The following is a 115343-nucleotide window of genomic DNA, read 5'->3' on the forward strand; positions in this document are numbered from 1 at the left end:
GGGCGGGGACGAAGCGGACGCGGATGCCGGGGGCGAGCAGCGCCGGGGAGGCGGCGGCGGGGTCGAACAGCACGGCGTCGGTGTGGCCGATGAGCCGCCAGCCGCCGGGCGTGGCTCGCGGGTAGGCCCCGGTGAACCCGGCCGCCAGCCCGACGCTCCCGGCGGGCACCCTGGTGCGCGGGGCGGCCAGCCGCGGCACGTCGTACGGCCAGTCGTCGCTGACGAGGTACCCGAACCCGGGCGCGAAGCCGGTGAACGCGACCGTCCACACCGCGTCGCGGTGGCGTCGCACCAACTCCTCGGCCGTGATGCCGAGCAGCTCCGCCGTCTCGGCGAGGTCCGGGCCGTCGTAGGAGATCGGGATCACGACCTCGCCGGCGTCCGCCCGCGCGGGAGGGGCATCCGGCGCGTGGGCGATCCAGGTGCGCGCGGCCGCGACCGACAGCACGGCGGGGTCCAGGCGTACGAGCACCGTGCGCGCCGCCGGCACGAGGTCGACCACGCCCGCCGGGCGCGACGCCTGCAGCCGGGCATGCAGGTCCCGCGCGGCGGCGAGCGTTGCCACTTCGGCCAGCACCGCGCCCGCGCCGAACGGCAGGAGCCGCGGGCCGGGCTCGGTCACCACGGCGCCCGCACCGTGACCCCCGCCGCCACCAGCGCCGCCCGCACCGCGCGGGCCATGGCCACCGCTCCCGGCGAGTCGCCGTGGACGCACAACGACGCGGCATCCGTCTGCACCAGCGCACCGTCCACCGCCACCACGACCCCGTCGACGGCGAGGCGCACCGCCCGGTCGGCGACCTCGCCGGCGTCGTGCAGGACCGCACCCGGCACGCCGCGCGCCACGAGGGTGCCGTCGGGGAGGTAGGCGCGGTCGAGGAACGCCTCGCGCACGAATCCCAGCCCCGCCGCAGCGACGGCCGCGACGATCTCGCCGTCGAGCCCGAGCACCGGGACTGCGCGTCCGAGCCGAGCGGACAGGTCGGCGACGGATGCCGCAACCGCCGCGGCCGCCGCGGCGTCGGCGGACACCGCGTGGTACAGGGCTCCGTGCGGCTTGACGTACCGGATGTCGGCGCCCGCCGCCGCCAGGGCGTCCAGCTGCCCGGTGACCTGCGCCCGCAGCAGCGCCGGATCGACGCTCAGGTGCACGCGGCCGAAGTTCGCGGGGTCGGGGAAGGACGGGTGGGCGCCCACGGCGACGGCACCGGCCGCGGCGGCGGCGACGGCGGCGCGCATCGAGGCGGCATCGCCGGCGTGACCGCCGCACGCGACGCTGGCGCTGGTGATCACGGCGAACAGGGCCGCATCGTCGGAGGTGGGCACGCCGTCGACCGTCTCGCCGAGGTCGGCGTTGAGGTCGATCGCGCGCATGCGACCACGGTAGCCCGCCGTCGCGGCCGATGAGCCGTCGGAATTCAGGCTGAGCGGCGGAATCCGGCTCCCACGGGCGGTTCGGCGCTCCTCAGCCTGAATTCCGACGGGCGGCGGCGCGTTACGACTGCGTAAAGGCTGCCGCCGCATCCGTGCACCCGCTGCTGTGGCAGGGCAGGATGGACCGCATGCTTCAGGATGCCGCGCCGCTGCTGCAGGTCCGCGATCTCGCCGTCGAGTTCGGCACGATGGACGGCCCCGTGCGCGCCGTCGAGAACATCAGCTTCGACCTGGCCGCCGGGGACACCCTCGCGATCGTCGGCGAATCGGGTTCGGGAAAGTCGACGACGGCGATGGCCGTGATCGGGCTGCTCGCCGGCAACGGCCGCATCGCCGAGGGCAGCATCAGCCTTGCCGGCCAGGAACTGGTCGGCGCCTCGGAGTCGGTGATGCGCAAGATCCGCGGCAAGTCCATCGGCCTGGTGCCGCAGGATCCGATGTCCAACCTCAACCCGGTGTCGAAGATCGGCACGCAGATCGCCGAGACCCTGCTCGCCCACGGCATGGCCAACCGCGCCAACGTGGACAAGAAGGTCGTCGAGACCCTCGCCGCGGCGGGCCTGCCCGACGCCGCCCGGCGCGCCAAGCAGTACCCGCACGAGTTCTCCGGCGGCATGCGCCAGCGCGCCCTGATCGCGATCGGGCTGGCCTGCAACCCCCGGCTGCTGATCGCCGACGAACCCACCAGCGCCCTGGACGTCACCGTCCAGAAGACGATCCTCGACCAGCTCGGCCGCATGACCGCGGAGCTGGGCACCGCCCTCATGCTCATCACCCACGACCTGGGCCTGGCCGCCGAGCGCGCCTCGCACGTGATCGTCATGCACCGCGGCCGCGTCGTCGAGCACGGCACCGCCCGGCAGATCCTCGAGGACCCGCAGGCCGACTACACCAAGGCGCTCATCGCCGCGGCTCCCTCGGTGTCGGCCGTGCGGTTGCGCCCCGAGGTCTTCCGGCACGCGGATGCCGCAGGCCCGGCGCCCGCATCGGGTCCGACGCCGCTGACCCCCGCGACGGCGACCGCGACCCCCGCAGCCGACGCCCCCGCGACCACGACGCCGCGCACCCCGGCCCCGGCGGCGACGCCGGCCGCGGCATCCGTCGACAACATCCTCGAGGTGGAGGGGCTGACCAAGCTCTACAAGGTGCGGGGCACGAAGGACGACTTCGCGGCCGTCGACGATGTGTCCTTCGCGATCCCGCGCGGCGAGACGGTGGCGATCGTGGGCGAGTCGGGGTCGGGCAAGACCACGACGGCGCGCATGATCCTGAAGGTCGTCGAGCCGACGAAGGGGTCCATCCGCTTCGACGGGCAGGACGTCGCCTCGCTGAAGGGGCGGGAGCTGCGCAGCTTCCGGCAGAAGGTGCAGCCGATCTTCCAGGACCCCTACTCGTCGCTGAACCCGATGTTCACGATCGAGCGGATCATCGAAGAGCCGCTGACGTTCTACAAACGGGGCTCCGGCAAAGAGCGCGCCGCGCGCGTGCGCCAGCTGATGGACGATGTCGCCCTGCCGCAGTCGATGCTGCGCCGCTATCCGTCGGAGCTGTCGGGCGGTCAGCGGCAGCGCGTCGCCATCGCGCGGGCACTGGCACTGTCGCCGGACCTCATCGTCTGCGACGAGCCGGTCTCGGCGCTGGACGTGCTGGTACAGGCGCAGATCCTGACCCTGCTGGGCGATCTGCAGCGCGAGTACGGCCAGAGCTACCTGTTCATCTCGCACGACCTCGCCGTCGTGCGGCTGATCAGCGACTACGTCTGCGTCATGCGGGCCGGTGAACTTGTGGAGGCGGCCAGCTCCGAGGAGATCTTCACCAACGCCCGCCACCCGTACACCCGCAAACTGCTGGCATCCATCCCGGGCAACGAGCTCGACATCGCGGTCTAGACCCCCGCGAGCGGATGCCGCGGGTCAGCGGCTTCGGGTGCGCGGGTCCATCGCCTCGCGCAGCGACTCCCCCAGCAGGGTGAAGCCCAGTGCCGTGATGGCGATGCAGATGCCGGGGAGGAACGCCAGCCACGGCGCGATCGCCAGCTCCGACTGCGCGTAGGTGAGCATGCGGCCCCACTCCGCCGTCTCGGGGCGTCCACCACCGAGGCCCAGGAACGACAGCGCCGCGGCATCGATGACGGCCGTGGCCAGCGTCAGCGTGCCCTGCACGATGACCGGCCCGACGCTGTTGGGCAGGACGTGGCTCATCGTGATGCGGCCGCGGCCCAGGCCCAGGGTCTGCGCCGACAGCACGTAGTCGCTCGATCTCTGCTGCAGCATCGATGCGCGCAGCAGGCGCGCGAAGATCGGCACCTGTGACGCGCCGACGGCGATCATCACCGCCATCTGCGATTGCCCGAGCACCGCGGCGATCGACACCGCCAGCAGCAGGCTCGGCACCGACAGCAGGATGTCGACGAATCGCATCACGAGGTTGTCGACCCAGCCGCCGAACGTGCCGGCCAGCAGTCCCAGCACGGCGCCACCTGCCAGGCCGAACACCGTGGAGACGATGCCGATCATGAGCGACGCCTGCGCGCCCCAGATGAGCTTGGACAGCACGTCCCCGCCGAAGCGGTCCAGTCCCAGCGGGAACTGCGGCAGCTCCCCGGGCCCGGGGATGTACGTGGGTGTGATGTACCTCGCGCCCGGCAGCGCCGTCTCCGGGTAGGGAGCCAGCCACGGGGCGAAGACGGCGACCATGACGAACGCGAAGATGATCGCCGCACCCACCCATGCCGTGGGGTTGTGGCGCAGCCGGCGGAACACGTCACGCCAGAAGCCGCCGCCCTGGGTCTGGGCGGCGAGCAGCCCCCGGTCGACCACGGCGGTGTCGTCGACGGGGCCGCCGCTGGGGGCGGGAGGGAGGATGCTGGAGCTCATGAGACCCTCACTCTCGGGTCGATGACGCTGTAGGAGACGTCGACGAACAGGTTGATCAGGGCGTAGACGATCGCGATGAAGATGATGAAGCCCTGCAGCACCGGGTAGTCCTTGCTGAAGATGGCACCGGCGAGGAAAGAGCCGATGCCGGGGAAGGCGAACACCGTCTCGGTGAGGATCGCCCCCGACAGCAGCAGACCCGCCTGCAGGCCGACCGTCGTGATCACCGGCAGCATCGCGTTGCGCAGGATGAACCGGTCGCGCAGGGTGCTCCGGGAGATGCCCTTGGCGGCGCCGGTGCGCACGTAGTCGGCGTTCTGCACCTCCAGCACCGAGGCCCGGGTGATGCGCACGATGATGGCCAGCGGAATCGTCGCCAGTGCCAGCGCGGGCAGCAGCAGGTGCAGGAAGGCGTCCCACGCGGCATCCCACTCTCCGGTGAGTATGCCGTCGAGGACATAGAAGCCGGTGTAGTGCGTCGCGTCGATGCGGGGGTTCTGTCGGCCGTCGCTGGGGAGCCACCCCAGCTGCACCGCGAAGATGTATTTGAGGATGAACGCCAGGAAGAACACCGGGATCGTGATGCCGACGAGGCTGAACACGACCGCGGCGTGGTCGGTGAGCTTGCCGTGGCGGCGGGCCGCCCAGTAGCCCAGCGGAATGCCGACTCCCACCGCGATGATCAGCGCCAGCAGCGACAGCTCGATCGTCGCAGGGAAGCGGCGCAGGAACTCCTCGGTGACGGGGCGCGACGTCTGCAGTGAGACGCCGAAGTCACCGGAGAGCAGCCGCCCCATCCAGGTGACGTACTGCACCACGATGGGCTCGTTGAAGCCGTAGAGCTCGTTGATGCGGGCGACCGCCTCGGGGGTGGCCCGCTCACCGAGGAGGGCGACGGCCGGCCCACCCGGGAGCGCTCGCACCCAGAAGAACAACAGCAGGCTCAACCCGAACAGGGTGGGGATAAGAAGCAGCAGCCTCTTGCCGATAGTGCGCAGCAATGCGGGAGTCTCTCGTCGTCGGGTGTGCGGTGCGGGCCGAGGAGTCACCTCGTCCCGCACCGCACCTTACGGCAGGGGCAGCGCTTACTCGGTCAGCACGATGTCGGTGAAGACCTCATCGTTGACCGGGCTGGCCGGGTAGCTCTCCACGCGCGGGTCGAACGCGAGGGTCGGCGCCGGGTGGGCCAGCGGGACGCCCGGGATGAACGTCGCGACCATCTCATTGATGTCCTGGTACAGCTCCGACTGCTCCTCGAGATCGGCGATGCCGCGAGCTTCGGTGAGGGCCGTGAACAGCTCCGGGTTGTCGAAGCCCCATTCCATGGACGGTCCGCCGAAGAAGACACCGAGGAAGTTGTCGGTGTCGTTGTAGTCACCGGTCCAGCCGAGCAGGTGGATGCCGTGGTCAGGGGTGCCGCTGGTGAGGTCGAGATAGTCGACCCACTCGTTGGACACCGGGTTGGTCACGACCCCGACCTCACCGAGCTGCGTGGACAGCACCGTGAAGATCTGCTCCGGGTCCGGCATGTAGGGGCGCGACACGTTGACGGGGTAGTTGAACGTCAGCGTCAGCGGGTTGGCCTCGGTGTAGCCGGCCTCCGCGAGCAGTTCCTCGGCCTTGGCCGGGTCGTACTCGTACGTGGTGACGTCGGGGTTCCAGCCGTTGACGGTCTCGGGCATGAACTGCGTCGCCTTCTCGGTGCCCTCCGGCAGCACCTGCGAGATGAGAGCATCCTTGTCGATCGCGTACGACAGCGCTTCGCGCACGAGCGGGTCCTGCAGCTCGGGAACGGCCTGGTTGAACGCGAGGTACAGGATCGTGAACGGCGGACGCGACACCATCGTGAAGCCGTCCTCCTCGAGGGCGGCGGTGTCGGCGGGACCGACGAGGTCGTAGCCGTCGATCGAGCCCGATTCCAGCGCCTGGCGGCGTGCGGTCGGGTCGTCGATCACGCGGAAGATGATCTCGTCGATCTGGCCCGCCTCGCCCCAGTAGTCGGGGTTGGCCGTCAGGGTGATCTGCTCGCCCGGCGCCCACTCCTCGAAGACGTAGGGACCGGTGCCGGCGGGGTTCCCCGTCGCGTACTCCGACAGCGTCGGGGCTTCGGCCGTGCCGCCCACGTTATCGGCCTCGAACTCGGCCATCGCGGTCGGGCTCTGCATCGCGAACGACGGCAGCGAGAGGGCGGGGATGAACCCGGCGAACGGCTGGTTCAGCTCGACCGTCACGGTCGTCTCGCCGTCGGGGGTGCAGGACTTGTAGACCGCTTCGTCGGGATTCGAGGCGTAGCCGCGGAACAGCTTGTAGTAGTAGTAGCCGAGCGCCTCGCTGGCGGCCAGGCCCTCCCAGTTGTACCAGCGGTCGAAGTTGGCGCAGACGGCCTCGGCGTTGAAGTCGGTGCCGTCGTGGAAGGTGACACCCTCCTTCAGCGTGAAGGTGTGGCTCAGGCCGTCCTCGGCCGACTCCCACGACTCCGCCAGGAGCGGGGCCGGGTCGGCGGTGCCGGGCTCGGTGCCCACGAGGCCCTCGAAGATCTGACGTGAGACGCGGAAGCTCTCGCCGTCCTGCGCGAAGGCGGGGTCGAGGCTGCCGGGGTCCGAGGAGGCTGCGAAGACGAACGTGCCGTCGACATCGGCGTCGCCGGTCGCGTCGTCGGTGCCACCGCGCTGGCTGGAGCAGCCCGACAGCACGAGCGCGGCCAAGGCCACACCCGCGGCTGCCGTGAAGGCCCCCCGCCGGATACGTGAATGGAGCATGGGTCGTGCACCTTCCAATGAGAGGAACGCTGTCGGGCCGCTCAGCGACTTCACAGCGAGTGATTTCCTCGACGCTACCGTTGCGGGGCAGACCGGTTGATTACGCCTTTATCTCGATCCTGTTTCGACTGCGCAGGTAGCGTGGATGCCATGGCGCGCGCACATATCGAAGAACCGGCACCGCAGGCGCGCCTGTCCGACGGCACGATCGCGCGCATCGTGCCGTCGCGCTTCGTCTCGGGGTTCGAACTCGACGTCGACGGCACACCGCAGTCGCACGTGGACCTGGACGACCCCACGCACCTGCATTTCGAATACGTCGCCCGGATGGGCGCGGTGATCGACCGACTGCGGATGCCGGGGCAGCCCCTGTCGGCCGTGCACCTCGGCGCCGGGGCGCTGACCCTCCCCCGCTACATCGAGGCGACCCGGCCCGGTTCGCGTCAGCAGGTCATCGAGCTCGAGCAGGCCCTGGTGGACCTGGTGCGCGAGAACCTGCCGCTGCCGCGCGGCGCGCAGGTGCGGATGCGCATCGGCGACGCCCGTGCCGGGCTCGACCGGCTCCCCCCGGCACTCATCGGCAACGCGGACCTGCTGGTGTCCGACGTGTTCGCGGGCTCGCAGACGCCCGCCCACCTCACGACGGTCGAGTTCTACCGGGCGGCGGCCCGTGTGCTCGCGCCCGACGGCGTGCTGCTGGTCAACGTCGCCGACGGATCCGGTCTGGCGTTCGCCCGGCGCCAGGTGGCGACGGTGCGCGAGGTGTTCGGGCACGTCATCGTGCTCGCCGAGGTGCAGCTGTTCAAGGGCCGCCGGTTCGGCAACCTCGTCATCGCGGCATCCTCGTCGCCCCTTCCGACCGAGTGGCTGCCGAGACTCATGGCATCCGGCCCCCACCCCGCCAAGGTCGCGCAGGGTGCGGAGCTGGACGAGTTCGTCCGGGGCGCCCGGGTGGCCACCGATGCCGATTCGACGCCGTCGCCCAAGCCCGCGGCATCCGTGTTCGAGCGCTGAGGCGGGCGGCCCGCCACGATTTCGGAGAAATCCGGTTCTTCGGAGGGTTTCGGTCGATCGGGTCCGAAGAACTGCAGAACCCCGAAGAAGTGGTGCGCGGTGTGCGAATGCAGCGCGGATGCCGGCCCGAACTGCGCGGCATCCACTCTCGGCCCGCCACGATTTCGGAGAAATCCGGTTCTTCGGAGGGTTTCGGTCGATCGGGTCCGAAGAACTGCACAACCCCGAAGAACCGGTGCGCGGGGCACGGACTTGGACGTCGGATGCCGGGGTCCCGGCGTGCCCTCGGACCACTCGCGCTTCGCCGGGTGACACTGGACAAGCGAGCCGCGCATGGAGGGAGTCGATCGTGAGCTACATCCTCGGGTATGACCCGGATACCCTGCGCGAGCAGGTGGATCTGGAGCGCTGCCAGGAGCGTCTCGACGAGATCGGCGAGCAGCGGAGCCTGGCGGCTCTGCTGGAGCGCGTGTGGCTGCTGAAGGTACTCGGCCGGCTGGATGACGCCCTGATGATCTCGGAGCAGTCGGTGCGCCTCGCGCGCATGGCCGGCACCCGCAAGGACCTGCTGCGCGCCCGCGTGCTGCACGCCACGATCATGCAGTTCCGCGGCGCCTACGCCGCCGCCGAGCAGGAACTGACGACCTGCGCGGAAGAGGCCGACGGCCAGGGCTGGGCGGGGGTAGGAGCGTTCGCCTACCAGCACCGCGGCAAGGTGCACTACGACACGGGCGACTTCGTCTCGGCGCGCGCGGACTTCAAGAGGTCGCTGTTCCTGCGCCAGGAGGCCGGGGCGCCGGACGACCAGCTGGAATCGGCGCTGCTGGCGATCGATGCCGCAGAGCGTCGCCGCGGTCGCACATCCGTCGCAGTCTGAGTGTCGTAGGTTTGTTCTAGTCTCCGGTCATGTCCGAACCGCAAGACGTGCGCCGGATGGCGCAGGAACTCATCGCCGCCCACCTCGATGACTCGTGGTCGTTCGCCTTCGACCACGCCAAGCGACGAGCGGGGCTGTGCAATTACCGCGATAAACGCATCAGCGTCTCGCGCTACCTCTCCGCCCGCGACGACGACGAGGCCAATCGGCAGACGCTGCTGCACGAAGTGGCGCACGCACTGGCCGGCGCGCGGGCGGGCCACGGCCCGACGTGGCGTCGCACCGCGCAGGGGATCGGCTACACCGGCGGGGTGACCCACCACGGCGAGCCGGCGAACGAGCTGGCGCCGTGGGTCGGCCGCTGCCCTGCGGGGCACGTGGCCTACCGGCATCGACGCGTCACACGCGCCGTGTCGTGTGCCCGGTGCGCGCCGACGTTCGACACCAGGTTCCTGTTCCAGTGGCAGCGCCGCGAGATCACCCCGGCGACCCGGCTGGCCGCGCAGCTGCCGCGCTGACCCGGCCGCGCTGACGCACCGGGGGGCGGAGCAGACGCCCGGGCTCAGTACCGCTCGAAGACCCCATCGCGTAGCACCGGCACAGCGTCGGTGGCGTCGATCTCGGCGGCCGCGCGCACTTCCTCGGCCAGGCCCCGCTCCAGCAGCTCCTGCCCCGACCCGGCGGCGGTGAGCAGGTGCCGCACCGCGGGACGGAGCCCCCGCAGCGCCTCGCACACCGCGGCGGCTTCGGGAGACGTGTGGTCGATGCCGCGGTCGGCCAGCGCGTCGATGACCGCGCCGGCTCCCAGGTCGTCCTCCACAGCCACCCGAAGTCCGGCGCCGTCCCCACGCGAGTCCAGCTCCCCCGCCGAGATGACGGCGATGCTCGTGCGCGCGGCGCGACGGTGCTGCTCGGCGAGGATCGCGTCGGCCACGGCCGCCGCGTTGCGCAGGCACCCGAGCAGCACGACCGCCCCGGATGCCGCCGCGTGCGCTGCCACCGCGGCGCCGTTGATCGACACCGCGTGCGCCGCGTCGTCGAGTGCGAACGAGGCCCCGGATGCGGTGGCATCCGTCACCGTCGTGGAGAACCGCAGCACATCGACCACCACGACGACGTCGGCCGGCGCGAGGCGATCGAGCCCTTCCGCGCCGCGCTCGAAGCGCACCTGGTACCGGGACTGGTCGAACGGGTGGGGCATCTTTCCAGGCTACGCGTCGGTGCGGCGGGCCAGCACGGGCGCGAGGGCCAGCGCCAGGCCGAGGACGTTGCGCGCGCCGCGCTGCAGCTCGGCGATCGTGATCCCGTCGGGACGGGCCAGCGACTGCAGGATCGTCTCGTCGGCGTAGGCCTGCGGGCCCTGGGAGGTCTTGACCCCGCCGGGCATGAGCACGTCGACCTGGGCGCGCACGCGGTAGGCGTTGTCGGTGAGATCGGGGAAATCGGGGTCGGCGGCATCCTCCATCCACCAGTCGGTGATGACGCAACCGGTGTAGCCCCACTCCTCGCGGAGGATCGCCGTCACGAGGTCGTAGTGGTAATGCGCCCACACGCCGTTGATCTGGTTGTAGGAGGTCATGATCGTGCGCGGCTGCGCCTCGGCGACGCACAGCTCGAAGCCGCGCAGGTAGATCTCCCGCAGCGCCCGCTCCGAGACGCGGGAGTCATTGCGGGTGCGGTTGGTCTCCTGGTTGTTCGCGGCGAAGTGCTTGGGACACGCCGACACCCCCGCCGACTGCACGCCCTGCACGATCGCGGCGCCGAAGCGCCCGGTGACGAGCGGGTCCTCCGAGAAGTATTCGAAGTTGCGGCCGCAGAGCGGATCGCGGTGGATGTTCATGCCGGGGCTGAGCAGCACGTCCGACCCCTTGCGCAGCATCTCCTGGCCGTGCAGGGCCGCCAGTTCCCGCACGAGGGCGGGGTTCCACGTCGACGCGAGGGCCGTGCCCGAGGGCAGCAGCGAGGCGTATGCCGACAGTCGCAGGCCGCTGGGGCCGTCGGTCGTGGTGATCGGCGGGACGCCCTTGGCGCGGAGTGACTCCGAGACGCCACCGAGCACCCCGGCGTTGCCCGGTGCGCCCAGCGGGCTGTGCATCGTGACGTCGCCGCGGGCCAGCAGTGACAGCTCCTCCGCCGACAGCTGCGCGATGAAGCCGTCCAGCGTCGCGCGGCCGGCAGCGACGGCATCCAGGGTGATCCCCCGGTCGCCGGTCGCCGGGATCTCGGCCGGCAGCGCCGACAGGATGCGTTCGCGGCGGTCGACGGTGGCCAGCGGCACGTCCTCCCACGCCACGACGGCGGCGCCGGAGTCGTCCCGGGCCAGCGTCATCCGCTGGAACGGCGTGCGGGCGGCGGCGGCCTCGGCGACCTGGCGGACGACCTGCAACTCGGCGACGGGCACGGTCAGCGCGACGGATGCCGAGCGCACGTCGGTGCCCACCAGGACGGCGTAGTCCCCGGGCTCGAGCACGAAGGCGCTGCGGTGCCCGGTGACTCCGGAATCGTCGTAGGACGCGAGGTCGGCGAGGCGGAACTCCAGGGTCAGCCGCTCGGATTCACCCGGTGCGAGCAGGCCCGTCTTCGCGAACGCGGCGAGAGCGCGAGCGGGCTTGCCGAGGCGGCCGTCGGGCGCGGCGAGGTACGCCTGCACCGTCTCCTTGCCGCTGTGCACCGCGTCGGTGTTGCGCACCTCGACGGTGACGCGCACGAGCCCGGCATCCGTCGTCGCATCCGCCGTCGCTTCGATCACCGTCAACGCGAAGGCGGCGTACCCGAGGCCGAAGCCGAAGGGGAATTGCACCCGGTCGGGCGCGAAGGTCTCGAAGTAGCGGTAGCCGACGAAGACGTCCTCGGCGTAGACGTTGAAATCGGAGTGGCCGAAGTTGGCGGCGCTCGGGTAATCGGAATAGGTGTGCGCGATCGTGTCGGTGAGCTTGCCGCTGGGGGCGATCTCGCCGGCGAGCACCGCAGCCACAGCGCGGGCGCCCTCCATGCCGCCCTGCCAGGCGTAGAGCACGGCGCCGATGCGGTCGCCGTAGTCGCCCAGCCACGACAGGTCCATGACGTTGCCGGCGTCAAGCACCACGACGGTGCGCGCGAAGGCGGTGGTGACGTGGTCGAGCAGCATCCGCTCGTCGTCGGTGAGGTAGAAGCTGCCCGGCTCCAGCACGCTCTCGCGCGCTTCGCCGGCGGCGCGGCCGATGACCACGACGGCGGTCTCGGCGTGGGTGGCGGCGTCCGTGACGAGGGCCGGGTCGATCGGCATCTCCGGGAAGTGGTGCGGCCACTGCCCCCACGTGCCCTCGTACGACGGGCGGTTCTCGGCCGTCCACGTCGTGTACACCTGGGCGAGTTCCTCGTCGACCTGCACGCCCGCGTCGCGGAGACCCGCCAGCAGGTTCCAGACGTAGGGGACCTTCACGTCGCCGCCGGAGCCGTAGCCGACGGCGAACCAGTCGATCTGCACGCGCCCGAACACCGCGACGCCGGCGTCGGTGCCCAGCGGCAGGGTGCCGTCGTTGCGCAGCAGCACCGCACCCTCGGCCGCGGCCTGCCGCGCCGTGCGGGCCAGTGCCGGGTCGAGCGTCGGGTCGGTGTCCAGCAGCAGCGCGGAGATCTGCGCGACGGACTCGACGGGTGGGCGCACGTGCGAGCGGTCCCCGGTCTCGGTGGCGGGGTTCGTGGTCATCAGTGTCCTCGGGGGTGAGCGCGACGTGGGAGCGCTCCCAAGCTACCGGATGCGAGACTGCTCGCATGCGGATTCTGCTGAAGTTGGTTCTGGATTGCGACGCGGATGCCGCGTGGCGCGCCCTGCACTCCCCCCGTGCCGTCGCCGAGCTGTACGGCCCGCTGGTGGAGATGGCCCCGATGGATGCCGCCGGGCTGCCGACCCGGCTGGAGTCCGGAGCCGACATCCCGGTGCGGCTGCGCACCGCCGGTGTGCAGCTGGGGCAGCAGCTCATCCATGTGAGCGACCGCCGCGTGGAGTCGTCCGAGGGCGAGGTACGGGTGATGCGCGACAGCGGCATCCCGCTGACCGGGCCGCTGGCGGCCCTGGACGTGTGGGATCACCAGATGGCGGTCTCGCCCGCGCCCGGCGACCCCGGCCGTACGCTGTGGCGAGAGCGGCTCGTGATCGGCGGCGCCGCGGCCCCGGCGCTGTGGCCGGTGCTGTGGGGCGTGTGGCAGTGGCGGGCCGCACGGCTGCGCACCCTCGCCCGCACGTGGGCGTTCGACCCCGAGCCCCCCGCCGCGCCCGTGCCCTGACCCGGGGCCTACTCGGCGAGGGCGGCGACGGGCGCGACGCGGGTCGCGAGACGGGTGGGGACCACCGCCGCCACGAGCGTGAGCACGGTCGTCGCGGCGACCACCACGACCACCGCGAGCCACGGCACCGCTGGGGCGACGAAGGTCGGCGAGATCCAGTCGGGCGGGGTCTGCACCGAACCCAGCTGCGACTGCGCCGCCGCCCAGCCGTACAGCACCCCGAGCACGAGCCCGAACGCGAGCGCCGTCACCGTCACGTGCACCGCTTCCAGCAGCACCATGAGCCGCACCTGCCCGCCGGTGAATCCCAGCGCGCGCAGCAGCCCGAGTTCGCGGCGCCGTTGCACCACCCCGATCGTCAGCAGGTTGACCAGCCCCACCGCGGCGATCACGGCGCTCACGCCGACGAGCACCATCATCACCGCGGCGAACGAGTCAAGCGTCTGCGAGATGCTCGCATGCACCTCCCCGCCGGAGGACCGCGCCAGCAGCGCCTTCACCGACTCCGTCGCAACGGCGAACATCGTCACCAGCGCGACTCCCATGACGACCCCCATCGCCATGCGGCTGGAGCGCTCCGGGTAGCGCAGCGCATTCTCGGCGGCCAGCCGCGCCGGGGCTGATCCGCCGAACGCGCGTCCGGTCAGCCGTAGCAGCGGCGGCATGACCACGGGCGCGGCGAGGGTCAGTCCGGTGAACGAGAACAGTCCGCCGAAGAACGCGACCACGACACCCAGCGGGGTGATGAGCCCCACCAGGATCCCCCCGGCCAGCAGCAGCACCCCGAGCCCGAGCAGCGCCAGCGCCCAGCGGTTGCGCTGCGGTCGGTGGGCGAGTTGCTCGCGCGTGGCCTCCACCGACCCTCCCAGCGCCTGCAGCGGCGTCACCGCCAGCACCCGCCGGGACCCGGCCCACGCCGCCGCCCACGTCGTCAGCGCGACGGCGATCGCCGGGACGAGCAGCGGGGGGCCCGCCGCGACGTACCCGGCGTCGACACCGCTGAGACGATCGAGCGCGGGCATCGCGACGACGCACGCGCCGGTGCCGCCCACCAGGCCCAGGAACGCCCCGATCGCGCCGACGGCGAGGCCCTGCCCCGCCACCTGCGCGCGCTGCGACGACGCCGATGCCCCGATCAGCCGCAGCAGGGCGATCTGCCGGGTGCGCCCCGCGACGATCGTGGCGAACGTGTTGGCGGTGACCAGCGCGCCGACGTACACGGACACGGCCACCAGCACGATGCTGAGGATCCCCACGACCAGCGTGAGGGTCTCGCTGTCGCCGTAGAACGGATCCGCGTGCAGCACCGCCGCGAGGTACCCGGTCGCCGTCAGCAGCACCACCCCGAACGCGGCGGAGATCGCCGACACCAGCACGGTCGCCCCCATCCCCCGTTCGCGCAGCCACGCCAGACGAGTGGATGCCGCGCCCCGCGGCCCTGCGCCGCCGGCGACCGCGGTACCGGCGACGACGGCGGTCATGCCCGCACCCCGTCGCTGCCCAGCGCCGTACCGCCCAGCGCGGCGGCGATCTCGGTGTCCAGCATGAATGCCGAGATCTCCTCGGCGCTCTGCCGCGGCTTGTCGGCGACGATGCGGCCGTCGGCGAGGAAGATCACCCGGTCGGCGTGGGCGGCGGCCCCGGGATCGTGCGTGACCATCGCGATCGACTGCCCGCGGTCGCGGGATGCCGACGCCAGCAGGCTCAGCACCTCCCGGCCGCTGCGGGAGTCGAGGTTGCCGGTGGGCTCGTCGGCGAACACCAGGTCGGGGCCGGTGGCCAGCGCCCGGGCGATCGCGACGCGCTGCTGCTGTCCGCCGGAGAGTTCGTGCGGGCGGTGCCCGAGCCGGGCGCCGAGCCCGAGCGTCTCGATGAGCCCGTCGACGCGGGCGCGCTCGACCGCGCTGGGACGACGGCCGTCCAGATCGAACGGCAGCAGGATGTTGCCGATCGCGTCCAGCGTCGGCACGAGGTTGAACCCCTGGAAGACGAACCCGACGCGGCGGCGACGCAAGAGCGTCAGCTCGAGGTCGGACAGCCCGGTGATCTCGGTGTCGCCGATCCAGGTGCGGCCGCTCGTGGCGGCATCCAGTCCCGCCATGACGTGCATCAGGGTGGACTTGCCCGATCCGGAGGGCCCCATGATCGCGGTGAACTCGCCGCGGCGGATGCCGACGGTCACGTCGTCGAGGGCGCGCACGGCGCTGTCGCCGAGGCCGAAGGTCTTGGTGAGGTGCTGCACGCGGGCGGCGAGCCCCAGCTCGGTGGTCGTGATCTCCATGCCACCGAAGCTACGGATCGCTCCCCTCCGGCCGCGTCGGCCCGCAGTGGCATCCCCCTACATCGCAAGGATGATCCCGCGCTCAGCGCCCGCCCAGTCAGCGGAAGCGACGCCCCTCGTCGCGACGGAACATCACGAGCGCCAGCGACAGCAGTGCCGCCGTCCAGCCGATCACGCCGACCCACGCCCACCACTGCAGGTCGCCGCCCTGCACCGCCCACACCACGACCTCCCGCGCGTGGCGTGACGGGAACCACATCGACAGGGTGTTCAGCCAGTCCGCGAACAGCGCCGGCGGCAGGAACAGCCCGCCGCCGAACGCGAACCCGAACATGACGATCTGCACCACGGCGATCGCCGCCTTCATGGGCATCGTGTAACCGATGACGGTGCCGATGAGCATGAACGGCAGCGCCGTGATCGCCAGCGCGACGAACCCGGCCAGCAGCCGCGCCGGCGACGCGGTCGCCGCGGTCGTGAGCGCCCCCACGATGATGACCGGGAGGATCGCGACGAGTCCGAGGGCGCCGGTGGAGAAGATCTGGGCGAGCACTCGCGCCAGCCCGCCGGCGGGAAGGGTGCGCAGATACGGGTCCCATGGCTTCTCGCGGTTCTCGGCGATGGTCAGCCCGAAGCTGAACAGCCCGTTGGTCATCACGGCGAACACCGACAACGAGATCACGGCCTGCGTGGCCATCACGGGGTCCTCCGCGACCGACCGGCTGGGGACGACGAAGAACAGCAGGGCCAGGGCGGGGAAGACGAGCGACCCGATCAGGGCGATCGGGATGCGCATCGTCTCGACCAGCGAGTACTTCGCGTGCAGAGCGGTCATGCGCACCAGCCCCGGGGCGCGCAGTGCGGTGTCGGTCATGATCGGCTCGCTTCCGATGCGGTCAGCGACAGGAACGCCTCTTCGAGGGTCGCGCCGCGGACGGTCAGGTCTTCGAAGGGGATGCCGCTGCGCACGAGCGCGCGGACGAAGCCATCGGCGTCGCCGGTGGTGAACACGTCGGCGTCGTCGTCGCGGTCGTGGTGGGCGGCGGGATCGAGGGCGGCGACGCCGCCGGCATCCGTCGTCCGCAGTCGCACGCGACTGCGCCCCACCCGCCGCAGCACCGACGCCAGGACGTCGTCGGCGAGGATGCGGCCGCCGCCGACGACCACGACCCGTTCGGCGAGGGCCTCGATCTCCTCGAGGTAGTGGCTCGTGACCACGACCGTCACGCCGGCGGCGTGCTGGGCGCGGATCGCGTCCCACAGCGCCCGGCGGCCGTCGACGTCCAGCCCCGTGGTGGGTTCGTCCAGCAGCACGAGGTCGGGGGCGCCGACGAACGCGAGCGCGACGCTGACGCGCCGCTTCTGGCCGCCGGAGAGCGACCCGGTCTGCCGGCGCAGCAGGTCTTCGAGCCCGAACTGTTCGGCCAGCTGCGCGGTGGCCACCCGACGTGCGAAGTGTCCGCCGACGAAGTCGATGACCTCCCCCACCCGCAGCGACTCGGGCAGTGCCGTCTCCTGCGGGGTGGAGCCCAACCGCTGCCGGTTGCGCTGGTCGCGGGGGTCGCCGCCGCGCAGCCGCACGGTCCCCGAGGTGGGGCGTCGCAGCCCCTGCAGGAGGGCCAGCAGCGTGGACTTACCGGCGCCGTTGGGTCCGAGCAGCCCCACGATCTGGCCGGGATGGATCTCGAGGGTGACATCGTCGACGGCGATCAGATCGCCGTAGCGTCGGGTCACGCGGTCGAACGAGGCGAGTGCGGTGGTCATGACGGTGCTCCCAGAACGGTGCGGAGGGCGTCGGTGTAATCCTCGAAGGCACGGCGCCCGCGGCGCGACAGCGCCAGATAGGTGATCGGAGTGCGACCCTTGTGCGTCTTCTCCATCACGACGTAGTCGGCCTCTTCGAGCTTGCGCAGGTGAGTGGAGAGGTTGCCTGCGGTCATCTCCAGCAGCTCCTGCAGCCGGGGGAAGGAGATCTGGTCGTCGGGGGCGAGGGTGGCCAGCGCCGCCATGATCCGCAGCCGCGCCTGGGCGTGGATGACGGGATCGAGCTCATCCATGGCGCACCGCCCGGACGACCCGGCGACGCAGCCGCACCAGATGGACGAAGGATGCCGCGGCGAGGATCAGCAGGCCGCCCCCGCCGGCGAGGGCGAGCACGAGGTAGTGGGTGGGTGCGCCGAAGAAGGGTGCCGCGACGCCGATGACCAGCATCCATACGCCCAGCACCAACATCGGCACGGCCCGCCAGATCACGGCCGAGAGCATGTACATGATGCCGCTGAAGATCACGAAGGCGGCCGGGTAGTACAGCCCCGCCAGTTCCGCGCTCATGCCGTTGGCGATGAGCCCCTGCCCGAGTCCCCCGATGGCGAGGCTGCCGACCATCCAGGTGGCGCCGTAGGTGGCGCCGGTGAACGCCTCCGCACTGGAGCCGCGCACACCGCGACCGGAGCGGATGCCGAGCACGGTCGACAGCGCGATGGCGCCGACCAGCAGCACGGTGAAGACCGTCACGCCCACCGGCACCGGCAGCGAGAACGCCGGGGCGAGCCCGTCGATGAGCCACAGGGCGCCGAACCCGACGAGCCAGGCGATGCCCCACACCGCGACGATGACGGGCACGAAGGCGCCCATCTGCGACTCGACGCTGCGCTGCTGGTCTGCCAGTAGGGCGAGCATCTCGGGGGCGGAGAGCGGTTCGTCGTCGGACGGCGACGCGGGCAGGGGCACGGTAGGCATATGTACTTTGTACCGCAAACTACTCTGCATGCACAAGGGGTCTGTGCCACAGTCTCCCTGCGCGCCGGGTCAGACCAGGCCGTGTTGGAAGGCGAACACGACCAGTTGCACCCTGTCGCGCAGGCCCAGCTTGGCCAGGATGCGGCTGATGTGCGTCTTCACCGTCGCCTCGGAGAGGAACTCCCGCGCCGCGATCTCGGCGTTGCTGAGCCCCCGCGCGGCGAGCGCGAAGATCTCCCGCTCCCGGTCGGTGAGCGCGCCGAACTGCGGCGGCACGGGGCGGGCGGGCTCGGCGAACTGGGTGAACAGGGCGCGGGTGGCCGCCGCCGCGATGACGGCGGAGCCGGCGTGCACCGTGCGGATCGCGCCGAGCAAGAATTCCGGCTCGGCATCCTTCAGCAGGAATCCGCTGGCCCCCTGCCGAATCGCGCGGGCGGCGGCCTCGTCAAGGTCGAACGTGGTGAGCATGACGATGCGCGGGGCGGCGCCGTCAAGCACCGGGTCGGCCAGCAGCTCGGCGGTCGCGGTGAGGCCGTCCATCACCGGCATCCGGATGTCCATCAGCACGATGTCCGGCCGGGTGCTGCGGACGACAGCGAGCGCCTCCCGGCCGTCGGAGGCCTCACCCACGACCTGCAGGTCCGGCTGGGAGTCGACCAGCATGCGGATGCCGGCGCGGAACAGCGCCTGGTCGTCCACCAGGACCACGCGGATCACCCCGGCGCTCATGCTGCCGCCCCGATCGGGAGGGTCGCCCGCACGACGAAGGCGCGGCCTTCCGCCGTGGCATCCAAGTGCCCGCCGACGAGCTGCGCGCGCTCGCGCATGCCGATGAGGCCATGCCCTCGCCCGGCGCTCTCCGACGGCGAGGCGCCCTCGGGCAGCGGATTTCCGACCGACAGCGTCACCCGGCCGGGATGCCACGCCAGCCACACCTGCACGGGACCGCGGCCGCCGTGGCGCATCGCGTTGGTGAGCGCCTCCTGCAGGATGCGGTACACCGCCAGTTGCACGGCTGCCGGCGGCTCGCCCGGCGGCATCGGATGCACCGTGACCCGCAGGTCGACGCCCGCGGCGCGCACCTGCGCGTACAGCTCCTCGAGGTCGGCGATCGTGGGCTGCGGCCCCTCACCCTGGCTGTGGCGCAGCTGCGTCAGCAGCAGTCGCACGTCCGACAGCGCCGACCGCGCGGTCGTGGAGATGGTGCCCAGCGCGGTCGTCGCCGCCTGCGGGTTCGCCGCCGCGGCATACCGGGCGCCGTCGGCCTGGGCGATCACGACCGCGAGCGAATGCGCCACGACGTCGTGCATGTCGCGGGCGATGCGCACCCGCTCCTGCTCCGTGACCGTCTCCGCCTCGGCGGCCACCTGAGCCTTGCGGTTCTCGCGGGCGCGGATGGCGGTGCGCACGAGGGCACCGGTCGTCCACGACAGTCCCAGCCCGAACAGCGCGGCGATCAGCACCGCGACTCCCGTGCTGATGGCGCCGGCGAAGTCCGCCGCGGGCAGGATGAGGTACCACGCGATCACGACGGCGCCGACGATGACCGAGGCGAAGCCCGCCCAGAACACCCGCCGGGTGCCGTACGCGGCGGTGGCATACAGCACCGCGAAGATCGCGACGTCGGCGAAGCCGGGACCGCGCGTGAACGCCATCTGCACGATGGCGCCGGACCAGGCCAGGCCCAGTGCCAGCGGGGGCGAGAAGCGCCGCACCGCCAGGGCCGACGTCATCGCCAGCACCACCAGCGCCGCGGAGAGATCGTTGTACCCGAAGCTGGAATTCTGGCCGGCGACCATCTCCGCGGGCAGCGCGACCATCGCGAACAGGACCGCCACGACGACGTCGACGACGATCTGGTAGGGCTTCAACTCGCGGAACACCCCTCGACGCTACGGGACCGGTGGATGCCGCGGCATCCGCCGTGAGATGTATCCGCCCCGGGAAAATCACCTCTACCGCATTCGGGGACCAGCACTTACGCTCACGTCACAACAGCCATGGAGGCGACGATGACGACGGTACGCGCAGCGATCACGCAGACCACGTGGACGGGCGACAAGGCTTCGATGCTCGACAAGCATGAGCAGTTCGCACGGGATGCCGCGGCGCAGGGGGCGCAGGTGCTCTGCTTCCAGGAGCTGTTCTACGGTCCCTACTTCGGCATCACCCAGGACAAGAAGTACTACCGCTACGCCGAACCGGCCGACGGTCCCGTCGTGCAGCGGTTCGCCGCGCTGGCGAAAGAACTGGGGGTGGTCACGGTGCTGCCCATCTACGAGGAGCAGCAGACCGGGGTGTACTTCAACACCTCCGTTCTCGTGGATGCCGACGGCACGGTGCTCGGCAAATACCGCAAGAACCACATCCCGCACGTGGAGAAGTTCTGGGAGAAGTTCTACTTCCGCCCGGGCAACCTCGGCTATCCGGTCTTCGAGACCGCCGTCGGGCGCATCGGGATGTACATCTGCTACGACCGGCACTTCCCCGAGGGGTGGCGGGCGCTGGGCCTGAACGGCGCGCACATGGTCTTCAACCCGAACGCCACCAAACCCGGCCTGTCCAACCGGCTGTGGGAGATCGAGCAGCCGGCGGCGGCCGTCGCCAACGGCTACTTCGTGCTCGCACCCAACCGGGTGGGGCGGGAGGACAACGAGTACGGCGAGGAGGCGGTGACCTTCTACGGCACCAGCCAGGTCGTCGACCCCCGGGGCAACTACGTCGGGGCGCTCGGGTCCGCCGATCGAGAGGAGATCCTGGTGCGCGACCTCGACCTGGACCTGGTGCAGGCCATGCGCGACGACTGGCAGTTCTACCGGGACCGCCGCCCCGACACCTACGCCGACCTCACGGCGCCGTGATCATGGCCACCACCCTGATCCGCGGTGGCACCGTCGTCTCGGCCACCGGCCGGGCTTCCGCCGACGTGCTCATCGACGGCGAGACCATCGTCGCGGTGCTCGCGCCCGGTTCGGCCCTGCTCGGCACCGACATCGCGGCATCCGTCGACACCGTCATCGACGCCACCGGCAAGTACGTCATCCCCGGCGGAATCGACGCTCATACGCACATGCAGCTGCCGTTCGGCGGCACCGCCGCCAGCGACACCTTCGAGACCGGCACCCGCGCCGCAGCGTGGGGCGGGACGACGACGATCGTCGACTTCGCCGTGCAGCGCACCGGCGAGCGCGTCGAGGAGGGCCTCGCGCATTGGCATGAGCTGGCCGACGGGCAGTGCGCGATCGACTACGGCTTCCACCAGATCATCGGCGGGGTGGACGAGCAGTCCCTCATCGCCCTGCCGAAGCTCGTGGACGAAGGCATCACGAGCTTCAAGCTGTTCATGGCCTACCCGGGGGTGTTCTACTCCGACGACGGCCAGGTGCTGCAGGCCATGCAGAGCTCCGCCGCCACCGGGATGCTCACGATGATGCACGCCGAGAACGGCCCGGCGATCGATGTGCTGGCGGCGCAGCTGGCGGATGCCGGCAAGAAGGCGCCGTACTACCACGGCATCGCCCGCGCGTGGCAGCTGGAGGAGGAGGCCACACACCGCGCGATCATGCTGGCGAACGTCACCGGCGCCCCGCTGTACGTCGTGCACGTGTCGGCCAAGCAGGCCGTGCAGCAGCTCGCGTGGGCGCGCGATCAGGGCTGGAACGTCTTCGGCGAGACCTGCCCGCAGTACCTGTACCTGTCGCTGGAGGAGCAGCTGGGCGCGTTCAGCCGGGAGTGGGGCCAGTTCGAGGGCGCCAAGTGGGTGTGCTCCACGCCGCTGCGCTCGCGGGCCGAGGGACATCAGGACCACATGTGGCAGGCGCTGCGCACCAACGACCTGCAGATGGTCTCCACCGATCACTGCCCGTTCTGCATGAAGGGGCAGAAGGAGCTGGGCCGGGACGACTTCCGGGCGATCCCCAACGGCATCGGCTCCATCGAGCACCGCATGGATCTGATGTACCAGGGCGTCGTGACGGGCAAGCTCACGCTCGAGCGGTGGGTGGAGCTGACCTCCACGACGCCGGCCCGCATGTTCGGCATGTACGGCAGGAAAGGCGTCATCCAGCCCGGCGCCGACGGCGACATCGTGATCTACGACCCGAACGGGCACACCTCCATCGGGTACGGCAAGACCCACCACATGAACATGGATTACTCCGCGTGGGAGGGGTTCGAGGTCGACGGGCACGTGGACACCGTGCTGTCCCGCGGCAAGGTCATCGTCGACGACGGCCGCTACCTCGGCACCAAAGGCGACGGCCGGTTCGTGCGCCGCGGCCTGAGCCAGTACCTCAGCTAGGGAGCGCCATGGACTTCGGTGTCGTCCTGCAGACCAACCCGCCCGCCGCCCGCACGGTGCAGCTGGCCCAGCTCGCCGAAGCGCACGGCTTCAGTCACGTCTGGACGTTCGACTCGCATCTGCTGTGGGAAGAGCCGTACGTGATCCACTCCGCGATCCTCGCCGCCACCCACCGGGTGACGGTCGGCCCGTTCGTCACGAACCCCGCCACGCGCGACTGGACCGTCACGGCATCGGTGTTCGCCACCCTCAACGAGATGTACGGCAACCGCACCATCTGCGGCATCGGCCGCGGCGACTCCGCGGTGCGGGTCACGAACGGCAAACCGGTCTCGATCGCCGAGCTGCGCGAATCGATTCACGTCATCCGGGAGCTGGCCAACTCCCGGCCGGTGCAGTACCACGGCGCCACGCTGCAGTTCCCGTGGAGCCGCGGGTCGCGCCTGGACGTCTGGGTCGCCGCGTACGGTCCCCTCGCGCTCAAGCTCGCCGGCGAGGTCGGCGACGGCTTCATCCTGCAGCTGGCGGACGTGGACATCGCCGCGTGGATGATCAAGACGGTCAAGGATGCCGCCGCGGCGGCCGGCCGCGACCCCGAATCGATCGCCTTCTGCGTCGCCGCGCCCATGTACATCGGCGACGACGCCGCCCACATGCGAGACCAGTGCCGCTGGTTCGGCGGGATGGTCGGCAACCACGTCGCCGACATCGTGGCGAAGTACGGCCACCACGGCGACGTGCCCCAAGCGCTCACCGACTACGTCTCCGGCCGCGCCGGCTACGACTACAACACCCACGGCAGAGCAGGCAACGACCACGTCGACTTCGTTCCCGACGCGATCATCGACCGGTTCTGCATCCTCGGTACCGCAGGCGACCACATCGCCCGGCTCGAGCAGCTGCGCGCGATCGGGGTCACCCAGTTCGCCGGCTACCTGCAGCACGACAACAAGGAAGAGACGCTGCGGGTGTACGGCGAGACCGTCATCCCGGCCCTTTCCCCGCACATCACGGCGAAACGATGACCCAAGAAAGGGCAGAGATGACCGACCCCCGAGACGAACGCGCACTGGCACTGGACCGGGCGCACGTCTTCCACTCCTGGTCCGCCCAGGCCGCGCCGTCCCCCGTCGTCGTCGCCGGAGGGCAGGGCAGCCGTGTCTGGGACCACTCCGGCCACAGCTACCTGGACTTCTCGAGCCAGATGGTCAACGTCAACATCGGCCACCAGCATCCGGCCGTCATCGAGGCGATCCGCGGGCAGGCGAGCCGGCTGGTGACGATCGCCCCCTCCACCGCGAACCTCACTCGGGGCGAGGCCGCCGCCCGCATCGTCGCGCACGCACCGGAGGGCATGAGCAAGGTGTTCTTCACCAACGGCGGCGCCGATGCCATCGAGAACGCGATCCGCCTCGCCAGGCTCCACACCGGACGCGACAAGGTGCTCTCCCGCTACCGCTCGTACCACGGCAACACCGGGGCGGCGATCGTCGCGACCGGGGACTGGCGTCGTATCCCCAACGAGTTCGCGCGCGGCCACGTGCACTTCTTCGGGCCCTACCTGTACCGCTCCGAGTTCTGGGCGACGACGCCGGAAGAAGAGTCGGCGCGGGCCCTTCACCACCTGGAGCGGGTGGTGCAGGCCGAGGGCCCTTCGGGTATCGCGGCGATCCTGCTGGAGTCGCTGCCGGGGACCGCCGGCATCCTGGTGCAGCCGCCCGGCTACCTCGCCGGGGTGCGGGAGATCTGCGACCGGTACGGCATCCTCCTCATCCTCGATGAGGTGATGTCGGGCTTCGGCCGCACCGGCAAGTGGTTCGCGTTCGAGGGGCACGACACCCGCCCCGACCTCATCGCCTTCGCGAAGGGGGTCAATTCCGGCTACGTGCCCGTCGGCGGGGTCATCATCTCGGACGAGATCGCCGCGACGTTCGACGAGCGGGTCTTCCCCGGGGGCCTGACCTACTCCGGGCATCCGCTGGCCGCGGCATCCATCGTCGCCACGCTCGATGCGATGGCGTCCGAGGGCATCGTCGACAACGCCCGGCGGATCGGCGAGGACGTGCTGGGACCGGCGCTGGCCGGGCTCGCCGACCGGCACGAGGCTATCGGCGAAGTGCGCGGCGAAGGGGTGTTCTGGGCGCTGGAGCTCGTCGCCGACCGCACCACGCGTGAGCCGCTCCCGGCGGCGACGATCGGCGCCCTCAAACAGGGCCTGATCGCCGCGGGCCTGCTGCCGTTCACGGCGGAGAACCGCATCCACGTCGTCCCGCCGTGCGTCGTGACCGACGCCGAGGTCGCCGAGGCCATCGACATCTACGACACCGTCTTCGGCTCCCTGCTCTGACGGTTTCATGACACGGATGCCGCGACCCGCGGCATCCGGAGGGAAGGGACACAACGACGTGAACGACATCCTCGACCACTGGGTCCGCGGCACCTCGTGGGCGGGCGCATCGACGCGCACCGGCCCCGTCTACAACCCCGCGCTGGGCACGGTGCAGAAAGAAGTGCGCCTGGCCACCGCCGCCGACGTCGACGTGGCCGTCACCGTCGCCGCCGACGCGTGGCAGGACTGGCGCGACTCGTCCATAGCCAAGCGCACCGCGGTGATGTTCGCGTTCCGTGAGCTGCTGCACGCCCGCAAGGACGAGCTGGCGCACATCCTCACCGCCGAGCACGGCAAGGTGCTCTCCGACGCGCACGGCGAGATCGCCCGCGGCATGGAGGTGGTGGAGTTCGCATGCGGGCTGGGGCACCTCACCAAGGGCGCCTATTCGGAGAACGCCTCCAGCGGCGTCGACGTGTATACGCTGCGGCAGTCGCTCGGGGTCGTCGGGATCATCAGCCCGTTCAACTTCCCCGCGATGGTGCCGCTGTGGTTCTTCTCCATCGCGCTCGCCGCCGGCAACGCCGTCGTGCTCAAGCCCAGCGAGAAGGACCCGTCGGCGGCGAACTGGCTCGCCGCGCTACTGCGGGAGGCGGGGCTGCCCGACGGCGTGTTCAACGTCGTCCACGGCGACAAGGAGGCCGTCGATGCGCTGCTGGCCCACCCCCAGGTGCGGTCGATCTCGTTCGTCGGGTCGACGCCGATCGCGAAGTACGTGTACGAGACCGCGACCGGCCACGGCAAACGGGTGCAGGCGCTGGGCGGGGCGAAGAACCACATGCTCGTGCTCCCCGATGCCGACCTCGACCTCGCTGCCGACGCCGCCGTCAACGCCGGGTTCGGCTCTGCCGGCGAGCGCTGCATGGCCATCTCGGTCGTGCTGGCCGTGGACACCGTCGCCGACGAGCTCGTGGACAAGATCCGCGAGCGCATGGCGACGCTGCGCACCGGCGACGGCCTGCGCGGCAGCGACATGGGGCCGCTCATCACCGGCGCGCATCGCGACAAGGTCGCCTCGTACATCGATGCCGCCGCCGGCGACCGTGCCACCGTCGTCGTCGACGGCCGGGGCGTCGATCCCGACGGTGATGCCGCGGGCTTCTGGCTCGGCCCCACCCTGCTGGACCGGGTGCCGACATCGTCGGCGGCGTACCGCGACGAGATCTTCGGGCCGGTGCTGTCGGTCGTGCGCGTGGACGGGTACGAAGAGGGCCTGGACGTGATCAACCGCAGCCCGTACGGCAACGGCACGGCGATCTTCACCAACGACGGCGGCGCCGCCCGCCGCTTCCAGCGCGACGTGCAGGTGGGCATGATCGGCATCAACGTGCCGATCCCGGTGCCAGTGGCCTACCACTCGTTCGGCGGCTGGAAGGCGTCGCTGTTCGGCGACGCGAAGGCATACGGGCCGCACGGGTTCGACTTCTTCACCGCCGAGAAGGCAGTCACGAGCCGGTGGCTGGACCCATCGCACGGCGGCCTGAACCTGGGCTTCCCGCAGCACGACTGAGCCGCCCGCCCATCGAGGGCTCTTGCCGGGCGGAGGGGATCCGCCCGAATGCGGCGCCTGCCCGGAATCCCGCCCTCGCTTCGGCAGATCCCCTCGTTTCGGCGCAGATCGCTCGGGCGGGCGCCCCGCGGGCGCGCGGCGATCAGGGGGCGTAGATGCGCAGGCCCGCCGGGACCGCCCGCACGTCGAGGGTGAAGCCCGCCGGCGACGCCTCCTCCAGCTCGCCGTCGTGCACGTACACCGCCGGCGCGCGACCGGGCAGCACGCGCACGCGCCAGTGTTCTGCGACCTGACGCTCGAACTCCGACGCCGGCGGCAGTACCCGCAGCGCGCGTAGCACCCGCAGCGTGCGCCGTCCGAACGCCAGCGTCGTCATGGCCCGCAGCCGCGAACCGCGGGCGTGGTGCAGCCGCACGTCCAGCACCGGGTCCTCCAGCGACAGCCGCTGCATCATCGCGTGCCGCTGCGGGTCGTTGCGGCCCACCCCGACGAACACCGACCACACCGTGGCGGTGCGTCCCTCGTGACTCACCCGCACCGGCTGGGCCTCCCGGAGCGCGCTGCGGATCGCGCCCAGCCCGCCCAGCCACTTGCCGAGATTCGCCCGCTCGGTGCGCTCGGCGAGGAACTGCGGATACGTTCCCAGCGACACCGCGTTGAGCACCGTGATCGGCTCGCCGCCGTCGACGGCGACCTCGGCGACCACCACGTCGCGAAGCGTCCCCGCGGTGAAGGCCGCCAGTGCGGCATCCACGTCGTCCAGCCCGGCGGAGCGGGCGAAGTGATTGAACGTGCCTCCGGGCAACACCAGCAGCGGCACGTCGTACTGGCGTGCCAGCTGCGCCATGCGCGACACCGACCCGTCGCCGCCGAGGACGCCCAGCGCCCCCGGCCGGTCATCGCAGGCCATCGCCTGTGCCACCGCGTCGCCCAGGTCGTCGTCGGGCCCGAGCTCCCGCACCTGCGCCCGCGGCAGGCGGGTACGGATCACCGGGAGCGGATCGGCGCGCGGCACCGCCTCACCGGCACCACTGTTCGCCAGCAGCAGCAGCCCCTCGCCGTCGGGACGTGCGGGCGCTGTGTCATCGGGCATGATCGCGAGGCTACTGTCTGCAGCGGCCGGGCGAGAACGCTTGACACCACCCGGATAGGCTGGCCGCACCTGACAGCCGCCGGAGCGTGGATGCGCCGGCCAGACCTCGCAGATCGGAGGTTCCCATGTCCATCACTCATGCCCACACCGGTGCTATGAAGGCGATCGTCGGCGAACCCGAGGTCGTCGAGGACGCCGGCACTGTCGAGCACTCGTCCCATTGGCTGGCGCTGAAGGATGCCGCCACGGCGCTGCAGGGGATCCAGGCGCAGGACGGCTCGGTCCCCGACCCGGCCGATCACGGCGACGCGCGCGATCTCGTCGAGGCGATCGTGGCGGCCATCCGCGCCCTGGCGCCGCTGTTCCCGCACGACGGCGAGTACCTCGCCGCGTCCGTGCACGACTTCCAGCGGTGGGCCGACGGTGGGTTCGAGGTACCGAATTTCCTCGCCTCGCTCGTGGCGTTCCAGCCGCAGCGGCAGCGAGTGGACGGCATCCGTCACCTGGTGATCTTCCCGATGTACACGCAGAACGGCTCGCGCAGCCGTTTCGTCGAAGCGGTGCTGGTGGAGGTGATCTGGCCGGAGTTCATCGCCGAGCTGGAGACGCGGTACACCAACGGCCTGTTCGTCTCGCTGCGCCTCGTGGACTTCACCCCCGGGTACGACACCAACTCGGCGGTACTGTTCCCCGAGACGGTCGCGATGCGCGAAATCCCCTCGTTCACGTGGGGGGCGATCTTCCAGGACCGGGAAGCGGCACGCTACCGGCGGGTCGTGCGCGCGGCATCCGACATCACCAAGCTCGACCTTCCGGTCGATGCCGCCCGGCTGCTGCACGATCAGCAGCTGGCGGAGAAGACCTTCGTGATGTGGGATCTCATCCACGACCGCACCCATATGCGCGGCGACCTGCCGTTCGATCCGTTCATGATCAAGCAGCGGATGCCGTATTTCCTCTACTCGCTCGAGGAGCTGCGGTGCGACCTGACGGCGTTCCGCGAGTGCGTCACGATCCAGCGCGAGCTGCAGGCGCGGGTGGATGCCGGTGAGCACCTCTCCGCCGCCGAGGCGGAGACGCTCGATCAGGCGGGCCTCGTGCAGTACGCGGTGATCTTCGACCGGATCTTCCGGTTCGCCATCACCGGCAGCCGCGTGCGCAACTACGACGGGCTGGGCGGGCAGCTGCTGTTCGCGTGGCTGCATCAGCGCGGCGTGCTGCACTGGACCGACACCGCGCTCGCGTTCGACTGGGACGACGTGCCGGCGGCGGTCGTGACCCTGGGCACGGCGATCGACGAGCTGTACTGGCAGTCGATCGACCGGCCCAAGCTCGCGCACTGGCTCGCCGCCTACGAGCTCGTGCGGGGCGTGCTGACGCCGCACCCGGCATCGGCGTGGGCGCAGGGACTGCCGCGCGAGGTGCTCGCGGGGCCGCCGAAGGGCTACACCGACGCGGTGCTGGATGACGAGTTCCCGCTGTCGATGTTCTACGAGGCGCTCGAGAAGAAGATGCGCGACGTCATCGCCTCGACCTCCGGCATCCGCGGCGCGGACTGAACCGACGCCGACCCGCCGACGTCCCCGCTCAACGAGGGGCGTCGGCGGGGTCGGGCACGTCGGCGGCCGGCACCGACTCGGTTTCGCCGGCGTAGTACTGCGACAGTCGCCGGTACGACCGGGTGGTGAACGCCAGCAGCGCGGCGACGACCATGAGGAGCCCGGCGAACACGAACACCAGCGCGATGCCGCGCCCCTGCCCTTCGCCGAGGAGCCAGCCCCACGTGCTCGTTCCGGCATCCGATTCCATGTAGGGGATCACCCAGAACTGCGCGATCGGCGCGATCACGAACGCCGTCACGGGAGCGGCCGCCGACTCGAAGGCCATCGCGAACCCGAACACACGCCCCTGCCGCCGGAACGGCACGACCTTCTGGATGACGGTCTGCTCGGCAGCCTCGACGACGGGGATGAGTGTCATGTAGAGCAGGATGCCGAGGGCATAGAGCCACCACCAGTCGCGGATCGTGAACGCGGCGCCGAGCACGCCCATCGCGATGACCGCGAACAGAATCGTGCGCACCGGATTGCGGCCGAGCCCTCGCGCGGCGATGACGATGCCACCGAGGATGAATCCGATCGCCGTGACCCCGAGCACGATGCCCCAGATCTCGACCGGGAACAGCGTCAGGCCGTACGGGTCCATGAGCGCCATGTAGACGCCGCCGATGAGGTTGTTGAACGTCGAGAAGACGATGAGGGCGAACAGCCCCGGCACCACCGCGATCGCGGCGATGCTGCCGCGGATGTCGACCTTCGCGATGTGACCCTCTACGTGGGCGGGCTCGGTCTCGGGGATGCGCAGGAACACCAGGTGCACCAGCGCCGCCGCGGTGAACGCGATCGCGATGACGATCGTCCACCCCATCCCCAGCAGGCCGATCGCGAGCCCCGAGAAGACGCTCGTGACGACGAACGCGATCCCCTGCACGGCGCCGACCATGCCGTTCGCATTCGCGTGCCGCTCGGTGGGCACCAGCAGCGTCACCGTCGTTGACAGCGCGATGTTGCGCATGTTCTCGATCACGCCGCCGAACAGGATGATGCCGGCGAACAGCCAGAACCAGGGCTGCCCGAGATCGATGAGGTCGGACTCGGGGAACAGCAGGTACAGGATGCCGGCGACGATGAACGCCGCGAGGGACACCAGGCTCGACCCCACCATGGCGCGGTGCTTGCGGTGCCGGTCGACGAGGGTGCCGAACGGGATGGAGAACACCGCGACGAACAGCATGTACGCGCCGCCGATGATGCCGGTGGCCAGCACCGACCGGGTCTCCAGATACGCCCAGAACGTCAGCGCGAACCACAGGAAGCTCGTGGTGATGTTCGCCACGGCGGTGTTGACGAGAACCTGCAGGAACGTGCGCATGCCGCCGGGCGGCGCGAGCCGCTCGGGTCCGACCGCCTCCCCGGCGGGCGCGCCCTCGGTCATGCAGGCGAGGGTACCCAGCGGGGCGGACACTCACCAGGGGTCGCGGGCAACCTGACTAGGCTGAATCCCCGTGACCACCCTCCACGACATCGCCGTCCGCGGCTTCGCCAGCGACAACTACTCCGGCGTGCACCCCGAGGTGCTCGCCGCTATCGGGGCCGCCGGCGGCGGCCACCAGATCGCCTATGGCGAGGATGCCTACACCGCACGGCTGCACGAGGTGTTCGTGCAGCACTTCGGCGAGGGCGTCGAGGCGTTCCCGGTGTTCAACGGCACCGGCGCGAACGTCACCGGACTGCAGTCGATGCTCCCCCGCTGGGGTGCGGTGATCGCCGCCACCACCGCTCACATCAACGTCGACGAGGGCGGGGCACCCGAACGGGTCGCCGGCATCAAGATCCTCGGGGTGCCCACCGATGACGGCAAGCTGACCCCGGAGTTGGTCGACCGTGAGGCGTGGGGCTGGGGCGACGAGCACCGCGCGCAGCCGCTGGTGGTATCGATCACCCAGTCGACCGAGCTCGGCACCCTGTACACCCCCGACGAGATCCGGGCGCTGGCCGACCACGCGCACGAGCGCGGCATGGGGCTGCACCTGGACGGTGCGCGCATCGCGAATGCCGCCGCGGCGCTGGACCTGCCGCTGCGCGCCTTCACGCGCGATGTCGGCGTGGACGTGCTCAGCTTCGGCGGCACCAAGAACGGCGCGATGATCGGCGAGGCCGTCGTGGTGCTGAACCCCGCGGCATCCGAAGGGCTGAAATTCCTGCGCAAGACCAACATGCAGCTGTCATCGAAGATGCGCTTCATCTCGGCTCAGCTGATCGCGCTGCTGGAAGGCGACCTGTGGCTGCGCAACGCGCGGCACTCCAACGCGATGGCCCGGCGGCTGCGCGCGGAGGTCGAGGCGGGGATCGCCGACGGGTCCATCCGCGGCGTGGAATTCACCCAGCCCACCCAGGTCAACGGCGTCTTCGCGACGCTGCCGGCCGGCGTGGCCGATGCGCTCCGGGAGAGCTTCCGCTTCTACGACTGGGATGCCGCCCGGGCCGAGGTGCGCTGGATGTGCTCGTTCGACACCGAGCCCGCCGACGTCGATGCCTTCGTCGCGGAACTGTCGCGCCTGACGCGCGGCTGAGTCGGGGCGACTCCGGCCCGGCGCTCGCTATTGCGCTCGCTATTTCGCAGCGGCTCGCGTCATCGGGACGTGGGGAATGCCATCCTCGACGAAGATCTCTCCAGAGCGGGTGAACCCGAAGCGCTGGTACCAGCGTTCGAGTTGGAGCTGCCCATCCAGGACGATGACCTGTCCGGCGCGTCCGGCAATCGCGCGCCGCATCAGTTCTGCGGCAAGGCCGCGACCGCGGGCCGCCACGGCGGTGGCGACACGTCCGATACGCCAGCCGTCCGCATCTGCCAGAACTCGCAGCGTGGCAAGGACGCTGCCGTCCTCCTCTGCCCAGTGCAAGCGAGCGGCCGGCTCAACGTCCCTGCCATCGAGGTCGTCATATGCGGCACGCTGCTCGACGACGAACACGTCGACTCGGAGCTTCAGAACCGAATACAAGATGATGGGATCCATCTCAGCAGCGGCTGCCTCATGGAAGCTCACGGGCACGTTGAACACTCCTTCTCAGCCAGGGGGCGCTCGACGAGTATTTCAGCCTGCGAGGCAAGGACTCGCGAGTTGACCCGCCGGGCGATTCGACGAGCCCGGCTGCGCGGGCCGGCGTCCCAGTGGATGGATCGCGATGCACCCATCGCGCTCAAGTCGATACGTTGAGCGCATGATCAAGGCATACACCGCGGCCCTCGTCGTGGGTCGCCGGCGAGCGGGCTGGGCGAGAAACCACGTTTCGGATGAGAAACACCGCATCGCGTGGTTTCTGATCCGAAGAGTGGTTTCTCGGCGAGGGGCGACGGGTGCCGCGCGGTGTCAGCGCAGCGCGCCGACGGATGCCAGCGCGAGGCGCACGAGGGTGCCGCGGCCGCCCTCCATCTCGGCGGCGACGGCATCGGTGGCCGCCTCCTCCGGCGTCATCCAGGTCACTTCCAACGCGTCCTGACGCGGCTCGCAGGTGCCCGACACCGGCACCACGAACGCCAGCGACACCGCGTGCTGCCGGTCGTCGTGGAACGCCGTCAACCCCGGCATCGGGAAGTATTCCGCCACCGTGAACGGCACCGGCTGCGGCGGCAGCAGGGGGAACGCCATGGGACCGAGGTCGTTCTCGACGTGCCGGAACAGCGCATCGCGCACCGTCTCGCCGTAGCGGACGCGACCCGACACGATCGTGCGGGTCATCTCCCCCAGCGGGGTCGCCCGCAGCAGGATGCCGACCTGTGTCACCGCGCCCACGCCGTCGGTGCGCACCGGAACCGCTTCGACGTAGAGCATCGGCAGCCGGCGGCGGGCCTCGGCCAGCTCGATGTCGCTGAGCCACCCCGGGTTCTGCGACGAAGCCGGCGACGGCGAACCGAACATGCCGTCGCCCCGCGGGCGGCCGGGACGGCCGTACGGATCGCCCCCACCGAGTGGATCGCGCGGCGTGCCGTCGTCGTCGCGGTCGTCGGGGTCGGGGTCAGGGGTGCGGACGGCCATGCTCCATGTATACCAACCCCGTGTCCGCCCGTCCTGCCAGGATGGGGGCATGGTCGCCATCCCGCTCATCGATCCGGTCCCCGTGCGCTGGTCCACCCCGCCCGCCGAGCGAGGCGGCAGGCCGCTGCTGGTGCTGCTGCACGGCTACGGTTCCGACGAGAACGACCTGTTCGCCCTCACGCCGCAGCTCCCCGAGGAGTACGTCGTGGCGGCGGTGCGTGCGCCGCTGTCACCACCGTTCCCGACGCCCGGGTACTGCTGGTACCCGATCGAGGGGCTCGAGGATCGCCGCCCCGACGACGTCACCACCGCCGCCTCGCGCGTCGTGCAGTGGGTGGATGCCGCGAGCGATGCGGCATCCATCGGTCTGCTCGGCTTCTCGCAGGGCGGCGCCGTCGCGCTGCAGGCGCTGCGCCTGCGCCCCGAACTGTTCGCGTTCGCGGTGAACCTCAGCGGCTACGTGACGCCGGGCGAGCTCCCCGGCGACGAACGGCTGGCCGAGCGGCGGCCGCCGGTGTTCTGGGGGCGGGGCACGCGCGACGACGTCATCCCCACCGAGCTGGTCGACCACACCGTGCAGTGGCTGCCCGATCACGTCGACCTCAGCGGTCGCGTCTACACCGGGCTCACGCACAGCGTCTCGCAGCAGGAACTCGATGACATCGCGGTGTTCCTGCGCAAGCGCCTGGACGACCCGACGCCGGTGTGACGGCCTCGACGAGCCGACCAACAACGTCGACCTGGACACGGTCGACGAACTGGTCGACGCGCTGCTAGGGCATCAGCCGAACGGCACCGCCGCAATCACGGTGACCTCGATCGTCGCGCCGTTGGGTGCGGCATAGGTCACGGTGTCGCCCACCGAGCGACCCGTGATCGCCGCGCCCAGCGGTGACGACGGCGAGTAGACGTCGAGGTCGACCTCGCCGCCCTGCCGCACCAGCTCGCGGCTGCCCAGCAGGAACGTCTCCTCGGAGCCGTCGCGCGCGAAGCGCACGGTCACGGTCATGCCCGGTTCCACCAGACCGTCGTCGGGCTTGGTGCCGACCTCGGCCCGGCGGATCAGGCTGCGCAACGCCACCTGGCGCGCCTGGGCGGCGTCGCCCTCGGCGCGCAGGTTCAGTTCGTCGAGTTCGGCCTGCAGCGCGGCGAGCGCGGCAGCGGTCATCCACACGGTGTCTTGCTGGTTCGGCATGATGCCCTTCCCCCACTTGGCAAAGATCCTCCAGGCTAGCGGTCCGGTGGGCGAAAGGCCAGAGTCGGATGCCGCGGCATCCGCCCCCTCCCCGGCACGTGGGGAGAGCGAGGGAGGCGCGGGGGACGGATGCCCCGCGTCAAGACCCGCCCGATTGTCGGCGGCCTGGTCGAAGATGGAGGGATGAGCGACGTGCTCGAGCGATTCGGTCCTGCCACGCAGGACTGGTTTCGCGGCGCCTTCCCCGAGCCGACGAACGCCCAGATCGGCGCGTGGGAGGCCATCTCGCACGGCAAGCACGCCCTCGTGGTGGCGCCCACCGGGTCGGGCAAGACGCTGTCGGCGTTCCTGTGGGCGATCGACCGCATCTTCCACGAGAAGCGTCCGGCGGATGCCACAGCCACCAAGCCGCGTAGTAGCCGCCGCCGCGAGCCGAACCCCGGCACCAGCGTCCTGTACATCTCGCCGCTGAAGGCGCTCGGCGTCGACGTCGAGCGCAACCTCCGCTCCCCGCTGGTGGGGATCGGCCAATCCGCGCGGCGGCTGGGGATCACCGTGCCCGATGTGACCGTCGGCGTCCGCTCCGGCGACACCCCCTCCGGCGACCGCCGCAAGCTCGTGGCCGACCCACCCGACATCCTCATCACGACCCCCGAGTCGCTCTACCTCATGCTCACCAGCCAAGCCGGGCTGACCCTCCGCAACGTCCACACGGTGATCGTCGACGAGGTCCACGCCGTCGCGGCCACCAAACGCGGCGCGCACCTGGCCGTCAGCCTGGAGCGGCTCGAGGCCCTCCGCCAGGAGCACGCCGAGGATGCCGCGAGCCTCGCGCCCGCGCAGCGCATCGGCCTGTCGGCCACCGTCCGCCCGATCGACGAGGTGGCCCGCTTCCTCGGCGGCGCCGCACCCGTGGAGATCGTCGCGCCGCGAGCGACGAAGGCGTTCGACCTGTCGGTCGTGGTCCCCGTGGACGACATGCTCAACCCGCCGCCCCCGCCCGGCACTCCCGACCAGACGGACGCCGCCGGCGGCGAGGACACCGACTGGTTCGCCGGCGACAAGCGCGGCGGAACCCCGGGCGCAGGCTCGACCGAAGTGACCGGATCGGTGTGGCCGCACGTGGAGGAGGCGATCGTCGACCGCATCCTCGCGCACCGCTCCACAATCGTCTTCTCCAACTCCCGGCGCCTCGCGGAGCGGCTCACCGGCCGACTGAACGAGATCTACACCGAGCGCCTCGGGCTGGACCTGCCCAACCCCACAGTTCCCGCGGCCGTGATGGCGCAGGCGGGCGCGACAGCAGGCGCCGCGCCCGTGCTGGCCAAGGCCCACCACGGCTCGGTGTCCAAGGAGCAGCGCGCCCAGGTCGAGGACGAACTCAAATCAGGCATCCTGCGCTGCGTCGTGGCGACCAGTTCGCTCGAGCTCGGCATCGACATGGGGGCGGTGGACCTCGTCATCCAGGTGGAGGCGCCGCCGTCGGCCGCCTCCGGGCTGCAGCGCGTCGGGCGCGCCGGGCACCAGGTCGGCGAGGTCAGTCGCGCCGCCCTGTTCCCCAAGCACCGCGGCGATGTGCTCCACACCGCCGTGGTCACCGAGCGCATGCTCGCCGGCCAGATCGAGGCGATCGCGGTGCCGCAGAACCCGCTCGACATCCTCGCGCAGCAGACCGTCGCCGCCTGCGCCACCGGGGCGATCGACGTGGAGGGCTGGTTCGAGACCGTGCGCCGCAGTGCGCCGTTTCGCACGCTGCCGCGTTCGGCGTACGAGGCGACCCTCGATCTGCTCGCCGGCCGCTTTCCGTCGGACGAATTCGCGGAGCTGCGCCCCCGCATCGTGTGGGATCGCGACCAGGGCACGCTGACCGGCCGCCCCGGCGCGCAGCGCATCGCCGTCACCAGCGGCGGCACCATCCCGGACCGGGGGCTCTTCGGCGTGTTCGTCGCCGGCGAGACCCGCAACGCCCGCGTCGGCGAGCTGGACGAGGAGATGGTCTACGAGTCGCGCGTGAACGACGTGTTCACCCTCGGCACCACCAGCTGGCGCATCGTGGAGATCACCCATGACCGGGTCAACGTCGTGCCCGCGTTCGGTCAACCGGGCAAGCTGCCGTTCTGGCACGGCGATGGCCTGGGCCGACCCGCCGAACTGGGCGAAGCGCTGGGCAAGTTCTCCCGGGAGGTCTCGGCGGCGCCGCATGAGAAGGCCGTGGCGCGCCTGACGGAATCCGGCCTCGACGACAACGCGATCGCCAACCTGCTGGGCTACCTCGCCGAGCAGCGCGAGGCCACCGGAAGCCTGCCGACCGACCGCACCCTCACCGTGGAACGCAGCCGCGATGAGGTCGGCGACTGGCGGATCATCTTGCATTCCCCGTACGGCATGCATGTGCACGCACCGTGGGCGCTGGCCGTCAACGCCCGCATCCGGGAGCGCCTGGGCGTCGACGGTGCCGCTGTCGCCAGCGACGACGGCATCATCGCCCGGGTTCCGGATGCCGCGGCGGAGCCACCCGGCGCCGACCTGTTCGTCTTCGACGCCGACGAGCTGGAGCAGATCGTCACCGAAGAGGTGGGGGGCTCTGCCCTGTTCGCCTCCCGGTTCCGCGAGTGCGCTGCCCGGGCGCTGCTGCTGCCCCGGCTGAACCCCAACAAGCGCGCGCCACTGTGGCAGCAGCGACAGCGCTCGGCGCAGCTGCTGGAAGTCGCCCGCCGGCATCCGACCTTCCCGATCATCCTGGAGACCCTCCGCGAGGTGCTGCAGGACGTCTATGACCTGCCCGCACTGCTGCGCATCGCCCGCTCGATCGGTGACCGCCGCATCCGGCTGGTCGAAACCGACACCTCCCAGCCGTCCCCGTTCGCCCGGGATCTGCTGTTCGGCTACGTCGGTGCGTTCATGTACGAAGGCGACTCGCCGCTGGCGGAGCGCCGGGCCGCCGCCCTGTCGGTGGACCCGGCGCTGCTGGCGGAGCTGCTGGGCAAAGTCGAGATGCGGGAGCTCCTCGACCCCGACGTGATCGCGCAGTTCGAGCGCGAAGTGCAGCGGCTGGACCCGGAGCGGCGGGCCCGCGGCGTGGAGGGTGTCGCCGACCTGCTGCGACTGCTCGGTCCATTGGATGCCGCCGAGGTGGCCGACCGCCTCGACGCCGAGACCGACGCCCTCACCGAGGCGACGGCGCACCTGGATGCGCTCGTGCAGACCCGGCGCGCGATCCGCGTGTCGATCGCCGGCACCGAGCGCGTGGCGGCGATCGAGGACGCCGCGCGGCTGCGCGACGCCCTCGGCACCGCCCTGCCGGTGGGCCTTCCCACGGCGTTCCTGGAACCCGTCGCCGACCCACTGGCCGACCTCGTGGCCCGGCATGCGCGCACGCACGGCCCGTTCCGCGCGTCGGAGGTCGCCAGCCGGCTCGGCCTGGGCATGGCCGTCGCGCGGCAAGCGCTGCAGCGGCTGGAATCGCAGGGGCGGGTGACGAGCGGCTTCTTCCTGCCGGAGGCGCCGCGCGGCAACGGCGACGGCCACCCGGCCGACGAGGGCGACTGGTGCGACACCGAGGTGCTGCGACGCCTGCGCATGCGGTCGCTGGCCGCCATCCGCGGCAGCGTGGAGCCGGTCTCCCCCGAGGCGTACGCGCGGTTCCTGCCGGTGTGGCAGCACGTCACCCGGCCACTGGACGGCATCGACGGGGTCGTCGCGGTGGTCGAACAGCTCGCCGGTGTGCCGATCCCAGCCAGTGCTTGGGAGTCGCTGGTGCTGCCCTCCCGCGTGCGCGACTACGTACCCGGCATGCTGGACGAACTCACCGCGACCGGCGAGATCCTCTGGTCCGGCCACGGGTCGCTGCCCGGCCGGGACGGCTGGATCGCGCTGCACGTCGCCGACACCGCCCCGCTGACCCTGCTGCCGCCCGACGACGACATCGCCGAGGCCCGCGAGGGCGATCCCGATGCGGCACCCCACTCCGTCGAGGCGCGCATCGTCGCCGCGCTGACCGGCGGCGGCGCCTACTTCGCTTCGCAGCTGCGCCAGCTGACGGATGCCGAGACCGAGCAGTCCGTCATCGAGGCGCTGTGGAACCTCACCTGGCAGGGCCGGGTCACCAACGACACGTTCGCCCCGGTGCGGACGCTCCTCGCCGGCGGGTCGCAGGCCCACCGCACCGCACGGCGCACCCCGCGGGCGCGGCTGTACCGCGGCATGGCCATCCCCCGCCCCGGTGCCACACCGCCGCGTCCCCCCGCACTGGGCGGCCGGTGGTCGCTGCTGCCGGCGCCAGAGCCCGACGCCTCCTCGCGCGCGACGGCGACGGCGAGCCTGCTGCTGGACCGCTACGGCGTCGTCACGCGCGGCAGCGTGCAGGCCGAGGGCGTGCCGGGTGGCTTCGCGCAGACCTACCGCATCCTTGCCGGCTTCGAAGAAGCCGGCCACTGCCGCCGGGGCTACGTCATCGAGAAGCTCGGGGCGGCGCAGTTCGCCGCGTCGGCAACCGTCGACCGGTTGCGGGAGTTCGCCGGCCTCTCCGACCCTGCTCCCCTCACGACCGTCACCCTCGCCGCGACAGACCCCGCCAACCCCTACGGTGCGGCGCTGGCCTGGCCGGCGCTGGAGGGCGTCACCCACCGCCCCGGCCGCAAGGCCGGCGGCCTGGTCGTGCTCGTCGACGGCGCGCTGACGCTGTACCTGGAGCGCGGTGGCCGGTCGGCGCTGGCGTTCACCGACGACGAAGCGCAGCTCGCCGCCGCCGCCGCCGACCTCGCAGCCACCTCCCGCACGCGGCGGCTGGACACCCTCACGATCGAGCAGGTCAACGGCGAGTTCGTGTACGGCACGGCCGTCGGCCGGGCCCTGCGCGAAGCCGGCTTCGTCGAGGCCACCCGCGGGCTCACGCTGCGCAAGGTCACCGCAGCCGCCGGCTACCGGCAGGGAGCGGCGGCGGATGCCTGAGGGCGACACCGTGTTCCGCACCGCGCAGCGCCTGCACGAGGCGCTCGCCGGCCGCGAGATCACCCGCTTCGACATCCGCGTGCCCGGCAGCGCCACCGTGGACCTGCGCGGGGAGACGGTGAGCGAGGTCGTGCCGCGCGGCAAGCACCTGCTGCTGCGCGCGGGCGGTGCAACGCTGCATTCGCACCTGAAGATGGAAGGCGAGTGGCACGTGTACCCCGCCGGCGGCCGGTGGCAGCGCCCCGGCCACACCGCACGGGCGATCGTCGGCAACGAACGGGCGGATGCCGTCGGCTTCGACCTCGCGATGGTCGAGGTGCTGCCCACCGCCGATGAGGAGCGCATCGTGGGCCACCTCGGACCCGACCCGCTCGCCGGCGACTGGGACCCGGCCGAAGCGGCGCGGCGCGTGGCGGCCGACGACCGCCCGGCGCACGTGGCGCTGCTGGATCAGCGCAACGTCGCGGGTCTGGGCAACGTCTATGCCAACGAGGTGCTGTTCGTCCGCGGCATCCTGCCCACCACCCCCGGCACCGCCGTCGACGCGACCGGCCTCATCGACACCGCGGCACGCATGATCCGCGCAAACCGGGACCGCTCGCGCCGCGTCTTCACCGGCGACGCGCGTCCCGGGCGGGGGATGTGGGTCTACGGCCGGGAAGCCAAACCCTGCCGTCGGTGCGGCGCGCTCGTGCAGGCCGCGTCGCTCGGTGCGCGCCCCACGGCGCAGCGCAACGTCTTCTGGTGCCCGAACTGTCAGCGGTAGCGGCCGGCATCGCGGGCCGGCGCAGCCACAGTGCCCTCGGTGCCCTCGAGGCGCTCGTCTGTGGCCTTCGCCGCGGCGGACCGGAATGCCTCGACGGCCTCGAGCATGGCGCGGGCGTGCGGCAGCAGGGTGCGGCCAAGGGCGGTCAGCCGGACCTCGTGGTAGTTCCGCTCGAACAGCTCCGCGCCGAATTGCGATTCCAGCAGCTTGATCTGCCGGCTCAGCGGCGAGGGGCTGATCCGCAGGCGCTCGGCCGCGCGGGCGAAGTGCAGCTCCTCAGCGACCGCGACGAAATACCGCAGCCGAGTGAGGTCCACATCCATGCCCGCTCCGTTTCGGACGGCATCCTCACCGCAACGCCACCTTAGCGGCCGGGTCAACGCCCGATGTACCGACCAGGGCGGTGATTGAGCGCCAGCACGAGGTTCAGCAGCACGGCGCCGAGAGCGCTGAGCACGACGTTCGGCCAGGGCACCACCAGCAGCCCCGCGACCACGACCAGCAGATCGAAGATCATCAGCGTCCAGCCGGCGCGGAACCCGGTGGCATCCTGCAGGATCAGCGCGATGACGTTGAACCCGCCCAGGCTCCCGCCGTGGCGGAACACGATGAGCAGGCCGATGCCGGCCATGAGGTTCCCGGCGAGGGCGCCGTAGACGGGATCGAGGTACTCGATCGTGAACAGCCGCTCGTGGACGACCGAGAACGACGACACCAGACCGATCGCGATCACTGTGCGGGCCGTGAACGCCCAGCCCCGCTTCCACACCGCCAGCACCGCGAACGGCACGTTGATGACGGCGAACAGCAGCCAGAACGGCCAGCCGGTGGCAAAGCCCAGCAGCAGCGACAGCCCCGCCGTGCCGCCGGTGACCGCCTCCGATGCGTTCAGCAGATACAGCCCGAAAGAGGCCGCGAAGGTCCCGCTGAGCATGCCGAGTACATCCTCGGCAACGCTGTGCTCGGTGGCCTTCTTGTCGAAGACGAGCGAGGGTCCGGTCTCTGTCACTGATCCATCCTCGCAGGCGCTGAGGGGCGGGAATGAATCCCCAGAGGGCTGCGTTGTCATTGATTCGGCACCGAAAGGTGCCCAGGAGGTGACTGTGGGAAAGAACTACGTCGACATCGAGAACGACCGAGGCGAGACGCTGCGCTACCGCAAGCACGTCAACGGCCGTGGTCTGATCGCGCACGGCGCGAAGGTGCACGCCAGTGCACTCGTGGAAGCGGGCGCCTACGTCGAACCAGGCGCGGAAGTCGCCGCCGGCGTGCGCATCCGTCGCGGTGCGTGGATCGAACCGGACGCCGTCATCGGTCCCAATGTCGAGATCGCCGAGCTTGCCCACGTGGGCTCCGGAGCTGCGATCGGCGCCGGTGCGAAGATCGGCATCCGCACGTCCGTGGGCGCCCGCGCGCGCATCGAGCGGGGATCCCTCATCGGCGACGGTGAGATCGTCGCCGATGGCGAGCGAGTCGCCACCGACCGCCGCGGACTGCGCCTGGCCGCGTAGCGCCCTCACCGCAGGGTCCTGTGGCCCTTCGACCGCGTGCCGCCGATGCGGGCGGGTTACGCTCGGGGGATGGCACGCAGCGGCACTCCCCGACCCGGCCGGGACCCGCACCACCAGAGCAGGCGGCCCGCTCCGGCGAAACCGGCGCGACGACCGGCGCGTCCTGCCCCCGCGCCCGAGCCGCCGCGCGTGGCTCCGGGTCCGTTCCGCCTCGGCGTCATCCCCGGTGCAACGCCGGGCAAGTGGATCGACCTCTGGCAGCAGCGCATGCCGCACAATCCGCTGATCCTCGTACCGCTGCAGGTCGCCGAGCAGCGCGACGCGCTCATGTCGGCATCCGTCGACGCTGCACTGGTGCGTCGCCCGATCGACGCCGAAGGGCTGCACGTCATCCCGCTGTACGACGAGGTCCCCGTCGTGGTCTGCGGGGCGGAGTCGCACCTCACCGCCGCCGACGAGCTCACCCTCGACGACCTGGCGGGTGAGATCGTGATCACCCCCCGCGACGACGTCCTGCACCTGGAGGTGCCGCGCGCGGTCGCCCCGAGCTTCGCCCCACCCGAGAACACCGAGCAGGCGATCGAGACGGTCGGTGCCGGCGTGGGTGTCGTGATCGTGCCGATGTCGCTGGCCCGGCTGCATCAGCGTCGCGACGTCGCCCACCGTCCGCTGCGCGACGGCCCGCTCTCACCGGTCGCGCTGGCGTGGCCGGTGCAGGCGACCACCCCGCTCGTCGAGGCGTTCGTCGGCATCGTCCGGGGCCGCACCTCGCAGTCCTCCCGCGGCTGAACCGCCGGCTCCGGGGACCGTGTCCCCCAGACACCAGTCCCATGTGAAACGACGGGTCATCGACGATGCCGGTGCGTTCGGATGCCCCGGCCAACGCGTCCGGCGACTCCCAGCCGATCGCGCGGAGCGCGGCAATAGAATCGCGGCATGCGTCCCCTGGCCTATGTGTGTGTGCGACCGCAGGCGGGCGCCGCCGCGGGCGAGTACGAATCCTTCCGCGCAGCGATGCGACAGGGCGACCTGGCCCAGCTGAATCTGGTGCGCGAGGCGCTCCCCGACGACGTGTTCGAGCGGTACTCCGGGTTCGTCGTCGGCGGCAGCCCGTTCAACGTCACCGACCCCGAGTCCACCAAGACAGACGTGCAGCGTCGTGTCGAGGCGGAGATCGAGCGTCTCGCCGCCCGCGCCGCGGCCGGCGAGACGGCGGGGATGTTCACCTGCTACGGCGTCGGGATCGTCACCCGCATGCTCGGCGGCGAAGTGACCCGCGGCTTCCCGGAGGACACCGGCCCCACGACGGTCACCCTCACCGAGGCCGCCGCCCACGATCCGCTCTTCGGCGCACTGGCGAACCGCTTCACCGCCCTCACCGCACACAAGGAGGGTGCCGGCACGCCGCCGCCGGGGGCGACGCTGCTCGCGACGAACGACGCCTGTCCGGTGCAGGCGTACCGCGTGGGCGAGAACCTCTATGCCACGCAGTTCCACCCCGAACCCACCGGAGCGGCCTTCACCGAACGCATGGCGATCTACCGGGACGATGGCTACTTCGATGCCCGGGACTACGACCTCATCGCGCAGCGCGTGCTTGCGGCACCCCTGACCGAGCCCAGCCGGCTGCTCCACGCGTTCGCGCGCCGCTTCGGCCAGTGACTCAGCTGCGGTTGCTGGCGAAGCGCACGGCCGTGACGATGATCGGCACGATCACCACGACGCCCGCCGCGATCCACGCCGCGATCGCGATCGGCGCGCTGGCCGGCTGATCGACCCACCGACCGACCCCGATCCAGACCAGCCCCCATCCCATCGCCAACCCCGGCGCGATGCGGCCGCGTCCGGCCAGTGCGATGGCCACGCCGACGAGGGCGACCACGACGATGACGGCGATGCCGAAGGCGGTTGCCGCCTCCGCCCAGTCCGCCGGCACGATGCGGGTGAGCCAGGCCGAGCTGTTGGCGACAGTGGCCAGCGCGACCCAGCCCAGGTGCAGGCCGACGGTGAGGTCGGTCAGCAGCGCCTGGCGCACGCCGCGCGGGGGGCGCTGCACCGCCAGGTGGTAGGTCCAGCCGAGCGTGGCCAGCAGCAGCACGATGACCAGCACCGTGAGCGGAAGGGTGGTGAACTGCGCCGCGACCAGCCACAGGCCGTTGAGCACTGCCGTCGCGGCGATCCACCAGCCCAGCAGCCGCTGTCGCCCGTCGGCGCGTTGCGACGGCAGCGCCTGCCACACCGCGTAGCCGACCATCAGCACGTAGATGACGGTCCAGATCGAGAACGCCTGGCTGCCCGGGGCCAGGTAGGACCCGTCCGCGGCCAGCGCCCCGTCCTGCAGATCCTGCACGGGGGTGCCGCCGAGCACGCCGACGCCGACCACCGCGGCGATCAGCATGAAACTGATGGCGCTGATCACGCCGATCTGGCGCACGAGATCGGCGGGACGCCCCGCGGTGCTCCGGTCGGTCATCCTCCTACGGTAGGCGCACCGCCCCGCCCGGGCACGGGGTTGACAGGTTCAGGTGCGTCACGCCGGCGGCGGACCGATGATCACCGCACTGTCGGGAGCGACGGTGAGGATGCCGTCGGCCGGCGTGGCGGATGCCGCGGCATCCGTCGCCAGCAGCACCGTGTCATTCAGGCCCGCCGAGGCGTGCCAGGGCTCCTGCGACAGGTTCACCAGCACCGTGAGGGCGCCGCGACCGAGCCGGAAGCGCCGGCCGCCGGCGATCTCCACGGCATCGGCCGACAGCGCACCGAAGGCGGGATCGGTCAGTTCCGGCCGTTCCCGGCGCAGCCGCGCGAGGTCGCGGTACAACTGCAGCAGCGTGCGATGCGGGGCAGATGCCGCCTCATCCGTGGCGATCTCCGACCAGTCCAGCTTCGAGCGCTCGAACGTGGCGGGGTCGTTCGGGTCGGGCACGACCGACTCGTCCCAGCCCATCTTGGCGAACTCCTCGGTGCGCCCCTTCGCGGTGGCCTTGGCCAGCCACTCCTCCGGGTGGGAGGTGAAGAACTGCCACGGGGTGGTCGCTCCCCACTCCTCACCCATGAACAGCATGGGGGTGCCGGGGGCGGTGAGGGTGAGCACCGCGGCGATGGCGAGGCGCTCGGGCGACAGCGTCGCCGAGAGCCGGTCACCGATGGCCCGGTTGCCGATCTGGTCGTGGTCCTGCGCGAAGGTCACCAGGCGCCAGGCCGGCACCTCGGCGGGGATCGGATGCCCGTGGTCGCGTTCGCGGAACGACGAGAAGGTGCCGTCGTGGAAGAACCCGCGCGTCCACACCTTCGGCAGCGCCTCGATCGCGGCGAAGTCCTCGTAATAGCCCGTGGTCTCCCCGGTGAGGGCGACGTGCACCGCGTGGTGCCAGTCGTCGCTCCACTGCGCGCTGAGTCCGTAGCCGGCCGCTTCCCGCGGCAGGATGAGCGTCGGGTCGTTCATGTCCGACTCGGCGATGAGGGTGAGCGGACGGCCGAGGTGCGCCGACAGCGCGTCGGCGCGTTCGGCGAGTTCGCGCAGGATGTGGGTGGGGCTGTCGTCGAGCAGTGCGTGGACGGCATCCAACCGCAGCCCGTCGACGTGGTAGTCCTGCAGCCACATCATGGCGTTGCGCAGGATGTACTCGCGCACCTCTTGCTGGTCGAGGTCCAGGCTGTCGCCCCACGTGTTGCGGCTCGCGTCGCGCAGATAGGGCCCGAACTCCGGCAGGTAGTTTCCGGACGGGCCGAGGTGGTTGTACACGACGTCCTGCACCACGGCCAGGCCCGCCGCATGCGCGGCATCCACGAACCGCTGGTAGGCCACGGGCCCGCCGTACGCCTCGTGCACGGTGTACCAGAGCACGCCATCGTAGCCCCAGTTGTGCACCCCGTTGAAGCCGTTGACCGGCAGCAGCTCGACGTGGGTGACGCCGAGCTGCACCAGGTGGTCCAGCCGCCCGATGGCGGCATCCAGGGTGCCTTCGGGGGTGAAGGTGCCGATGTGCAGTTCGTAGATCAGGCCGCCGGCCAGCTGGCGGCCGGTCCATGCCGAGTCGGTCCACTCGAACGACGTGGGGTCGAAATGAGCGGATGCCGCGTGCACGCCGTCGGGCTGTCGCCGCGACCGCGGGTCGGGCCGCAGCGCCTCGCTTTCGCCCAGCACGAAGCCGTACCGCTCCCCCTCGTCGAGGTCGACGTCGACGGTCCACCAGCCGCCGTCGCGCACTGCCAGCTCGAGGTCGTCGGTCCCCGGTCGGCGAAGCCGCACTCGCTGCGCCCGCGGTGCCCACACTTCCACGCTCATCGCGCGTCCCCTTTCCCCATGGTCAAAAGCGCGACGGGGTAGGTCGCCAACAGCGAGGACAACGGGACCGTCCCGCCCGCGACGCTACGCCCGGTCAGCGCGTCACGCCAGGTGCCGGCGGGCACCATCACCGCGGTGTCGTCCCAGCCGCCGCGTCGCTGCAGCCCCACGGGCAGACGAGTGGCCACCGTGATCGCGCCGCCGCGGTCGAACGCGACGACGTGGGCGGATGCCGCACCCACCGCTTCGACCGGTCGGTACCGGTCGAACAGCTCGGGACGGTCGCGGCGCAGCCGCAGCGCGCGGGAGACCAGCAGCAGCTTGGCAGCCCCGGTGGCATCCACCGGCGCCGCCCAGCCGTCGTCGAGGCGGCCCAGCAGCTCGCGGCGCTCGGCGAAGTCGACGGCGCGGCGATTGTCGGGGTCAACCAGCGACGTCTCCCACAGCTCCGACCCCTGATAGACGTCGGGGACGCCGGGGGCGGTCAGCTGCACGAGCTTCGCCGCGAGCGAGTTGGACCAGCCGGCGGCGGAGATCTCCGCGACGAACTCCTCGACCAGCGGTCGGGCCTGGGCGAACGCGGCATCCACCACGGCGTGCATGCGCTCCTCGAATGCGGCATCCGGATCCCACCAGCCGGTGCGCTCGGCCGCCTCGCGGGCGGCCTTCTCGGCGTACGCGTGCAGGCGCTCGGGGGTCGCCGGCCATGAGCCGACGATCGCCTGCCACAGCAGCGCGTCGAAGGGACCGTGGCCGGTGGATGCCACCGCGCGAAGGCGCTCGAGCACCTCGGCCCAGCGGTCGGGGATCTCCGCGAGCACCGCGAGGCGCGCGCGCACGTCCTCGCCGCGCTTGGTGTCGTGCGTCGACAGCGAGGTCAGCTCGCGCGGCCAGTGCGCCTGCCGACGCGCGAACGCGGTGTGCAGCCCCTCGACGTCGAGCGCGAACACCGACGGGTCCCCGCCCACCTCGGTAAGGGTTCCCAGGCGAGTCATGCGGTAAAACGCGGTGTCCTCCACGCCCTTGGCCATGACCGGTCCCGTGGTCTGCATGAACCGGCGCGACAGCTCGGTGCCGGGTTCGCGCACCAGGGCGGCCAGCTCGCGCGCGAGCCGGGCCAGGTCCGGGCGGCGGCGTTCGGTCTCGGCGACGGCGTGCTCGAGATGCTCCACCCCGGCCGGCAGATACGAGCGGTACACCGGGTAGTTCGCCAGCAGTTCGGCCAGCGCGTCGGTCACGGCTGCATCGTCCGCGTCGATACCGCTGTCCAGCCCCGCCAGCACCCGCACCAGCCGGGCGATCTCAGCCTGCTGGATGGTGTCGGCGATCATCCGCTTCGTATCGTGCACGAGGTCGGCGTAGCTGGTCAGCGGCGCCACCCCGGTCTCGGCGCGCAGTGCGTGGTCGATCCGGTTCAACCCCACTTCGCCCTGGGGGTCGATCAGCACGCGGTCGACCTCGGCCATCGCGTTGTAGCCGGTCGTGCCGGCGGTCTGCCACCAGCCCGGCAGCGCCTCGGCGTGGTCGGTCGCGGCGTGCTCGAGGATCTTCTCCACCAGCACATAGACCCCGTCGGTGGCCTCTGCCAGCCGGTCGAGGTAGCCGCCGGGATCGGCAAGACCGTCCGGGTGGTCGATCCGCAGGCCGTCGACGAGGCCGTCACGCACCCAGCGGAGGATCTCGACGTGCGCCTGGTCGAACACCGCGGGCTGCTCCACCCGCACCCCGGCGAGGGTCGTGACGGCGAAGAAGCGGCGGTAGTTCAACTCTGCCGCCTCCCGGCGCCAGAACATCAGTTCCCAGTGCTGACGCGCCAGCACTGCGGCCACGTCGGCCGGGTCGATGTCGCCGAGCGACCCGGGCGCCAGCGGAAGCGCGTGATCGTGATAGCGCACGAGTCCGGCATCCGCGTCGACGACGAGCTCACCGGCGGCGAGGACCTCAGGCAGTTCGGCGCCGAGGATCGGCACCCGCACCCGGCCGCCGCCGTACTCCCAGTCGATGTCGAAGGCGTCGGCGTGCGCGCTGCCCCGGCCGTAGGTCAGCACATCCCACCACCACGGGTTCTCGGCAGGCTGCGAGATTCCCATGTGGTTGGGGACGATGTCGACGAGGATGCCGAGACCTGCTTCCCGCGCCGCGGCCGCGAACCGGTCCAGGCCCGCGGCGCCGCCGCGGGCGGGGTCCACCTGGGTCGGATCGACGACGTCGTAGCCGTGATCCGATCCGGGCGTCGCCTTCAGCAGCGGCGACAGGTACGCCCAGTCGACCCCGAGGTCGCGCAGGTAGCCGGTGAGCTCTGCTGCGGCATCCAGGTCGAACGCGGGTCGAATCTGCAGCCGGTAGGTCGAAGCGGGGTGCGCCTCGGTCACCGGCCCACCTCGCCCTTGGGCGCGGCGCTGGGGATCTCGTCGATGACGCCGGTGTTGGCCGCGAGCGACGCTGACACCGAGTGGTCGGCCTCCACCTCCGGGAGCGAGTGCTCGCGCAGTACGACCAGCGACTTCGGCTGCACGACGATGTCGTCGCCGGGGTCGACGGGGTCGCTGTCGGCCATCGTTCCCGCCGTGTCCACGAGTACGTCCCAGCGCGGGCTGAACTCGACGTCGGGGATGTGGAAGTCGACGGTCTCGTCGCCGGCGTTGAACAGCACGAAGAAGTGCCGGTCGCTGATCGGCTCACCGCGGCGGTCGCGCTCCTTGATGCCGGCGCCGTTGAGGAACATGCCGATCGCGCGGCCGAACCCGGAGTCCCAGTCCTCGGGCTGCATCGCGGTGCCGTCGGGGCGCATCCACACGATGTCGGGCACCGGCTCGCCCTCTGCGCGGCGCACCGGGCGGCCGTTGAAGAACCGGCTGCGGCGGAACGCAGGGTGCTCGCGGCGCAACCTCACCAGGGCGCTGGTGAACTCCACCAGCGGCTGATCGATGGCGTCCCAGTGCACCCAGGTCAGTTCGTTGTCCTGCGCGTAGCCGTTGTTGTTGCCCCGCTGCGTACGGCCGAGCTCGTCGCCGTGCAGCAGCATGGGCACGCCCTGGCTCAGCAGCAGCGTCGCGATGAAGTTGCGCTGCTGACGGGCGCGGAGCGTGAGGACCTCGGGGTCGTCGGTGGGGCCTTCGACGCCGAAGTTGTAGGAGCGGTTGTGCGATTCGCCGTCCCGGCCGTCTTCACCGTTGGCGTCGTTGTGCTTCTCGTTGTACGACACCAGGTCGCGGAGGGTGAAGCCGTCGTGGGCGGTGACGAAGTTGATGGATGCCACCGGGCGGCGCCCGGAGTGCTCGTACAGGTCGGCCGAACCGGTGACCCGGGACGCGAACTCACCCAGGGCCTGCGGCTCGCCGCGCCAGAAGTCGCGCACCGTGTCGCGGTACTTGCCGTTCCACTCCGTCCACTGCGGCGGGAAGTTGCCCACCTGGTAGCCGCCGGGGCCGATGTCCCACGGTTCGGCGATGAGCTTGACCTGCGAGACCACCGGATCCTGCTGGACGAGCTCGAAGAACGCCGCCAGCCGGTCGACGTCGTAGAACTCGCGGGCGAGCGTGGCCGCCAGGTCGAAGCGGAAGCCGTCGACGTGCATCTCCAGCACCCAGTACCGCAGCGAATCCATGATCAGCTGCAGCGTGTGGGGGCTGCCGACGTTGAGGCTGTTGCCGGTGCCGGTGTAGTCGGTGTAGTACCGCTTGTCGTCGTCCTCGAGCCGGTAGTACGCCTCGTTGTCGATGCCGCGCATCGAGAGGGTCGGGCCCAGGTGGTTGCCCTCGGCGGTGTGGTTGTAGACCACGTCGAGGATCACTTCGATGCCGGCGGCGTGCAGTGCCCGCACCATTCCCTTGAACTCCTGCACCTGCTGGCCATGAGCGCCGGAGGCGGAGTAGGTGTTCTGCGGCGCGAAGAACGCGATGGTGTTGTAGCCCCAGTAGTTGGACAGGCCCTTGTCCTGCAGGGTCGAGTCGTTGACGAACTGGTGCACCGGCATGAGTTCGATCGCGGTGACGCCGAGCTTCTTCAAGTGCTCGATGATCGCGGGGTGCGCGATGGCGCTGTAGCTGCCGCGGATCTCCTCCGGGATATCAGGGTGCAGCTGGGTGAGACCCTTCACATGCGCCTCGTAGATGACCGACTCGGCGTAGGGGGTCTTCGGCTGACGGTCGCCCGACCAGTCGAAGAACGGGTTGACCACCACGCCCTTCATCATCGTTGCGGCCGAGTCTTCGTCGTTGCGGCCGTCGGGGTCCCCGAACGGGTACCCGAACACCTCCTGGCCCCACGTCACCTCACCGTCGACGGCCTTGGCGTACGGGTCCAGCAGGAGCTTGTTCGGGTTGAACCGCTTTCCGGACGACGGGTCGTACTCGCCGTGCACGCGGTAGCCGTAGCGCTGACCCGGCTGCACGGTGGGCAGGTACGCGTGCCACACGAACGCATCGACGTCCACGAGTTCGACGCGCGTCTCTTTGCCGCGGTCGCCGAACAGACACAATTCGACGCGCTCGGCCCCCTCACTGAAGATGGCGAAGTTCGTTCCATTACCGTCGAAGGTCGCACCGAGGGGATAAGCGGATCCAGGCCATGTCTGCACCTCGGCAACACTAGTCGGCGCGTGTTACCGCGAAACGCCGCTTGACAAACGCGCGGACAGTCCCCGTTCCCGATCAGGACGAGCGCAGCGGTGGGCGCCGCAGCAGCTCGATGTGCTCGGCGAGATAGCCCTCGAGCGGGCGGTACCCGCCGGCTGCGCTCCAGCGCACGCTGGGCACGTCGCCCTGCAGCGCGAGCGGGCCGGATGCCTCGCCCCGTGCGACCGCGTCGAGGTCGAGCATCCGCCAGCCGATGTGCACGACCGCCCCCTCGGTGAAGCCGCCGCGGAAGGCGGCCGCCTCGAGCTCGGCGCGTTCGCGCTGCGACTGCGCGGTGTAGCCGCGTCGCACCTCCCACCGCGCCCGCACGATGTCGCCGGTGGCCAGCACCGCGTCGTCGGTCAGCAGCAGCACGCCCAGGTGCCAGGCGTCGCCGGCCGGCACGATGCGCGCAGCGCGGGAGATGCCGAACACCCGCCGCCCGGGCAGGTGCGTCCCGAGCCGATCGCGGGAGAGCCCCGCCAGGCGGGAGCGGGCGTCGGCGAACAGGGTCGAAAGCGCAACGCTCATGCGTCTTCCTCCTGCTGTTCGTCGTCTTCCCCGGACCACACCCTAGCCACGCGCGGTCACGCTCTCGACGGCCTGCTGCGCGCTGTCGGCGCCGCGGCGGGCGGCGCGGGCGGCCTCCGCGGCATCCGTTCGCTCGGCTTCCACGCTCGCCACGGCGGAGTCGGCGGCGGCGGCATCCGCCTGCACACGTTCGAGGTCTGCCTGCAACTCCTCGACGCGCTCCGCCAGGTGGTCGGCACGCTCGCGCGCCTTCGTCAGCGTCGCCTCGACGCGGGCGAGCCGGCGTTCGGCCTCGGATGCCTCCCGCTCCGCCTCCCGCAGCGCCTTCTCCGCGGCGCGGCGGGCACGGCGTTCGGCAAGGTCGTCGCGCGGCGGGGCGGGGCGCTCGGCGACGCCGGGGATCGTGCCGCCGACGGCGTCGTCGAGGTCGACCGGGTCAACGCCCGTGGCCGACAGCGGCCTGACCAGGCGCCCGGTGAGCACGGCGGCGGCGGCTGCGGCATCGCGCACCGCGGCATCGATCGTCGACTCGATCTCGAGGGCCGCCGCGGCGCTGACGGCGACGCCGCGGTCGCCCGCCAGTCCCGCGGCTCGGCGCGCGAGCGCGGCGACCAGCGCCCGCCGTTCGCGGCTGAGGCGGGTGAGCTCGGCGGCATCCAGGTCGTCCTGCGCCTCGCGCAACGCCGCGGCGAGGTCCAGCGCCTCGCCCAGCTGTCCCTCCGCCACCAGCAGGTCGACGGCGTAGGCCGACACGACCGGTTTGCGCAGTGCGCGGATAGCCTTGGCCAGCTCGCCCGACGCCGCAGCGGCGCGGGCGTTGCGGGCGGCGGTGAACTCCGCCGGCGTCAACGCGTACAGCTGCGCCGCCACTACGTCGAGATCCTCGTGCGCCACGCGCCCCATTCTGCCCGGGCGCGAGCGGGTCCGCTCAGACCGGCCGGACCACCGGCCCGCGGCCGGGGCCGTGCAGCTCGAGGTGCAGGCGCTGCATCCGCTCGTCCAGCGCGGCCGCCGAGTCGGCGGCATCCTTCAGTTCGGCCAGCAGCGAGTCGGGCACCTGCCGGTCGTACTTGTAGTAGATCTTGTGCTCGAGGCTGGCCCAGAAATCCATCGCGATGGTGCGGAACTGGATCTCCACCGGCACGTGCACCGGACCGGTGGACAGGTACACCGGCACCTGGACGATCGCGTGCAGGCTCTGGTACCCGTTGGGTTTGGGTTCGGCGATGTAGTCCTTCACGGCGATCACGGTGATGTCGGACTGCGCGGTGAGCAGGTCGAACAGACGGTAGGCGTCGGCGCGGAAGCTGCAGGTGATGCGCACCCCGGCGACGTCGGTGATGTTCGCGCGGATGGTGTCGAAGTCGGCGGCGATGCCCTTGCGCACCACCTTCTCGACGAGGCTGTCGGGCGACTTCACCCGGCTGGTGACGTGCTCGATGGGGTTGTACGCGTGCATATTCGCGAATTCGTCGCGCAGGATCGAGATCTTCGTCTCGACCTCCTGCAGCCCGAACCGGTACTCCAGCAGGAACCGCTGCAGGTCGTCGCGCAGGTCGCGCAGGTCCTGGGTCGACAGTGACAGATGCTCCTGGCCCGCGGGGTTCGCCATGACCTCGACCCTAGGGCCGTCGTGTAGGCGCGCGCTGTGAACCCGCCCGTGCCAATTCGCCCGCTAGCGGGGCGCGACGAGGGCGGCGGCCTGGCGGGCGGCGCCGAGGGCGACGTACTCCCCGGGCTCGGGGACCTCCACCGGCATCCCGAACACCAGCGGCGCGATCGCCTGCACCGCCTCGGACTGCGCGCCGCCACCGATGAGCAAGGCCCGCTCCAGCGGCACGCCCAGTCCGCGCAGCGCGTCCAGTCCCGCCGCGAGGCCGCCGAGCATCCCCTCCACGGCGGCGCGGGCGAGGTTCTCCCGCGTGGTGGATGCCAGGGTCATGCCGGTCAGCGACGCCGTGGCATCCGGGAGGTTGGGGGTGCGCTCCCCCTCGAAGTACGGCACCAGCCGCAGGCCGGCGGCGCCCGGCGGCGCGGCGAGCGCGAGCCGGGACAGCTCGGCGTGATCCACCCCGAGCAGCCGCCGGATCGCCTCGAGCACGCGGGCGGCATTGAGGGTCGCCACCAGCGGCAGGAACGCGCCGTCGGCGCTGGCGAACCCGGCCACGGTGCCGGTGGCATCCACCGTGCGCTCGGCGCTCACGGCGAAGACCGTCCCACTCGTGCCGATCGAGACGACCACGTCGCCGGTGCGCGCACCCGCGCCCAGCGCCGCCGCCGCGTTGTCGCCGGCGCCGGGGCCGACCAGCCGGCCGTCGGCGTCGCGCACGCTCTCGCCCGGCCCGAGCACCCTCGGCAGCACCGCGTCGTGCCCGAGCGCGGCGATGAGCAGGTCGCGGTCGTAGTCACCGGTGTCGGGGTTCCAGTACCCGGTGCCCGAGGCGTCTGACCGGTCGGTCACGAGCTCATCGAGCATCGGGCCACGCGGCGACCGGCCGGTGGGGCCGAAGCCCCGCAGGCGCCACGTGAGCCAGTCGTGCGGCAGGGCGACGGCCGCGACGCGCGCGGCGTTGTCGGGTTCGTGGTCGCGCAGCCAGCGGAGCTTGGTGATGGTGAAGGATGCCACCGGCACGAGCCCCGTCCGCCGGGCCAGCTGGTCCGCCCCGAACTCGGCGATGAGGTCCGCGCCGGCCTGGGCCGAGCGGTTGTCGTGCCACAGCAGGGCGTCGCGGACAACGCGTCCCTCGCTGTCGAGGGCGACCATGCCGTGCTGCTGCCCGCCGATCGCCCACGCTGCGACGCCGTCGGGGTCGCCAGGCGCACCGAGCCCGCCGGCATCCGTGATCGCTGACTGCAGCGCCTGCCACCACGCCTCCGGGTCCACGGACGTGCCGTCGGGGTGCGCGGCGCGGCCCTGGCGCACGATCGCGCCCGTGGCGGCATCCGTCAGGACGACCTTGCACGACTGCGTCGACGAATCGACGCCCATCACGAGTGCCACCAGCGGCCGCCCGCGCGCGTCAGCGTGCGCCGAGCAGGTGCTCGGTGGCCAGCTGCTGCAGCCGCACGAACCCGAAGCCCTTGCCGCCGAAGTACACCGACGGGTCGAAGTCCTCGTAGGCCGTGCGGTCGCCGAGCAGGTCGTCGTAGGACTCCCCGTCACCGAGGGTCGGAACCGACAGTTCGTCCACGCGCGAGGCGGCAAGCGCCTCCTGCACCTCGGGGTCGGCGCGGAAGGCCGCGGCGCGCTCCTTCAGCAGCAGGTAGGTGCGCATGTTGGCCGCGGCGGAGTCCCAGACCCCGGTCTCGTCCTCGGTGCGCGAGGGCTTGTAGTCGAAGTGACGAGGACCCTCGTAGGCGGGCACGCCGCCGAGGCCGCCGTTTTCCAGCAGGTCCACCAGCGCGAACGCGTTGTGCAGGTCGCCGTGGCCGAACACCAGGTCCTGGTCGTACTTGATGCCCCGCTGGCCGTTGAGATCGATGTGGAAGAGCTTGCCGTGGTACAGCGCCTGGGCGATGCCGGCGGCGAAGTTGAGCCCCGCCATCTGCTCGTGGCCGACCTCGGGGTTCAGGCCCACCAGCTCCGGGCGCTCCAGCGAATTGATGAAGGCGAGGGCGTGCCCGAGGGTGGGAAGCAGGATGTCGCCACGGGGCTCGTTGGGCTTGGGCTCGATCGCGAACCGGATGTCGTAGCCCTTGTCGACCACGTACTGGCCGAGCATGTTCACCGCTTCGCGGTAGCGCTCCAGTGCGGCGCGGATGTCCTTGGCGGAGTCGTACTCGGCACCCTCGCGGCCGCCCCACATCACGAACGTCTTCGCGCCGAGTTCGGCACCGAGGTCCAACTGGCGCAGCACCTTGCGCAGCGCAAAGCGGCGCACGTCACGGTCGTTGGAGGTGAAACCGCCGTCCTTGAACACCGGAGCGGAGAACAGGTTGGTCGTCACCATCGGGACGATCAGTCCGGTGTCGGACAGCGCGCCCTTCAGCCGGTCGATCTGCGTCTGGCGTTCGGCATCGGTGGACCCGAACGCGAACAGGTCGTCGTCGTGGAACGTCAGGCCGTAGGCGCCGAGTTCGGCGAGTTTCTCGACGGCGTGCACGACGTCGAGGGGCGGGCGCGTGGGACCGCCGAAGGGGTCGGCGCCGTTGTAGCCGATCGTCCAGAGGCCGAACGAGAACTTGTCGTCGCGGGTGGGGGTGGGCATGACGCTCCTTTGGGTCGCGCAAATTGTTGCTGACGACAACCTATAGCACAATGGATGCCGCGTCCAGAGCCCCCGCGGTGGCGCAGGTCACCCCGGGAGTGTCGCTGCAGCCATCGCAACTTTCGAAGGGACGTGCCACAATGATCGGGCGCCGTCGGCGCTGATCAGGGGGCGACATGGCGCAGACACCGCGCGTGACACTGGCCGCGATCGCCACGGAGGCCGGGGTGTCACTGGCGACGATGTCGAAGGTGCTCAACGGACGCACCGACGTCTCGCCGAGCACGCGCGCCCGCCTCGAGGAGCACCTGAAGCGTCACGGGTACACCCGCCGCGGCTCCTCCCAGCGTGCCGATGCGATCGAACTGGTCTTCCACGAACTCGAAGCCAGCTGGTCGATGGAGGTCATCGAGGGCGTGGAGGATGTCGCCCACGCCGCCGGCATCTCGGTCGTGCTCACCGTCAGCGGCGACCGCCACACGCCGTCGTCCGACTGGGTCGATGGGGTGCTGCGGCGGCGACCGGTGGGGGTCGTGCTGGTCTTCTCGGACCTGCCGCGGCCGCAGCGCGAGAAGCTGCGCTCGCGCGGCGTGCCGTTCGCGATCGTCGACCCCGCTGGCGACCCCGCCCCCGACGTGCCGTCCGTCGGCTCGGCGAACTGGTCGGGGGGCCTGGCCGCCACCCGCCACCTCATCGACCTGGGCCATCGCCGCATCGCGGCGATCACCGGCCCCGAAGACATGATGTGCTCGCTGGCGCGGCTCGACGGTTATCGCTCAGCCATGAACACTGCCGGCCTGCCGATCGATCCGGCGTGGATCCGGTTCGGCGACTTCCACCCCGGTGGCGGCGAGCGCCACGCGCGGGATCTGCTCGCCGGAGCGGATCGCCCCACCGCCGTGTTCGCCGGCAGTGACCTGCAGGCGCTCGGGGTCATCGCCGCGGCGACGGCGGCGGGACTCAGCGTGCCCGGTGACCTCTCGGTCGTCGGCTATGACGACATTGCGCTGGCGCGGTGGCTGAGCCCGCAGCTGACGACCGTGCATCAGCCGCTGCGCCGGATGGGCGAGGAGGCGGCCCGGATCGTGCTGCGCCTGGCGGCCGGCGAGAAGGTGGACGCGCTGCGCATGGACCTCGCCAGCCACCTCGTCGTGCGAGGCAGCACCGCACCACCGGCATCCTGATGCCTTCGAAACTCCCGAGCGATATTTCGTAACGCTTTCGTCACGACGTCATCAACAGCGGCTCGTCCCGTCATATGTTCGGACGGACCACAAATTGACGCGCAAAGGAGCGCTCATGTCCCGACGACCCGTTCTGGCAGGCATCGGCACAGTCGTCGCCGCCGCCCTGGCATTGACTCCCCTCCTCCCGGCGGCCACCGCCGCCACCACCGTCGTCTCCACCGTGGACTTCGAAGACGGCACCACGGGAACGTGGACCCAAAGCGGGGGCCCCACCCTGACCGTCGTCGACGACCCGACCGGCGCCGCCGGCCGCGTGCTGCTCGTGGCCGACCGCGTCAACGGCTGGGACACCCTGCAGAGCCCGACGGGGCTGTTCACCGAGGGCGAGACGTACACGCTGTCGGCCCGCGTGCTGGTGCCCGAGGCATCCGCCCAGGCGCGCTTCATCGTCAAGGAGGGCTTCCATTGGGTGGGGGCGACGTCGGTCGCCGCCGACGAGTGGACGACCGTCACCGGCACCTTCGTGGCCGATTCCGACGACACCCAGGTCTACATCGAGGTCGATCCGGCGACCACCGACTTCTACCTCGACGACATCGCCGTCACCGCCGCAGGCGGGACACCGGGCGACGGCGGGGAGGTCGCGCCCGGCGGCGCGGTGGATCCCACCGTGACCCCGGTGACCAGCGCCGCCGGCACCGGCGACGTCTCGGCGCTGACTTTCGACGACGGGCCGAATGGCGCGACCACCACCGCGCTGCTGGACTACCTGCAGGACAACCGGATCCAGGCGGTGTTCTGCATCATCGGTCAGAACATCCTCGCGCCCGGCGGTGCGGACCTGGTGCGCCGCATGGTCGCCGACGGGCACACGCTGTGCAACCACACCACCGGCTACGCGGACATGGGCGCGTGGAGCGCCGATGCCATCCGGGCCGACCTCGTCGAGAACCTGCGGATCATCCGCACCGCGCTGGGCGACCCGACCGCCGCGGTGCCGTACTTCCGGGCACCCAACGGCAGCTGGGGCGCAACCCCCGGCGTCGCGGTGGAGCTGGGGATGCAGCCCTTGGGCGTGGTCAACACGATCAACGACTGGGCCGAGACCGATCCCGCCGTCCTCACCGAGAACCTGCGCACGGCGATGAAGCCGGGCGAGGTCGTGCTCGTGCACGACGGCGGGGGCAACCGCGAGCCGTCGCTGCAGGCGGTGCGCACCGTCGTCAGCGAGCGCCTGGCCGCGGGGTGGACGTTCACCCTGCCCGCCGGAACGCCCGTGAGCCAGCCTCCGGGCAGCATCCTGCTCGAGGCGGACTTCGACGACCAGCAGCTGAGCGGCTGGTACCCGCGTCAGGGCTCCGGCACCTCCGCCCCGACGGTCGCCGTCGTGGCGGGCGGCGCCGCCGACTCCGCGTTCGCCGCCCAGGTCGCCGACCGCACGCACGAAGGCGACGGCATCCAGTTCGACGTCACCGATGTGCTGCTGCCCGGTCGCACCTACGCGTTCCAGGCCCAGCTGCGCTTCGCGCCCGGCGCCGATGTCGGCCAGGGCCTGTCGGTGTCGATGCGCACCGTCAACGGCACTTCCACGGCGTACGCGAACCTCATCCAGGCCGAGACCGTCACCGCGACGGGCTGGACCGGGGTGTCGGGAGAGTTCACCGTGCCCGCCTACGACACCGCGGCCGAGCTCTACGTCGAGGCCCGGTACAACAGCGGCAACACCTCGACGTTCCTCGTGGACCAGATCCGCGTGAGCGTTCCCGAGGCCGACGTGATCGACACGACGCTCACGCCGCTGCAGGACACCGTGGACTTCCCCGTCGGCGTCGCGATCGACTCCCGCGAGACCTCGGGACAGGCCGCGCAGCTGCTGCGGCATCACTTCTCCCAGATCACGCCCGAGAACCACATGAAGGTGGAGGCCTGGTACGACGCGGAGCAGAACTTCTCGCGCCACGCCGAGGCCACCGCCCTGCTCGACTTCGCGCGGGACAACGGCCTCGGGCTGTACGGCCACGTGCTGCTGTGGCATTCGCAGACCCCCGACTGGTTCTTCCAGGATGCCGGCCGCGAGCTCACCTCCTCCGAGGCCGACAAGCAGCTGCTGCGGGACCGGCTCGCCACCCACATCGACGCCGTCGCCGCATCGATCGCCGACGACTACGGCCTTTACGGTTCGCCGGGCAACCCGGTCGTCGCGTGGGACGTCGTCAACGAGGTCGTCGCCGACCAGCAGACCCCCGACGGGCTGCGCACGAGCCGGTGGCACGACGTGCTCGGCGAGGAGTACATCCACCTCGCGTTCGAGCTCGCCGACAAGGCGTTCAACGAGACGTACGCGGCGCCGGGCACCGACCGCCCGGTGAAGCTCTTCATCAACGACTACAACACCGAGCAGGACCGCAAGGGTGCCCAGTACGAGGCTCTCGTGCATCGGATGCTGGATGCCGGCGTGCCCTTCGACGGCGTCGGTCACCAGTTCCATGTCTCGCTCAACACGACAATCGCCTCGATGGCGGCGGCGCTGGACCGCTTCGCAGGCCTGGGGCTGATGCAGGAGGTCACCGAACTCGACGTGACCGTCAACCCGGTGACCGAGGCCAATCTCGTGCGACAGGGCCACTTCTACCGTGACGCGTTCCGGCTGTTCCGCACCTATCACGCGGCCGCGCCGGCCGCAGAGAAGCTCGCGGCCGTGACGATCTGGGGCCTCACCGACAACCGCTCGTGGCGCTCGGAGCAGGCGCCGCTGCTGTTCGACGCGCAGCTGCAGGCCAAGCACGCCTACTTCGGCGCGGTCGACGACGCCGAGCTTCCCGGTCTCATCACCGCCGCGAACGTCTTCGCCGGCGACATCGCGATCGCCGACGGATTCGAGACAGCCGCCGAGTGGCACAACCTGCCGGAGAACCCGCTCACCGGTGGCGCGGGCGGATTCCAGTCCCGCTGGAGTGACACCCACCTCACGGTGCTCGTGCGCAGCACGGTGGCCCCGGAGCGGGTGGAGTTCACCTATGCCGGCGACGAGCTCGTCTACACGCCGGGGGCGGGGTCACAGGTGCCCGGCCGCACGGTCGAGGTCGGCGGCTCCCACTACACGGTCGTACACCTGCCCCACTCCGGTGTCGCCCGGGGGGCCACGGCGACGTTCGACGTGCGGGTGGTCTCCGGCGGTGCCGTGGCGGGGGCGTGGAACTCGCCCGGCGCCACGGGGCAGCTGACCTTCCTCGAGCCGCTGTCGTTCCTGCACGTGCCGGAACTCCCCGCGCCGACCGTCGACGCGCAGGTGGACGACGTCTGGAAGCGGGCGGCCTCGGCGGTCACCGCCACCCGGGTCGAGGGCAGCGCCGATGGAGCGACCGCCGCGGTGCGCACGCTGTGGCAGGGCAACACACTGTTCGCGCTGTTCGAGGTCACCGACCCGGTGATCGACGCCAGCAACAGCGATGCCTGGAATCAGGACGGTGTCGAGCTGTTCATCGACCTCGGCAATGCCAAGAACGGCACGTACGGCCCCAACGACTCGCAGATCCGCGTCACGGCGGAGAACAAGGTGTCGTTCGGTTCCGGCGACGCGGCCGCGCAGCAGGCGCGGGTGCTCGGCACCGCCACGGCGCGCACCGACACCGGCTACGTCGTCGAGATCGCGATCAACCTCGCGGGTCAGTCCGGGGGGCAGAGCGACGTACCCCTCGGCGGTCTGGGGACCTTCCACGGTCTGGACTTCCAGGTCAACGACGGCCGCGACGGCGCCCGGTACGCCGTGCACACGTGGGCGGAACCGACCGGGACCGGCTACCAGAACACCGGACGCTGGGGCGTGATCGAACTCGTCGGAGCGCCGACGGAGCCCGGTGAGCCCGGCGAACCCGGTGAGCCCGGCGAACCCGGCGAGCCCGGGGGGCCCGGGGAGCCCGGGGAGGACACGGACTGGGCGCGGGTCGACGTCGGCAACGGCACGGTGGAGCAGGGCGGCACGCTGCCGGTGACGGTGTCCGGGCTCGAGCCCGGGCAGCGGATCTCGGCGACGCTGTTCAGCGACCCGATCGTGATCACCGGCATCCGTCCGGCTGGTGCCGACGGCCGCACATCGTTCGCCGTGGCAATCCCCGCCGACCTTCCGCTGGGCCGCCACACGCTGGTCATCGAGTCCGCCGGATTCGAACCGATCTCGGTGACGGTGCGAGTGGTTGCCCCGGGGCAGCTCGCGATCACCGGAGCGCAGCTGCCGTGGGGCATCGCGCTGGCGCTGGCGTTCGCGTTGGTCGCGGCCGGCCTGGTCGCGGTGTTCCGGCCGCGACGGGCGCCCCGCGGCGCCTGAGCGAACGACGAAGGCCCCGAGGCTGCGGCATCCTCGGGGCCTTCGTCATGCCCGCGGGCCTCAGCCCGAAACGGGAACCGCCGCGCTCACCGCCACGTCCGGGGCCAGGCGCCGACCCTGCCCGACCACGCGGGTCGCGCCGGTCACCTGCACCGGCCACGTCGACGCGAGATCGGCCGAGGACCGCCCCGCGCCGAGCACGAGCTCCCCCGCGTCGACGATCCGCCGGCCGTCGCGACCGGTGTAGGAGGCGAGGTCGGTGTGCACCGTGAAGCGCACCTCCGCCTCCTCGCCCGGCTCCAGCTGCACCCGGGCGTACCCGATCAGGCGCTGCACGGGCCGGGCGACCTGGCCGACCGGGTCGTGCAGGTACAGCTGCACCACGTCCGCGCCGGAGCGCCCGCCGGTGTTGACCACCCGCAGCGTCACCTCCAGCTCCCCGTCGGTGCCGATCTCGGCGGTCGAGCCCTGCAGCGGCGACCACTCGAACGACGTGTACGACAGGCCGTGCCCGAAGCCGAACGCCGGCGTCGGGTCGATGTTGGACACGCCGGTGCGCCGCGCCAGCGGCGGGGCGAGGTAGGTTGCCGGCTGCGTGCCGGTCCCCGCCGGGATGCTGACCGGTAGGCGCCCACTCGGGTTGACGCGACCGCTCAGCACCCCGGAGATCGCGGGGGCCCCTTCCTCACCGGTGAAGAACGCCTGCACCACACCCGCCGCCTCCGCCGCGGCGCGGCCGAGCGCATACGGGCGCCCCGCCAGCAGCACCGCGACCACCGGCGAACCGGCGTCGAGTACGGCGTCGATGAGCTCCTGCTGGGCGCCGGGCAGCGCCAGCGACTCCGCGTCGCAGCCCTCGCCGCTCGTGCCGCGGCCGAACAGTCCGGCACGGTCCCCGAGCGCGACCACGACGACGTCGGATGCCGCGGCCAGCGCGACCGCGTCGGCGATGCCGTCCCGCTCGCCGCCGTCGACGCTCGTCCCCCGCTCGTGCGTGATGCGCGCCTCGGGGAACTCGGCCCGCAGGGCCTCCAGGAGGGTGGGGATGCGGATCCCCAGCGCGACACCGGGGTGCTGCGAGACGACATGGGTCGGGAACGAATAGCACCCGAGCATGGCGTAGGGGTCGTCGGCGTTCGGGCCGATCACGGCGATGGATGCCGGTGCACCCAGCGGCAGCATGCCGTCGTTGCGCACCAGCACGATCGCCTCTTCGGCCAAGCGCGCGGCCAGGGCCCGGTTGCCGGGCGGATCGAGGTCGATCGTGCCGCGCAGCGCCTCCGCGTCGCCGAGGTCGGCACCGGCCAGCGCCGTCGGCACCGCGGACCACTCCGGCTCGAGCAGGCCCAGCTGCTCCTTCTGCCGCAGCACCCGCCGCAGCGACGTGTCGATGAGCGCGACGTCCACGACACCGGACTCGACCGCGCGGCGCAGCGGCTCGCCGAAGGTCTTCACGGTGGGAAGCTCCACGTCGATGCCGGCGTACAGCGCCTGCCCCGCGGCATCCGCCCAGGACTCCGCCACCCCGTGCAGCAGCTTCAGGAACGCCACCGCGAAGTAGTCGGCCACGACGGTGCCTTCGAATCCCCACTCCTCGCGCAGCAGCCCGGTCAGCAAGGACCGGTCCGCCGCCGACGGCACCCCGTCGAGGTCGGTGTAGGAGTTCATCACGCTGCGCACGCCACCCTCCCGCACCGCCATCTCGAACGGCGGCAGCAGCACGTCGGCCAGTTCCCGGGGTCCCACGGACACCGGCGCCAGGTTGCGGCCGGCCTTCGAGGCGGAGTAGCCCACGAAGTGCTTCAGCGTCGCGACGATGCCGGATGACTCCAGGCCCCGCACGTACGCGGTGCCGACGGTGGCGACCAGATGCGGGTCCTCGCCGATGGTCTCCTCCACGCGGCCCCAGCGGGCGTCGCGGACGACGTCGAGCACCGGGGCAAGCCCTTGGTGGATGCCGACCGAGCGCATGTCAGCGCCGATGCGGGCGGCCATCTGCTCGACCAGTGCGGGGTCGAAGCTCGCGCCCCACGACAGCGGCACCGGGTAGGCGGTCGCGCCCCACGCGGCGAACCCGGCGAGGCACTCCTCGTGCGCGACGGCGGGGATGCCGAAGCGGGACGCAGCGCGGATGCGCTCCTGCGAGCGGGCGAGCGAGACCGCGCCCACCGCCGCGTCGACCGGCCGGGTGCCGAACGGCCGGGTCAGCTGACCGAGGCCGTGCGGGAGCAGCTCGTCGAGGTCGACGGTGCCCTCCATGTCGTGCTGGTGCGGCGCGACGTCGCCGCCGGTGTCGGACGCGCCGACCCACACGCCGTACAGCTGGGCGATCTTCTCCTCGAGGGTCATTTCCGCCACAAGGCGGTCGATCCGGGTCATCCCTTCACCGCCCCGGTGAGGCCGCCGACGATGCGCTTTTCGGCGAGCAGGAAGAAGACCAGCGCGGGGATCATCGCGAGGGACGTATAGGCCAAAACGGCTCCGGTGTTCTGTGAGTACTGAGAGGAGAACTGGGTGACCCCCAGCGGCAGCGGCCACCACTCCTGCGGGAGGGATCCGGTGCTGATGACCAGCAACGGCAGCAGGTAGCCGTTCCAGCTGGCGACGAAGGCGAGGATGCCGACGGTCACGAGCCCCGGCTTGGACAGGGGCAGCAGGATGCGCCAGAAGAACCCGATGCGGGTGGCGCCGTCGATGCGCGCCGCCTCTTCGAGCTCATCCGGGATCGCCCGCAGGAACGGCACCAGGATGATGATCGTCGTCGGCAGCGCGAACGCGATGCCGGGGATGATTACGCCGAGATACGTCCCGTGCAGCCCCAGGGTGCGCAGCAGCAGCGTGAGCGGGAGCGCCGCGACCGTCAGCGGGAACATGAGGCCCGCGGTGAACAGCGTGTACAGCGCCTGCCGGCCGCGGAAGTTGTAGCGGGCGATGACGAAGGCAGCCATGAGACCTGCCACGACGACACCGACGGTGGTGGCGGTGGCGAGGATGAGGCTGGCTGCGACGTTGCCCCAGAACCGCGGGGCGGTGAGCACGGCCGCCCAGTTGTCGAACACCCACGGATCAGGCAGTCCCGCCGGATTGGCGTTGAGATCGACGGTGCTGCGGAAGCCGCCGAGGAAGACGTAGACGACAGGCCCGACGGCCACCGCGGCGACGACGAGCGCGACGAGATAGACGAAGGGCTGACCCCAGTCGAAAACGCGGGCCTGCCCCGGCGGGGCGGGCTCCGGGGGACGCTCGTCCACGATGGTGGCGGTGGCGGTGGTCGACATCTACTGGACCCCTCGGGTGATGGCGCCGGCAAGGTCGCGGCGCAGCGCGACGCGCTGGTATACCAGCGCGACGACGAGCGAAATGATGAAGAGGATGACGGCGATGGCGCTGCCGTAGCCGGGCTGACCGGCGAACTGGCCCTGCTGCACCATGTAGGTCGCCATGCTCTCGGTGGCGATGCGGCGTACCGCCGGCGCGACGGTCACCCAGATCATGTCGAACACCTGCAGCGACCCGATGATCGACAGGAACGCCCAGATGCGGATGGTGGGCGCCAGCAGCGGCAGTGTGATGTACCGCTGGGTCTGCCACCAGGAGGCGCCGTCGATCTGTGCGGCCTCGGCGAGCTCTTCCGGCACGCCCTGGAGGCCGGCGAGCATGAGCAGGATGGCGAAGCCGATGTACTTCCAGGTGAGGATGAAGAAGATCGTCCACAGGGCGATGTCGGGGTCGGCGAGCCAGTTCTGCCGCAGGAATCCCAGCCCGAGGCCCTCGAGCAGGGCGTTGACGCCGCCACCAGGCTGCAGCAGCAGCTTCCAGGCGAGGCCGGCGATGACTTCGGCCAGCACGTAGGGCACGAAGATGAGCAGCCGGAAGATGCCCCGGCCCTTCATCTTGCGGTTCAGCATGAGGGCGATCGCGATGGCAAGCGGCCCCTGCACCAGCAGCGACATCGCCAAGATGAAGAAGGTGTTGCCGATGGAGCGCTGGAACTCGGGGGTCGTCAGCGCGCGGATGTAGTTGTCGAAGCCGATGAACCGCGCAGGATCCGCCAGGTGCTCCCACCGGAACGCTGGGGGGAGGTTGTAGAAGCTGTACACCGCGGCGAGCACGACGGGCAGGATCACGAACCCGACGAACAGCACGAGCGCCGGAGTGACGAACAGCACGATCTCGAGCCGTTTGGGCCCCTGCCCCGAGCGCGTCCGCTTGTGCGGCGTGGCGCCCGGGCCCGCGGAGACCGCGGGCCCGGGCGTGGTGACGGCGGTCATTACAGGGTTGCCGCCGCGTCCTGCATACGGGTGACGATGTCCTCGGGGGTGCCGTTGCCTGCGAACAGGTTGACGATCCCCTCGTTCATCGCGTTGCCCACGGTGGTGCCGAACGCCGTGTCGAACCAGATCTGCACGAACGAGGATCCCGCCAGCTCCTCAGCGACGAGGGCGAGGTTCGGGTCGTCGACGGACGACGCCGCTGCGGCGACGGTCGGGATGCCCGAGCCGCTCTCGGCGAAGCGCGCCTGCACGTCCTCGCTCATGACGTAGGCCAGCAGATCGGCGCACTCCGGCGGAGCGGTCGCCGAGCAGCCGAAGCCGTCGCCGCCACCCAGCGTGGCCGAGGGGTCGCCTGCCGAGCCCTCGATGGTGGGGAACGGGAACCAGCCGAGGAACTCGGGGACCTCCTCGTTGGGAGCCAGTCCGCCGATCGTGCCGACGTTCCAGTGGCCCATGAGCTCCATGGCCGCCTGCCCGTTGGCGATCATGCCGGCGGAGCTGCCGGCACCTTCCTGCGGAACGGTGCCGAGGAACCCGTCCTGGAACGGCTCGATGCCGATGAACTCCGCCAGCTGGTCGCCGGCTTCCACCCAGCACGGGTCACTGAAGTCGTACTCGGCCGCGGCCGCATCGAGCGTCTCCGGCGAGCAGGACCGCAGGGCGAACTGGTACCACCAGTGCGCAGCCGGCCACCCGGCACCCGCGCCCACCGCGATCGGCGTGAACCCGGCGTCGCGGAGCGTTCCCACCGCGGTGACGAGGTCGTCGAAGGTCTCGGGGACCTCTACGCCGGCCTCTTCGAACTGGTCGGCGTTGTACCAGAAGCCTTCGACGCCGAAGGAGAACGGGATGCCGTAGGTGGCACCGTCCACCTGCCACGCCTTGACAGTGGTCCCCACGCTCTCGATGGTGTCGGGGATGAGATCGTCCAGCGGCATCAGGTAGTCGTTGGAGACCTGGTCGCTCAGCTCACCACCCGGCCACACCTGGAACAGGTCCGGCGGGTCTCCGGCGGCCAGCGCGTTGGGGATGAGCGTGCGCTGCAGCTCCTCGTTCTGGTAGCCGGTCTGCTCGACCGTGACTCCGGGGTTGGCCTCTTCGAACTCGGTGGCGACCTCTTCCCAGACGTCGGGGAGCGGGCCGTTGGTGGCGTTGTGCCACCAGGTGAGTGTGACGCCGTCGCCGGATTCCTCGGCGTTGCCTCCTCCGGTACAACCGGCCAGCGCGCCGACGGCAAGCCCCGCCGCGGCGATCGACGCGGCAATGCGCGTCCTGCTGCGTGTGTTCATCGTTGAACCTCTCGAAAGTTTCGACCTAGTTGTCGAAAATGATCTGGATACGCTCACAATAGGACCGCTCCCATTTGAGGTCAAGGGCAACAAATTCCGGATGCCACGGCCGGTGTCACTTACAGTGGTGCGGTGACCGACACCCACGCTCCGGGCGACGGGGTGCGCCAGCGCAACCTGTCCCGCCTTCTGCGACTCGTACATCGCGAGGGGCCGCTTTCGCGCGCCTCGCTGACCGAAGCGACCGGGCTCAACAGGTCCACCATCGCCGACCTCGTCGCGGAACTGGCGCGCCTGGAACTCGTGGTCGAACAGGCCCCGGCCGCCGACGGCCGGGTGGGCCGGCCGTCGCCGGTCGTCGCGGCATCCGCCGGCGTCGTGGCCATCGCCGCCAACCCCGAGGTCGATGCGCTCGAGATCGCCGCCATCGGCCTGGACGGCAGCGTGTGCGTGCGGGAGCGCAGGGAACTTGACCACCTCGCCACGCCGCAGGAGATCGCGCAGCTGATCGCCGAGCAGATCGATCTGTGGCGCACCGGCGTCCTGGCGTCCGCGCAGATCGTCGCGGTGGGCCTGGCGGTACCCGGCCTGGTGCGCGCCTCCGACGGGCTCGTCCGCACCGCCCCGCACCTGAAGTGGACCGATGTGCCGGTGCGTGATCTGGTGGCCCGGGCCACGGGTCTTGCGACCACCGTCGGCAACGATGCGTCCCTCGGCGCGATCGCCGAGCACCTGTTCGGCGCCGCCCGGGGCATCGACGACGTCATCTACCTCAACGGCGGCGCGAGCGGCATCGGCGGTGGGCTCATCGTGCACGGCGTGCCCGTCGGCGGCGCGGGCGGCTACGCCGGCGAGTTCGGGCAGAACCGGCCGGGCACGACGGTCACCGACCGCCGTGCCGGCGATGGGGTGCTCGAGGACGAGGTCAGCCGCGCCCGCCTGCTCTCGGTCGCCGGTCTCGCCTCGGCCGATGAGCCGACCCTCGCGGCCGTGCTGCGGGCGAGCACGGCACCCTCGGTGACGGAAGAGGTCGCGCGGCAGCGCCGCATCCTGTCGACCGCGCTCGCGAACGCCGTCAACGTCCTCAACCCGTCGGTGGTCGTCCTCGGCGGGTTCCTCGCGACGCTGGCAGGGCACGACATCGCCGAGCTGCTTCAGGTCGTGCGGGCACAGGCGATGCCGGCGTGCGCTGAGGACGTCGAGATCCGCCCCGCGCTCCTGGCGGAGGACCGGCTGCTGGTCGGCGCGGCGGAAGCCGCCTTCGAAGCGCTGCTGCGGGACCCGGTGCTGACCGCGGTTCCCGCGGAGTAGGGTCGGCCCCATCACCGACGAGGGGGTCGTCATGTCGTCCACGCTCAACCACAGCGCCCGCACCGAGGCCGAGCTGCAGCAGCTGGCCAAGGACCACCTGTGGCTGCACTTCGCCCGGCAGTCGGTCATGACCGAAGGTCCGGGCGTCCCCATCATCGTCCGAGGCGACGGGCACCACCTCTGGGATGCCCAGGGCAAGCGCTACCTCGACGGCCTGTCGGGACTGTTCGTCGTCAACGCCGGCCACGGGCGCACCCGGCTCGCCGAGGCGGGTGCGCGGCAGGCCGAGCAGCTGGCGTTCTTCCCGATCTGGTCGTACGCCCACCCGGCGGCGATCGAGCTGGCCGCACGCCTGGCCTCCTACGCGCCCGGCGACCTGAACCACGTGTTCTTCTCCACCGGCGGCGGTGAGGCGGTCGAAACCGCGTTCAAGCTGGCCAAGCACTACTTCAAGCTCGTCGGCAAGCCGGGCAAGCACAAGGTGATCTCCCGCGCGATCGCCTACCACGGCACCCCGCACGGCGCCCTGGCGATCACCGGGCTGCCCGGAATGAAGCAGATGTTCGAGCCGCTCACCCCCGGCGGGTTCCGCGTGCCCAACACCAACTACTACCGCTCCGCCGAGTCGGGGTTCACCGGCGCCACCCCTGAGGAGTTCGGGGTGTGGGCGGCCGACCGCATCGAGGAGATGATCCTGTTCGAAGGCGCCGACACGGTCGCGGCGGTCTTCCTCGAGCCGGTGCAGAACTCCGGCGGCTGCTTCCCGCCGCCGCCGGGGTACTTCGCCCGGGTGCGGGAGATCTGCGACCGTCACGACGTTCTGCTGGTCAGCGACGAGGTCATCTGCGCGTTCGGTCGCATCGGCGAGATGTTCGCCTGCAACGCCTACGGTTACCAGCCCGACATGATCACGTTCGCCAAGGCCGCCACGAGCGGTTACGCGCCGCTGGGCGGCACGATCGTCAGCGACCGCATCCACGAGCCGTTCGCCCACGGCGACGTGTCGTTCCCGCACGGCTACACCTTCGCTGGACACCCGGTGGCAGCGGCGGTCGCCCTGGAGAACCTGGACATCTTCGAGGAGGAGCGTCTGAACGAACGCGTCCGCGAGAACTCCCCCGCCTTCCGCGCCACCCTGAGCAAACTCCTCGACCTGCCGATCGTCGGTGACGTGCGGGGAGACGGCTACTTCTTCGGCATCGAGCTGGTCAAGGACAAAGCCACCCGGGAGACGTTCGACGCCGACGAATCAGAGCGACTGCTGCGCGGGTTCCTCTCCACCGCACTCTTCGACGCCGGGCTCTACTGCCGCGCCGACGACCGGGGCGACCCGGTCGTGCAGCTGGCGCCGCCGCTGACGACGGGCCCGGAGCAGTTCGACGAGATCGAGCAGATCCTGCGGAGCGTCCTCACCGAGGCGTGGTCGCAGCTGTGACCTGGTCCAGCGCCTCGCGCTGCCAGTGCCCGGGGCGGTCGAAGGCACCGTAGCGCACGTCGACACCGTCGTCGCCGATCGTCGCGACGCACAGCAGCAGCGACTGCGTGGGGTACCCGAACGGACGGTTGTCGCGGAAGATGGCGCGATCGTCCTGCGGCGGCAGAGCGGCGGACGCGTCGAGCACGTCGAGCCACGGCGCGAACCAGTCCGCGTCGTCGGGTGCATCCTCGGCAGCGCGGAAGCGGTCGAGCCACGTGGCGATGCGGGCGGTGGCGCGGTCATCGACGTCGTCATGCGCGATCATGTGGATGCCGGGGGTCAGCTCCTGCTCGCGGCGCGCGCGGCCATCCCACGAGACGACGCGCACGGCGCCGGGCGACGCTTGGACGACGTTGAACCCGCGCGTGGTGGGGGCAGCGTCGGGCGAGCGGCCCGCCGCGGACTCCAGCGCGATCCGGCCGCGGGTGGTCACCTCGTCGTCGCTGCGATCCGATAGGTCCTCGCGGTTGAGCACGACCGCCAGGCGACGTGCCGGAAGATCGGCGGCCAACCACGCGCCACCGGCGCGGTTGTCCCGCACGCCCACGGCGCCGGGGTACTCCTCGGGCCACCACGGTCCGAGCGCATCCCACGGCCGGGCCGGGTCCTCGTCGCGCACCGCGATCAGGCGCACCGGGCCGTCCGTCGCCGCGGGGACTGAAACGATCACGGTGCACATGCGGATCTCCTTTCGCGACCGGTCGGCCGGGTGCGTGCGAGAATCGAGCCGTGTTCGTAGTGGTCGGCGTGACCGGTGGCATTGCCGCCTACAAGACGGTGCATCTCGTGCGCCTCCTCATTCTCAACGGTCATGACGTGCAGGTGATTCCCACCGACGACGCGCTGCGGTTCGTTGGCCTGCCCACCTGGGAGGCGATCAGCCGAAATCCGGTGACCACATCGGTGCACGAAGACGTCGCACAGGTGCGTCACGTCTCGCTCGGGCAGCGCGCCGATCTGGTCATCATCGCACCGGCCACGGCCAACACGCTCGCCAAGATGGCAACCGGTCTCGCCGACGACCTGCTGGGCACCACGCTGCTGGCCACCCGGGCGCCCATCGTGGTCGCCCCGGCGATGCACACCGAGATGTGGGAGCACCCGGCGACGCAGCACAGCATCTCGGTGCTGCAGGGGCGCGGTGTGCACGTCGTCGGTCCGGCATCCGGCGCCCTCACCGGCACCGATTCGGGTCCGGGACGGATGAGCGAGCCGGAGGAGATCGTCGCCGCCGCACTGGCGGCAGCGGCACCGCGCGATGACCTCGCCGGTCTCCGGGTCGTCGTCACCGCCGGCGGCACTCGTGAGCCGCTGGACCCGGTGCGCTACCTCGGCAACCGCTCCAGCGGCCGGCAGGGCGTGCAACTGGCCGTCGCCGCCGCCGAACGAGGCGCCGACGTGGCTCTCGTGGCCGCGCACGCCGATTCCGATGCGCTGTCCGCGGCATCCGCCCACCCCCGCATCCATCTCACCAGGGTGGGCACGGCGCTCGAGCTGCAGGACGCCGCGACGTCCGCCGCCGCCGGGGCGGATGTGGTCGTGATGGCCGCCGCCGTCGCCGACTACCGGCCGGCCGAGGTCTCCCACACCAAGCTGACGAAAGAGGGCGGCGACGGCACCCTCACGCTGGAGCTGGTGGAGAATCCCGACATCGTGGCAGGACTTGCCGCCCACCGTGCCGATGGCCAGACCCTCGTCGCGTTCGCCGCCGAGACCGATCCGGACGCCGGCGAACGCCTCGAGCGGGCCAGGCGCAAACGCGCCCGCAAGGGCGTGGACCTGCTGGTGGTCAACGAGGTGGGGTGGCACAAGGGCTTCGAGTCGACGCACAACACCGTCGTCATCGTGGGATCAGGCGGCGAGGTCGTCGCCGAACTGGTCGGCACCAAACGGGAAACCGCGGATGCCGTCTGGTCCGCCGTGCTGGACCAGCGCCGGACGCTCCTAGCGTGACGCCCTGCGCGCCCGCGGCATCAGTTCGCCCTCGATGACATCGAAGGCGGGTAGCTGCGCGAAGAGGGCGTCAGCAGCGTCCCCCGCCGAGTCTGAATCGGACTCGTCTGATGGACAACGCACAGCGGCACCTCCTCGGTGATCGCTTCCACCTTGCACGCCCCGGCCGAATCCGGGGGTGGGCTTGACAAACGCAGACGGGTGCGCAGGCACGCCGCCGCCGCTATCGTGTCGTCCGTGGGCACCATCTTCTATGGCGGCGAGACCATGCCGATTCGCATCGAGGACCGAGCGCTGGCGCACTTGAAGGTCGTCATCGCGACCAAGTTGCGTCGCGGCGAGAGCTTCACCGTGTCGTGGCGGCACGGCGACGACGACCCGCCGGGGCGCAGCACCATCTGGGTGCACCCGTCGATCCCGCTGCGGTTCGTCTTCGATGACCCCGAGCCGGCCATGCTCAGCCGGGAGTGGATCGAGGAGCTGGCCAACTCGGCCAACTCATCAGGCGGCATCATGCTCGTGACCGACCACGACGATCAGACGTCGACCGATCCGCTGACCGAATCGGCGTCGTCGGCCTGAGTTCAGCCCTCTTCGGGGGCAGAGTCCTCGCGGGGCTCGGGCACCACCGTCAGCCCGTTCGGTCCGCTCGCTGCCTGCATGAGCGCTTCGACCCACACCCGGTTGATGCGCGGGGCTCGGCTGCCGTGGAAGGTGAACTGCAACGGCACGGAGGGGTGGATCCAGAAGCTGCGGCGGTCGCCGCCGGGGCCGGACTCCACGTCGAACATGAACGGCTCGCCGCGGCGCAGCTTGTTCATGAAGACGATGCGCAGATGGGCGAGGGTGCGGTCTTCGACCTCGACCGCATTGCCCAGAGTGTCATAGATGAATCGGCCCATACCGTCAGCGTAGCGGGGCGGCGGATGCCGGACGTGCGTGTCCTCAGGCGGGGCCGGAGAGCATCTCCCGCGCGCCTTCTTCGACGGCGGTGGGGATGACCAGGGGGCGCCCCGCGCAGAACGCCTCCCACTCCCGGATGAGCAGCGCCTCGATGCGAGCGGGGCTCAGCTGCGGGAAATCCGCGCACAGCCGGGACACGGCATCGGCGAAGGAGACGACCGGCACTCCGTCCACGCTCAGCGCGGTGCCGTCCAGCCCAGTGGCAGCGAAGTCCTTCACTCCCTCATGCTGTCACGCCGCGACGGGAGGGTCGAATGTCAATCAGTGGGGTAATTTAGCGGCCTAGATACTAGCGAGAACCGACCTATTCGTGCGGCTCGACCTGGTCGACCGCGTCCTGCAGCCGGGTGAGGGTGTCGATGACGACCCGGGTCTGTTCCGGCGTCATGTCGCGCACGGCATCCATCATGCGCGCGTGCATCTTGCCCAGCGTCTCGCGCACCTCGTGGTCGGACTTCTCCGTCGCGATGACGTGGATGCTGCGCCGGTCGGAGGGGTGGGGCTGGCGCACGATGTGCCCCGACTTCTCCAGGCGGTCGATGATCGCCGTCGTCGAGGCAGTCGACACCGCGAGGTAGCGGGCGAGTTCGGAGGGTGAGACCAGGCGGTTCTCGCTCTGCGCCTTCAGCAGATACCGCAGCACGAGCAGCTCGTTCTCGCCCATCGACATCAGTTCGCGGGTGCGGCGGCGCATCGCGAGCTCGGCCGCCCGGTACAGCCGGAACGCCTGCAGCAGCTCCACGGCACGGCGTTGACGCTCATCGTCACCGTCGCGATACCAGTAGTGAGCCGTTGAGGCGTTCGGGTTAGCCACGTCGGCATCCTATTGCACCGGGCCCCGATCCGGTGTAGAGGGGCGGCCGGTCAGGGGGCGGTGGGCCACGACAGCCCGGGTCCGACCAGCACACGCCACAGCCAGTAGGCGGCCATTTCCACCGGCGGCAGCGGGTCGCGCGACACCCACGCGGTGATGACGCCCAGTGCGGTGCCGGCGATGCCGGCACCGACGACGTCGATCGGCAGGTCGGCGAACACGTCCGGATGCGCCAGGCCCACGGTGTCGCGCACGGTCAGCTCGATGCGCGCGCGCAGTCTCGCGGCCACGAGGGCCGAACCGTGGTCGCCGAGCACCCGGCGGTACAGCGCGGCGTTCGCCGCGATGTGCTCGAGGTACTGCAGCAGCTCGCGCGGCATCGCCGGCAGTGCGCCGTCACGGGGTGCGGCGCGCAGCGGCTCGGCGACCTCGTCCAGCGCGCGCTCGAGCGCGTCGGCCAGCAGCGTCTCCTTGTCGGGGTAGTGCTGGTAGAAGCTGCTGCGGTTGACTCCTGCCCGCTGCACGATGTCGCCGATCGTGGTGGCATCCAGCGACCGCTCACGGGCGAGCTCCACCAGCGCGTCCTGCAGGCTCGCCCTGGTGCGCGCAACGCGAGGATCCATGGTCCGATTGTGTCAGCCGGGCGAACGCTGGGAGTTGCGACACCGAGGCGGGATCGCCGACAACTGACGGATAGATTGGATGCCGGCCCGACGCTGTGCCGCTTCCGTCTCCCGTCGAAAGGCATCCCGTGGCCAACCTTCTGTTCCGCCTGGGCACGTTCAGCGCGCGCCGCGCCTGGACGGTCATCGTCGGCTGGGTGATCGTGCTGGGTATGGCCGGCGGCGCATTCCTCGCCTTCGGCGGCTCGCTCGCCTCGAGCTTCAGCATCCCCGGCACCGAGACCGAGCGGGTCAACGAGCAGCTGTCGGACACGTTCCCCGAGTTGACCGGCGCGAGCGCCACCGCGGTGTTCGCCACCGACGACGGCTCCGCCTTCAGCGCCGAGCAGCAAGACGAGATCGCCGCACTGCTGGATGACATCGCCGGCGTCGAGGGCGTCGCCGGTGTCACCGATCCGTTCTCGGTGGAATCCGAGCGGGCACAACAGGCGCAGCAACTCGACGAGGGGCGGGCCCAGCTGGATGCCGGCATCGCCGAGCTCGACGCCGCCGAGGCGCAGCTGACGGCCGGACAGCAGCAGCTGGATGCCGCGATCGCGCAGGCCCAGGCGGCCGGCATGTATGACATGGCCGCAGCGCAGTTCGCGCAGCAGCAGGCTCAGCTGGATGCCGGCCTGGCACAGATCGAGACGGGCCGCACCGAGATCGCCGAGCAGGCAGCCCTCCTCGAGGACGGCGCCGCGCTCATGGCGCTGGCCGACGAGATCCGCGTCGTCTCGGCCGATGAGGCCACGGCGCTGGGCGTCATTCAGCTCGACGCGACCATGTTCGACCTGCCCCAGTCGGTGCGCGATGAAGTGGCCGGCCTGCTCGAGTCCGCCGACATCGCCGGCGTGAACATCGACTATTCCTCCACCCTCGCCGCAACGACGGAAGGCCTCATCGGGGTCGGCGAGATCGTCGGCGTCGTCATCGCCGGGCTGGTCCTGCTGATCATGATGCGGGCGTTCCTGCCCGCCATCACTCCGCTGCTCAGCTCGATCGTCGGGGTCGGCGTCGGTGTGGCCGGGTCGCTCGCGTTCTCCGGCGTGGTCGACATGGCATCGGTCACCCCGATCCTCGGCATCATGCTCGGCCTGGCCGTCGGCATCGACTATTCGCTCTTCATCATGAACCGGCACCGCACCCAGGTGCTGGCCGGCATGGAGATCGGCGAATCGGTCGGGCTGGCCAACGGCACCGCCGGCAACGCGGTGGTCTTCGCCGGATCAACGGTGATCGTGGCACTGGTGGCGCTGCTGGTCACCGGCATCCCGTTCCTCGGGGTCATGGGCATCGTCGGCGCCGTCTGCGTGCTCATCGCAGTGCTGGTCTCGGTGACCTTCACCCCCGCGCTGCTGGGGCTGCTCGGCACCCGGGTGCTCACCCGCAAGGCCCGCGGCACGATCGGTCACCCCGACCACGTCAACCGTGGGGTGCGCCCGATGCGCACGCCGCGGGCGATCGCGGCGGCGGCGCTGGCGATCATCGCGCTGCTGGTCATCGCGATCCCCGCCCTGTCGATGCGTCTGGGCCTGCCCGATGGGTCCAGTGAGGCCACCGACACCACGCAGTACCGCGCCTACAAGACCATCGAAGCCGAGTTCGGCGCGGGACAGAACGGGCCGCTGCTGGTCGTGGCGGAGATGCCCGAAGCCGTCGCCGAGGCCGACCAGGCCGGCACGCAGATCGTGCTCGGCACGGCGCTGTCGGAGCAGGACGGCGTCGTGGCGGTCGCCCCGGTAGCCGTCTCGGACGATGGCACCGTGTTCGCGTTCCAGGTGGTCCCCGAGGGCGGGCCCACCAGCACGACGACCGAGCAGCTGGTGCAGAACCTGCGCTCGCTGTCCCCGGTCGACGGCGAGATCACGCTGGGGGTCGCCGGACAGGCATCGGGCAACATCGACGTGTCGGAGAAGCTCGCCGACGCGCTGCCGGTGTACCTCGTCGTCGTGGTCGGCCTGTCGCTGCTGATCATGATCCTGGTGTTCCGCTCGATCCTGGTGCCGGTGATCGCCACCGCCGGGTTCGTGCTGTCGCTGTTCGCCGCGCTCGGCGCGGTGACCGCGATTTACCAGTGGGGGTGGCTGGGCGACCTGTTCGGCGTGCACGACCCCGGACCGGTGCTGAGCTTCGCGCCGATCATCATCATGGGCGTGCTGTTCGGCCTGGCGATGGACTACCAGCTGTTCCTGGTGTCGGGCATGCGCGAGGCGTACGTTCACGGCATGCCGGCGCGCGCCGCCGTGGTCGCGGGGCTGCGCAGCGGCCGGGCGGTCGTCACGGCCGCCGCGATCATCATGGCCTCGGTGTTCGGCGGCTTCGTCTTCAGCCACCTGGGCATGGTGCGCCCGCTCGGATTCGGGCTGGCGATCGGCGTACTGTTCGACGCGTTCGTGGTGCGCATGGTGCTGGTGCCGGCCGTCATGCACCTGTGCGGCAACGCCGCGTGGTGGCTGCCGAAGTGGCTGGACCGCATCATGCCCGACGTCGATGTCGAGGGCGCCGCTCTCGAGCGCGCGCACCCCGTGCACGGCGTGGCGGCGGAAGAGCCGGTACGCGCGTAGTCAGTCAGACTTGACGGATGGATTCCCTGAACGAAGCGGTGCTGACCGGCGGCGACACCCTGTGGACCTGGGTGGTGCTGCCGGTCCTCGCCGTGCTCGGCGTGTACTTCACGGTGCGCTCCGGGGTGGTGCAGTTCCGGATGATCCCGGAGATGTTCCGCACCCTCACCGACCGCACCCCGCGCGCGGAAGACGGCACGCCCCAGTCGGTATCGGCTTTCCAGGCGTTCACGCTGTCCGCGGCCTCCCGCGTGGGCGTCGGCAACATCGCCGGCGTCGGCACCGCCATCGCGATCGGCGGGCCCGGCGCGGTGTTCTGGATGTGGACCATGGCGTTCATCGGCGGAGCGTCGAGCTTCGTCGAGTCGACCCTCGGCCAGCTGTACAAGGTGCGTGACAAGGACGGCTTCCGCGGCGGTCCCGCCTATTACATGCAGCACGGACTCAAGGCGCGGTGGATGGGCATCCTCTTCGCCGTCATCCTCATCGTCTGCTTCCCGTTCGCGTTCAGCTCCCTGCAGGCCAACACGATCAGCGCGACGGTATCGGCGAGCTTCGGCGGCGAGGTGACCTGGATCCCGTGGGTCGTGGGCGCAGTGCTGGCCACCCTGACCGGGCTCATCGTCTTCGGCGGGCTGCGGCGCATCGCGCACGTCACCCAGGCGGTCGTTCCGGCGATGGCGCTGGGGTACCTGCTGCTCGGGCTCGTGGTGGTCGGGATGAACATCGAGCGCCTCCCCGAGGTGTTCCTGTCGATCTACACCGAGGCGTTCGGGTTCAACGAGGTGGTCGGCGCCACGCTGGGCGTCATCATCATGAACGGCGTCAAGCGCGGCATGTTCTCCAACGAGGCGGGGCTGGGGTCGGTCCCCAACGCCAGCGCGACGGCGGCGGTCACCCACCCGGTCAAGCAGGGGCTCGTGCAGACCCTCGGCGTCTACTTCGACACGTTCCTGGTGTGTTCGATCACGGCATTTATCATCCTGGTGGCCACGCCCGACCTCGCCGGGGCGGAGCGCGGCATCGGGCTGACGCAGGATGCCATCGTCAGCACGCTCGGATCGTGGTCGAACGTGCTCCTGAGCATCATCATCTTCCTGCTCGCGTTCAGCTCGATCCTCGGCAACTACTACTACGGGGAGTCCAACATCGAGTTCATCTCCCCGAAGCGCCGTTTCCTGCAGGTGTACCGGGTGCTCGTCGTGGCGGTGGTCTTCCTCGGGTCGATCGCGTCGGCCGACCTCATCTGGAACACCGCCGACGGCGTCATGGGCCTCATGGCGCTGGTGAACCTGGTGGCGATCGCGTTGCTGTCCGGCGTCGCGTTCAAGCTCCTGCGCGACTACACGCAACAGCGACGCGAGGGGCGCAACCCCGTCTTCACGCGTGACCGGCTTCCCGGCGTCGAGGGCATCTCGTGCTGGGAGACCGAGCTGGGCGTCACCGGCCCCCTCCCCCAGCCCGACGCGAAGTCCCCGCGGCGCTAAGGCCCGTACAGGCGCGCGATATCGGGTGAATCCAGCCACCCCGAGGACGCCGGCGCCTGCGGCCACCCCTCCGGCGAGTCCTGCCAGTCCTCCTGCCGGCCCCAGGGCAGCAGGTCGATCAGCGGAAAGATGTGGCTGAGCTGCTCGGCGCCGCGGCCGTCGGTGTGCCATCGCGGGGCTGCTCGCCGCTCCGCGGTAGCCGCACGGCGCTTACCTCACGCCAGGATGCTGGGCTCCAGATCGGCGAGGGTGCGGTAGCGGGTCTTGCGCGCGACAGCGATGCCGGTGAGCACGAGCCCCACAAGCAGCCAGCTGACGAGCACCGTGGCGTCGGTGATGGTGCGGGACAAGTCGCCGCCGTACATGAACTGCCGCATGCCGTCGACGACGTAACTCATCGGCAGCAGGTTGTGCACGAAAGCGAGCGGCCCGGGCAGCGTCTGCCAGGGGAACGTCCCGCCGGCGGTCACCAACTGAACCACCATCATCACCAGCCCCAAGAATTGGCCCACCTCTCCCCACCAGACGTTCAGCGCCAGGATGATGGCGGTGTAGGTGAGCGAGGCGAGCATCATGATGCCGAGGGTGCCCAGCGGATAGACCATCGGGAAGTCCAGCGCGAACATCAGCACCAGGAACAGCAGGCTCATCTGCACCAGGCCGAACATCCCGGGCGTCAGCCAGCCGGCGAGGGTGATGCGCACCGGCGAGTGCAGCGCCGTGACGGCGCGGCGCGAGATGGGCTTGACGATGAGGAACAGTGCGTAGATGCCGATCCAGCCGGCCAGCGCTCCGAAGAACGGAGCCAAGCCGGCACCATAGTTGGCCGCGCGGGCGACGCCGTCGGTCTCGAGCTTGATCGGGTCGGCGATCGTCTGCGCCTGCTGCTGCCGCAGGTCCGCGCTGCTGTCGGGGATCTCGGACGCGCCGCTGTCGAGCCCGTCGCGCAGTTGCACGGTGCCCGACGACAGCGTCGCCGCGCCGTCGCGCAGCGTGCCGGTGCCGTCGTAGAGGGTGCCGAGCCCGGAGCGCAGTGTCGCGAGTCCGTCGCGCAGCGTGACGGCGCCGCTGGCGAGTTCCGCGCTGCCGCTGGAGAGCTCGTCGATCTGCCCGACGACCTGATCCACCCGCTGATCCCCGGCCCGGATGCCGGCGCCGACGACATCGAGCCTGGACAGCACGGCATCGATCGTCGCCTGGTCCAGGCCCAGCGCGCCGAGGTCGGTGGCGATGTCTGACCGCGCCTGCGGCAGGTCGGCGGTGAGCTGGTCGACGACCCCCCGCACCCGGTCGGCGGCCGCGGCGATCTCGGCGTTGCCGCCGGCCACCCGGGCGGCCCCGTCGGCGAGAGTGCCGGCGCCGGCCTCCAGCTCGGCTGCACCGTTGACGGCAGTGCCTGCCCCATCGAACAGCTGCACGGCGCCGCCTGCGAGTTCGGCAGCGCCGGTTGCCAGTTCGGCGGCGCCTTGTCCTGCCTCGACGATCTTGCCGCGGATGGTGGAGATCGAATCGAGCAGGGTGGATGCCGCCTCCTGGCCCACCTCCTGCGCGACTGCCGTGCGGATCTTCTCCACCGCCTGTGAGCCGATGGTGCTCGCCAGATAGCTGTTCGCGTCGTAGGTCTCGAGGATGATCTCGGCCTGACGCGGGTCGTCTCCGGCGATCGAGGTGAGCGCCGTGGAGAAACCCGCCGGGAGCGTGATGGCGAAGTCGTACTCGTTGTTCTGCAGGCCGGACTGCGCCTGCTCACTGGAGACCCGATGCCAGTTGAAGTCGCCCCGCTTGAGCAGCTCGTCGGCCACCTCGTCGCCGACGTTGCGGGCGGGGGTGTCCCCATCGGCGGGCGCACCGCTGTCTTCGACCACGAGGGCGACCGGAATGTCGGAGAGCTTCGCGTAGGGGTCCTGATTGGCCCAGAGGTACAGCCCGCCGTAGATGATCGGCACGATGACGAGGGCGGAAAGCGCGAGCGCGGACATCTTCGTGGAGATCAGGCGCCGCACCTCTGCGGCGATCATCTGCGGCACCTTCAGATGCGGCACCGGGAACGACCGACCCCTCATGCGCGATCCTCCTCATCGTCCGCTGTCTGCGCGGCGCCGATCACGGTGGCCGAGGCGTCGCCGGCGATCATGAGCATCGCGAAGCCGCGAGCGGCCAGCGCCTGCGCCTGTTCCCACCAGACCAGGGGATGCCCGCCGTGGCGGTCTGGAGCGACGACCACGAGCCCTTCCACCCCGGCCCGCAGCAGGGCGAGTTCCGTCATCAGGTGGATCCGCTCCCGCGGGGGCACGTTGGCGATCGGCAGGCGCGCCAACTGCTCCAGGTCCTGCCCGCGCAGCCAGCGCCGCACGGCGCGGTGGCCGGCAGTGCGCCCGGCGAACATGAGCTCCTCCGCGGTGACGCCGGCGACGGTCACCCGGGGGGCGGGTTCGGAGACGTCGGGCGCGTCGACCAGGGCGACCCGGCGACGGATGTCGGCGGCATCCGCCAGCCCGTCGATCTCGATGCTGCCGGAGTCGGGACGCATGCGGCCGGCGGCGAGCAGGCCCAGCACAGTGGGCCGCTGCTCGGTCTCGGCCCGCGCGAGGGTGGCCAGCCCGGTTTCGAAGACGAGCGTCGTGGGCGGCAGCGCCTGACCGTCACGTCCCTTGCTCACCTCGTGCAGTTCGATCCTCATGGCAGGCCTCCCCCGCTGGCGACGCGTGGCTGTGGAGGCTGAGTCTCGTGTGCCGCCCCCCGCGCGTCCACCCCCTGGTGGCGCAGGCGGCGGCCGCGTAGGAGTGCCGTTAGGTTTCGCCCTGCACCCGTATGGCTTCCGTTAGGACGGGCCTCCGCGGCGGCCGCGCGGAGTTGGATCAGGAGTTGCGTCCCGTCGGACGTGCGGCATCCACCCGTGTGCCGGACCTTGCGAACTGGAGTCTTTTCGTGCTTGACCTCGTCTACGTACTCGGCGTGATCGCCCTGTTCGTGACCGTCGGCCTGCTGGGGAAGGCGGTGGAGAAGCTGTGATCGTGTTCGAGCTTCTCGCTGTCGCCCTCGGTGTGGCCGCGATCGCGTACCTTCTGTTCGCCCTCGTGAAGCCGGAGCGGTTCTGATGGGGTGGCTGTATGCGGCCCTCGGCCTGCTGACCGTCGCCGTCGTCCTCGGCGTGCTGTACCGCCCGCTGGGCGACTACATGGCGTGGGTGTACACCTCGCGCAAGGACTGGAGGCTTGAGCGCGGCATCTACACGGTGATCGGGGTGGATGCCAGGGCGCAGCAGTCCTGGCAGGCGTACCTGCGCGGGGTGCTCGCCTTCTCGGCCGTGGGCCTGCTCATCGTCTATGGGTTGCAGCGCCTTCAGCAGTGGCTGCCCTACTCGCTGGGGCTGCCCGCTGCGAGCGAGCACCTGTCGTTCAACACCGCCGCCTCGTTCGTGGGCAACACCAACTGGCAGTCCTACTCGCCGGAGCTGACCCTCGGGTACTCCGTGCAGATGGCGGGTCTGGCAGTGCAGAACTTCACTTCGGCGGCCGTGGGCATGGCCGTCGCGATCGCCGTGGTGCGCGGCCTGGCCTATCGCCGGTCCGGCACGATCGGCAACTTCTGGGTCGACCTCACTCGCGGCATCCTGCGCATCCTGCTGCCGCTGTCCGCGGCCGCGGCGATCGTGCTGATGATCGGCGGGGTGATCCAGAACTTCAACGGGTTCGGTGAAGTCACCACCCTGACCGGCGGCGTGCAGACGATCCCGGGCGGCCCCACCGCATCCCAGGAGGCCATCAAGCTGCTGGGCACCAACGGCGGCGGGTTCTTCAACGCCAACTCCGCGCACCCGTTCGAGAACCCGACCGCGTGGACGAACCTCTTCCAGGTGCTGCTGATGCTCGTCATCCCGTTCGCGCTGCCCCGCACGTTCGGGCGGATCGTCGGCGACAATCGCCAGGGCTACGCGATCCTCGCGGTGATGGCGGTGCTGTTCACGCTGTCGTTCGCGATCCTCACGGTGCTCGAATCCAACGGTCAGGGCAGCGCGCCCGGGCTCGCCGGAAGCGCGATGGAGGGCAAGGAGCAGCGCTTCGGCATCCTCGGGTCGACGCTGTTCGCCACCACCAGCACGGCCACCTCCACCGGTGCCGTCAACTCGATGCACGACTCTTTCACCGCACTGGGCGGCATGATGCCGATGCTGAACATGATGCTCGGCGAGGTCACCCCCGGTGGCGTCGGCTCCGGCCTGTACGGCCTGCTGGTGCTCGCGGTGGTCGCCGTGTTCGTCTCGGGTCTGCTGATCGGGCGCACTCCGGAGTACCTCGGAAAGAAGATCGGACCGCGCGAGATCAAGCTCGCGGCGCTCTACATCCTCGTGATGCCGACCCTGGTGCTCACCGGCACCGCGCTGAGCTTCGCCCTCCCCGGCATCCGCGAGGAGGTCGAGTCCGTCTCGATCTACAACCCCGGCGTGCACGGCATGTCCGAGGTGCTGTACGCGTTCGTGTCCGCCGCGAACAACAACGGCTCCGCCTTCGCAGGCCTCACCGCCAACACCCCCTGGCTGAACACTGCCCTGGGGGTCACGATCCTGCTCGGCCGGTTCCTGCCGATCGTGTTCGTCCTGGCCCTGGCCGGCTCCTTCGCCGCCCAGGACACCGTTCCCGCCACCGCCGGCACCCTCCCCACTCACCGACCGCAGTTCGTCGGGATGCTGGCTGTGGTGACCGTGCTGCTGACCGCACTGACCTTCTTCCCCGTTCTCACGCTGGGCCCCCTGGCCGAAGGGCTGATCTGACATGTCCACCACTCTCACCTCGCCCGCACCTCACGTGCAGCGCCCCGCCCCCACGCGCGGCGCGTTCTCCTGGGCGCAGCTGGGCGCCGCCATCCCAGGCGCGTTCCGCAAACTCGATCCGCGCCGGCAGTGGCGCAACCCGGTGATGTTCCTCGTCTGGGTCGGCGCCGCGCTGACCACGACGATCGCCGTCGCCGAACCCTTCCTGGGCGGTCCGGCCGACTCCGGCGGCACGCCGGTGCCGTGGTCGTTCACCTGGGCGATCGCCATCTGGCTGTGGCTCACGGTGCTGTTCGCGAACCTCGCCGAATCCGTGGCCGAGGGCCGCGGCAAGGCGCAGGCCGAGACGCTGCGCCAGACCCGCACCAGCACCACCGCCCACCGCGTGGCCACGTACGACGCGAGCGATGACCCGGCGGCGCTGGCCACCGGCACGACCGACGTGTCCAGTGCCGACCTCCGGCTCGGGGACACCGTGGTGGTCTCGGCAGGGGAGCACATCCCCGGCGACGGCGACATCGTGTGGGGCATCGCCTCGGTCGACGAGTCGGCCATCACCGGCGAATCCGCTCCGGTGATCCGCGAATCCGGCGGCGACCGCTCCGCCGTCACCGGCGGCACGCGGGTGCTGTCGGACCGGATCGTGGTGCGGATCACGTCGAAGCCCGGTGAGACGTTCGTGGACCGCATGATCGCGCTCGTCGAGGGCGCGGCGCGGCAGAAGACGCCGAACGAGATCGCGCTGTCGATCCTGCTGGCATCTCTGTCGATCATCTTCGTCGTGGTCGCCCTGACGCTGAACCCGATCGCGTCGTATGCCGCGGCCCCCGTCAGCATCACGGTGCTCATCGCGCTGCTGGTGTGCCTCATACCCACCACCATCGGCGCCCTGTTGTCCGCGATCGGCATCGCGGGCATGGACCGGCTGGTGCAGCGCAACGTGCTGGCGATGTCGGGCCGTGCCGTCGAGGCGGCGGGCGATGTCACGACGCTGCTGCTGGACAAGACCGGCACCATCACCTACGGCAACCGTCGCGCCGCCGAGTTCGTCGGCATGACTGGGGTCGCCGACCAGGATCTGATCCGCGCGGCGGCGCAGTCGTCGCTGGCGGATCCGACCCCCGAGGGCGTGTCGATCGTCGACCTGGCCACGCTGCAGGGTGTGAGCATCGATGGCCTGGCGACCGGCGACATCGTGCCGTTCACCGCGCAGACCCGCATGTCGGGGCTGGACCTGCCGGGCGGCACCCAGATCCGCAAGGGTGCCGGATCCGCGGTCGTGGCGTGGCTGGAATCGGAGGGCCGGCGCCTGCCATCGAGCGTGGTCGCCGAACTCGACGAGCACACCGAGCGCATCGCCCGCTCCGGCGGCACTCCGCTGGTCGTCGCCATCCGCTCCGGCAGTGGCGACGGGGAGGTGCTCGGTGTCGTCCACCTCAAGGACATCGTCAAGGAGGGACTCACCGAGCGCTTCGCCCAGCTGCGGTCGATGGGCATCCGCACCGTCATGGTCACCGGCGACAACCCGCTGACCGCCGCGGCCATCGCGAAGGAGGCCGGTGTCGACGACTTCCTCGCCGAGGCCACCCCCGAGGACAAGCTCGCCTACATCCGCGCCGAGCAGGCCGGCGGCAACCTCGTGGCGATGACCGGCGACGGCACCAACGACGCACCCGCGCTCGCGCAGGCCGACGTCGGGGTCGCGATGAACACCGGCACGTCGGCGGCGAAGGAGGCCGGCAACATGGTCGACCTCGACTCCGACCCGACCAAGCTCATCGACATCGTGCGCATCGGCAAGCAGTTGCTCATCACCCGAGGGGCGCTGACCACCTTCTCGATCGCGAACGACCTCGCGAAGTACTTCGCGATCATCCCGGCGATGTTCATGGGGGTCTTCCCCGGCCTCGCGGCACTGAACATCATGGGCCTGCACTCGCCGGCATCCGCCGTGCTGTCGGCGATCATCTTCAACGCGGTGGTCATCGTCGCTCTCGTGCCGCTGGCGCTGCGCGGTGTGACCTACCGCCCCCAGGGTGCCTCGAAGACCCTCGGCCGCAACCTGCTCATCTACGGCGTCGGCGGAGTCGTGGCGCCCTTCATCGGAATCTGGCTGATCGACCTCGTCGTCCGCCTGATCCCCGGCTTCTGAGCCCCCGAGGAGGGAGCGAACAATGAACACATCGACTCGTTCGACCGGCCGCACCGTCTGGGTCGCCGGACGCGCCATGGCGGTCTTCACCCTGATGCTCGGCATCGGCTACACGCTCGTGATCACCGGGGTGGGGCAGCTGATCCTGCCCGCTCAGGCAAACGGCTCCCTGGTGCGGGACGGTGACGGGGAACCGGTCGGCTCCGCGCTGATCGGCCAGCCCTTCACGGATGCCGACGGCGCACCGCTGCCGGAGTACTTCCAGCCCCGCCCATCGGCAGCCGGAGACGGCTACGACGGCGGTGCGTCGTCGGGGTCCAACCTCGGCCCCGAGAACGACGACCTGATCGCGTCGATCACCGAGCGCAAGGCGCAGGTGGCCGAACTCAACGGGGTCACCGAGGACGAAGTGCCCGCCGATGCGGTCACCGCGTCTGGTTCGGGCCTGGATCCCCACATCAGCCCGGAGTACGCCGCGATCCAGATCGACCGCGTGGCCGCCGAACGCGGCCTCGACGCCGAGCAGGTGCGGGAGCTGGTCGCCGACCACAGCACCGGGCGAACACTCGGGTACCTCGGGGAACCGGTTGTGAACGTGCTGGAGCTTAATCTGGCTCTGGACGAGCTGGAGGGCTGACACATGAACGGACGGGGGCGGCTGCGCGTGCTGCTGGGCGCCGCCCCCGGCGTCGGCAAGACCTACACGATGCTCGAAGAGGGCAGGCGGTTGGTCGGCGAAGGCAAAGATGTGGTCGTCGCGGTCGTGGAAACCCACGGCCGCGCGGCCACGTCCGCCATGACGCTGGGGCTGGAGATCCTCCCCCGCCGCACGGTGTCCCACCGCGGCGTGGAACTGACCGAGCTGGACATCGACGCCGTCCTCGCGCGGCGCCCGCAGGTCGCGCTCGTGGACGAGCTCGCGCACACGAACGCCCCCGGCTCCCGCAACGACAAGCGCTGGCAGGACGTCGACGAGCTGCTGGATGCCGGCATCGACGTGATCTCCACCGTCAACATCCAGCACATCGAGTCACTCAACGACGTCGTGGAGCAGATCACGGGTGCACCGCAGCGCGAGAGCATCCCGGATGCCGTGCTGCGGCGCGCCGACCAGGTGGAGGTGATCGACCTCGCGCCGCAAGCGCTGCGGGATCGCCTCGCGGGGGGACTCGTCTATCCCGCCGAACGGATCGACGCGGCCCTTTCCAACTACTTCCGGCTCGGCAACCTCACCGCGCTGCGGGAGCTCGCGCTGCTGTGGCTGGCCGACGAGGTGGACCAGGCGCTGAAGAACTACCGCGCCGAACAGGGCATCGACAGCAAATGGGAGGCCCGCGAACGCGTCGTGGTCACCCTCACCGGCGGGCCGGAGGGCGAGACGCTGCTGCGCCGCGGCGCCCGCATCGCCGCCCGCTCGGCCGGCGGCGAGCTGCTCGCCGTGCATGTGACCAGCCAGGACGGACTGCGCAGCGCGAACCCCGCGGCGCTGGCCCAGCAGCGGGCCCTCGTCGAGACGCTCGGCGGCACGTTCCATCAGGTGGTGGGAGACGACGTCCCGGCGGCGCTGGTCGACTTCGCCAAGTCGGTCAACGCCACGCAGCTGGTCATCGGCGTCAGCCGCCGCAGCAGGCTGTCGGCACTGCTGACCGGTCCGGGGATCGGCGCGACGGTCATCCGGGAAGCCGGCAACATCGACGTGCACATCGTCAACCACGATGCCGCCGGTGGCAGGTTCGCGCTGCCCCGCATGGGCGGCGCGCTGACGATGCGACGGCGCGTCGCGGGGTTCGTGCTCGCGCTGATCTGCGGTCCCCTGCTCACCTGGCTGCTGGTGGCGCTGCGCAGCGCGGAGTCGATCACCAGCGACGTGCTCGCCTACCAGCTGCTGGTCGTCGTGGTGGCCCTGGTCGGTGGCGTCTGGCCCGCCATGTTCGCCGCCGTGCTGTCCGGCCTCACCCTGGACTTCTTCTTCATCGCGCCGCAGTTCACGATCAGCGTCAGCGACCCGCTGCACCTGCTGGCGCTGGCGCTGTACCTCGTCAACGCGATCCTGGTGAGCTACGTCGTGGACCGCGCGGCCAGGCAGACCCGCGCCGCTCGTCGCTCGGCCGCCGAGTCCGAACTGCTGCAGACGATCGCCGGCAGTGTGCTGCGAGGGCAGGGCGCGGTGCAGGCGATCGTCGAGCGCACCCGCGAGGCTTTCGGGCTCGCCGGGGTGCGGCTGGTCCTCGACGGAGCCGTGCTCGCCCGCAGCGGCGAGCCACTCGCGGACGAGCACCACGTCGTCATGCCGGTGGGCGAGCGGGCCCGCCTGGAACTGCACGGCCCCGACCTGGAGGCATCCGAACAGCGTCTGCTCGCCGTCATCGTCGCCCAACTCAAAGCGGCCCTCGAACACGATGCGCTCGCATCGGCGGCGAGCGAGATCGCACCGCTGGCCGCCTCGGACCGGGTGCGCACCGCGCTGCTGTCGGCACTCAGCCACGATCTGCGTCGCCCGTTGGCCGCCGCGACTGCTTCGGTCAGCGGCCTGCGCGCCGCCCGCAACGCGCTGACGGAAGAAGATCGCGACGAGCTCGTCGCGACCGCCGACGAGAGCCTCACCACCCTCGCGGCACTGGTCACCGACCTCCTCGATGTGAGCCGGCTGCAGGCGGGGGTCCTGGCGATCTCGACCGCCCCCGTCGATCCTGCCGACACGATCCTCCCCGCCCTCGAGGAGCTCGACACCGATCCTCGCCTCGTCGAGCTCGACTTGGACGACACCGTTCCACCGGTGGATGCCGACCCGGTGCTGCTGCAGCGCGTCATGGTGAACCTGCTCGCCAATGCGCTGCGCCACGCCCCGGAGGGCACGAAGGTGCGCATCGCCACCAGCGCGTTCGCACGCACCGTGGAGATCCGGGTCGTCGATCACGGGCCGGGCATCCCCGCCGATCGGCGCGATGATGTGTTCGTGCCTTTTCAACGTCTCGGCGACACCGACAACACCGCCGGGCTCGGCCTGGGTCTGGCACTGTCGAAGGGTTTCGTGGAGGGGATGGGCGGCACCCTCACTCCGGAGGACACCCCGGGCGGCGGCCTGACCATGGTGATCTCACTGCCCGCCTTCGCGCCATCCCCAGAAGGCGCACAGTCGTGAAGATCCTGATCGCGGACGACGATCCGCAGATCCTGCGGGCGCTGCGGATCACCCTCACCGCCAAGGGTTACGAGATTTTCACCGCGACCGACGGCACCGAGGCCATCGCGGCCGCGATCGACCATCACCCCGACCTGTACCTGATCGACCTGGGCATGCCGCGGTTCGATGGCATCGCCGTCATTCAGGCCATCCGCGGCTGGTCGGAGGCGCCCATCCTCGTCGTATCGGGCCGTTCCGGGGCCGCCGACAAGGTCGAGGCGCTGGATGCCGGTGCCGACGACTACGTGACGAAGCCGTTCTCGGTGGAAGAGCTGCTGGCAAGGATCCGGGCACTCACCCGCCGCACCCCGCAGCACTCCCCCGACCCCGTCGTCTCGTTGGGGGACGTGACCGTGGATCTCGCCTCGCGCGACGTCACGCGCGCAGTCGACGGGCGCACCGATCACATCCGCCTCACCCCCACCGAGTGGCAGGTGCTCGAGCTGCTCATCCGCAACCCCGGCAAGCTCGTCACCCGTCAGACGCTGCTCACCAGCATCTGGGGGTCCACCCATGTCGCCGACACCGGCTATCTGCGGCTGTACATGTCGCAACTGCGCAAGAAGCTCGAGCCGGACCCGGGGTCGCCGCGCTACCTCATCACGGAGGCCGGCATGGGCTACCGGCTCGATCTGCACCCGGCCTGATCACGAGTGCTCCGGCTTCTTGCCACGCAGCAACGCACGCCATAGCATCCGGTATGGCATCCCGGCGTAACGCCCGACGACTGGAGCCTTCGCCGCCCAGCGGCACCGCACCGACCCGCACGGCACTCATCACCGGAGCCGCCACGGGCATCGGCCTTGCGACAGCACGAGCGCTCTCGGAAAACGGGTGGCGGGTGATCGGGACGGCGCTTCCCGGGCAGGACGTCACATCGCTGCGCGACCTCGACCGCACCACCGTGCTCGAAGTCGACCTGACCGACGACGAATCGCTCCGGGTACTGCTCGACGCCGTGGTTGCGCAACCACGCCTCGACGCGGTGGTCAGTAACGCGGGACTCGCCGTGCCCGGACCGATCGAAGGCCTCCCCGCCGACCAGCTGCGGCGGCAACTCGAGATCAACACGATCGCGCCCGCGGTGCTCGCCCGGGCGCTCCTTCCGCAGTTGCGGGCAACGGGAGGCGGGATGGTGTTCGTCGGAGCCGGGCAGGGCCGGGTGGCCCTCCCCTTCGGCGGCGCCTACGGTGCCAGCAAGGCGGCGTTGGCCGCGCTCACCGATGCACTTCGCGCGGAGGTCGCCGGCTCCGGTGTCAGCGTGAGCCTGATCGAGCCGGGGGCGGTTCGCACCGGCATCCTGACCGACAGCACCGCTCGCGGCCACGAGGTGCTCGACGGCATGCCCGCCGACGTCGCCGGCCACTATCGAGCTCCGATGCTGGCGACATTCCAGCGCGCTGAGCAGGCATTCCGCACCGCGGCGGCGCCGGAGGACATCGCCCGGCTGATCGCGACGATCCTCGACACCCGGACACCGAAACCACGCCATCTCATCGGCCGGGAGGCCCGCGCGCTCGCGCTGATCGCCCTGTTGCCCTCGAGCTGGCGCGCCCGAATCGTGCAACGTCTCGCGCGCTGAAGGCCGGGCGAATTGCCACGTCCGGCGGCATGGTCGAGAATACCCTGGGGGGTATCCAACCCCGGACTTGGAGACACACATGTGCCGACCGCTGAAGATCGTCATCGTCGGGGGCGTCGCCGCAGGCATGTCCGCCGCCACCCGGCTGCGCCGTCTGGATGAGACAGCCGAGATCGTCGTGTTCGAGCAGGGCGATCATGTGAGCTTCGCCAACTGCGGACTGCCGTACTTCGTCGGCGGCGTCATCGCCGAGCGGGACTCCCTGCTGCTGCAGACGCCGGAGTCGCTCCGGTCGCGCTTCGCGATCGACGTGCGGGTCGGTCATGCGGTCACCGCTGCCGATCGTGCGGCGCGCACGGTGACGGCGCGCGATCTGCGCACCGGAGCGACCGCCACCCACGCGTACGACTACCTGATCCTGGCGGTCGGCGCTGAGCCTCGCGAACGCGGCGGTTACGGCGACGATGGCCCCCCGGTCGTGACGTTGCGCACGATCGACGACGTCGACCGGATCACCGCCGTCCTCGCCGCGCGCGCGGCCACCCCGACCCGCGCCGTAGTCATGGGCGCGGGGTTCATCGGGGTGGAGGCGACCGAGAACCTGGTGCGGCGCGGCCTTGAGGTCACGCTCGTACAGCGCGGCCGGCACGCACTGAGCCCGCTGGATCCCGAGATGGCCGCCCCCGTCGTCGACGAGTTGGCCCGTCACGGCGTGGACGTGCGCACCCGCACGACCGTGGACCGAGTCGATGCGTCGGGAGTGGAGTTGTCGGACGGGACGACCGTCGACGCCCAGCTCGTGATCGATGCGCGCGGCGTCGCGCCGGCGTCGCAGCTCGCCCGGGCAGCGGGTCTGACGATCGGCACGTCGGGCGGCATCAGCGTCGACGGCCACCACCGGACGGACGATCCCCGCATCTTCGCCGTCGGGGACGCCGCGGAGAAGACGGATGCCGTCTCCGGCGAACCGACGCTCGTGACGATGGCGGGCCTCGCCAACCGGCATGGTCGCGCAGCGGCGGACGTCATCGGCTGGGAGACCGGGCGCGTCGACGTCGCTCCCGCTCCCGCGTCCGGCGCGTTCGGCACGGCCATCGTCGGCCTGTTCGACCTGACGATCGCGATGGTCGGCTGGAGCGAGCAGCGACTTGTCGATGCGGGCCGGCCGCACCACGTGATCCACACCCACCCCACCGACCACGCCGGCTACTATCCCGGCGCCGACCGCATGGCCATCAAGACGATGGTCGATCCCGATACCGGTCGCATCCTCGGCGCGCAGATCGTGGGCGGCAGTGGTGTGGACAAGCGCATCGACGTGATCGCGACAGCGATGCATGCGGGTCTGCCGGCCGCGGAACTCGCGAACCTGGAGTTGGCCTATGCGCCGCAGTACGCCAGCGCGAAGGACCCCGTGAACATGGTCGGCTACATCGCCGGCAATCTTGCCGCGGGCGTCAGCGAGACCCTGCAGTGGCACGAGCTCGACGCCGCCCTCGCCGCAGGGGCGACCCTCATCGACGTCCGCGCCCCGCACGAGTACGACGCCGGGTGCATCCCGGGAAGCGTCAACATCCCGCTCGATACGATCCGCGACGAGTCGGCTTCACTTCCTCAAGGCGACCTGATCGTCCATTGCCAGGTCGGACAGCGCGGTCACACCGCGGCGAGGATCCTCACCCAGCGCGGCCGTCGAGTGCGCAATCTCGACGGCGGCTACCTCACCTGGAAGGCCGGCAGCACCATGAACCTGCGGGAGTACGCATGACCGATACGACGCCCGACGAGGCCGCCGAGATCCGCCGGGCCGTCAACCGACTCAAGCGAGCCCGCGGTCAGCTGACCGGGGTGATCGATGCCATGGAGTCGGGCGCAGACTGCCGTGAGGTGGTGATCCAACTCGCCGCGGTCGGCAAGGCAATCGATCGCGCCGGGTTCTCGGTGATCAGCACTGCGATGCGCAAGTGCGTCACGACTGACGACGACGCTACGGAAGGGGCCGATGCCGGCGGCGTGAGCGTCGCCGAGTTGGAGCGGCTGTTCCTCTCACTCGCCTGACCCCGCCCGCGTGGGCAGGCGGGTGCCCCGCACCTAGAACGGTGGGGGTGCGCCGCTGCTGGCCGCGGCGATGAACTCCAACGTGCGCTGCGGGATGTCGCGGTAGACCCTCCCGGTGGGGCTGGTCCACACCAGGATCCCGCCGGGGTGTTGTTCCACGGTCCAGGCGGTGTTGTGTTTGAGCATGTGGTGCCGTTTGCACAGGTGGGCGAGGTTGCACACCCGGGTGGGGCCGCCGTGGGCGTAGTCGACGGTGTGGTCGATGTCGCAGTGCCACACCGCGGCGCGGCAGCCGGGGAACCGGCAGTGCTCGTCCCTGCCCCGCAGGAACCGGCGTTGCGCCCTGGAGGGCCGGTAGGTGTCGGTGTTGTCGATCGCGCCGGTGCGGGGGTCGGTGAGCATCCGTTGCCAGGCGGTGGCGTGGGAGGCGAGGTGGCGGGCGGTGTCCGGGTCCATCGGCCCGTGCCCCACGAACGTGGCGGGAACGTCCGCGCCGGTCAGGGTCGCGGCGGGCACGGTGACCTGGATGTGCGCGACGATCGCATCCGTCTCACACACGGTCCCGTCGGACGCTGCCGCGGTGGCGTGCCCGGTGAGCAGAAGGTCACTGAGCACATCGGCGCGGCGCTGATCCATCGTGCGGTCGTCGGGTTCCCCGGCGTCCGCTCCGTCCACGTGGTCCGCCCCGTCGGCCTCGGCGTCCTGTTCCAGGAGCATCCGGGCGCACTGGGTGATCCGGTCCATGATCCCGTGGACGAGGTGCGCGGGGAGGATCGCGCCGAGTTCGGCCATACCGTCCGCCAGGTCGTGCACCCACACCCGGCGGGCTTCCGCCGCCGTCGCATACCGTTCCACGAACGGAACAGGGTCGATGCGTTGCGCGAGCGCGAGGATCGCCGGTCGCGCCCGCCCCGCGGTCTCGTTCTCCGCGACCGCGAGGGCGGCCTGTTCGAACAGGGCGCGGGCGTCGGGGTCGGTGAGCCGGGCGCCGGCTTCTTCGATCACCCGCAGGTGCCCGATGTCGATGCGGCCCTCCGCCAGTGCGGTGACGGTGGCGGGGAACCGGTCGCGCATCACGGTCGCCTGGTGGATGCGGTTCTGCATCCCCCGATCCGACCGGCGGGTCGCCGCGGCAAGCTCCGCCGCCATCGACCGCAGCGGCAGTTCCCGCTCCCGCTGCGACGAGAGCGGGATGCGGGCAGTTTCCGCCGCCGCGATGTCCCCGGCGCGGCCCAGCAGCACCAGTTGGCGGGCCTGGATCGCGGCGAGCTGCCGGTCGGTCTCCACCATCTCCGCGACCACCGCGAACGCCGACATCACGTCGGTCGGGGTGGTGGTCGGGGAGGTGTTCATACCCCAATCCTGCCGACCCCCTCCGACATCGACAGGCCTAAAACCCAGGTCCCACCCGCATTGTGGAAAACTCGCGAAACTATCTCCTGGGGAGGAGACCCTCAAGACGCGGTGGCATCCCGGGTGCGCCCGGCCCGGGCACGGGCCAGCGACCGCGCGGCCGGATTCGGTGCATAAGCGAGGTCACTGACCGCCTGGTTCACAGCAGTGCGCGTGCGCGCACTCACCTTTTCGTCATCGTTGATCACCCGCGACACGGTCGACCTCGATACGCCGGCCGCGGCGGCGACATCCCCGATGGTCGGGGCGCGATGGTCGTTCATGGCAGTCCCTCCTCCCGGCGCGCGGTGCGCCCGCACTGAGACGTCGAACGGCACGCCGCAGACTCGACACCCCACCACAAGGAAAAAGGAGAACGGCTAGGACACCTCGCGCACCTGTGCAGGTCGCACCTGGTCCAGATACCGCGCGACCGAGTCACGACTGCGCTTGAGGCACGAGAGACGCTCCTCGATGGCGGTGAGTTCCTCCGCCAGTTCCTCGGCGAGCGCGATCGAGCAGGATGCCGGCACGCCCTGCTCACTTTGCCGCTCGATGTCGAGCACGATCCGCGCCATCCGGGTCGACAGCCCCGATTGCACGAGGGCGCGCACCCGCGATGCGAGCTCGACATCCGACGCGTCATACGCGCGGTACCCGTTCGACGTGCGCCGCGAGCTGATGAGCCCCTGCTGCTCGTAATAGCGCAGCATTCGAGTGGGGATGCCGGTTCGTTCCGACAGTTCGCCGATCTTCATGTGTCCGTCTGCTCCGTTGCTCTTGACATTGACATTGGTGTCAGACTCTAGCCTCGACGCATGACCACCTCAACGGCCCCCGTGCGGACGCCTGGACAGACGGGGCACCTGCCGCTGCGCCCCCTCCTGATCCTCAGCCTCGCCGTCCTTGTCACGGTCACGGCGGAGTCCCTTCCGGCGGGTCTCATGCCCGAGATGTCGGCGGATCTGGGCGTGCCGCCGGTGCAGATCGGGCTGCTCATCTCGGTATGGGCCCTGACCGTCATCGTGACGAGCATCCCGCTCGCGCGTGCCACCGCGCGCTTGGACAGGCGGCTTGTCGTGGGCATCTCGCTCGCGACGTTCGCGCTGGCGAACCTCGCGACCGCGCTCTCGCCCGGCTACGAGTTCGCCCTCGCCACCCGCATCGCCGCCGCCCTCTCCCACGGACTCTTCTGGGCCGTCGTGATCGTCTACGCCAGCGCCCTGCTGGCACCGCCGCATCTGGGCCGGGGCCTGGCGATCGTCGCGGCCGGCGGCACGGCCGCGACGGTCGTGGGCCTGCCGGCCGCCACCTTGCTCGCCCAGGCGCTGGGCTGGCGCGCGACGTTCGTCGTGCTGGGTTCGGTCGCACTGCTGCTCGGCGTCGTCGTCGTAGCGGGGCATGCCCCGCTACCAGCCGGCGACACCACCACGCGGCAAGGGCAACCGGCTGTGGGGCGACCCGTCACTTCCCGCCCTGGCCGCCTTCGGCGTCGCGGCGATCCTCATCGCGGCGGCACAGTTCGCGTCCTTCACCTACATCCGCCCCTATCTCGAGACCTCCGCCTCGATCGACGCGCAGTGGGCGGCCGGGCTGCTGTTCGTCTACGGCGCGGCCGGCATGGTGGGCGTCATCATCGCCGGGTTCCTCGCAGACCGCTTTCCACGCAGTTCGTTCGCGATGACCCTGATGTTGTTCGCCGTCGCGTTCGCCACCCTGGCGATCGCCCCGGGAACGCTCTGGGCGGTCGTGGCCGGCCTCGTCGTCTGGGGCTTCGCACTGGGTGCGATCTTCCCGCTGCTGCAGACGACGCTGATGCGGGTCGCGACGGACAACACCCGCACCCTCGCGGGAGCGGGGATCGTGGTGTTCTTCAACGTCGGCATCGCCGTGGGTCCGTGGTTCGGCGGCCTTCTCGGTGGTGAAACCGCGCCGACGGTGAACATGGCGGCATCCGCCGTCGCGATGCTCGTTGCTGCGGCGCTCGGCGTCGTCGGCTTCCTGCTCGCCCGTCGAGACCTCCCCCGCGGACACCTCGCCGACCCGGATGCCGCCACGGACTGAGCCCGGCTATGGACGCGGGTCGATCGCGCCGGACTGGCGCATTTCGGTGCGGGCGCGATCGCGGTCATCCCCGAAGACCTCGAAACATCGAGGCTTCACGAAGGCCTTCGTGGTCATCGATCCGGTGCTGGTCGAGGCCGGATCGTGCAGCGCGTGCTCACGCTGCTCGACGCTGCGGGCTTCCCGTATGTGCTCTATCCCGACGTCGTGTGCCCCTGGCCCGCCCGCCTTCAGGTGCGCCGAGGGCGTCAGTCCGGGCGTCGCACGCGCGGCGCGGGAGGCGGGGGCACTTCCTTCGCGGCGACGATGTCGGCCACCGCGATGCGCTCGACGCCGCGCTTGCCGTCGACGACCACCGTCGTGGCATCCGCACTCAGCAGCTCGCCCAGCGCATCGGTCGCCTGGCCGGTGGGCAGCAGGTACCGCACCACGACGCGGTGGCCGGGCGCGGGCAGGTTCACCATGAGCCGGGCGCGTAGTCCTTGAGGAACACCCCGAACACGTCTTCGCCGGCTTCGCCGCGCACGATCGGGTCGTAGACGCGGGCGGCGCCGTCGACAAGGTCGAGCGGTGCGTGGAATCCCTCTTCGGCCAGGCGCACCTTGGTGGGGTGCGGGCGCTCGTCGGTGATCCAGCCGGTGTCGACGCTGGTCATCAGGATGCCGTCGGTCTCGAGCATTTCGCGCGCGCTCGTGCGCGTGAGCATGTTGACGGCCGCCTTGGCCATGTTGGTGTGCGGGTGACCGGGTCCCTTGTAACCGCGACCGAAGACACCCTCCATTGCGCTGACGTTCACGATGTAGGTGCGCCGCGCGGTGCTGGCCGCAAGCGACGGACGCAGCTTGGACACCAGCAGGAACGGCGCCGTCGTGTTCGCCAACTGCACCTCGAGCATCTCGAGCGGGTCGACCTCGTCGACGCGCTGGGTCCAGGAGTTGACGTGCTCGAGGTCGGGCAGCAGTCCCCCGGCATCGATCGCGGTGCCGGCGGCGAGCCGCTCGAGCGAACTGGAGCCGGCCGTCATCGCCTGCTCGGTCAGCTCGTCGGCGCGGGTGGCTGCCGCGGCGAGGATCGGGTGCGCGCTCACCGAACGCTCCAGGGCCTGCGGATGCCGGTCGTTGGTGTGCCCGAAGGTGACCAGTTCCGGCAGCGGCCCGTTCGGCAGCGGTGCCAGCTCGGCATCCACCAGGGGCTGATACGCACCCGGCGAGCGCCGCACGGTCTGCGTGGCGTTGTTGATCAGGATGTCCAAGGGCCCGGCCGCGGCGACGTCGTCGGCGAGGCCGATCACCTGAGCCGGGTCGCGCAGGTCGATGCCCACGATCTTGAGGCGGTGGATCCAGTCCGCGGAATCCGGAAGGCTGCTGAAGCGGCGCACCGCATCGCGCGGGAAGCGCGTGGTGATCGTGGTGTGGGCGCCGTCGCGCAGGAGACGCAGCGCGATGTACATGCCGATCTTGGCGCGGCCGCCGGTGAGCAGGGCGCGCCGACCGGTGAGGTCGGTGCGGGCCTCACGCTTGGCGTGACTCATCGCCGCGCATGCCGGGCAGAGCTGGTGGTAGAACGCGTCGACGACCGTGTACGGCTGCTTGCAGATGTAGCAGCCGCGTGCCTTGAGCAGCGTGCCCGCGGTCGGTGCGGTCGTGGCCGTCGAGATCGGGATGCCGCGGGTCTCGTCGTCGATCCGGTCGGGCGCGCCCGTGGCGGTGGCCGCGACCACGGCACGGTCGGCGTCGGCGATCGCGTCACGGATCTCCCGGCGGCGCACCTTCTTCACGGCCTTGAACATCGCCGCGGTCGCCTGGCGGACGGCGACGTAATCGGGGTGGGTCTGGTCGACCTCGTCCATGCCCGCAAGAACCTTCAGCGTGACCGCGAGATCCTCCGGGTCGATGCCGCTCGGCGGCAGGTCGGACGTGGTGGGAGTCACAGGGGGCACAAGTGATTCTACGTCCGGCCACATGGGCGAAACCTGTTACCGTGCCAGCGTGACCCCCACCCCCTCCGAACGCACGGCCGCCCGCAGCATCCATGTCTCGGCGGCGGTCATCGTCGATGACGACGGCCGGCTGCTGCTGGTGCGCAAGGCGGGGACCACGGCATTCATGCAGCCCGGCGGCAAACCCGAGCCGGGCGAGACGCCCAGCGAGACGCTCAGCCGGGAACTGGCCGAGGAGATCGGCATCCGCATTCCGGCCGATGATCTGCAGCCGCTCGGCGCGTTCGAGGCCCCCGCTGCCAATGAGCCCGGCTTCGTCGTGATCGCCGACGTGTTCGCCGCCGATATCGGCACGCAGCAGCCGCAGGTGGCCGCCGAGATCGCCGAACTGCGCTGGGTCACGCGGGCGGATGCCGACCAGCTCGAGATCGCGCCACTGGCGCGGGAGTACTTCCTACCGGCCTGAGAATGCCCCCGGCCGGCGCCCAACTGCGTCACGTACCGTTGAAGGATGACGAGCAAGGCTGAAGCATCCTGGTACTGGTCCGACGAAGGCGTGAACTTCCACACCCGCAAGTGGGTCCGCCCCGAGGACCTCAACGCGAACGGCACCCTGTTCGGCGGGAGCCTGCTGCGGTGGATCGATGAGGAAGCGGCGATCTACGCGATCCTGCAGCTGGGCAACTACCGCGTCGTCACCAAGTTCATCTCCGAGATCAACTTCGAAGCATCCGCCTTGCAGGGCGACCTGGTCGAGATGGGCCTCACCGCCACGCACTTCGGGAGGACGTCGCTGACCATGCGTGCCGTGGTGCGCAATATGATCACCCGAGAGCGCATCCTCACGATCGAGAAGATCGTGTTCGTCAGCCTCGACGATGACGGCAAGCCCAAGCCCCACGGATTCACCGACATCACCTACGACCGCGACCGCATGCCGCGCGAACATCTCGGTACCGGCACGGTCACGCTCCCCACGACCTGAGGAACACCGTGCCACAGCCCGACTACGACGCCCTCTCCGAATCCGACCTGCGAGCGGCGGGGAGCGTGAAGTGGTCGACGTTCCCGGACACGATCGGCGCGTTCGTCGCGGAGATGGACTTCGGTCTGGCTCCGGCGATCAACGAGGCGCTCCGGGGTGCCCTCGACCGCGGGCTGACCGGCTATCTGCCCACGCAGACGGCGACCGACATGGCTGAGGCCACGGCGGCCTGGTACGCCGAGGCATACGGGTGGGCGGTGCCGGCCGAGCGCGTGCGCCACGTTCCCGACGTCATCGCCGCCTTCGAGCTCGCGATCGAGAAGTTCACGAGCCCCGGCAGCGCCGTCATCGTGCCGACGCCGGCCTACATGCCGTTCCTGTTCGTGCCGCAGCTGCACGGGCGCGAGGTGATCGAAGTGCCGAGCATCGAGATCGATGGCCGCATGACCATGGACCTCGACGCCATCGGCCGCGCCTTCGACGACGGTGCCGGCATGGTCGTGCTGTGCAACCCGCACAACCCGCTCGGCACGGTGTTCCGCAGGGACGAGCTCGTCGCGCTGTCTGAGGTCGTCGCCGCCAAGGGCGGGCGGGTGTTCTCGGACGAGATCCACGCGCCGCTGGTCTACCGACCCGCCACGCACGTTCCCTATGCGTCCGTGTCCGACGTCGCGGCATCGCACACGATCACGGCCGCATCGGCGTCGAAGGCGTGGAACCTCGCGGGGCTGAAGTGCGCGCAGGTGATCCTCTCCAACGACGCGGATGCCGCGACGTGGGAGACGTTCGGCTTCTGGGCCGGCCACGGCACCTCGACGCTCGGCGTGATCGCCAACACCGCGGCATACTCCGCGGGGGCGCCCTGGCTTGCCGAGACGCGAGAGTACCTCGACGGCAATCGGCGGCTGCTCGCCGAACTGCTGGCCGAGCACGTGCCGCAGGCGCGGATGACGCTCCCCGAGGGCACCTACATCGCGCTGATCGACTTCCGCGCGTACGGTCTCGAGGGCGACCTCGGCGAGTGGTTCCGCGAGCACGCCGGAGTCGCCATGACCGACGGTGCCGCGTGCGGGCAGGCCGCGATCGGCCACACGCGGTTCGTATTCGCCCTGCCGCGTCCGCTCCTGCGTGAAGCGGTCATGCGCATCGCGCGCGCCCTCGACGGCCGCGCCACCACGTCAGCGGCGGCGTAACCGCAGAGTACGCGGGCGCGACCCCGGGGCAGATCACCCCAGCAGGGTGAGCACGGCGACGGCCGGCCCGGGCCACACTGTCGCCATGACTCTGCCCAGCGCAGCAGCACCTCCCGAGAGCGACGCGGTGCTCACGACGCGCCGGGCCGAATCAGACGCGGTGTATCTGGCCCTCGGCACCGGTGTCGCCGGTGGGGTCTACGGTTTCCTCGTCGCCACCATCTCGCCGTCACTCGCGCTGGCCGGCGAGCATCCCTTCGCCCTGTTGGCGGCCCTCGGCACGGCGATCGTCACCGCCGCCGCTTCGGGGCTCGCCTACTGGCGCGCGCGAGCTCGGGAGGGTCAGCAGTGGCGGCGCGATCTGCCCCGCTGGCAGTACGCCGTCAACACCCTGTCTGTGGTGATCGTCCACACCGTGCTGGGGTTCCTCTCCTGCTACGCCCTCTACCGGGTGCTGGCACTGGGGTTCATCGGGCTCTCCGTCATCGTGTTCTGGTCCGTCGTGCTCATGGCGGTGACGCTCGGGCTCGCGGTGTACATCTCCTATCTCTCCGCGGCGCGCATGAGCACCCAGCGCATGTCGGCGCTGCTCTTGGCCTTCATTGCCATCGGCGTGCTGACCTCGATGGTCACCAGTCCCGATCCGCAGTGGTGGCTCGTGCACTTCAGCAGGCTCGGCACCTTCGATGCCCCGTCGAGTCAGATCTTCAACGGCACGCTCATCGCGGCGGGACTGCTGGTCACCACATTCGCGGTGTACGTCGCCCACGACATGACCGACCTCGTGGGCCGCGGCGTGCTCGCGAATCCGCGCGCGCCGGGGTTCGTGTCCACGATGTTCGTGATCATGGGAGTCATGCTCGCCGGGGTCGGCATCTTCACCTTCGATGCCAATTTCATCCTGCACAACGTGTCCGCCTCCGGAATGGCGGCGATGTACCTGGTGCTCCTCATCACCGGGCCGAGGATGCTGCGCGGGATGCCGCGCAGCTACTTCGTCTCCTCCTGGGCCTACCTCGCCGCAACATTGACCTCGGTCGTGTTGTTCGCCGTCGGGTACTTCTCGCTGACGGCATTCGAGATCATCGTCTTTGCCGTGGTCTTCGGCTGGATCGCGGTGTTCATCCGCTTCCTCGGGGTCGCCGGCGCGCCCCGCTGAGGAACGCGTCGGCTCGATCGCGACATCGCGCCGCCTCGCCCGCCGATCGATGCTTGACTTAGCGGGCGAGCTGGGGGCGTTCCCTGCACGGCGAAGGGGACGATGACGGTGGATCTGCGTTGGCTGACCGCGCCGGAAGACGAGGTCGCGGCCGCGATGGCGACGGTGCGCCGCACGTCACGACCCAGCTGGGTGCCGACGAAGCGGCAGGTGCTGCTGCGGGTGAATCACTGCCTGATCCTCTGGTATCTCTGCATCGTCTTCATGGTCTACGGCATCAGCGTCGACTCCTATCACGGCGGCCAGGCCACCGCATCCGACATCACCGGACTCTTCGCGGCCATGGTGATCCTCGCGGTATGGCTCTTCGGCACCTACCGGATGCATGTCTGGGCGGCCAAGCCCCCGTCACCGCGCGCACGCCTCAAACAGTGGCGGCAGACCCTGACCGCTCTGGCGAACGGCTTCGAACAGCAGCCGCTTCAGGCCGCCACGTTCCGATCGATGATCACCACGGGCAACCCGGATGTGCGCGCGTACCCGCGATTCACGGCCTCCGACGTGGAGTTCGGCAACATCCTGCGCGGGGCCAATCGCTCCAGCGGATGGCAATACATCGCGGTCAAGCTGCCGGCACCGCTGCCGCACGTGATCCTCGACGCGACATCGAACAACCGGCTCGGTAGTGACCTGCCCACCACGATCGACCGCGGTCAGCGGATCTCGCTGGAGGGCGACTTCGACAGCTGGTTCCAGGCGTACTCGCCGGTGCAGTACCGGCAGGAAGCGCTCTACGTCCTCACGCCCGACGTGATGGCGGCTCTCATCGATGAGGCATCGCGCTTCAATGTCGAGATCGTCGATGACTTCCTCGTGTTCTTCACCTCGCCCAGTGCCGACTTCGCCGAGCCGGAGCACTGGCAGTCCCTTGACGGCATCCTCACCAACGTGGCCCCGCGCATCATCGCGAGAGCGCGCCGCTACGTCGATGAACGGGTCCCCGGCCAGGAGGTGCCGCGGGCGCTGGCCGCGGTGCGGGCCACGCTCGAAAACCCATCCGAGCCGTGGCGGCCGCCGACGCCCCGCATCGGGCCGGACGGACGCCGACTCGCGGTGCGTGAGCGCAACGGCCTGCTGTCCCTGCTCGGCGCCGTCGCATGGTGGGTCACGTCCCTGCTGCTGCTGTATCTGGTGCCGGGAACCTTCGCCTTCGCGGGGTTCATGTCCATCGTCGACGGGCGGTGAGCCGGGACCGCGCCCTCGCAGCGGTCCCGGCCACCCTCTACACCGCCGGGCGCGTCGCTTCCTCAAGGAGCTCCAGCACGTGGCGGTACTCCTTGCCGGTCGCGCGCGACATGCCGATCTCGCACGTGCGGTTGCACGATGCGTGGGCGTCGGCGTCCAGCGCCTTCACCTCGGCGGCCTCGGCGGCCGTGGCCGACGCAGTGAGCTCGGGATGAAGCATCCCGCGGTCACCGGCGAACCCGCAGCATCCCCACGCGTCGGGCACTGTCACTGTCGACGCGACGGCAGCGCCGACGGCGTTCAATGCCGGGTTCAGCCCCATCTGCGTGGACGAACAGGTCGGATGCAGCACGAGCGAGTCGACGATCGGTGACACCTCGCCCAGCACCGGCAGCACCAGGCGGGCGACGAAATCGACGGCATCCTCAGTGCGGTAGGTGAGCCCGGCGTCGGAGAAGATGTGCGCGAAGCCCTCCGTGCAGCTCGCGCCGTCGCTGACGATCACCAGTTCCCCATCGCCGGAGGCCTCCCGCACGGCGTCGACGACCCGCTTTGCCATCACGTCGCGCCCGCCCGTGAACCCCTTCGAGGTCCATGGCGTCGAACAGCACAGCGACTCGATCCCCTCGGGCACGAGCACGCGGATACCCGCCCGCTCCACCAGTCGAGTGAACGCCTCGGTCACCCCGATGCCGTCACCGGCCGCACCGAACATGCTGTTGACGCACGCCGGCAGGTACACCGCGATGGGGGCGCCATCTCCCCCGCCGAGGCATCCGACCTTCGACCGGCGCTTCTTGCCACCGGCCGGCAGATCGTCGGTGTAGTCGGGCATGGTGTCGGTGCCGACCACGGCACGGCCGACGGTCGTGACCGCTCGCACCAGTCCGGCCGGCACCGCGTCGGCCGCGGTCAGCGCGACCGAGCCGATCCGTGTGACCGGACCCCAGGCCTTCGCCGCCACCTTCCAGCCGGCATCGAGCACCGGGTTGGCCCCCTCGCGGCGCAGCCGCTTGACCAGCAGGCCGGTGTTGATGAGCACCGGGCAGGCGGTGACGCACATGCCGTCGACGGCGCAGGTCTCCACACCCGCGTAGTCGTAGTCGCGATCCAGCGACCGTGCCAGCGCGTGATCGCCCGCGGCCTCGGCTCGCACCATGGCGCGACGCACGACGATGCGCTGCCGCGGCGTGAGGGTGAGGTCTTTGGAAGGACACACCGGCTCGCAGTAGCCGCACTCGACGCAGCGGTCGACCTCGATCTCGACGGGCTCGGAGAGCTTGATGTCGCGCAGGTGAGCGTCGGTGCCGTCGTCGATGATCACGCCGGGGTTGAGGATGCCGGTGGGATCGCACAGCTGCTTGAGCTCGCGCATGACGTCGTACAGCTCGTCGCCGTACTGGCGCCGCACGTACGGTGCCATGACCCGCCCGGTGCCGTGCTCGGCCTTGAGGTTTCCGCCGGCCCCCAGCACCAGGTCGACCATGTCGTCGGTGAACCCGACGAACCGGCCGAGCGCGGCGTCGCCCTCGAAGCGATCGGTCAGCATGAAGTGGATGTTGCCGTCCTTCGCGTGACCGAAGATGACGCTGTTGCGGTAGCCGTACTGCTCGAACAGCACCTGCAGCGACTCGCAGGTCGACGCCAGCGACGGCACCGGCACGACGATGTCCTCCAGCAGCGCCGTCGTCCCGCTGGGGCGGGCTCCGGCGACCGTCGTGTAGAGGCCCTTGCGCAGCTTCCACGCCGTAGCGCGGGTGGCCGCATCGGGCGAGAACACCGCGGGCGCCCGCAGCGGGGCACCGCCGAGCACCTGAGCACCGCGGGCCGTGAGTGCGGCGAGTTCCTCGTCGCTTCCCCCCTGGTACTCCACCAGCAGCGCGGCCTCGGCGGTGACGTCGAACCCGAGGATCTGCGTGGGCGCGTCGGCGAACGACTGGCCCACCCGGATGCTGGTGGCATCCATCAGCTCGAGCGTCGCCGCCCCCGTCGCCACCAGGTCGGGCAGGGCCCGCGTGGCGTCATCGAGCGTGGCGAACACGGCCAGCGCCGTGCTCGCCTTCGGCATGATCGGCACGGTGCGGTAGGTCGCCTCGGCGATGAACGCGAGGGTTCCTTCGCTGCCGATCAGCAGGTGCGTGAGCACCTCGACCGGGGACTCGAAGTCAACGAACGCGTTGACGCCGTAGCCCATCGTGTTCTTCATGGCGAACTGCCGCGCGATGATCGCGACCGACTCCGGGTTCTGGCGCACCCGACGCTGCAGGCGCACGATCCCCTCGAACAGCTCCGGCTCGCTCTCCTTGAGTCGCGCATCGGCGTCGGGCGCGGCGGAGTCGACGGTCGTCCCCGACGGCAGCACGAAGATGAGCGACTCGAGCGTGCGGTAGGTGTTCTCGGTGATGCCGCACGCCATGCCGCTGGAGTTGTTGGCGACAACCCCGCCGATCGTGCAGGCCGCATCGCTCGCCGGATCCGGACCGAGCCGGCGGCCGTGGCGCAGCAGGCGCATGTTGACCTGCCGCACCGTGGCACCCGGCTGCACCCGCACGCGCTTGCCGCCGTCGAGCACCTCGATGTGGCGGAAACCCTGGCGCGTGTCGATGAGCAGGTCATCCCCGGACGACTGTCCTGACAGGCTCGTGCCTCCCGATCGGAACGTCACGCGGGACCCGCTGGCGCTCGCGGCGCGCAGCACCCGGGCGATCTCGGCGGCATCCTCGGCCACAATGACCGCGTTCGGGGTGAGCAGGAAGTGCGAGGCATCGGCGGCGTACGACACACGGTCGATCGCACGGGTCTTGATGCGGGATGCCTCGCCCATCGCCCCTCGCACGGCGGCGGGGACGCTGCCTTCGAGAGGGATGGTACGAGCTTGCGTGGCGGTACTCACAGTCCCGGCACCATCCAGCCGAGTACCGGCGTCGACTGCAGGTAGACGAACCCGGTGAACACTGCGAGCAGGCCCAGGCTCCACCAGATGAGCTTGCGGAACAGGTCGCCCTCCTTGCCCGCCATGGACGCGGCGGCTGCCGCGACAGCGAGGTTCTGCGGCGAGAGCATCTTGCCCAGCACGCCGGCGGACGAGTTGGTCGCGGCCATGAGGACCGGGCTGATGCCGGCCTTCTCGGCGGCGGTGACCTGCAGCAGACCGAACAACGCGTTGGACGAGGTGTCCGATCCGGTGATGGCGACACCGAGCCAGCCGATCATCGGCGACAGCAGCGCGAAGAACCCGCCCGTGGCTGCGAGTGCGGCACCGAGGCTCTGGGTCTGACCGGAGAAGTTCATGACGTAGGCGAGCGCCAGCACTGCCACGACCGTGAGGATCGTGAACCGCAGCTGGTGCAGCGTCTCGCCGTAGGCGGCGACGGCGTCTCGCAGGGAGACTTTGTACAGCAGCGCGACGATGATGCCCGACAGCAGCAGCAGTGTGCCGCCGGTGCCGATCACGTTGAGCGAGTAGGTCGTGGAGACCGGGTCGCCTGCCGCGTTGGTGATCGAAAGGCCCGGCCACGGGAAGGCGAGCGTCGCCACCTCGGCGATGGCCTTCTTGATCACGGGGATCTGTGCGACGGAGAACACCGCGATGATCACGACGTAGGGCATGACCGCGTTCCAGGTGAGGTTGCCGCTCGAACGCGTGGTGCGGTCGATGCGCACTGCCTCGGCGACCTGCACGGCAGTACCGCCACCGCTGCGCGTTCCACCGGACGCGCCTGCCACGGCGTCGGTGCCGCTTTCGGTGTCGAACCCGACCGTGGTGGCCGGCTTCCAGAAGCGCAGCATGACCAGCACCGCGATGACGGTGACGACCGATGCGACGACGTCGGTGATCTCGACGGCGATGAAGTTGGCGGTGACGAACTGGGATACCGCGAACGCGATGCCCGCGACGAGGGCGACGGGCCACGTCTGCCGCAGGCCACGCTTGCCGTCGACGATGAACACCAGGATGAGCGGCACGAACATGGCGAGGAACGGCGTCTGACGGCCGGCCATCTGCGAGAGCAGGTGCACGTCGATGCCCGTCACGCCCGACAGCGCGATGATCGGTGCGGCCATGGCTCCGAACGCGACGGGAGCCGTGTTGGCCAGCAGCGAGACGATGGCCGCCTTCAGCGGCGCCATTCCGGCTGCGATGAGCATGGCGATCGAGATGGCCACCGGCGCACCGAACCCGGCGAGCGACTCCAGCAGCGCTCCGAAGCAGAAGGCGATGAGGATCGCGAGGATCCGCTGGTCGTTGCTGATCGCGCGGACCCGGTCACCCAGCACCTCGAACCAGCCGGTGATGATCGTGAGCCGGTACACCCACATCGCGTTGACGAGGATCCACAGGATCGGGACGATCCCGTACAACGCGCCCTCGAACGTGGCACTGAGTGTCTGCAGCGGTGGCATCTGCCACACCAGCACGGCGAACAGGATCGTCAGGGCGAGACCGGTCAGCGCGGCTTTCCACGCTTTGACCCGGAACACCCCCAGCATCACGAACAGCGTGGCGAGCGGAATGACGGCAACAAGCGCAGAGAGCGCTAGGGATCCGAACACCGGATCGAGTATCTGCTGGAACAACGAGGACTCCCCTTCGAGTCGGAATAGCGCGCATCCTTTGCGCGACTCGATGTTATTGTCTGACAAGTGCACATGTAAGTCAAGTATCCGTGTAAGTCAAGTACCCATGTCAGCCTGGAGGTACCCTGGTCCTACCGCCGTTTTCTGCGCGGAGAACGGAGCGTGAGAATATTGGTCGCTCGGATCGCCGTCGTCTCGGTCATCGATGCAGTAACAGAAGAGCTTCGCCGCCGCGTTCTGTCCGGCGAGCTTGCCCCCGACACGACGCTGGGTGAGGTCGAGATCGCGGAGACCTACGCCGTCGCGAGACCGACAGCGAAGGCGGCGATCGAGAACCTCGTGCGCGAACGCCTGCTGGAACGTAGGGCCCACAAGACCGCCCGGGTCGTGCGCCTCACGCCCGACGACGCGCGCGACATCTATCGCACCCGCGCCATCATCGAGGCAGAGGTGCTGCGGATCCTCGCCACCGAAAAGCGCGTGCCCGATGCCGCACGCAGCGCGAACCGCGAGATCGCCGCGCTGGTCGATGCCTCGCCATTGGAGATCGTGGACCCCGACATGCGGTTCCACCGCAGCCTGGTCGACGCGCTGAGCAGCGTGCGCACCAGCGGCGTCTACGAGTCCCTCGCCTCGGAGGTCGTCTTCTGCATGTCGCAGGTGCAGGGGGCATCGCTCCTGCCCACCGAACTGATCGCGGGTGAGCACGAGCGGATGCTCGAGCTCATCGAAGCGGGCGACGGCGACGCGGCGGCGGCGTTGCTCGAACTGCACCTCGGCCGCGCGCGTGAGCGGCTGGCCGCACGCCTCGGCGGCGTCGCCGGCCCCGAGGCATCCGCGCCCTCCACCCTCTGACGAGCGGGCCGCTCGGCGTGCCCCTCCCCCCGTGAGACCGCAGCTGGTGGCCGAGACCGAAACAACCACGATCGTGAGCGCGCGGAACGCGGTCGCGTCTCATAAAGTCGAGGCGTGGGTTGGCCGCCGTGGGTGCTTGAGGATGTGATCGCGCGCCGTCCAGCGATACGTGTCAACCAACTCGGGTATCTACCGGGGCAGCCGCTTCAGGCGACGCTGGTGTCCGAAAGGTCGGACGCGGTCGACTTCGCGGTGATCGACGAGGACGGGACCGTCGTATCCACGGGCCGCTCGCAGCCCTGGCCGATTCGGCCGGAGCCTGGCTCCGCACTGACGGTCCACACTTTGGAATCCGCCGGCATCGCCGCACCCGGCAGCTGCCTGCGCTTGACCTCTGCGGGGTTCGGCAGCCATCCGTTCCGGGTCGCGGAGGACATCTATGCAGGTCTGTTCGCGGACTCGCTGCGCGTGTTTCGGCTGATGCGGTCCGGCATCCCGGTTACCGAGGACGTCCTACCGGGCTATTCCCGACCCGCGGGGCACGTGAACACGCCTCCGAATAGCGGCGATGCGGCGGTCGCGGCATGGACAGGACCGGAGGCGGAAAGGTTGTACCCCGGCTGGCACTGCGAGGGCACGTTCGACGTCTCAGGGGGCTGGTACGACGCGGGCGACTACGGAAAGTACATGACCAGCGGCAGTATCGCGTGCTGGCAGCTGCTCGGCATCCTGGATTTCCTTCCGCCGTCGACGGCACCCGATTCGATCGTCACTGCCGTGCGGGAGGAGTGCCGCTGGCAGCTCGACTGGATGCTGCGCATGCAGATGCCTGCGCGCGAGCCGTTGCCGGGGATGGCGTTTCACCGGATACATGGGACGGCGTGGCCTCCACTTCCCGGACTGCCCCACGACGATCCCACGCTTCGTGTGCTGCACCGCCCGTCCACTGCGGCGACATTTCACCTCGCCTCAGTTGCCGCGCACGGCGCGAGGCAGTTCCGAGAGGCCGATCCGACCTTCGCAGACCGCCTGATGGCAGCAGCGACGAGGGCGTATGACGCTGCGATCGCACACCCGAACCTGCTCGCGCCCGACGATCACGCGCTTTTCGGAGGCGGCCCCTATCCAGACGAGGATCCGTCCGACGATCACTACTGGGCCAGCGCGGAACTGTGGATCGCGACGCACGAGGCGCGTTATCTCGAGCAGCTCGCTGGATCAGCCTGGCACAACTCCGACGTCTTCGATCTCGACGGGTTCGACTTCGACCGTGTCGCCGCGCCGGGCAGATTGGACCTTGCCCTCCACGGCTTCCCGCTTCCCGGACTCGCGAACGTGCGGGACAGCGTCATCGCCGCCGCCGACCGTTTGCTGACTGTGGCCGCCGGCCAACCATGGGGCCAGCCCTACGCTCCGGATGCCGGCTGGGGGTGGGGTTCGAACGGGCGCCTGCTCAACAATCTCGTCGTGATTGCCGTTGCTTCGCTGCTCACCGACGAAGAGCGCTATCGGGCTGCCGTTGCAGCAGGCATGAGCTATCTGCTGGGTCGCAATCCGCTGGGGCAGAGCTACATCACCGGCTACGGCACAGACGACACGCGCCATCAGCGGACACGGCAGTTCGGGCACGATCTCGATGATTCCCTGCCGCCTTCGCCGCCCGGCGCGCTCGCGGGAGGGCCGAACTCGCAGCCGCATCCGGACTTCCCCTACGATGACCGCTTGCGGGGGCTCCCCGCGCAGTGTTGCTACGTGGACGAACCGACTTCCGAGGTCACCAACGACATCTGCATCCGCTGGAACGCACCCCTGACCTACATCGCCGCCTTCCTCACGTACCGAGCACGACGCAGATAAGCCACACCCATCGCCCGTCGTCTGAGAGCATTTCTCCGTGGATGTCGACAATCGAGTCCACGGGTGATCAGCGAGCGCGGAGGCAACCATGAAGTTCTTGCAGAGGCTCGGACGGTCCATCATGCTTCCGGTGGCCGTGCTGCCGGTGGCAGCGATCCTGTCCGGCATCGGGTACTGGATCACGTCGGCGGCGGGGGCGAACCTCGTCTCGACCTTCCTGAGCGCGGCGGGCGGTGCGCTCCTGGACAACATGCCGCTGCTGTTCGCGGTGGGCATCGCGCTGGGGATGGCGAGTAAATCCGACGGCACGGCTGCGCTGGCAGGACTGGTGTCGTGGCTGGTGGTCACGACCCTGCTCAAGCCGGAGACCGTGGCGCTGCTCACCGGCGTCGGTGACGTCAATGAGGTGGACCCGGCGTTCCTGCGGCTGCAGAACGTGTTCGTCGGCATCATCTGCGGCCTCATCGGCGCGTGGTGCTACGACCGCTTCAAGGACACCCGGTTGCCCGACGCCCTGTCGTTCTTCTCGGGCAAGCGTTCCGTCGCCATCGTGACCGCCGGCTTCTCGCTCATCGTCGCGATCGCACTGTTCTTCATCTGGCCCTTCGTGTACACGGGGCTGGTTGTCTTCGGAGAGTGGATCGTGACGCTCGGGCCGCTCGGCACCGGCATCTACGGGTTCCTCAACCGTCTCCTCATCCCGGTCGGCCTGCACCACGCACTCAACTCGGTGTTCTGGTTCGACGTGGCCGGTATCAACGACCTCAACAACTTCCTCGCCGGCGAGGGCACCTATGGCGTCACCGGCCAGTACATGACCGGCTTCTTCCCGGTGATGATGTTCGGCCTGCCGGGCGCGGCGCTGGCGATGTACCTCACCGCCAAGACCCGGCGCAAGAAGATCGCCTACGGCATCCTGCTCTCCGGCGCGATCTCCTCGTTCTTCGTGGGGGTCACCGAACCGCTCGAGTTCGCCTTCATGTTCCTGGCCCCGGTGCTCTACCTCGTGCACGCGGTGTTCATGGGCATCTCGATGGCCATCAGCGCGATACTGCCGGTGCGGATGGGCTTCGGGTTCTCCGGCGGCTTCATCGACCTGGTGCTCGGCTGGACCAACCCCATGGCTCAGAACCCCTGGCTCATCCCGGTGATGGGCGTCTTCTGGTTCATCGTCTACTTCGCCGTCTTCTACTTCTTCATCAAGCGGTTCAACCTCAAAACGCCGGGGCGCGAGGACGACGACATCCTCGAAGAGGGCACCGAGTTCGACACGCGCAGCAAGGACGACGCGTACCTCGTCACCGCCTCCCGCTTCCTCGACGCGCTCGGCGGTAAGGACAACATCGTCGACCTCGACAACTGCGCGACTCGACTGCGAATGGAGGTCGCCGACGTCAGCAAGGTCGACGACACCGCACTCAAGCGCGCCGGCGCCGCCGGCACCATGAAGCCCGGCGGCACGTCCGTGCAGGTCGTCTACGGGCTGAACGTGCAGTTCGTGAAGGATGCCATGGAGGACATCATGTCCGGCCGGGCGGTGGCGCCCTCGGGTGCCGCTCCCGAGCGGGCATCGACGGCACCGGGCGCATCGTTGGATGCCGGCGGTGCGGCAGTGCTCACCGACGCACCGCCGACCACGGTGCGGCTGCGGCAGCCCGTCGAGGGCCGCGTCGTGCCGCTCACCGAGGTTCCGGATGCCACCTTCGCCGAGGCGATCATGGGCCCGGGGCTCGCGATCGAGCCGACCGGCGACACCGTCATCGCACCCGCCGACGCGACGATCGGCGCGACCTTCGACACCGGCCACGCGATCGCCCTCGTGCTGGGCGACGGCACCGAGCTGCTCATCCACGTGGGGATCGACACGGTCGCGATGAAGGGCGACGGATTCGACACCCTGGTCGAGAAGGGCCAGCGCGTCACCGAGGGCACACCGCTGCTGCGATTCGACCGGGCGAGGATCGCCGCCGCGGGGCATCCGGCGATCACGCCCGTCGTCATTCTCAACAACGCGAACGCGACCATCGAGTTCACATAAGGGCGAAACACTCTCGACCAATCGAGGCGAATGCCGTTAGCCCACGAGCGCGGCGCGCGGCGGCCACGGACCGGTAGCCACGCGAACCGAGGGCCGTCGCGCGCGCCATCATCAGCGAATCGTCCAGGTACTGCGTCGATTACGCACGCCGTCTGTCGCATTCACAAAGTTAACGTGATGAGAGCCCATTCGAGACCCAGAGAAGAGCACCCTCACATGGCAGTCATCGTCGACAGTCGGCGCACGCGCGGCCGACGCAGATCCGCCATGACAGCGACCACACGCACGGGGTGGCTGTTCGTGCTCCCGTTTGTCGTGGTGTTTCTCATCGGCATTGTCGCGCCTGTCGTCTACGCGCTCTTCCTGAGCTTGTTCCGCACGACCTTCGTCGGCGGCGAGCAGTTCGTCGGCTTCGAGAACTACATGTATGTCTTCACCGACCCGTCGTTCTGGGGTGGCATCGGGCGCGTGGTGGCGTTCATGCTGGTGCAGATCCCGCTCATGCTCGGTATCGGGCTGTTGGCGGCTCTCGCGATCGACAGTGGACGGCTCCACCTGTCCGGCATGTGGCGCATTCTCCTCTTTCTCCCTTACGCGGTTCCGGGAGTCGTCGCCGTGCTCATCTGGGGGTTCGTGTACGGACCCCGGTACGGTCTCGTCGGGACGATGAACGACGCCCTGGGGATGGATCTGCTCATCCCGCTGTCGCCGCAATGGGTGCTCGCTGCGATCGCGAACATCGTGACGTGGTCATTCGCCGGGTACAACATGCTGATCTTCTATTCCGCCCTCCGCACGATTCCGGAGGAGCTGTACGAAGCCGCCTCGCTGGACGGGGCAGGAGCGATCCGAACGATCTTCGCGGTCAAGATCCCCGCACTGCGCGGTGCCCTGGTGATCACATCCATGTTCTCCGTCATCGGAAGCTTCCAACTGTTCAACGAGCCAAACCTCCTGCGGCCTCTCGCGCCCAACGTCATCACGAGCGACTTCACCCCGACCCTGTACGCGTACAACCTGTCCTTCGCAGGACAGCAATACAACCTCTCGGCCACGGTCGCCATCGTCCTGGGAATCATCACCGCGGTGATCGCCTACACGGTGCAGCTGCGCGGCATGCGGGCGGAGCAGCGATGAGCGCCAAGACTTCCGCTGTCCGCGGCCGTCGACCCATACAGCGCCGTTCGCCGATTCTCACGCTCGTCGTCGCGATGCTCGGCATCTACACCCTGCTCCCACTCGCCTACCTCGTCATCAATGCGAGCAAGTCCTCCAGCGACTTCTTCTCCACATTCGGATTGTCATTCGGATCGTCGTTCGAGCTCTTCAACAACATCGGCCGCGTGTTCGCCTACGACGACGGCGTCTTTGCGCGGTGGTTCGGAAACACCCTCATCTACGTCGTCCTCGGGGGTGCGGGTAGTGCCATCATCTCCACGCTCGCAGGCTACGGAATCGCGAAGTACGCGTTCCGCGGACGTCGGGCATTGTTCGCCGTGATCATCGGTGCTGTCGCGATCCCCGGGACCGCTTTGGCTCTGCCCACCTTCCTGCTGTTCAGCAACCTGGGGATGACGAACACCATCTGGGCCGTCATCATCCCGTCTCTCGTGAACCCCTTCGGGCTCTACCTCACGTGGGTGTACGCCACCGAAGCGGTCCCCGATCAGCTCCTCGAGGCCGCGCGCCTGGACGGGTCTGGGGAATTTCGCACCTTCTGGTCGATCGCGCTGCGCTTGCTGGGCCCAGGGTTCGTGACGGTATTGCTCTTCTCTGTCGTCGCCACGTGGAACAACTACTTCCTGCCGCTCATCATGCTGACCGACCCGAAGCTCTATCCCCTCACGGTCGGCCTCGCGCAATGGAATGCCCAGTCCACCGGCACGAATGCCGAGCCCATCCAGACTCTGGTCCTGACCGGTTCCCTCCTCGCTGTCATCCCCCTCATCGTGGTCTTCCTGCTGCTCCAGCGCTTCTGGCAGTCGGGTCTCGCGGCGGGAAGCGTCAAGCAGTGACCACCACAGCATCCACCCACCCCCACGCACCAGACAAAGGAGCAGAATGCGTACCACCACACGGTTGATCGCCCTCACGGCGTCCCTCGGACTCGTCGCAGCCATCGCCGGCTGCGCGTCGACGGACGATGCCGCAGGCGCCCCCACCGACATCGAGACCGCGCTCGAAGAGGGAGGCACTCTCACCTTCTGGTCGTGGGCGACGGCATCACAGGCGAAGGCGGATGCCTTCACCGCCAAGTACCCGAACGTCACGATCGAGTACGTCAATGCCGGCAGCGGCCTTGACCAGTACGCGAAGATCGAGAACGCTCTCAAGGCGGGATCTGGCGCACCCGACGTCGCGCAGTTCGAGTACACGGCGATGCCGCAATTCGCCCTCGGTGGCGATCTCGCCGACCTGACCGCGTTCGGCTTCGACGAGCTCGAGTCGGAGTTCGCTGCCGGCCCATGGAGCTCAGTTCAGTACGGCGATGCCGTGTACGCACTTCCCGAGGACTCGGGTCCCATGGCGCTGTTCTACAACGCCCGCGTGTTCGAGCAGTTCGGCATCGCGGTGCCGACGACGTGGGATGAGTACGTCACCGCGGCAGAGACGCTTCACGCGGCGGACTCCAACTACTACCTGACGTCGGACGGCGGCGACGGACTGTTCGTGAGCAGCATGACCTGGCAGGCCGGCGGCCACCCGTACCAGGTGGATGGCGAAGACATCACGATCGACCTCCAGGACGAGGGGTCACGCAAGTGGACCGCCGTGTGGAACCAGTTGTTGGAGAACGGGCTGCTCTCGCCCACACCCTCGTGGACCGATGACTGGTACAAGCAGCTCGGCAACGGCGAAATCGCTTCACTCGTGAGCGGCGCGTGGATGCCGGGCCTCCTCGAGTCGGCCGCTCCTGAGGCTGCCGGTGACTGGCGTGTCGCACCGATGCCCACCTACGACGGCGGCGACCCGGTGTCGGCGAACTTCGGTGGCAGCGCGATGGCGGTGCTGGAGTCGAGCGAGAACAAAGCGCTCGCCGCGGCGTTCGTGGAGTTCATGAATGCCGACGCTGAGGGTGTCGCGCTGCTCGTGGAGAACGGTGCTTTCCCGTCGACGATCGAGGCACTCACGTCGCCCTCTCTGATCGACGTAGAGAACGCCTACTTCGGCGGGCAGAAGGTCAACGAAGTGCTGCTCGCCGCCTCTGAGGCGGTGCCGTCCGGATGGCAGTACCTCCCCTACCAGAGCTACGCGCAGTCGATCTTCGGCGATACCGCGGGGCAGGCGTATGCGAACCAGACTGACCTGAACGACGGCCTGAAGGCGTGGCAGGACGCTCTGGTCACCTACGGTAACCAGCAGGGATTCACCGTCAACGGAGGCTGAACCTCTCTCGGGCGGGCGCTGGAGTCGTGACGGCTCCAGCGCCCGCCCCTGTCACAGCCGCCAGGACCAGGGCCGTCAACTAGTCTTGTCTGCGATGTCGAACACTCGCGCTGAAGCCGCGTATCAGCGCTCGGTCGCAGCGTTCCGAAACCCGACGCTGGACCTCCTCCACGGCCGCCACGCGCCGTTCGTCGTCGCGGTGCTGTCGATCGTCTTCACCGCCGATCGTCCGGCGGTCGCCGTCTCCGACGCCCACGCCGAGATCGGCGAGGCGATCGAGGAGCTGCGCGCCGCCGGCTACGACGAAGACGAGCGGCGGCTTCCATCCGGGAGCGCGCGCGAGATCTGCCGGCACTGGGTGCGGGTCGGGTGGCTGGCACCGCAGATCGAGAACGACATCGAGGTCTACCGGCTCACGGCCCACGCCGTGGGTGCGCTGGAAATCGCGGGACGCGCGGGCGGCGGCCGCGCTCGAGTGTCGCGCTCACGGGTGCGCACGCTGCTGGAGGCGGTCGATCGGCTGGCTCGCGACGCCGAGTCCGACCCGGAGCAACGCATCGCGATGCTGACGGCCGAGCGCGACGCCCTCGATGCGGAGATCGTCCGGCTCCGCAACGACGAGGCGGAGCCCATCGACGACGAGCAGCTGTTCGAAGAGGCCGAGAACGTGCTGCATCTCGCCCGCGAACTGCCTGCGGACTTCTCCCGCGTCGCCGAGTCGATCAAGGCCATGCAGCGGGACGTCGTCGCTGACCTGCGCCGTGACGTGCGCCCCACCGGCGAGATCCTCCGCGAGTACCTGCAGCGGGGTCGACACGTCATGCAGGCGACCTCGGAAGGCCGCGCCTTCGAAGGCGCCCTGCGCCTCATCGGCGACCCGGAGCACATCGACCGCCTCACGACCCAGCTGCACAACCTGCTCGCGCAGCCGTTCGCCCGATTCATGGCGCCCGGGCAGCGCGCCGATCTCAACGCGATCGGGCAGCAGGTCGAAAAGGGCGTGCACGAGGTGCTGACGGCCCAGCGCCGCGCGTCACGGGTGATCACCGCCCAGGTGCGCACCCACGATCCGCTCCGCGACCGGCAGGTCGACGAACTGCTGCGCAGCGTCATGTCCGGACTCCACGTGTGGATGCAGGGTTCCAAGCCCGGCGACCGCGTCGAGCCGCTGCACACGTTCCCCGTGGCCGATATCGGGCACCTGCGGCAGTCGCTCAGCGACCTGCACCCGCCGGGAGCCCCGGCCCCCCTGGCGGGGCCGGAGGATGTCGAGTTCGTGGATGCCGACACGCGCGCGTGGGGCGGCCCGCGATACGTCGAACTCGAAGCGTACGTGGCAACCCTCGGCGACCGGTTCGACCTTGCCAGCGCCTTCGAAGGCGCCGACGATGACACCC

The 115343-nt window shown here is 70.2% G+C and carries 98 protein-coding genes and 2 pseudogenes (1 of these 100 running past the window's edge); 50 read left to right on the top strand and 50 right to left on the bottom strand.

Going from position 1 to position 115343, the window contains the following annotated elements:
• Together NQ151_RS13750 and pxpA are read right to left on the bottom strand one after the other, a co-directional pair.
• Positions 1–622: 5-oxoprolinase subunit B family protein (locus NQ151_RS13750; protein ID WP_257528428.1), on the bottom strand; the 622-nt coding region annotated here is incomplete at its 3' end.
• Positions 619–1374, bottom strand: coding sequence for a 5-oxoprolinase subunit PxpA (gene pxpA, locus NQ151_RS13755; RefSeq protein ID WP_257528429.1), 756 nt, complete (start codon positions 1372–1374; stop codon positions 619–621). The genes NQ151_RS13750 and pxpA, both read right to left, overlap by 4 nt.
• Before the next feature lie 188 nt (positions 1375–1562).
• Here pxpA and NQ151_RS13760 point away from each other — a divergent pair, with 188 nt between their 5' ends.
• Positions 1563–3323: an ABC transporter ATP-binding protein gene (locus NQ151_RS13760; protein ID WP_374113820.1), complete on the top strand. Its 1761-nt coding sequence runs from the start codon at positions 1563–1565 to the stop codon at positions 3321–3323.
• 24 nt (positions 3324–3347) lie between these two features.
• On the opposite strand, the gene NQ151_RS13765 is transcribed toward NQ151_RS13760, so the two are convergent.
• The 3 genes from NQ151_RS13765 to NQ151_RS13775 form a co-directional block, all read right to left on the bottom strand.
• Positions 3348–4310, bottom strand: a complete 963-nt coding sequence (locus NQ151_RS13765; protein ID WP_257528430.1) for an ABC transporter permease — start codon at positions 4308–4310, stop codon at positions 3348–3350.
• Positions 4307–5311 (bottom strand): ABC transporter permease, encoded by a 1005-nt coding sequence (locus NQ151_RS13770; protein WP_257528431.1) that lies wholly within the window; start codon positions 5309–5311, stop codon positions 4307–4309. Before NQ151_RS13770 ends, NQ151_RS13765 begins: the two co-directional genes overlap by 4 nt.
• An 84-nt stretch (positions 5312–5395) precedes the next feature.
• Positions 5396–7069, bottom strand: a complete 1674-nt coding sequence (locus NQ151_RS13775; protein WP_257528432.1) for an ABC transporter substrate-binding protein — start codon at positions 7067–7069, stop codon at positions 5396–5398.
• Positions 7070–7219: 150 nt separating this feature from the next.
• Between NQ151_RS13775 and NQ151_RS13780 the strand changes: the two genes are divergently transcribed.
• From NQ151_RS13780 to NQ151_RS13790, 3 genes are all read left to right on the top strand, one after another.
• Entirely contained in the window at positions 7220–8083 is an 864-nt protein-coding gene (locus tag NQ151_RS13780) for a spermidine synthase (protein WP_257528433.1), read from the top strand.
• 349 nt (positions 8084–8432) lie between these two features.
• On the top strand, positions 8433–8960 hold the full coding sequence (locus tag NQ151_RS13785; RefSeq protein WP_257509054.1) for a hypothetical protein: 528 nt from the start codon (positions 8433–8435) through the stop codon (positions 8958–8960).
• 29 nt (positions 8961–8989) lie between these two features.
• Positions 8990–9478: a SprT-like domain-containing protein gene (locus NQ151_RS13790; protein WP_257509053.1), complete on the top strand. Its 489-nt coding sequence runs from the start codon at positions 8990–8992 to the stop codon at positions 9476–9478.
• A 44-nt stretch (positions 9479–9522) separates the two neighbouring features.
• Here the strand turns inward: NQ151_RS13790 and NQ151_RS13795 are convergent, their stop codons facing one another.
• The gene (locus NQ151_RS13795) at positions 9523–10161 is read right to left on the bottom strand and encodes a 2-phosphosulfolactate phosphatase (protein ID WP_257509052.1); all 639 of its coding nucleotides are present in this window, start codon (positions 10159–10161) and stop codon (positions 9523–9525) included.
• A 9-nt stretch (positions 10162–10170) separates the two neighbouring features.
• Entirely contained in the window at positions 10171–12648 is a 2478-nt protein-coding gene (locus NQ151_RS13800) for a glycoside hydrolase family 3 protein (protein WP_257528434.1), read from the bottom strand.
• Between the two features lie 65 nt (positions 12649–12713).
• Between NQ151_RS13800 and NQ151_RS13805 the strand changes: the two genes are divergently transcribed.
• Positions 12714–13226: a hypothetical protein gene (locus NQ151_RS13805; RefSeq protein ID WP_257528435.1), complete on the top strand. Its 513-nt coding sequence runs from the start codon at positions 12714–12716 to the stop codon at positions 13224–13226.
• Between the two features lie 8 nt (positions 13227–13234).
• Here NQ151_RS13805 and NQ151_RS13810 read toward each other — a convergent pair whose 3' ends face one another.
• The 8 genes from NQ151_RS13810 to NQ151_RS13845 form a co-directional block, all read right to left on the bottom strand.
• Positions 13235–14707, bottom strand: coding sequence for an ABC transporter permease (locus tag NQ151_RS13810; protein ID WP_257528436.1), 1473 nt, complete (start codon positions 14705–14707; stop codon positions 13235–13237).
• Complete coding sequence (locus NQ151_RS13815; RefSeq protein ID WP_257528437.1) at positions 14704–15507, bottom strand: ABC transporter ATP-binding protein; 804 nt, start codon at positions 15505–15507, stop codon at positions 14704–14706. Before NQ151_RS13815 ends, NQ151_RS13810 begins: the two co-directional genes overlap by 4 nt.
• Positions 15508–15604: 97 nt before the next feature.
• Positions 15605–16381: an ABC transporter permease gene (locus NQ151_RS13820; protein WP_257528438.1), complete on the bottom strand. Its 777-nt coding sequence runs from the start codon at positions 16379–16381 to the stop codon at positions 15605–15607.
• Positions 16378–17271, bottom strand: a complete 894-nt coding sequence (locus tag NQ151_RS13825; protein WP_257528439.1) for an ABC transporter ATP-binding protein — start codon at positions 17269–17271, stop codon at positions 16378–16380. Before NQ151_RS13825 ends, NQ151_RS13820 begins: the two co-directional genes overlap by 4 nt.
• The gene (locus NQ151_RS13830; RefSeq protein ID WP_257528440.1) at positions 17268–17564 is read right to left on the bottom strand and encodes a transcriptional regulator; all 297 of its coding nucleotides are present in this window, start codon (positions 17562–17564) and stop codon (positions 17268–17270) included. The genes NQ151_RS13825 and NQ151_RS13830 overlap by 4 nt, the downstream gene beginning before the upstream one ends.
• On the bottom strand, positions 17557–18246 hold the full coding sequence (locus NQ151_RS13835) for a hypothetical protein (protein ID WP_257528441.1): 690 nt from the start codon (positions 18244–18246) through the stop codon (positions 17557–17559). Before NQ151_RS13835 ends, NQ151_RS13830 begins: the two co-directional genes overlap by 8 nt.
• A 69-nt stretch (positions 18247–18315) precedes the next feature.
• Positions 18316–18975 (bottom strand): response regulator, encoded by a 660-nt coding sequence (locus NQ151_RS13840; RefSeq protein ID WP_257509047.1) that lies wholly within the window; start codon positions 18973–18975, stop codon positions 18316–18318.
• Positions 18972–20129 carry a histidine kinase gene (locus NQ151_RS13845; RefSeq protein WP_257509046.1) on the bottom strand — a complete coding sequence of 386 codons (1158 nt, stop codon included), beginning with the start codon at positions 20127–20129 and terminating at the stop codon, positions 18972–18974. The genes NQ151_RS13840 and NQ151_RS13845 overlap by 4 nt, the downstream gene beginning before the upstream one ends.
• A gap of 129 nt (positions 20130–20258) precedes the next feature.
• On the opposite strand from NQ151_RS13845, the gene NQ151_RS13850 reads away from it, so the two are divergent.
• Genes NQ151_RS13850 through NQ151_RS13870 form a run of 5 tightly spaced genes read left to right on the top strand, consistent with a single transcriptional unit; the run spans position 20259 to position 26445 of the window.
• Complete coding sequence (locus tag NQ151_RS13850) at positions 20259–21107, top strand: nitrilase-related carbon-nitrogen hydrolase (protein WP_257509045.1); 849 nt, start codon at positions 20259–20261, stop codon at positions 21105–21107.
• Positions 21108–21109: 2 nt separating this feature from the next.
• Entirely contained in the window at positions 21110–22546 is a 1437-nt protein-coding gene (gene hydA, locus NQ151_RS13855; protein WP_257528442.1) for a dihydropyrimidinase, read from the top strand.
• A gap of 8 nt (positions 22547–22554) precedes the next feature.
• Entirely contained in the window at positions 22555–23571 is a 1017-nt protein-coding gene (locus NQ151_RS13860; RefSeq protein WP_257509043.1) for a TIGR03842 family LLM class F420-dependent oxidoreductase, read from the top strand.
• 17 nt (positions 23572–23588) lie between these two features.
• Positions 23589–24893 carry an aspartate aminotransferase family protein gene (locus NQ151_RS13865; protein ID WP_257528443.1) on the top strand — a complete coding sequence of 435 codons (1305 nt, stop codon included), beginning with the start codon at positions 23589–23591 and terminating at the stop codon, positions 24891–24893.
• Between the two features lie 16 nt (positions 24894–24909).
• A complete protein-coding gene (locus NQ151_RS13870) occupies positions 24910–26445 on the top strand; it encodes a CoA-acylating methylmalonate-semialdehyde dehydrogenase (RefSeq protein WP_257509041.1) in 1536 nt (511 codons plus the stop codon).
• A 142-nt stretch (positions 26446–26587) separates the two neighbouring features.
• Here the strand turns inward: NQ151_RS13870 and NQ151_RS13875 are convergent, their stop codons facing one another.
• Positions 26588–27538, bottom strand: a complete 951-nt coding sequence (locus NQ151_RS13875; RefSeq protein ID WP_257528444.1) for a diacylglycerol/lipid kinase family protein — start codon at positions 27536–27538, stop codon at positions 26588–26590.
• A gap of 125 nt (positions 27539–27663) precedes the next feature.
• Between NQ151_RS13875 and NQ151_RS13880 the strand changes: the two genes are divergently transcribed.
• Positions 27664–29097 carry a DUF6421 family protein gene (locus NQ151_RS13880; RefSeq protein ID WP_257528445.1) on the top strand — a complete coding sequence of 478 codons (1434 nt, stop codon included), beginning with the start codon at positions 27664–27666 and terminating at the stop codon, positions 29095–29097.
• Positions 29098–29125: 28 nt separating this feature from the next.
• On the opposite strand, the gene NQ151_RS13885 is transcribed toward NQ151_RS13880, so the two are convergent.
• Positions 29126–30532 carry an MFS transporter gene (locus tag NQ151_RS13885; RefSeq protein WP_502883577.1) on the bottom strand — a complete coding sequence of 469 codons (1407 nt, stop codon included), beginning with the start codon at positions 30530–30532 and terminating at the stop codon, positions 29126–29128.
• A gap of 70 nt (positions 30533–30602) precedes the next feature.
• Here NQ151_RS13885 and NQ151_RS13890 point away from each other — a divergent pair, with 70 nt between their 5' ends.
• Complete coding sequence (locus NQ151_RS13890) at positions 30603–31670, top strand: threonine aldolase family protein (protein ID WP_257528446.1); 1068 nt, start codon at positions 30603–30605, stop codon at positions 31668–31670.
• A 39-nt stretch (positions 31671–31709) separates the two neighbouring features.
• On the opposite strand, the gene NQ151_RS13895 is transcribed toward NQ151_RS13890, so the two are convergent.
• Positions 31710–32114: a GNAT family N-acetyltransferase gene (locus NQ151_RS13895; protein WP_257509037.1), complete on the bottom strand. Its 405-nt coding sequence runs from the start codon at positions 32112–32114 to the stop codon at positions 31710–31712.
• A 354-nt stretch (positions 32115–32468) separates the two neighbouring features.
• The gene (locus NQ151_RS13900) at positions 32469–33134 is read right to left on the bottom strand and encodes an NUDIX hydrolase family protein (RefSeq protein WP_257509035.1); all 666 of its coding nucleotides are present in this window, start codon (positions 33132–33134) and stop codon (positions 32469–32471) included.
• 49 nt (positions 33135–33183) lie between these two features.
• Between NQ151_RS13900 and NQ151_RS13905 the strand changes: the two genes are divergently transcribed.
• The gene (locus NQ151_RS13905; RefSeq protein WP_257528447.1) at positions 33184–33843 is read left to right on the top strand and encodes an alpha/beta hydrolase; all 660 of its coding nucleotides are present in this window, start codon (positions 33184–33186) and stop codon (positions 33841–33843) included.
• A gap of 72 nt (positions 33844–33915) precedes the next feature.
• On the opposite strand, the gene NQ151_RS13910 is transcribed toward NQ151_RS13905, so the two are convergent.
• On the bottom strand, positions 33916–34329 hold the full coding sequence (locus NQ151_RS13910; protein ID WP_257509033.1) for a GreA/GreB family elongation factor: 414 nt from the start codon (positions 34327–34329) through the stop codon (positions 33916–33918).
• A gap of 183 nt (positions 34330–34512) precedes the next feature.
• Between NQ151_RS13910 and NQ151_RS13915 the strand changes: the two genes are divergently transcribed.
• Positions 34513–39279: an ATP-dependent helicase gene (locus tag NQ151_RS13915; RefSeq protein WP_257528448.1), complete on the top strand. Its 4767-nt coding sequence runs from the start codon at positions 34513–34515 to the stop codon at positions 39277–39279.
• Complete coding sequence (locus tag NQ151_RS13920; protein WP_257528449.1) at positions 39272–40045, top strand: DNA-formamidopyrimidine glycosylase family protein; 774 nt, start codon at positions 39272–39274, stop codon at positions 40043–40045. The genes NQ151_RS13915 and NQ151_RS13920 overlap by 8 nt, the downstream gene beginning before the upstream one ends.
• On the opposite strand, the gene NQ151_RS13925 is transcribed toward NQ151_RS13920, so the two are convergent.
• Both NQ151_RS13925 and NQ151_RS13930 read right to left on the bottom strand, forming a co-directional pair.
• Complete coding sequence (locus NQ151_RS13925; protein WP_285892129.1) at positions 40036–40368, bottom strand: LysR family transcriptional regulator; 333 nt, start codon at positions 40366–40368, stop codon at positions 40036–40038. The genes NQ151_RS13920 and NQ151_RS13925 overlap by 10 nt on opposite strands.
• A 53-nt stretch (positions 40369–40421) precedes the next feature.
• Positions 40422–41054 carry a YitT family protein gene (locus NQ151_RS13930; protein ID WP_257509030.1) on the bottom strand — a complete coding sequence of 211 codons (633 nt, stop codon included), beginning with the start codon at positions 41052–41054 and terminating at the stop codon, positions 40422–40424.
• 94 nt (positions 41055–41148) lie between these two features.
• Between NQ151_RS13930 and NQ151_RS13935 the strand changes: the two genes are divergently transcribed.
• From NQ151_RS13935 to NQ151_RS13945, 3 genes are all read left to right on the top strand, one after another.
• Positions 41149–41556 (top strand): transferase, encoded by a 408-nt coding sequence (locus NQ151_RS13935; protein ID WP_257528450.1) that lies wholly within the window; start codon positions 41149–41151, stop codon positions 41554–41556.
• Positions 41557–41745: 189 nt separating this feature from the next.
• Complete coding sequence (locus NQ151_RS13940) at positions 41746–42345, top strand: LysR substrate-binding domain-containing protein (RefSeq protein ID WP_257509028.1); 600 nt, start codon at positions 41746–41748, stop codon at positions 42343–42345.
• A 147-nt stretch (positions 42346–42492) separates the two neighbouring features.
• Positions 42493–43218, top strand: a complete 726-nt coding sequence (locus tag NQ151_RS13945) for a glutamine amidotransferase-related protein (RefSeq protein ID WP_257528451.1) — start codon at positions 42493–42495, stop codon at positions 43216–43218.
• A 1-nt stretch (position 43219) separates the two neighbouring features.
• Here NQ151_RS13945 and NQ151_RS13950 read toward each other — a convergent pair whose 3' ends face one another.
• The 9 genes from NQ151_RS13950 to xylA form a co-directional block, all read right to left on the bottom strand.
• Positions 43220–44029, bottom strand: a complete 810-nt coding sequence (locus NQ151_RS13950; protein WP_257528452.1) for a TspO-related membrane protein — start codon at positions 44027–44029, stop codon at positions 43220–43222.
• Positions 44030–44086: 57 nt separating this feature from the next.
• Complete coding sequence (gene treZ / locus NQ151_RS13955; RefSeq protein ID WP_257528453.1) at positions 44087–45844, bottom strand: malto-oligosyltrehalose trehalohydrolase; 1758 nt, start codon at positions 45842–45844, stop codon at positions 44087–44089.
• Positions 45841–48216, bottom strand: coding sequence for a malto-oligosyltrehalose synthase (gene treY / locus NQ151_RS13960; protein WP_257528454.1), 2376 nt, complete (start codon positions 48214–48216; stop codon positions 45841–45843). The genes treZ and treY overlap by 4 nt, the downstream gene beginning before the upstream one ends.
• Entirely contained in the window at positions 48213–50423 is a 2211-nt protein-coding gene (gene glgX / locus NQ151_RS13965; RefSeq protein ID WP_257528455.1) for a glycogen debranching protein GlgX, read from the bottom strand. Before glgX ends, treY begins: the two co-directional genes overlap by 4 nt.
• Before the next feature lie 73 nt (positions 50424–50496).
• On the bottom strand, positions 50497–50991 hold the full coding sequence (locus NQ151_RS13970) for a glutaminase (RefSeq protein ID WP_257509022.1): 495 nt from the start codon (positions 50989–50991) through the stop codon (positions 50497–50499).
• A gap of 42 nt (positions 50992–51033) precedes the next feature.
• Positions 51034–51885: a transposase gene (locus NQ151_RS13975; RefSeq protein WP_502883578.1), complete on the bottom strand. Its 852-nt coding sequence runs from the start codon at positions 51883–51885 to the stop codon at positions 51034–51036.
• A gap of 34 nt (positions 51886–51919) precedes the next feature.
• Entirely contained in the window at positions 51920–52603 is a 684-nt protein-coding gene (locus tag NQ151_RS13980; RefSeq protein WP_257509020.1) for a GTP pyrophosphokinase, read from the bottom strand.
• A gap of 63 nt (positions 52604–52666) precedes the next feature.
• Entirely contained in the window at positions 52667–53992 is a 1326-nt protein-coding gene (locus tag NQ151_RS13985) for an FGGY family carbohydrate kinase (RefSeq protein ID WP_257528457.1), read from the bottom strand.
• A gap of 19 nt (positions 53993–54011) precedes the next feature.
• The gene (gene xylA / locus NQ151_RS13990) at positions 54012–55199 is read right to left on the bottom strand and encodes a xylose isomerase (RefSeq protein ID WP_257528458.1); all 1188 of its coding nucleotides are present in this window, start codon (positions 55197–55199) and stop codon (positions 54012–54014) included.
• A gap of 176 nt (positions 55200–55375) precedes the next feature.
• Here xylA and NQ151_RS13995 point away from each other — a divergent pair, with 176 nt between their 5' ends.
• Entirely contained in the window at positions 55376–56383 is a 1008-nt protein-coding gene (locus NQ151_RS13995; protein ID WP_257509017.1) for a LacI family DNA-binding transcriptional regulator, read from the top strand.
• Between the two features lie 115 nt (positions 56384–56498).
• A complete protein-coding gene (locus NQ151_RS14000; RefSeq protein ID WP_257528459.1) occupies positions 56499–60710 on the top strand; it encodes an endo-1,4-beta-xylanase in 4212 nt (1403 codons plus the stop codon).
• A 60-nt stretch (positions 60711–60770) separates the two neighbouring features.
• Here NQ151_RS14000 and NQ151_RS14005 read toward each other — a convergent pair whose 3' ends face one another.
• The 4 genes from NQ151_RS14005 to NQ151_RS14020 are packed head-to-tail and all read right to left on the bottom strand — an operon-like array spanning position 60771 to position 66273.
• Positions 60771–63089, bottom strand: a complete 2319-nt coding sequence (locus NQ151_RS14005) for a beta-xylosidase/alpha-l-arabinosidase (protein WP_257528460.1) — start codon at positions 63087–63089, stop codon at positions 60771–60773.
• Positions 63086–63988 carry a carbohydrate ABC transporter permease gene (locus NQ151_RS14010; RefSeq protein WP_257528461.1) on the bottom strand — a complete coding sequence of 301 codons (903 nt, stop codon included), beginning with the start codon at positions 63986–63988 and terminating at the stop codon, positions 63086–63088. The genes NQ151_RS14005 and NQ151_RS14010 overlap by 4 nt, the downstream gene beginning before the upstream one ends.
• Entirely contained in the window at positions 63989–64981 is a 993-nt protein-coding gene (locus tag NQ151_RS14015) for a carbohydrate ABC transporter permease (RefSeq protein WP_257528462.1), read from the bottom strand.
• Entirely contained in the window at positions 64981–66273 is a 1293-nt protein-coding gene (locus NQ151_RS14020; RefSeq protein ID WP_257528463.1) for an ABC transporter substrate-binding protein, read from the bottom strand. Before NQ151_RS14020 ends, NQ151_RS14015 begins: the two co-directional genes overlap by 1 nt.
• A 132-nt stretch (positions 66274–66405) precedes the next feature.
• On the opposite strand from NQ151_RS14020, the gene NQ151_RS14025 reads away from it, so the two are divergent.
• Both NQ151_RS14025 and NQ151_RS14030 read left to right on the top strand, forming a co-directional pair.
• A complete protein-coding gene (locus NQ151_RS14025; RefSeq protein ID WP_257528464.1) occupies positions 66406–67584 on the top strand; it encodes an ROK family transcriptional regulator in 1179 nt (392 codons plus the stop codon).
• Positions 67585–67615: 31 nt separating this feature from the next.
• On the top strand, positions 67616–69019 hold the full coding sequence (locus NQ151_RS14030) for an aspartate aminotransferase family protein (protein WP_257509010.1): 1404 nt from the start codon (positions 67616–67618) through the stop codon (positions 69017–69019).
• Here NQ151_RS14030 and NQ151_RS14035 read toward each other — a convergent pair.
• Complete coding sequence (locus NQ151_RS14035; RefSeq protein WP_257528465.1) at positions 68994–69740, bottom strand: NRDE family protein; 747 nt, start codon at positions 69738–69740, stop codon at positions 68994–68996. The genes NQ151_RS14030 and NQ151_RS14035 overlap by 26 nt on opposite strands.
• A 50-nt stretch (positions 69741–69790) precedes the next feature.
• Here NQ151_RS14035 and coaBC point away from each other — a divergent pair, with 50 nt between their 5' ends.
• A complete protein-coding gene (gene coaBC, locus NQ151_RS14040) occupies positions 69791–71014 on the top strand; it encodes a bifunctional phosphopantothenoylcysteine decarboxylase/phosphopantothenate--cysteine ligase CoaBC (protein ID WP_257528466.1) in 1224 nt (407 codons plus the stop codon).
• Positions 71015–71251: 237 nt separating this feature from the next.
• Positions 71252–71596, top strand: coding sequence for a DUF7882 family protein (locus tag NQ151_RS14045; protein ID WP_257509007.1), 345 nt, complete (start codon positions 71252–71254; stop codon positions 71594–71596).
• Between the two features lie 2 nt (positions 71597–71598).
• Here the strand turns inward: NQ151_RS14045 and NQ151_RS14050 are convergent, their stop codons facing one another.
• The 4 genes from NQ151_RS14050 to NQ151_RS14065 all read right to left on the bottom strand — a co-directional run bounded on the left by NQ151_RS14050 (position 71599) and on the right by NQ151_RS14065 (position 73414).
• Positions 71599–71916 carry a DUF7882 family protein gene (locus NQ151_RS14050; protein WP_257509006.1) on the bottom strand — a complete coding sequence of 106 codons (318 nt, stop codon included), beginning with the start codon at positions 71914–71916 and terminating at the stop codon, positions 71599–71601.
• A 43-nt stretch (positions 71917–71959) separates the two neighbouring features.
• The gene (locus tag NQ151_RS14055) at positions 71960–72196 is read right to left on the bottom strand and encodes a hypothetical protein (RefSeq protein WP_257509005.1); all 237 of its coding nucleotides are present in this window, start codon (positions 72194–72196) and stop codon (positions 71960–71962) included.
• A gap of 85 nt (positions 72197–72281) precedes the next feature.
• Positions 72282–72791, bottom strand: coding sequence for a MarR family winged helix-turn-helix transcriptional regulator (locus NQ151_RS14060; protein WP_257509004.1), 510 nt, complete (start codon positions 72789–72791; stop codon positions 72282–72284).
• A gap of 50 nt (positions 72792–72841) precedes the next feature.
• Positions 72842–73414 carry a TetR/AcrR family transcriptional regulator gene (locus NQ151_RS14065; protein WP_257509003.1) on the bottom strand — a complete coding sequence of 191 codons (573 nt, stop codon included), beginning with the start codon at positions 73412–73414 and terminating at the stop codon, positions 72842–72844.
• 128 nt (positions 73415–73542) lie between these two features.
• On the opposite strand from NQ151_RS14065, the gene NQ151_RS14070 reads away from it, so the two are divergent.
• Both NQ151_RS14070 and NQ151_RS14075 read left to right on the top strand, forming a co-directional pair.
• Positions 73543–76020, top strand: a complete 2478-nt coding sequence (locus NQ151_RS14070) for an MMPL family transporter (RefSeq protein ID WP_257528467.1) — start codon at positions 73543–73545, stop codon at positions 76018–76020.
• Between the two features lie 17 nt (positions 76021–76037).
• Complete coding sequence (locus NQ151_RS14075; protein ID WP_257528468.1) at positions 76038–77507, top strand: alanine/glycine:cation symporter family protein; 1470 nt, start codon at positions 76038–76040, stop codon at positions 77505–77507.
• On the opposite strand, the pseudogene NQ151_RS14080 reads toward NQ151_RS14075, so the two are convergent.
• From NQ151_RS14080 to NQ151_RS14090, 3 genes and pseudogenes are all read right to left on the bottom strand, one after another.
• Positions 77504–77677, bottom strand: a pseudogene (locus NQ151_RS14080) (DUF899 domain-containing protein); the annotation flags it as partial. The gene NQ151_RS14075 and the pseudogene NQ151_RS14080 overlap by 4 nt on opposite strands.
• Before the next feature lie 45 nt (positions 77678–77722).
• Complete coding sequence (locus NQ151_RS14085; RefSeq protein WP_257528469.1) at positions 77723–79570, bottom strand: YhgE/Pip domain-containing protein; 1848 nt, start codon at positions 79568–79570, stop codon at positions 77723–77725.
• Positions 79567–80187: a hypothetical protein gene (locus tag NQ151_RS14090; RefSeq protein WP_257528470.1), complete on the bottom strand. Its 621-nt coding sequence runs from the start codon at positions 80185–80187 to the stop codon at positions 79567–79569. Before NQ151_RS14090 ends, NQ151_RS14085 begins: the two co-directional genes overlap by 4 nt.
• 131 nt (positions 80188–80318) lie before the next feature.
• On the opposite strand from NQ151_RS14090, the gene NQ151_RS14095 reads away from it, so the two are divergent.
• The 10 genes from NQ151_RS14095 (at position 80319) to NQ151_RS14140 (ending at position 91254) form a co-directional block, all read left to right on the top strand.
• Positions 80319–80519, top strand: coding sequence for a hypothetical protein (locus NQ151_RS14095; protein WP_257528471.1), 201 nt, complete (start codon positions 80319–80321; stop codon positions 80517–80519).
• A complete protein-coding gene (locus NQ151_RS14100) occupies positions 80516–80605 on the top strand; it encodes a potassium-transporting ATPase subunit F (protein WP_257528472.1) in 90 nt (29 codons plus the stop codon). The genes NQ151_RS14095 and NQ151_RS14100 overlap by 4 nt, the downstream gene beginning before the upstream one ends.
• Entirely contained in the window at positions 80605–82278 is a 1674-nt protein-coding gene (gene kdpA, locus NQ151_RS14105; RefSeq protein WP_257528473.1) for a potassium-transporting ATPase subunit KdpA, read from the top strand. The genes NQ151_RS14100 and kdpA overlap by 1 nt, the downstream gene beginning before the upstream one ends.
• A 1-nt stretch (position 82279) precedes the next feature.
• Positions 82280–84430 (top strand): potassium-transporting ATPase subunit KdpB, encoded by a 2151-nt coding sequence (gene kdpB / locus NQ151_RS14110; RefSeq protein WP_257528474.1) that lies wholly within the window; start codon positions 82280–82282, stop codon positions 84428–84430.
• 22 nt (positions 84431–84452) lie between these two features.
• The gene (gene kdpC / locus NQ151_RS14115; RefSeq protein ID WP_257528475.1) at positions 84453–85067 is read left to right on the top strand and encodes a K(+)-transporting ATPase subunit C; all 615 of its coding nucleotides are present in this window, start codon (positions 84453–84455) and stop codon (positions 85065–85067) included.
• A gap of 3 nt (positions 85068–85070) precedes the next feature.
• Positions 85071–87572, top strand: coding sequence for a DUF4118 domain-containing protein (locus NQ151_RS14120; RefSeq protein ID WP_257528476.1), 2502 nt, complete (start codon positions 85071–85073; stop codon positions 87570–87572).
• A complete protein-coding gene (locus tag NQ151_RS14125) occupies positions 87569–88261 on the top strand; it encodes a response regulator (protein WP_257528477.1) in 693 nt (230 codons plus the stop codon). The genes NQ151_RS14120 and NQ151_RS14125 overlap by 4 nt, the downstream gene beginning before the upstream one ends.
• A gap of 53 nt (positions 88262–88314) precedes the next feature.
• Positions 88315–89196 carry an SDR family NAD(P)-dependent oxidoreductase gene (locus tag NQ151_RS14130; RefSeq protein WP_257528478.1) on the top strand — a complete coding sequence of 294 codons (882 nt, stop codon included), beginning with the start codon at positions 88315–88317 and terminating at the stop codon, positions 89194–89196.
• Between the two features lie 79 nt (positions 89197–89275).
• Positions 89276–90964, top strand: coding sequence for an FAD-dependent oxidoreductase (locus NQ151_RS14135; protein ID WP_257528479.1), 1689 nt, complete (start codon positions 89276–89278; stop codon positions 90962–90964).
• Entirely contained in the window at positions 90961–91254 is a 294-nt protein-coding gene (locus NQ151_RS14140; protein ID WP_257508989.1) for a metal-sensitive transcriptional regulator, read from the top strand. The genes NQ151_RS14135 and NQ151_RS14140 overlap by 4 nt, the downstream gene beginning before the upstream one ends.
• Positions 91255–91287: 33 nt before the next feature.
• On the opposite strand, the gene NQ151_RS14145 is transcribed toward NQ151_RS14140, so the two are convergent.
• The 3 genes from NQ151_RS14145 to NQ151_RS14155 all read right to left on the bottom strand — a co-directional run bounded on the left by NQ151_RS14145 (position 91288) and on the right by NQ151_RS14155 (position 93404).
• A complete protein-coding gene (locus tag NQ151_RS14145; RefSeq protein ID WP_257528480.1) occupies positions 91288–92607 on the bottom strand; it encodes an HNH endonuclease signature motif containing protein in 1320 nt (439 codons plus the stop codon).
• A 101-nt stretch (positions 92608–92708) separates the two neighbouring features.
• Positions 92709–92930, bottom strand: coding sequence for a LacI family DNA-binding transcriptional regulator (locus tag NQ151_RS14150; RefSeq protein ID WP_257528481.1), 222 nt, complete (start codon positions 92928–92930; stop codon positions 92709–92711).
• Positions 92931–93026: 96 nt separating this feature from the next.
• Positions 93027–93404 (bottom strand): MerR family transcriptional regulator, encoded by a 378-nt coding sequence (locus NQ151_RS14155; RefSeq protein ID WP_257528482.1) that lies wholly within the window; start codon positions 93402–93404, stop codon positions 93027–93029.
• A 186-nt stretch (positions 93405–93590) separates the two neighbouring features.
• Here NQ151_RS14155 and NQ151_RS16785 point away from each other — a divergent pair.
• Positions 93591–94058: pseudogene (locus tag NQ151_RS16785) on the top strand (MFS transporter); the annotation flags it as partial.
• Positions 94048–94710, top strand: coding sequence for an MFS transporter (locus tag NQ151_RS14160; protein WP_257528483.1), 663 nt, complete (start codon positions 94048–94050; stop codon positions 94708–94710). The pseudogene NQ151_RS16785 and the gene NQ151_RS14160, both read left to right, overlap by 11 nt.
• A gap of 248 nt (positions 94711–94958) precedes the next feature.
• Here NQ151_RS14160 and NQ151_RS14165 read toward each other — a convergent pair whose 3' ends face one another.
• Both NQ151_RS14165 and NQ151_RS14170 read right to left on the bottom strand, forming a co-directional pair.
• Entirely contained in the window at positions 94959–95174 is a 216-nt protein-coding gene (locus tag NQ151_RS14165) for a putative acetyltransferase (RefSeq protein ID WP_257508984.1), read from the bottom strand.
• Positions 95168–96673 carry an SDR family NAD(P)-dependent oxidoreductase gene (locus tag NQ151_RS14170; protein ID WP_257528484.1) on the bottom strand — a complete coding sequence of 502 codons (1506 nt, stop codon included), beginning with the start codon at positions 96671–96673 and terminating at the stop codon, positions 95168–95170. Before NQ151_RS14170 ends, NQ151_RS14165 begins: the two co-directional genes overlap by 7 nt.
• A 25-nt stretch (positions 96674–96698) precedes the next feature.
• Here NQ151_RS14170 and NQ151_RS14175 point away from each other — a divergent pair, with 25 nt between their 5' ends.
• From NQ151_RS14175 to NQ151_RS14195, 5 genes are all read left to right on the top strand, one after another.
• The gene (locus NQ151_RS14175) at positions 96699–97115 is read left to right on the top strand and encodes an NUDIX hydrolase (RefSeq protein ID WP_257528485.1); all 417 of its coding nucleotides are present in this window, start codon (positions 96699–96701) and stop codon (positions 97113–97115) included.
• A 45-nt stretch (positions 97116–97160) separates the two neighbouring features.
• Positions 97161–97634 (top strand): acyl-CoA thioesterase, encoded by a 474-nt coding sequence (locus NQ151_RS14180; RefSeq protein WP_257508981.1) that lies wholly within the window; start codon positions 97161–97163, stop codon positions 97632–97634.
• An 8-nt stretch (positions 97635–97642) separates the two neighbouring features.
• On the top strand, positions 97643–98827 hold the full coding sequence (locus tag NQ151_RS14185) for a MalY/PatB family protein (RefSeq protein WP_257528486.1): 1185 nt from the start codon (positions 97643–97645) through the stop codon (positions 98825–98827).
• An 85-nt stretch (positions 98828–98912) separates the two neighbouring features.
• Positions 98913–99986, top strand: a complete 1074-nt coding sequence (locus NQ151_RS14190; RefSeq protein WP_257528487.1) for a hypothetical protein — start codon at positions 98913–98915, stop codon at positions 99984–99986.
• Positions 99987–100088: 102 nt separating this feature from the next.
• Entirely contained in the window at positions 100089–101231 is a 1143-nt protein-coding gene (locus tag NQ151_RS14195; RefSeq protein WP_257528488.1) for a DUF3137 domain-containing protein, read from the top strand.
• Positions 101232–101268: 37 nt separating this feature from the next.
• Here NQ151_RS14195 and NQ151_RS14200 read toward each other — a convergent pair whose 3' ends face one another.
• Both NQ151_RS14200 and NQ151_RS14205 read right to left on the bottom strand, forming a co-directional pair.
• The gene (locus NQ151_RS14200) at positions 101269–104055 is read right to left on the bottom strand and encodes an FAD-binding and (Fe-S)-binding domain-containing protein (RefSeq protein ID WP_257528543.1); all 2787 of its coding nucleotides are present in this window, start codon (positions 104053–104055) and stop codon (positions 101269–101271) included.
• Between the two features lie 65 nt (positions 104056–104120).
• Positions 104121–105809 carry an L-lactate permease gene (locus NQ151_RS14205; protein ID WP_257508978.1) on the bottom strand — a complete coding sequence of 563 codons (1689 nt, stop codon included), beginning with the start codon at positions 105807–105809 and terminating at the stop codon, positions 104121–104123.
• A 162-nt stretch (positions 105810–105971) separates the two neighbouring features.
• On the opposite strand from NQ151_RS14205, the gene NQ151_RS14210 reads away from it, so the two are divergent.
• The 7 genes from NQ151_RS14210 to NQ151_RS14240 form a co-directional block, all read left to right on the top strand.
• The gene (locus NQ151_RS14210; protein WP_308211163.1) at positions 105972–106664 is read left to right on the top strand and encodes a GntR family transcriptional regulator; all 693 of its coding nucleotides are present in this window, start codon (positions 105972–105974) and stop codon (positions 106662–106664) included.
• A gap of 114 nt (positions 106665–106778) precedes the next feature.
• Positions 106779–108521, top strand: coding sequence for a glycoside hydrolase family 9 protein (locus tag NQ151_RS14215; protein WP_257528489.1), 1743 nt, complete (start codon positions 106779–106781; stop codon positions 108519–108521).
• A gap of 88 nt (positions 108522–108609) precedes the next feature.
• Entirely contained in the window at positions 108610–110559 is a 1950-nt protein-coding gene (nagE, locus tag NQ151_RS14220; protein ID WP_257528490.1) for an N-acetylglucosamine-specific PTS transporter subunit IIBC, read from the top strand.
• 267 nt (positions 110560–110826) lie between these two features.
• Positions 110827–111696, top strand: coding sequence for a carbohydrate ABC transporter permease (locus tag NQ151_RS14225; RefSeq protein ID WP_257508975.1), 870 nt, complete (start codon positions 110827–110829; stop codon positions 111694–111696).
• Entirely contained in the window at positions 111693–112574 is an 882-nt protein-coding gene (locus NQ151_RS14230) for a carbohydrate ABC transporter permease (protein WP_257508974.1), read from the top strand. Before NQ151_RS14225 ends, NQ151_RS14230 begins: the two co-directional genes overlap by 4 nt.
• A gap of 46 nt (positions 112575–112620) precedes the next feature.
• Positions 112621–113946: an ABC transporter substrate-binding protein gene (locus tag NQ151_RS14235; protein WP_257508973.1), complete on the top strand. Its 1326-nt coding sequence runs from the start codon at positions 112621–112623 to the stop codon at positions 113944–113946.
• A 94-nt stretch (positions 113947–114040) separates the two neighbouring features.
• A protein-coding gene (locus NQ151_RS14240; RefSeq protein WP_257528491.1) for a DUF3375 domain-containing protein crosses the window boundary here: on the top strand, positions 114041–115343 show its 5' portion. It continues 167 nt past the right edge of the window; 1303 of the gene's 1470 nt are visible here — the first part of the coding sequence; the start codon lies at positions 114041–114043; its stop codon lies off the right edge, out of view.

Source organism: Microbacterium sp. zg-YB36, from assembly GCF_024623575.2.
Lineage (GTDB): Bacteria > Actinomycetota > Actinomycetes > Actinomycetales > Microbacteriaceae > Microbacterium.

Excerpts from the sequence above, each read along its gene's own strand:
- NQ151_RS13980 (WP_257509020.1), bottom strand. The coding sequence starts at position 52,603 with ATGGCGAACCCCGCGGGCCAGGAGCATCTGTCACTGTCGACCCAGGAC.
- NQ151_RS14095 (WP_257528471.1), top strand. The coding sequence starts at position 80,319 with ATGGCTTCCGTTAGGACGGGCCTCCGCGGCGGCCGCGCGGAGTTGGAT.
- NQ151_RS13900 (WP_257509035.1), bottom strand. The coding sequence starts at position 33,134 with ATGGCCGTCCGCACCCCTGACCCCGACCCCGACGACCGCGACGACGAC.
- NQ151_RS13805 (WP_257528435.1), top strand. The coding sequence starts at position 12,714 with ATGCGGATTCTGCTGAAGTTGGTTCTGGATTGCGACGCGGATGCCGCG.
- NQ151_RS13995 (WP_257509017.1), top strand. The coding sequence starts at position 55,376 with ATGGCGCAGACACCGCGCGTGACACTGGCCGCGATCGCCACGGAGGCC.
- nagE (WP_257528490.1), top strand. The coding sequence starts at position 108,610 with ATGAAGTTCTTGCAGAGGCTCGGACGGTCCATCATGCTTCCGGTGGCC.
- NQ151_RS13875 (WP_257528444.1), bottom strand. The coding sequence starts at position 27,538 with ATGCCCGATGACACAGCGCCCGCACGTCCCGACGGCGAGGGGCTGCTG.
- NQ151_RS14190 (WP_257528487.1), top strand. The coding sequence starts at position 98,913 with ATGACTCTGCCCAGCGCAGCAGCACCTCCCGAGAGCGACGCGGTGCTC.
- NQ151_RS13795 (WP_257509052.1), bottom strand. The coding sequence starts at position 10,161 with ATGCCCCACCCGTTCGACCAGTCCCGGTACCAGGTGCGCTTCGAGCGC.
- NQ151_RS13925 (WP_285892129.1), bottom strand. The coding sequence starts at position 40,368 with ATGGATGTGGACCTCACTCGGCTGCGGTATTTCGTCGCGGTCGCTGAG.
- NQ151_RS14155 (WP_257528482.1), bottom strand. The coding sequence starts at position 93,404 with ATGAAGATCGGCGAACTGTCGGAACGAACCGGCATCCCCACTCGAATG.
- NQ151_RS13810 (WP_257528436.1), bottom strand. The coding sequence starts at position 14,707 with ATGACCGCCGTCGTCGCCGGTACCGCGGTCGCCGGCGGCGCAGGGCCG.
- NQ151_RS14015 (WP_257528462.1), bottom strand. The coding sequence starts at position 64,981 with ATGACCGCCGTCACCACGCCCGGGCCCGCGGTCTCCGCGGGCCCGGGC.
- NQ151_RS14225 (WP_257508975.1), top strand. The coding sequence starts at position 110,827 with ATGACAGCGACCACACGCACGGGGTGGCTGTTCGTGCTCCCGTTTGTC.
- NQ151_RS13835 (WP_257528441.1), bottom strand. The coding sequence starts at position 18,246 with ATGCCTACCGTGCCCCTGCCCGCGTCGCCGTCCGACGACGAACCGCTC.
- NQ151_RS14000 (WP_257528459.1), top strand. The coding sequence starts at position 56,499 with ATGTCCCGACGACCCGTTCTGGCAGGCATCGGCACAGTCGTCGCCGCC.
- NQ151_RS13815 (WP_257528437.1), bottom strand. The coding sequence starts at position 15,507 with ATGGAGATCACGACCACCGAGCTGGGGCTCGCCGCCCGCGTGCAGCAC.
- kdpB (WP_257528474.1), top strand. The coding sequence starts at position 82,280 with ATGTCCACCACTCTCACCTCGCCCGCACCTCACGTGCAGCGCCCCGCC.
- NQ151_RS13860 (WP_257509043.1), top strand. The coding sequence starts at position 22,555 with ATGGACTTCGGTGTCGTCCTGCAGACCAACCCGCCCGCCGCCCGCACG.
- NQ151_RS13880 (WP_257528445.1), top strand. The coding sequence starts at position 27,664 with ATGTCCATCACTCATGCCCACACCGGTGCTATGAAGGCGATCGTCGGC.
- NQ151_RS13765 (WP_257528430.1), bottom strand. The coding sequence starts at position 4,310 with ATGAGCTCCAGCATCCTCCCTCCCGCCCCCAGCGGCGGCCCCGTCGAC.
- NQ151_RS13910 (WP_257509033.1), bottom strand. The coding sequence starts at position 34,329 with ATGCCGAACCAGCAAGACACCGTGTGGATGACCGCTGCCGCGCTCGCC.
- NQ151_RS13895 (WP_257509037.1), bottom strand. The coding sequence starts at position 32,114 with ATGGATCCCATCATCTTGTATTCGGTTCTGAAGCTCCGAGTCGACGTG.
- NQ151_RS13780 (WP_257528433.1), top strand. The coding sequence starts at position 7,220 with ATGGCGCGCGCACATATCGAAGAACCGGCACCGCAGGCGCGCCTGTCC.
- treZ (WP_257528453.1), bottom strand. The coding sequence starts at position 45,844 with ATGAGCGTGGAAGTGTGGGCACCGCGGGCGCAGCGAGTGCGGCTTCGC.
- kdpA (WP_257528473.1), top strand. The coding sequence starts at position 80,605 with ATGGGGTGGCTGTATGCGGCCCTCGGCCTGCTGACCGTCGCCGTCGTC.
- NQ151_RS14140 (WP_257508989.1), top strand. The coding sequence starts at position 90,961 with ATGACCGATACGACGCCCGACGAGGCCGCCGAGATCCGCCGGGCCGTC.
- NQ151_RS14065 (WP_257509003.1), bottom strand. The coding sequence starts at position 73,414 with ATGGATCCTCGCGTTGCGCGCACCAGGGCGAGCCTGCAGGACGCGCTG.
- NQ151_RS14130 (WP_257528478.1), top strand. The coding sequence starts at position 88,315 with ATGGCATCCCGGCGTAACGCCCGACGACTGGAGCCTTCGCCGCCCAGC.
- NQ151_RS13885 (WP_502883577.1), bottom strand. The coding sequence starts at position 30,532 with ATGACCGAGGGCGCGCCCGCCGGGGAGGCGGTCGGACCCGAGCGGCTC.
- NQ151_RS14150 (WP_257528481.1), bottom strand. The coding sequence starts at position 92,930 with ATGAACGACCATCGCGCCCCGACCATCGGGGATGTCGCCGCCGCGGCC.
- NQ151_RS14030 (WP_257509010.1), top strand. The coding sequence starts at position 67,616 with ATGTCGTCCACGCTCAACCACAGCGCCCGCACCGAGGCCGAGCTGCAG.
- pxpA (WP_257528429.1), bottom strand. The coding sequence starts at position 1,374 with ATGCGCGCGATCGACCTCAACGCCGACCTCGGCGAGACGGTCGACGGC.
- NQ151_RS14170 (WP_257528484.1), bottom strand. The coding sequence starts at position 96,673 with ATGTGGCCGGACGTAGAATCACTTGTGCCCCCTGTGACTCCCACCACG.
- NQ151_RS14145 (WP_257528480.1), bottom strand. The coding sequence starts at position 92,607 with ATGAACACCTCCCCGACCACCACCCCGACCGACGTGATGTCGGCGTTC.
- NQ151_RS13760 (WP_374113820.1), top strand. The coding sequence starts at position 1,563 with ATGCTTCAGGATGCCGCGCCGCTGCTGCAGGTCCGCGATCTCGCCGTC.
- NQ151_RS14035 (WP_257528465.1), bottom strand. The coding sequence starts at position 69,740 with ATGTGCACCGTGATCGTTTCAGTCCCCGCGGCGACGGACGGCCCGGTG.
- NQ151_RS14005 (WP_257528460.1), bottom strand. The coding sequence starts at position 63,089 with ATGACCCGGATCGACCGCCTTGTGGCGGAAATGACCCTCGAGGAGAAG.
- NQ151_RS13950 (WP_257528452.1), bottom strand. The coding sequence starts at position 44,029 with ATGACCGACCGGAGCACCGCGGGGCGTCCCGCCGATCTCGTGCGCCAG.
- NQ151_RS13825 (WP_257528439.1), bottom strand. The coding sequence starts at position 17,271 with ATGACCACCGCACTCGCCTCGTTCGACCGCGTGACCCGACGCTACGGC.
- NQ151_RS13970 (WP_257509022.1), bottom strand. The coding sequence starts at position 50,991 with ATGAGCGTTGCGCTTTCGACCCTGTTCGCCGACGCCCGCTCCCGCCTG.
- NQ151_RS14165 (WP_257508984.1), bottom strand. The coding sequence starts at position 95,174 with ATGGTGAACCTGCCCGCGCCCGGCCACCGCGTCGTGGTGCGGTACCTG.
- NQ151_RS14230 (WP_257508974.1), top strand. The coding sequence starts at position 111,693 with ATGAGCGCCAAGACTTCCGCTGTCCGCGGCCGTCGACCCATACAGCGC.
- NQ151_RS14135 (WP_257528479.1), top strand. The coding sequence starts at position 89,276 with ATGTGCCGACCGCTGAAGATCGTCATCGTCGGGGGCGTCGCCGCAGGC.
- NQ151_RS14160 (WP_257528483.1), top strand. The coding sequence starts at position 94,048 with ATGCCCCGCTACCAGCCGGCGACACCACCACGCGGCAAGGGCAACCGG.
- NQ151_RS13865 (WP_257528443.1), top strand. The coding sequence starts at position 23,589 with ATGACCGACCCCCGAGACGAACGCGCACTGGCACTGGACCGGGCGCAC.
- NQ151_RS13850 (WP_257509045.1), top strand. The coding sequence starts at position 20,259 with ATGACGACGGTACGCGCAGCGATCACGCAGACCACGTGGACGGGCGAC.
- NQ151_RS13840 (WP_257509047.1), bottom strand. The coding sequence starts at position 18,975 with ATGAGCGCCGGGGTGATCCGCGTGGTCCTGGTGGACGACCAGGCGCTG.
- NQ151_RS13905 (WP_257528447.1), top strand. The coding sequence starts at position 33,184 with ATGGTCGCCATCCCGCTCATCGATCCGGTCCCCGTGCGCTGGTCCACC.
- NQ151_RS13800 (WP_257528434.1), bottom strand. The coding sequence starts at position 12,648 with ATGACCACGAACCCCGCCACCGAGACCGGGGACCGCTCGCACGTGCGC.
- NQ151_RS13820 (WP_257528438.1), bottom strand. The coding sequence starts at position 16,381 with ATGACCGACACCGCACTGCGCGCCCCGGGGCTGGTGCGCATGACCGCT.
- kdpC (WP_257528475.1), top strand. The coding sequence starts at position 84,453 with ATGAACACATCGACTCGTTCGACCGGCCGCACCGTCTGGGTCGCCGGA.
- xylA (WP_257528458.1), bottom strand. The coding sequence starts at position 55,199 with ATGCCCACCCCCACCCGCGACGACAAGTTCTCGTTCGGCCTCTGGACG.
- NQ151_RS14020 (WP_257528463.1), bottom strand. The coding sequence starts at position 66,273 with ATGAACACACGCAGCAGGACGCGCATTGCCGCGTCGATCGCCGCGGCG.
- NQ151_RS14200 (WP_257528543.1), bottom strand. The coding sequence starts at position 104,055 with ATGGGCGAGGCATCCCGCATCAAGACCCGTGCGATCGACCGTGTGTCG.
- NQ151_RS13945 (WP_257528451.1), top strand. The coding sequence starts at position 42,493 with ATGCGTCCCCTGGCCTATGTGTGTGTGCGACCGCAGGCGGGCGCCGCC.
- NQ151_RS14075 (WP_257528468.1), top strand. The coding sequence starts at position 76,038 with ATGGATTCCCTGAACGAAGCGGTGCTGACCGGCGGCGACACCCTGTGG.
- NQ151_RS14180 (WP_257508981.1), top strand. The coding sequence starts at position 97,161 with ATGACGAGCAAGGCTGAAGCATCCTGGTACTGGTCCGACGAAGGCGTG.
- NQ151_RS13790 (WP_257509053.1), top strand. The coding sequence starts at position 8,990 with ATGTCCGAACCGCAAGACGTGCGCCGGATGGCGCAGGAACTCATCGCC.
- NQ151_RS14090 (WP_257528470.1), bottom strand. The coding sequence starts at position 80,187 with ATGAGGATCGAACTGCACGAGGTGAGCAAGGGACGTGACGGTCAGGCG.
- NQ151_RS14050 (WP_257509006.1), bottom strand. The coding sequence starts at position 71,916 with ATGGGCCGATTCATCTATGACACTCTGGGCAATGCGGTCGAGGTCGAA.
- NQ151_RS14120 (WP_257528476.1), top strand. The coding sequence starts at position 85,071 with ATGAACGGACGGGGGCGGCTGCGCGTGCTGCTGGGCGCCGCCCCCGGC.
- NQ151_RS14235 (WP_257508973.1), top strand. The coding sequence starts at position 112,621 with ATGCGTACCACCACACGGTTGATCGCCCTCACGGCGTCCCTCGGACTC.
- NQ151_RS14195 (WP_257528488.1), top strand. The coding sequence starts at position 100,089 with ATGACGGTGGATCTGCGTTGGCTGACCGCGCCGGAAGACGAGGTCGCG.
- NQ151_RS13775 (WP_257528432.1), bottom strand. The coding sequence starts at position 7,069 with ATGCTCCATTCACGTATCCGGCGGGGGGCCTTCACGGCAGCCGCGGGT.
- NQ151_RS14010 (WP_257528461.1), bottom strand. The coding sequence starts at position 63,988 with ATGTCGACCACCGCCACCGCCACCATCGTGGACGAGCGTCCCCCGGAG.
- NQ151_RS13870 (WP_257509041.1), top strand. The coding sequence starts at position 24,910 with ATGCCGCGACCCGCGGCATCCGGAGGGAAGGGACACAACGACGTGAAC.
- NQ151_RS14085 (WP_257528469.1), bottom strand. The coding sequence starts at position 79,570 with ATGAGGGGTCGGTCGTTCCCGGTGCCGCATCTGAAGGTGCCGCAGATG.
- NQ151_RS13830 (WP_257528440.1), bottom strand. The coding sequence starts at position 17,564 with ATGGATGAGCTCGATCCCGTCATCCACGCCCAGGCGCGGCTGCGGATC.
- hydA (WP_257528442.1), top strand. The coding sequence starts at position 21,110 with ATGGCCACCACCCTGATCCGCGGTGGCACCGTCGTCTCGGCCACCGGC.
- NQ151_RS13915 (WP_257528448.1), top strand. The coding sequence starts at position 34,513 with ATGAGCGACGTGCTCGAGCGATTCGGTCCTGCCACGCAGGACTGGTTT.
- NQ151_RS13920 (WP_257528449.1), top strand. The coding sequence starts at position 39,272 with ATGCCTGAGGGCGACACCGTGTTCCGCACCGCGCAGCGCCTGCACGAG.